Below are 113,912 nucleotides of genomic sequence, written 5' to 3'. Positions count from 1 at the left end.
CGACCTCCACACCGAGGCCCTGCACCAGACCGGAGAGCACCACGAGCCACCCGAAATGCGTTCCCAGGAAGCCCTCGATCACGGCCGCGAGCAACTCGCAGAACAGGGCCGCGCCCGGTTTGCGGATGATCAGGGCGCCCAGGGTACCCGCCACGAGCCAGCCCCCCGCGATGAGCCCCGCGGACGGCGGGTAGGCCACCGTGCCCGCCGAGACCGCCGGGTACAGGAGGTTGGACCACATCCAGAAGATCACGGCGCACACCGCGGCCAATACGGCGGTGACCACGATGTCCACGACCCGCCACGACGAGCTGCGGTTGCCGCTTGCGCGAGGTGTACGGGTGGGGGTGTTACCGACCTGCGTCATGCTGAATCCTCCTGAAGATCCCAGGAGGGGAAGAACACCACCCGCCGTTGCGAGCGGGTCCTTGAGATACTCGACTCCCTAGCGCCGGTACGAGCCGGATCAGGTTCGAGGGTCTGCGCTCACGCGCACTCTCAGCGCCGCGGTGGCGCTCCCCTGTCGTTGAGACGCCAGTCTAGCCCACGACGGCGGGTGGCCGGGCATCTCGCGTGCCCAGCCACCCGCCGTCGTGCGTACGTCCTACGCGGCCCCGGCCCACCCGTACAGGGGGGCGCGGGACCCGCCGGCTCAGATCTCGCTCTGGGAGCTGCGGGAGGGATCGGAGTCCTTGGACTCGAACTTGGCCACCTGGCGGGAGATCCCCACCTTGATGACGGTGCCCACCACACCGGTGATCACGGCCCAGATGATGATGTCGGTCCAGGCCTCGTCCGGGTCCGGGTTCTTGGCTGGGGGCTCGTTGCCCGTGACCTGCTTCCACACCGCGGACAGGCCCTTGTTGGCCAGGGCCACGCCACCCAGGGACGCCACCGTGCCGAAAATGTCCATTACCTTGTTCATGAGGTTCTCCTTGTCTTGTGGGTGCCGACGGCACCGGGCGGCCGACGACGTCGTGCTCGTTGCCCAGCATACGAAGCGCCGGGCGCGACGGGGCGGAAGGAACCCGGTCCCACCGAGAATTACGTCCTCAGCGAGATTCTTCCTCGCCGACGCGAGCGACGACCTCGCGCAGCTCGTCCTCCACGAGGTTCTTCTGGTTCAGGTGCTTGGAGCGGTAGGCGGCGCGGCCCACCATGTGCGCGGACACGGGCACCGTGAGCAGCTGGAACAGCCACGCGAGGATCATCAGCGGGATCATGCCGGGATTGCCGCTCTCGATCGCCACGGCCGTGAGCAGCAGGAGCAACCCCAGGACCTGGGGTTTGGTGCCGGCGTGCATGCGCGAGAGCAGATCGGGGAAGCGCACCAGACCCACCGCCGCGGCCAGGGACATGAGGGACCCCCCCACGAGGCACAGCAGCGCGATGACGTCCAGGACGGTGTGCCAGTTCATGAGCGCTCCAACCCCACATTGCGCGCGACCGTCACAGACCCCAGGAAGCCCACCAGGGAGATGATCACGAGCAGGATGATGTTGCTGGAGTGGTGGTTGTACACCATCTCGATGGCGAGACCCGCACCCACGATCGCGAGCAACACGTCCGTGGCGATCACCCGGTCCAACAGGGACGGGCCCTTGGCCAGCCGGTAGATCGTGCCCGCGGCCGCCACGGTGAGAATCGCACCGCACACCCACACGGCGACGTCTAACATGGTCATGGCCGCTCCTCCCCACGGCCGTCCAGGGCCTTGTTCATCTTGGTGGTCGGCGACGCGACGGCGCCGGAGGCGTCCGCGCCACCCGCGCCACCCGAGGCCTCCAGTCTCGCGAGGTCCTTCTTGGAGCCCATGATCTTGATCCACGCCGCCTCGATATTAAGCGCGGACTCCCGGAACGACTCCGCTTCCTCCGGCGTGGAGACGTCCAGCACGTGGAAGTACAGGATCCCGTTGCCGCGATCCACCTCCACCACGAGCGAGCCCGGGATCAGCGCCATGGTGTGACCCACGGCCGTCATGAGCAGGTCATTGTTCTGCCGCAGCTTCACCCGCAGCACTGCGTTGTGCACCTTGGGGCCCTGCATGAGCGCGACACCGAACACGTGGATGCTGGCCCGGGCCACCTGCCAGATGAATGTGACCACGAACAGCGCGAAATGCAGGACGTTGAACCGCCCGGACAACCGCACCGGGGGCAGCGTGAGCGTGCGGGTCACGAACACCGCGAGGATCAACCCGAAGACCAGGTTGCCCACGCTCCAGTCACCCCACAGGGCACCCCACACGACCACGAGCCACAGGATCAGGGGCAGCTCGGCCCGCAAGGAGTTCCGGGAGCGTCGCTGCATCGGGGACGTACTCATCGGCCCTCCTCGCTCACACCACCGGGACCCACGGGGGCCAGCACGGCATTGACGTATCGATCCGGATTGTTCAGGTTCTCGGACGCGTTGTCCGCGAGATCGAACAGCGGCCCGGCGAAGACTGTGAGTGCCACACCCACCGCCACGAGCGCGGTGGTCGCGCCCACCATGGTCCCGGGCAGCAGCACCACGGGGGACCGGCCGGAGAAGCGGCTGCCGGACTTGCCCGCCACCGCGCGGGACGTGCGGGGGCGGCGGCCCTCCGCGGTGGTGGCGCGCAGCACGGGGTCCGGGTACTCGGCGTCGTCCACGTTGCGCAGGAACACGCGGTTCCACACGCGGATCAGGGCCATGAGCGTGAGCAGCGAGACGAACACGGACACGCCCACGAGTAGGTAGCTCAGCCACGTCCCGGCCTCGACACCGGCCTCCAGGAGGGCCACCTTGCCCAGGAAGCCCGAGAACGGCGGGATGCCGCCCAGGTTCAGGGCCGGGATCATGTACAGCACCCCCAGCAGCGGAGAGATCTTGAGCATCCCGGCGAGGCGGTCCACGTTGGTGGAGCCACCGCGGCGCTCGATCAGCCCGGCGACCAGGAACAGGCTGGTCTGGATCACGATGTGATGCGCGATGTAGTAGACCACCGCGGCCAGGGCGGCCTGCGTGCCCAGTGCGATGCCAAAGATCATGTAGCCGATGTGACTGATCAGCGTGAACGAGAGCATACGTTTGATGTCGATCTGGGCGAGCGCGCCCAGGATGCCCACGATCATGGTCAGCAACGCGACCCACATCAGCAGGTCTTTGATCTGCGTCCCGGGGAACAACAGGGTCTCGGTGCGGATGATCGAGTAGACGCCCACCTTGGTCAACAGGCCCGCGAACACCGCGGTCACCGGTGCGGACGCGGTCGGGTAGGAGTCGGGCAGCCAGAAGGACAGCGGGAAGATCGCGGCCTTGACACCGAACGCGATCAGCAGCATCAGGTGCAACTGCATCTGGGTGCCCTGCGGCAGGTCCGCGAGCTTCACGGACAGGTCCGCCATGTTCACGGTGGCGGTGGCGCCGTAGATCATCCCCAGGGAGATCAGGAACAGGATCGAGGAGATCACCGAGACGACCACGTAGGTCACGCCCGCGCGGATCCGCTGCGCCGTGCCACCCATGGTGAGCAGGACGTAGGAGGCGGTCAACAGGATCTCGAAGCCCACGTAGAGGTTGAAGAGGTCACCCGCGAGGAACGCGTGGGACACACCCGCGACCAGCAACAGGAACGTGGGGTAGAAGATGGAGATGGGGCCCTCGTCGTCCCCGCTGGCCACACCCTCGCTGACCGCATAGATCAACACCGCGAGGGACACCACCACGGAGACCACGAGCATGAGCGCGGACAACTGGTCCACGACCATCACGATGCCGTACGGGGCGGCCCAGTCCCCCAGGTGCACGACCTGCGGACCCTGGTTCCATACGTTCGCGAGCATGAACGCGTTCAGGATCAGCGTGAGCACCATGGCGCCCACGGTCACCCCGCGCTGCAGCCGGTTGCGGTGGACGATGATGAAGTTCAGGGCGGCGCCGAGGAACGGGATCAGGACCGCGAGCGGCGCGAACTGTGCCAGATCAGTGGTCATGCGGGCTCCTCCCTCGCGCCTCGGAGAACTTCTCGGCCCTGTAGTGACCAGGCGATTCGGCGGCCTCTTCCTCGTTGTGACGCGACGGTGCGAACCGGGCGTCCGCGTGGTTGAACTCGGAGGTGTCCTGCGGCAGGGCGTCGTCGTCCTCGGCGTCGTACGAGGACTGCTGCGCCACGCGGCGGTCCTGGAGGTCGTCCTGGATCTCGTCCCGGCGGGCCAGGATCCACGAACGCCAGATCATGCTGAGGATGAAGGCGGTCGTGGCGAGCGAGATCACGATCGAGGTGAGCACGAGCGCCTGCGGCAGCGGGTCCGAGTACTCCGAGGGGCCGCGGGCGGCGTCGTACAACGGCGCGATGCCGGGCGTGCCGCTCGTGTGCAGGATCAGCAGGTTGGCCCCGTTGGTGAGCAGCATGATGCCCAGCAGTACGCGGGTGAGCGAGCGTTCCAGCAGGAGGTAGACCCCCACGGAGAACAGCACGCCCATGATTACCAGGAGTGTGAGATTCACGGTCATCGCTGTGCCTCCTGGGGCTCGTCCCCGGAGACCAAGGAGCCCTCGGGAGCGTCAGGGTCGTCCGCCCTGTGCGCGGTGACCTCGGGGCCGTTACGGGTCAGGCGGATCCGGGCGCCGCGGCCCGCGCGCTTCTTCCGGGACTCCACGGCGGAACGCTCGATCCGTTCATCGATCCGCCCGCCCAGGGAGCGCAGGATGTCCAGTACCAGGCCCACCACGATCAGGTAGACACCGATGTCGAAGATCACGGCGGTGACGAACTTGACGTGACCGAAGACGAGCATGTCCCACTCGAACGTGTAGCTCTCCATCACGGCCCCGCCGAAGAACACGGGGACGATCGCGTACAGGGAGGCGATCGCCAGGCCCGCGCCGAGCATCCAGCCCGCGTTGACCGGGGTCGCGCGCTCGAGCTCGAAGCGTCCGCCCGCGAGGTAGCGCAGGGTCAGGGCGAGGGAGGCCATCAGGCCGCCGGCGAAGCCACCACCGGGGATGTTGTGCCCCGCGATGAGCAGGTAGAAGGACACGAGCATGAAGGTGTGGAACAGCAGCCGGGCCACGACCTCGAAGATGATCGAGCGCCGCTCCGGGGCGAGCGTGCGCCCCGCGAGCAGGAACGGGTCCACGTCCGGGCGGGAGGTGAACCGGCGGGCGACCTCGAGCTGTTGGGTGTTCGCGTGCGGGAAGTGCGCTGCGGAGTCCGCGCCACGCACGATCTTCAGCTGCTGGGTGTCCAGCTCGTGACGGTCGCTGCGCAAGCGGTCCCCGCGTCCCTTGACGAAGATCAGGGACGCGATGCCCGTGGCGGCCACCGCGAGCACGGTGATCTCGCCCATGGTGTCCCACGCGCGGATGTCCACGAGCAGGACGTTGACCACGTTGGCGCCGTCGCCCATCTCGTAGGCCATCCGCGGCAGTTCCAGGGAGATCCGTTCCGCCGACCGCGAGGACATGGAAAACACCGCGAGCGCCATCATGAACAGTCCGAACACCACGGCGAAGACCGCGCGCAACACGCGGTGCCCGGTGGGCCGGCGGTTCCACAGCGGGCCGGGCAGGGAACGCAGGGCCAGGACGAACGCCACGAGGGAGATCGTCTCCACGAGCGTCTGGGTCAGGGCGAGGTCCGGCGCGCCGTGGAGGGCGAAGGTCAGGGCAAGGCCGTAGCCCGTGACCGAGACCAGCAGGACGGCCAGGAACCGCTTGCCCGCGGTGAGCACGAGCAGTGCCGCCACGATCATGGCGACCCCGGTGACCAGCTGGGCCGGGGAATCCGCGTAGCGGAACCCGGCGAGCGGCGGGGTCTCGTTCCAGAACAGGGCCACGAGCGGCACCACGATCGCGGTTACGAGAATCACGGACAGGTAGAACATCAGCGAACCACGCTGGGTCCGGCCGGTGAGCCACACCGCGACCATGTCCAGCACGTTGATGATCTTGCGGTAGACGAAGTCACCGGTGGGCAGTTCCGGCAACCGGTCCTGAAACGAGCCCACGGGCCGACGCGCGACGTACAACAGAGCGCCCACACCGATGATCAGCGCGGAAAGTCCCAGTGCCGGGGTCAGCCCGTGCCACAGCACCAGGTGCACGTGGGATTCGGCGACGTCCGGGAACTGTTCCTGGTAGCGCACGATCCCGGCCTCCACGGGAGCGGGCCACAGGCCGAACACCACCGTGAGCAGGGCCAGCACCGCAGGCGCCACGAGGAAGGCCCACGGCACCGGGGTGAACTCGCCGATGACCGACTGACCGTCCTCGGCGGCGTCGAGATCGGAGAACTGCGCGGGCTTGCGCGCGAAGCCGCCCCACAGGAACCGCGCGCTGTACGCAAAGGTGAGGATGGAGCCGAGCACCACGCACACGAGCGCGATCATGGCGAGCGGGTCCGAGGCGTGGTCCACGAACGCGGTGAGGACGGCTTCCTTGGTCACGAAGCCGAGCAGCGGCGGGATCCCGGCCATGGACGCCGCACCGATCATGGCCACCACGAACAGCATGGGTGCCGTCCGACCCACACCGGAGAGCCTGCGGATGTCACGGGTCCCGGCCTGGTGGTCGATGATGCCCACGCTCAGGAACAGGGTGGCCTTGAACAGACCGTGCGCGATGACCATGCCCATGCCGGCCATCGCGGTGTCCGCGGTGCCGAACGCCACGACCGCGGTGATGAAGCCCAACTGGCTCACCGTGCCGTACGCGAGGATCAGCTTGAGGTCGAACTGGCGCAGCGCGACCCAGCCGCCGAAGATCATGGTGCCCAGGCCCAGGGTCAGGGTGACGGGCAGCCACCACTGGGTGTCCACGAACCCGGGAGCGAGCCGCGCCACGAGGTAGATCCCGGCCTTAACCATGGCCGCGGCGTGCAGGTAGGCGGAGACCGGGGTGGGCGCCGCCATGGCGGCGGGCAGCCAGAAGTGGGTGGGGAACAGCGCGGACTTGGAGACTGCGCCGGCCAGGATCAGCACGAGCGCCACGTCCACCGTGGTGGAGCCCAGGAGCTCGGGGGCCGCCTCCAGGACCCGGGAGATCCGGAAGGTCCCGGCGGCGTTGCCGAGCATCACCAGGCCCACGAGCATTGCCAGACCGCCCGCGGTGGTGATGATGAGCGCCTGCAGGGCCGCTCGACGCGCGGCGAGCTTGGTGCGCGAATAGGAGATCAACAGGAAGGAGAGCACCGAGGTGATCTCCCAGAACACGAACAGCACCATGAGGTCGTCCGCGGTGACCAGACCGAACATGGCGCCCGCGAAGGCCACGAGCTGAGCGGCGAACGGGCCGATGCCCTGGGCGTCCGACTTGAAGTAGCGCGCACAGTACGCGAGGACGAGTGCTCCCACGCCCAGCACCAGCAGGCACATCATGTACGCGAGGGAATCCATCCGAAAGGACAGCGAGATCCCCAGCTGGGGGATCCATTCCACGGTGGTGGTCCACCCGTCCACGTCCGCGTGGGCGCGGGATGTCTGGGTGAAAAGCCAGATCAGACTCGCGAGCGGGACGAGAGCCACGAGGTAGAAGCCGGAGCGTCCGGTGCGCTTGAGGATCGCGGGTGCACACAGGGCCGCGAGCCCGTGGACAAGCAGCACCGCGATCATAGGACCTTACCTCTCGAGCCACGGATTACCCACGAGTACCTGTGAATGGGCCCACGGGGATCCGGGCGGAAATGGGGTGTCAGTTTCGGGTTCCCCAGCATAACAAAGCAGGGTGACTGCCCGTTTCGCCGCACGTCACGGGCCCCTCGCCGCGGCGCCCCCACTGCCCAGGTGCGCCGGGCCCTGGGCGGGAGGGCACAGGGCCCGTAGGGTGAGCCCATGACCGGTCAGCACCCGTCCACGGCGGCCCCTGGACGTCCCCCGCGCGCCCCACGCCCTGGCGAGGACAGTTCGCGCGCCCGCGTGCTCATGTGGTGCCTGTGGGACACCGGCACGTCCGCGTACAACGCCGTGATGCTCACGTTCGTGTTCACCGTGTACCTCACGAGCCCGGCGTTCGGGTCGAGCGAGTACACGTCCACGGTGCTGAGCGTTGCCATGACCGTTGCGGGTTTCGCGATCGCGTTGACGGCGCCGCTGATCGGCCAGCGCAGCGATTCCCGGCGGTCCCGCGCCACGTTCCTCACCGGCAACACCGTGGTGCTCGTCCTGTGCACGGGTCTCGCGTTCCTCGCCCGACCCGATCCCGCCTTCCTGTTCCTGGGCGTGGGGCTCGTGGCCGTGGGCAGCGTGGCCCAGGAGTTCGCCACGGTCAGTTACAACGCCATGCTCCCCGCGCTGGCCGGTCCCCAGCACATGGGTAAGGTCTCCGGGTGGGGCTGGGGCGCGGGGTACGTGGGCGGGATCTTCGCCCTCGCTTTCGTCCTGTTCGGTTTCGTCACACCCGGGTTCCTGGGCATCCCCACCGACGACGCCCTCAACTACCGCGCCGTGGCACTGTTCAGCGCGGCATGGATTCTCGTGTTCTGCCTGCCCCTCATGCTCAAGGCGCGAAGTATGCCGTTCAGAGCATCCATCAACGACGCCGCTGCGGTCCCCGCACAGCCTCGCCACCGCGGCATCCTGGGCGCTTACGTCGAGCTCTTCCGCACCATCGCGGCCCTGTGGCGGGTCTCGCGTGCCACGGTCGTCTTCCTGCTCAGTTCCGCGGTCTACCGGGACGGACTGGCCGGGGTCTTCACATTCGGCGGGGTCCTGGCCGCGGGTAGCTTCGGGTTCTCGCTCACCGAGGTCGTCATGTTCGCGGTTGCGGCCAATCTCATCGCGGCGCTGGGTGCGTTCGTGGGCGGCGCCCTCGACGACGCCGTGGGCCCGCGCGCGGTGATCACCGCGTCCCTCGTGGGTGTGCTCGTAGCGGGAACGGCCCTGCTGTTTTGGCACGGCAAGATCGCGTTCTGGGTGTGCGGGCTGGCACTGTGCCTGTTCGTGGGACCCGCACAGGCGGCGTCGCGCACGTACCTGGGACGGCTCATCCCCCCGGGCCGTGACGGGGAGATCTACGGTCTGTACACCACCACGGGCCGCGCGGTGAGCTTCATGGCCCCCGGGTTGTTCGGGGTGTTCGTGACCCTGATGGGCGCCCAGATCTGGGGCATCCTGGGGATCCTGGTGGTCGTGGCCGGGGGACTCGTGCTGTTGTTGCTCACGCCCCGCCCTCCCGAGGGGTTCACCACGGCCCGCGTGTGAGCCGCACCCACGCGCAGGCTCACTCCATGCGCGAACTCACTCGATGATCGTGCGGTGGAAGTTCAGGTGGCTGCGCGACGCGGTGGGGCCCCGCTGGCCCTGGTAGCGGTTACCGTAGGCGCCGCTGCCGTACGGGTGCTCGGTCGCGGAGGAGAGCTGGAAGAAGCACAACTGCCCCACCTTGGAACCTGGCCACAGTTTGATGGGCAGCGTGGCCATGTTGGACAGCTCGAGCGTCACGTGCCCGCTGAACCCCGGGTCGATGAACCCGGCGGTCGAGTGCGTGAGCAGGCCCAGCCGTCCCAGGGAGGACTTGCCCTCGAGGCGCGCCGCGACGTCGTCCGGCAGGGTGACCTTCTCGTACGTGGCCCCCAGCACGAATTCCCCCGGGTGCAGCACGAACGGCTCGTCCGGGGCCACCTCCACGAGCCGCGTGAGATCGGGCTGCTCCTGGGAGGGGTCGATGTGCGCGTACTTGTGGTTATCGAACAGCCGGAACCAGCGGTCCAGGCGCACGTCCACGCTCGCGGGTTGGACCATCGCGGGATCGTGCGGTTCCAGGTGCACGCGCCCGGAATCCAGGTGGCGGCGGATGTCGCGATCTGAGATGAGCACGTGTCCACGGTAGCCCACGGCCCCGCCCGCTCCCCGGTCACGACGCCTCGGAACAACCACGCACCGAAACGTGTTGTAGAGTGGTGGGCGTTCAAACGTGGACCACACGGTCCCGCACGAACGATGCGGCTGTAGCTCAATGGTAGAGCGCACGCTTCCCAAGCCTGATACGCGGGTTCGATTCCCGTCAGCCGCTCCGCACGAATCGTGAAACGCCCCGGGACCCATCTGGTTCCGGGGCGTTTCGCGCCGAGGACCCGCCCCGAACACCGCCCCGGCCCTCACGGCGGGCGGCCGGCGGGTCTGGACCGCGAACCACACCACCCATCGCATCAGGAGCGATCATGCTGCGCACCATGTTCACCGGGAAGATCCACCGGGCCACCGTGACCCAGGCGGACCTGCATTACGTGGGGTCCGTGACGGTGGACCAGGATCTGCTGGACGCCGCGAACATCCTGCCCGGCGAGCTCGTGGCGATCGTGGACGTCACCAACGGTGCGCGGCTCGAGACGTACACGATCGCGGGCGAGCGCGGTAGCGGCGTCGTGGGCATCAACGGCGCCGCGGCGCACCTGGTGCACCCGGGTGACCTGGTAATCCTGATCGCGTACGGTCTCATGGACACCGCCGAGGCGCAGAACTACGAACCCCACGTGGTACACGTGGACGAGCACAACAGGATCGTGGCGCTCGGTTCGGACCCCGCGGATGCCGTGGTGGGGGACATGCTCCGCCCGCCGCACGCCCGCGCCCACCTGCAGGCCCAGGAGGACGCGGCCGTCGCGGGCCTGTGACCCTGCCGCGCTCCCGGTGCGCCCGGGCGCGCGGACCCGCCGACGCGAGGAGATGAGCTCATGAGCGGAGTCGTCTCCGGGTTCTTCATCGTATGGGCCGTGATCGGGCTGGGTTACGTGATCGGGCGCGCAGGGGTGCTCGGCCCGGACGGCCAGCGGGTGCTGTCCAAACTCGCGTTCTACGTGGCGTCCCCGCCGCTATTGTTCACCACCATCTCCGAAGCGGACATCCACCACATCTTCTCCGCGCCGCTGCTCGTGGCGGCCGCGTCCGCGTGGCTCACCATGATCGCGTACGCACTGCTCTCCCGGTTCGTGTTCTCCCGGGACGCCGCCACCGTGGTGATGGGCGCGCAGGCCGCCGGGCAGGTCAACGCCGCCAACCTGGGGATCCCCATCGCCTTGTTCGTCCTGGGGGACGCGTCCCAGGTGGCCCCGGTGATGCTGTTTCAGCTGGCGATCAACACGCCGCTGTACCTCACGATCATGGACACCCTCACTGGCGGGCGGCGCCCCACGGCCGGCTCGGTGCTCAAGAACATCGTGACGAACCCGCTCATCATGGGCTCCGCCCTGGGCATCATGTCCGCGGCCACGGGGATCCGCCTGCCCGACCTCGCGATGGAGCCCGTGCGCATCGTGGCGGGTGCGGCCGTTCCCGCGATGCTGCTCGCCTTCGGTCTCTCGCTGGTGGGCTCCCGCCCCCTGGCCTCCCCCGGCACCCGGGTCGACACGCTGCTCGCGACCGGGGCCAAGGTCGTCGTGCACCCCGGGCTCGCGCTGTTGCTCGCGTGGGCTCTCGGGCTCACCGGGCACGCCCTGTACGCCGCCGTGATCATGGCCGCGCTGCCCACCGCGCAGAATCTCTACGTAGCGGCCGTGCGCTACGACCGGGCCACCACGGTGTGCCGGGACACCGTCCTGCTCACCACGGTCGTGTCCATGGCCACGATGGCGGTGGCCGCGGTCTTCCTCTCCTGACACACCGGCCGCCACGCCACCATCCCCGAAAGCGGGTAACACTCGGTCCGTGACGCATGCCACGCCTACACTGAGCAGATGCTGAAATGACCGGTATCCCTACGGGGAGCGCCGGACCCATTCCGTCAGTACAGGCGCTCATCAGGGGAGGAACCATTGTGAAGTCCACTCACCACTCTCGCAGGGCTGGCAAGCCTCGCACGGTCCGCAGCGTAGCGGCCGCTGCGGCGGCGTCCGCCATGCTGCTCACGGGGTGCAGCGGCGGGGAGTCCGGCCCGCCCACGCTCACGTGGTACATCAACCCGGATGACGGCGGCCAGGACGTCCTCGCCCAGCAGTGCTCGGACGCGTCCGGCGGCAAGTACAAGATCCAGACGTCGCTCCTCCCGCGTGACGCGGCGTCCCAGCGCGAACAGCTGGCCCGCCGCCTCGCCGCGGGCGACACGTCCATGGACATCATGAGCCTGGACCCGCCCTACGTCCCAGAGCTCGCGGAACCCGGCTTCCTCGCCAAGCCCCCGCACGACGTCGTCGAGGCGACCACCAAGGACACCCTCGAGGGCCCGCTGGAGGGCGCCAAATGGAACGGCGAGATCGTGGCCATCCCGTTCTGGGCCAACACGCAGCTGCTGTGGTACCGCGAGTCGGTGGCCAAGGCGGCGGGTCTGGACATGTCCGAGCCCGTCACGTGGGACCAGCTCATCAAGGCGGCCACGTCCCAGGACAAGTACCTGGGCGTGCAGGGCGTGCGCGGTGAGGCCATGTCCGTGTGGGTCAACGGCCTCGTGGAGTCGGCTGGCGGCCAGGTGGTCTCGGACGGACAGGACGGTCAGGACGCCAAGATCACGCTAGACTCCGACGCCGGCAAGAAGGCCGCGGAGATCATCGGCACCATCGGCAAGGAGGGCCTCGGCGGACCCGGCCTAGCCACCCAGGACGAGAACGCCTCCATGATCCAGTTCCAGGGGGACAAGGGCTCGTTCATGGTCAACTGGCCGTTCATCTACTCGGCCACGAAGGCCTCCGTGGACGAGGGCACCCTCGACAAGTCGGTGCTGGACGACATCAAGTGGACCACGTGGCCCCGTGTCGACGCGGACACCGAGGCGCACCCGCCGCTGGGCGGCATCAACCTGGGCGTGGGCGCCAGGTCCGAGAACCAGGACCTCGCGTGGGAGGCCGTGCAGTGCATCGTCTCCCCCGAGCACCAGGCCCAGTACTTCGCGACCAACGGCAACCCGCCGTCCTCCATGAAGGCCTTCGACGACCCCGAGGTCAAGAAGGCGTACCCCATGGCCGACACCATCCGGAAGTCCCTCGACGCCGCGAAGCCCCGCGCGCAGACCCCGTACTACAACGAGATCTCCACGGCCATCCAGCAGAACTGGACCCCGCCGGCGGAAGTCACCGAGGACACTCCGCGTGAGACCACCGAATTCATCCAGGAAGTCCTGAAGGGAGATGCGCTGTTGTGAGTAGCACCGTCGATTCGCTCGCTCGCGCGTCCACGCCGGAGGAGTCCCGCCGTAGAGGCCATCTCTCGGACCGGGCCCGTTCGGAGCGGAAACTGGGGTGGCTGCTCGCCGGCCCCGCGTTCGTGATCATGCTCCTGGTCACGCTGTACCCCATCGTCCAGGCGTTGTGGGACTCGCTGTTCTCCTTCCGGCTCACCGCACCCGGTGACAAGGAGTTCGTGTTCCTGGGCAACTACTCCACGGCCCTGTCGGATATCGTGTTCTGGCGGGACCTGGGCGTGACCCTGCTGATCACCGTGGTCACGGTGGTCGTGGAACTCGTCCTAGGCCTCGCCCTCGCGCTCGTGATGCACAGCGCGATCAAGGCCACGCGCGGCCTGCTGCGCACCGCTATCCTGGTGCCCTACGGCATCATCACGGTGGTCTCCGCGTTCGCGTGGTTCTACGCCTTCGACATCACCACCGGCTACGTGAACAACTGGCTCTCGTGGCTGCCCATGATCGGTCCGGACTTCAACTGGTTTGCCTCTGCGGGCCCGTCCCTGTTCGTGATCATGGCCTCGGAGATCTGGAAGACCACCCCGTTCATCTCGCTGCTGCTGCTCTCCGGGCTCGCACAGGTCCCCGGTGAGCTCACCGAGGCCGCCCGTGTGGACGGCGCCTCGGCATGGCAACGCCTGAGCAAGGTGGTCCTGCCGAACATGAAGGCCGCCATCATGGTGGCCGTGGTGTTCCGTGCCCTGGACGCCTTCCGCATCTTCGACAACGTCTTCATCATGACCAAGGGCCAGTACGGCACCGAGACGCTCTCGCTGCTCGCCTACCGCACGTCCATTGGTCGTCTGGAAATCGGCCTTGGTTCGGCCATCTCGGTGATCCTGTTCATCTGCGTGATGCTGATCGCGCTGGTGGCCATCAAGGTCTTCAAGGTGGACCTCACCGGTGGCTCTGGGAAGGGGAAGTAACCGCCATGTTGAGCACCAAGCAGAAAATCGGCTGGACCGTCATCAGCATCGCGGTGCTGGTCTACGCGCTTTTCCCCGTCCTGTCCATCTTGATGACGTCCTTCAAGTCCTCCTCGGACCTGAACTCGGGCAAGTTCATCCCCACGAAGTTCGTCACGAGCAACTACGAGCAGATCTTCGTGGGCGATGCCAAGGACCTGTTCCTGCCGGCCCTGTGGAACTCGATCGGCATCTCACTGATCTCCACGTTCGTGGCCGTCGTGCTCGCGACACTGTGCGCCTACGCGATCGCACGCCTGGACTTCCCGGGCAAGAAGATCGTGCTGACCACCGCGCTGATGGTCTCGATGTTCCCGGTGATCTCCATCGTCACGCCGCTGTTCAACCTGTGGCGCCAGGTGGGGCTCTACGACACGTGGCTCGGCCTGATCATCCCCTACCTGTCCCTGACCCTGCCGATCTCCATCTGGACCCTGGCGGCGTTCTTCCAGCAGATCCCCTGGGACCTGGACCGCGCGGCCCAGGTGGACGGCGCCACCACGTGGCAGGCGTTCCGCAAGGTGATCGTGCCGCTCACGCTGCCGGGTGTCTTCACCACGGCGATCATCGCGTTCTTCATCGCGTGGAACGACTTCGTGTACGGCATCGGCCTGACCTCGACCTCCGCGGCGCGTCCCGTCCCGGCGGCACTCGCGTTCTTCACCGGCGCCTCGCAGTTCGAGGCCCCTGCGGGCGCGATTTCCGCGGCGGCGATCATCGTGACCATCCCTGTGGTGCTGCTCGTTCTGGCGTTCCAGCGCCAGATCGTCTCAGGCCTGACCCAGGGCGCGGTCAAGGGCTGAGCCCGCCGCACCATCCACGCTTAGACATAGATAGGACTGAGTAGACATGGCAGCAATCACCATGGAACACCTCGTCAAGAAGTACGACGACGGTTTCCCCGCGGTCAACGACATCTCCATCGACGTCGCCGACGGCGAGTTCCTGATCCTCGTGGGCCCCTCCGGCTGCGGAAAGTCCACGCTCCTGCGCATGGTCGTGGGCCTCGAGGACATCACCTCCGGGGACCTGAACATCAACGGGGTGCGCGTCAACGACAAGCAGCCGCGTGATCGCAACCTCTCAATGGTGTTCCAGAACTACGCGCTGTACCCGCACCTGTCGGTGTACGAGAACATCGCCTTCCCGCTGCGCCTGTCCAAGGGGCAGTTCAGCGAGGAGGAGATCGACCGCAAGGTGCGCGAGGCGGCGGACACCCTGGACCTCAACGAGCACCTCGAACGCAAGCCGGCGAACCTCTCCGGCGGTCAGCGCCAGCGCGTGGCCATGGGGCGCGCGATCGTGCGTGACGCGGACGCTTTCCTCTTCGACGAACCCCTGTCCAACCTGGACGCCAAGCTGCGCGGCCAGATGCGCACGGAGATCGCGCAGCTGCAGCGCCGCATGGGCATCACGTCGCTGTACGTGACCCACGACCAGACCGAGGCCATGACCCTCGGTGACCGTGTGGCCGTGCTCAAGCGTGGTCAGCTCCAGCAGATCGCGTCCCCGCGGGAGCTCTACGAACAGCCCGTCAACCTGTTCGTGGCGGGGTTCATCGGCGCTCCGTCCATGAACTTCATCCCGGCGCGCGTGAACGGCTCGGTGTTCCACACCCCGATCGGGGACATCGAGGTTCCGGAGCGCGTGCAGGGCAAGCTCACGAACGCCCCCGAGATCGTGCTGCTGGGCCTGCGCCCGGAGCACTTCGAGGACGCGAAGTTCGTGGACGAGACGAAAATCCCCCACGGGACCGTCTTCGACTCCGAGTTCACGCACACCGAGTGGCTGGGCAACCAGCAGTACGGCTACATCCACTACCAGCAGGATGCCGCCGTGCAGCACAAGCTCAACGAGCTGGCCCAAGAGCTGGACGCTGACGAGATGCCCGCCCAGGTGGTCGTCTCCCTGGACGCGTCCTCCCGCATCCGCGGTGGCTCCACGGCAAAGATCTGGCTGGACGGCCGCAAGATGCACGTGTTCAACCCGGAGACGGGCGAGAACCTCACGCGTGACGCGGAGGCCGGTGCGGAGCTGACCCGCGAGGCCAACGAGGAGCGCAAGGCGGAGATCGAGCGTTCGCGTCGGCACGTGGGCTCGGCGGGTTCCACCGAACGGTCCGACGGCGCGGTCACCGGCAACCACATGGACGGCAGCACCGCTGCTCGCTGAGCGTCCGGCACGGGCCGCGGCATATCGCGGCCCGCCGACCGTACGACGGCCGGTTCCCGAGAAGGGGACCGGCCGTCGTCGTACCCGGAGCCGCCCAGGCCCGCTCGGGCGCTTCGGTCCGCGGCCGGGCCGGAAGTCGGAGGGTGCGGGGCACGTCTCCGCCCGACCCCCGAAAGGAACCGAGCGTCGTTGTGGTCCAGGGCAGCGCTGGAGGCGCCACGGCCCGCGGTGGGACCCGAAGCCGGGGGTCAGGGCCCCGCCTGGCCCCTGCGTGGGAACCGAGCGCCGTCGCACCCGGACGGCTCTGCTGCCGACTGGGGCGGGTGCATCAGGCGGGGCCCCGTGTGAAAGCCCACCAGGCGAACAGGGCGACCGCCGCGATCAGCGCGCACGACGTCGCGACGTAGCGCACACGCGGGTAGCGCACCCGCCATGCGACGAGCCGGGGCCAGTGCTCCGTGAGTTGCGCCGGCGTGGCCCGCTGGAAGTTGACGTGCTGGGCGCCGCTCGCCCGGGCCAGCTCGTCCAGGGTGCGCGCGTCCCAGACCGTCCCGTCCAGGAAGAGCGCCGAGCGCCCGGCCGGGGTGACGAACCAGAGGCAGGGTCGACCGCGGGACCCGCCGCTGCGCGGGCGCGCCGCGAGCAGCGTCCGGACCGTGACCACCTGGGCGATCCGCTCGCGGGGCACGGCCCGGAAACCGACCCAGCGGGAGAGCAGGACGTGGTGCGCGGTGAGCACCACGAGCGCGGGGCGCAGGTAAGCGTAGGCCGTCACGAGGCCCACGAGGGCGAGCAGGAGCAGCACGCCCATCGCGGGGCCGGCCGGGCGGCGGTACCCGATCACGAACACCGCGACGACCACGAGCAACAGCGGGGGAAGTGCCGCGCCGAGCCGGCGGCCGTACGACCCCATTCGGGGGTGGAACACGTGTTCCGGTGCCCCGTACTTCGCCGGGATCTGTCGGATGGTTTCCGCCATGAGCCGCCCTCGTGCCTGCCGTCCTCGGGGATCACACCGGAGTGGGCGATCGCGCCGTCCGGGGGCGGTGCCCCCCGGGCCGCCCGGTTCAGCCTAGCGGCCTGGCAGCGGGCGGGTCATCGCCGGGACACGCGGGGCCCGCTCCCCGGGACGTCCACTAACGTGGGGACTCATGGAACGCAGTGAACGCATCGTCAGGGCCGTGGGGGCATGGTTCGTCCTGATTCTGCTGGCGCTCGCAGGTGCGGCTGTGACCATTGCGCTCGTGAACAAGTACGCGTACGGGCCTGAGACGGACGTGCGCGATTACTTCCAGGCCCTCCGGGCCGGCGACGGCGGCAAGGCCCTGGGGTTGCTCAACGCCCAGGTCCCGGACTCCAACGCGGCCCTGTTGGACGGCGAACCCCTGGCCGAGGCAAGCAAGGGACTTGAGAACGTATCCGTGCGCACCGTCGCGTTGTCCGGGGACCGGGCGGTGGTGCGGGCGAGCTACACGCTGAACGGTCATGAGGCGTCCTCCGAGTTCACGCTCCACCCCGCGGAGACGCAATGGGGGTTCTTCACGGTGTGGGACTTCGATCCCTCCACGCTGCCCACCATGAACGTGGCCATGCCGGGTTCCACCGCGGTGGACATCAACGGCGCGTCCGTGGCGCTCCCCGGGTCCTCCCGTGAGTTCGCGGTCTTCTACCCCGGGATCTACACGGGCTCCTACACCTCCCCCATGGTGCGCGCCGAGCCGCAGGAGGCGGCCGTGAGCGACGCCCGGGAGAACACCACCATGAAGCTCGAGGCCGAGCCGTCCGAACGCCTCACTCACCAGGTGGACAAACAGATCCACGAGCACCTGGACGAGTGTGCCACGCAGGACAGCCTCTACCCCGCGGGATGCCCCTTCTCCTACCAGTTCGACGGGCGCATCCAGGGCCGCGTCTCCTGGAGCATCAAGGATTACCCCACGCCCTACGTCTCCCTGGACGACGCCGCCGCGGGCCGCTGGCACGTGTCCGACAGTCGGGGGATCGCGCGCATCGAGTTCACCGCGGTGGACCTCTATGACGGCACCACATCCCAGGTCACCGATGAGGTCCCGTTCCTGCTGAGCGCGGACGTGAGGGTCACCGGGGGCGAGGTGACCCTCACGCCGCGCTGACGGGCGGGCGCCGCGCTGACGGGTGTGCCCGGGGTGCATGTGCGCCCGGGGCGGGGCGTGGGAGAAGGGTGGGCCGTGGTGCCCGTGGGCCCCGCTCAGTCCGTTCCGCGCAGGTCCAGCGTGAGTCCTGCCGGGGCCTGCGGGTCCACCGTGAACGGGATCCCCCAGTCCTGCTGGTACAGGTGGCACGCCGCGTGCTCCGGGATCTCCCCGTCCGGGGAGCCGTCGCACGCCGCCGCGCGGGCCGTGATGTGCAGGACCCCCTCCGTGACACCGTCCGCGATCCGCAGGGAGCGGGTCAGCCCCTGGGCCGTCCCGTCACCCTGCACGAGTGCATCCTCCGGGGACGAGGACACCTTCAGCTGCGTGGGATCACCCCACCGGGTGTCGAGCTTCTGACCCGTGGGGGCCGAGAACCGCACCGTGAGCTCGAGCTCCCCGGGGGCCACCGGCGTGCGCTTACGCTGCATGCTGGCCGCACCCTCGTCCACGGTCTGGGCCTGCTTGGGCACCGCCACCCGCACGAGGCGGTGGGCATTGGTCTCCACGACCACCAGGACGGGCTCGTCGTGGCTCGTGTCGAGCAGGACGTCGGAGGGTTCAGCGAGTCCGCGGGTCAGCGTGGAGACCTCACCGGTTGCGGGGTCGAACCGGCGCACCGCACCGTTGTAGGTGTCGGCCACGGCCACGGATCCGTCCGGGAGCACGCACACCCCCAGGCAGTGCTGGAACCGTGCCTGATCGGCCGGCCCGTCCCGGAACCCGAAGTCGAACAGTCCGAGTCCCACGGCGGATTCCACCGATGTGGACCCGTCCTCGCCGAAGCGCACACGGCGCAGCGCGGAGGACTCGGAGTCCGCGACCCACACGACCCCGTGGGCGTCCTGAGCCAGGCCGGAGGGCTGGGCGAACCAGCTCTCGGGCGCGGAACCGTCGCGCAGTCCCTCGTCCCCGGTCCCGGCCAGCACGGCGAGCGCCCCGGTGCGCGGGTCGAACGAGAACAGTTGGTGCGTCCCGGCCATCGCGACCACCAGGGTGTCCGCGGCGTCGGACCACGTCACGTCCCACGGGGAGGACAGCGCCACGGACGTGGCCGAGGCGTCGTGCGGGATCTCGTTGGGGTCCACGCCGCGCGCGCGGGCGTCGTCGAGCAGGCGCTGGACGCCGTTGCCCGCCAGAGTGCGCACCGCGCCGGTGCCCAGTTCCACGCCGCGCAGCCGGTGGTTGACGGTGTCCGCGACCACGAGGTCGTAGCCGACGTCGGCACGCACGCGTTCGGGGAGCACCGCGATGCCCTGGGGTTCGTTGAACCGCGCGGCGTCCCGGGGGCCGTCCGCCCAGCCCTTGGTGCCGGAACCGATGGCTCGACGAACCGTGGTGAGGTCCTCCTCGAGATGGACCAGGCGGTGGTGACCGGTGTCGCTGACCATGAAGGAACCGTCCGGAAGGGCCACGACCTTGCCGGGGAAGCGCAGGTCCCCCTCGGGCTGCGGGCGCGGGACGTAGGGGCCGTCCCCGCGGTGCAGGGTGCCCTTGGCGTCGTGCTCGGCCACGAGTTCGGACACGAGGGATTCCAGCCCCTGGACGTGGCCCTCACCCGAGAGGTGCGCCACGATGTACCCCTCGGGGTCCACGACCACCAGGGTGGGCCACGCGCGCGCCGTGTAGACGTCCCACGTGCTCAACCGGGGGTCGTCGAGCACCGGGTGGGTGATCTCGTAGCGGTCCACCGCCGCGGCCAGTGCATCCGGGTCCGCCTCGTGCTCGAACTTGGGGGAATGCACGCCCACGGTCACGAGCACGTCCGCGTACTTCTCCTCGAGGGGGCGCAGCTCGTCCAGCACGTGCAGGCAGTTGATGCAGCAGAAGGACCAGAAGTCCAGGATCACGATCTTGCCCCGTAGCGCCTGCAGGTCCAGTCGCTCACCGCCGGTGTTCAGCCAGGCTCTGCCCTCAAGTTCCGAGGCGCGGACGGGTGTGTTCATGCGTGCGGAGGTCACGGTGTCTGGGTCCTTCCACCGGGGGTCAAGGGTTTCTTCCTGGGACAACGTTATCCGCGGGGCAGAGCTTCCCGTGCGTTACGTGACGCTCCCGCACACCCCGCGGACCCGTCCGCCAACCGCCCGGCCTCGCCGGCGCCCGTCCCGGCGGACGTCAACGACGCCGCTCGTCCCGCTCCGCGAGCTCGGCCATCATCTCGTTGTAGGCGCGCAGTTCGGCGTCGTCCGTGCGATCGGCCTGCCGGTCCACCCGGCGGTTCTCCTTGGCGCCCTCCATGGCCCACAGCACGGCCACGATGACGGCGAGCAGGAACGTGGGGAACTCGCCGATCCCCCACATGAGCATGCCGCCGAGCTGCTGGTCGTCCAGGGCGCTGGGACCCCACGGGCGGCCCATGTTGCCGAACCACGAGGCCTGCAGCACCGTGGTCAGGCTCATGATGCTGATGCCGATGAACGCGTGCGCGGCCATGGTCGCGAGCAGCAGCACGAGACGCATGGGGTAGCTGGGCCGGCGCGGGATGGGGTCGATGCCGATCAGCACGAGCGCGAACATGTACCCCGTGAACAGGAAGTGCACCATCATGAACTCGTGGCCCACGTGGTAGCGCAGCGTGAAGCGGAACAGGTCCGTGAAGTAGAACAGCACGATCGAGAACGCAAAGTTCGCGGCCGCGAAGATCGGGTGCGTCACGATCCTGCCCCACGTGGAGTGCACGAGACGCAGGATCCACTCACGCGGACCGCGGGTACCGTCCCCTCGTGGTTCGAGGGCCTTGAGCACCACGGTGACGGGTGCGCCCGAGACCAAGAACAACGGCACGATCATGGTCAGGCTCATGTGTTCGACCATGTGGGCGGAGAACAGCACGCGGGCGTAGACCGCCACCCCGCCGCTCGTCGCGTAGAGCAGTGCAGCCAGCCCGCTGAACCAGGACACGGTGCGCAGCACGGACCACGAGTCCCCGCGGCGCCACACCTTGATCGCGGCCCACAGGTACACCACGGCCATGAACACGACTACGGCCACCCAGAACCAGTCCAGGCGCCACGTGGTGAACCAGCGGGCGAACGTGGGCTCCGGGGGCAGTTCGTACCACGTGAGGATCCGCGCCGGGGAGGCGTCCGGTGCAAGCTCCTCCGGGACGGGCGGGGCGGTGCGGCTCAGGGCCGTGGCGATGCCCATGAGTAGCCCCATGAGCACGACTTCTACCACGAGCACGCGCCACATGGTGGCCGCGCGGGACCGGGAGCCGTCCGCGACCCCGGGGATCAGCCACTGCCGGTGCGCGAAACCCGCCAGCGCCAACAACAGGGTCAGCACGAGTTTGGTGAGCGCCAGGATCCCGTAGGAGGACGTCAGTTGCTCCCACGTTCCGATACGCACCGCGGCATTGATGATCCCGGAGAGCAACACCAGCAGGTAGCAACCCAGAGCCACCACGGAGTAGCGCCGCAGTACGACCGCGAGCAGGGGTTCGGTGTGGCGGGAGCCCCCGCGGCCGCTGACCGTGAACTCACGGGACAGCAACGGCCCCACCCAGATCAGCACCAGCAGCCCGCCGACCCACAGGCACACTCCCAGCAGGTGCAGCCCCAGGGAGTTCACCGCACCCATGTGGTCCGCACCCCCCGCGGCGTGACCGTTGAGTGCCAGCGCCACGATCGCCACGAAGGACAGCGCGAGGGTGCAGAACAGTCCCAGCAGCGCCCGCACGCCGAAAACCAGGGTCGTGACCACGGCGGCCACCATCACGATCACCGATTGGGACTGGCCCATGGAGATCCCGGTCATGTAGTGCAGCAACTGTTGGGTGTAGTTGCCCCCCGTGCCGATACCGGATCCGGAGACGTCCGAGTACGTGAAGATCAGCACGGCCACGGCCGCCACGGTCCACACCACGGCCGCCGCCTCGACGAGCTGCATGACGCTGCGGAAGACCGGGTGTTCCGGTTCGCCCGCCTGGTCCCTGCTGTTGCGCGGTGGCCGTTTCCGGGAGCGGTCCGCGAAACGGGGCACCACGCCGATCGCCAGCAGCAACCCGCCCATCACCACCGTCATCGCGATGTTGTGGACAGTCTCCACCACGGGCAGCCCCCAGCGCACGAGCGTTCCCGGGTCCGCGACCTGCCGGGGGGCCGCCGCTCCCCCGTAGACCAGGGCCGCGGTCATCCCGATCATGGCCGCGACGAGCACGACCGTGATGGTCCACGGGCTCACACTCACCGCTCCCGCGGGAGCGGTCCCGCCGTTCGGTGAACTCGCGCCGTTCGACGAGCTCGCGCCCTTCGATGAGCCGGCGCCGAGCGGGCGCCCGACATCCGGCGCGCTATCGCGCTCACGGCCGGGAGCGACGTCGCCCCGCGAACCGTCCCGGCGCGGGCCGGTGTCCCTGGTGCGTGCGCTGGTACTCATCGTGGCATTCCTCCGGCCCGTTGATTCTCTCGTTGTGCTGCTCCGCGCACGCGGGTCACGTGAACAACGTGTCCCCGATGAACCCACCCACTTCGCAGCCCGGCGGGATAGCGAACACGGCGGATCCGATGGGCACGGTCCACGTGTTCAGCATGTCCAACTGCGCCAGCCGCCGCTGGATGGGCACGAACTGTTTCACGGGGTCCGACTGGTAGGACGCGAAGATCAGCCCCGTGTTGGACACCCCGCCCCGGACGTCCCCGGAGCGGCTGTGCCCGGACGCATCACTCACCGCCAGATCGTAGTTGTACACCCTGCGGAAGATCTTCTCGTCCGGGTTGTCGCTGCGCGAACGCCGCATATGACTGTAGGACGAGATGACCGGGAATCCCAGGGAACCCTTGGCCTCGAAGTCCGGTTCGTCGTGCTCGGCGGCGCCCGTCAACGGTGCGCCGTTCGACAACCGGCGCCCCACCGAGTCCTCGCGCGCGGGGGTGTCGGCCTCGTCCCACGTGTCCAGGTTCATGTGGATCCGCCGGATCACCACGGATGTCCCGTTCTCGATCCACGGGGTGAACCCGCCCTGACCGTAGACGACCTTCTCGTGATCAGCCTCCCCCGGGTACGGGTTCACGGTGCCGTCCACCTGACCGAAGAGGTTGCGCGTGGTCTGACCGTCCGGGGTGGCGCCCACGGTGTTGCGGAACCCGTCCTGCACCCAGCGCACGGTCGCGAAGGACCGGGCGTCCTTGAGCAGCACCCGCTGGGCGTGGGCCAGGGTCAGCTTGTCGTCGCAGCACAGCTGCAGCAACAGGTCCCCCTGATTCCACCGGTCCTGCAGTTTGTCGATCGTGAAAGCGGGCAAGGGCTTGAGCCATTGCGGGGCCCGGCCGGCGTCGATCACGGCCATGGCCCGCGGCCCGAAACCCACCGTGACGGTCAGCCGCGAGGGGTTCTGGGCGAGCCAGGGTTCCTGGTCGTTGACGGGGGCGGTGCCCTGCGTGAGGGCCGCGGCGTCGTCCGTGAGCACGCGCAGCAACCGCCGAAGTGCGTCCCGGTCCACCTCCCGGTGCAGGTCCAGGGCGATGAACACGCAGAACGCCTGCGGCAGCGTGGCCACGCCCGCCTGTCGTGGGCCGTGGAAGGCCTCGGTCCGCAGCCCGGGCCGTTGGCTGTCCTGTCCCGCCGCCGCGAGCCGGGGGTCCACGGCGCCGAGGGCCGCAGCGGAAACCGCCCCCAGTCCCGTGGCGCCGGCGCCGGCGACCGCGCCCGTGAGCAACGATCGCCGGCTCCACCCCGAAGCGGAAGGGCCCCGATCAGTGGTCATGACACGTGGGCAGTGCGCTCGAGGATGGGCTCGTGCTCATGCCCTCGTGCGACCCGTGGTCGTGGGCGGCATCCGACGACGAGTGTCCGTCCCCCGAGCCGTGCTCGCCTCCGTGGCCCGCGTGCTCGTCCTCGCCGGGCGCGTACCGCTCCTTCGCGCCCGTGAAGTCGCGCACCGGGACGGTGACGTCCCGGGTCCCGCTGTCGGTGCGCAGCTGCAGCGTGAGGTCACTACCGGCCTTGAGCGAGCACGTGAGCCCCATGAGCATGATGTGATTGCCGCCCGGCTTCAGGTCCAGGCTCTCCCCCGGTACGAGGGTGAAGCCACCCTCCTTCTGCCGCATTTGCGTGGCGCCGGAGCCGCCGTCCGCCACGGTCTCGTGCAGCTCGACCGAGCGCGCGACGCCGTCCGCGCCCGCCCCGGTGAACGTGACCTCCTGCCCGGAGGTGTTCGTGAGCTTGCCGAACACGGCGGTCATCCCGGAGTCAGCCGCCTTGGCCCAGCCGTCGCTCAGTTCCAGGGGCGCGGCGGCGGTGCTGTGCGTCGCGGAGTCCGTCCCCGCGGGCGACGACGCCGCCTCCCCACCCTGCGCTGAGCACCCGCTCAGCGTAGCCAGGCCGAGGCCCACGACGGCCACAGCTGCCAGCGCACGGCGCGGGGCGGGAACGGACGTGGTGTTCAGGTTGTAGTTCATATGTGAGTCCTTAGGAGTGAATCTGCTCCGGCTCGCCCGTCCGCTGCGCGTGTCGTCGGACGCGGCGTCGAGTGACGCGGCACTGTGCCTACTCGACACCGGGACCATGCCCGCTCGACAGACGGGCTGTGCCCACTCGATGCCCGAGCCACGGGCCGCTCCCTGAGTACCGGGGCGCCAGAGCAGCCGGTGTCGTACGAACGGTGCTCGTCCGAGCGGCAGCGCGGTCACGTCCGTCGATCACATCGAGCCGGTATCGAGTCAGCGGTGGGCCGAGTCAGTGACGGGCCGCATCCGCGGCGCGCCGAGCGCTTGTCGGACCGCATCCGCGGCGTGCCGGAACGCGTGAGCGCGGCGGCGGGAGCCTGACGGGAAAGGATGATCCGGGCGGGCCGCCCGGGTCAGGGAATCAGCGCTGCTTGGGGCGGGTGGCGAAGGCCAGGATCACCAGCAGCAGGACCAGCGCGATGGCGCCACCGGCCACGGGCAGTACCCAACTCGGGATGCCCGTGCCGCTCACGTCCTCCTGGGACCCGTTCCCGTCCTGGGCCGCGCCCTGGGAGGCGTCCGCAGAGGCCACGGGGGCCGGGGACGCAGCGGTCGCGGCGCCGTCGCCCACGGTGTACGTGAACGTGCCCTCGATGGGGTGCCCGTCCTGGGAGACCACGCGCCACGTGACCGTGTAGGTCTCGTCCTCGCCCCCGCCCTCGCGCAGCGGCTGGGACACCGTGGTGTTCTGCGCGGCCAGCGTGCCGCGCGTCATGTCCGTGCCGTGGGAGTCGGTGACCCGGACCTCGCTGCCGATGTCCTGGATGTTCCCGGAGAACGTCAGTTCGAGCGCCGTGGGGGCCTTCTCGAGCTTCGCGCCGGCCTGCGGGTTGGTCCGCACAAGTTCGTCGTGGGCGCTCGCGGGCCCCGCCGTGGTGACGACCAGCGCGAGGGCCAGCAGCGCGGCGAACAGGGCCGCGAGCGACGTCGCCGAACGTTGCGAAAGGCGGGCGTGCGGCGCGGCCGACGACGCCGCGGTGTCACCCGTCCGCGCCGGGGTCCGCAGAGTGGGCCGTGGCTGATGTGGTGTTGAGTACGAAGGGTTCATGGGTGTTCTCTCCTGCGCCCTGGGGCGTGGGGGCCGCGAGGTGGGCTGCCGATGGATGCGATGGATGCTCGGGGCGGCATCGGATCCAGGGGTGTTCCCGCCGATGCCTAGGCGAGGGCGGGCGGTCCGCGGTATCCGCAGACGGAGGAGAGCAGGAGCTGATCGGCCAGTGCGCGCGGCGAGGTCCAGGAGGTCCGCCGCGGCACGGCCGTGGTGACCGGGCGCAGGGCCAGGACAAGGATGCGCAGCACGCGCAGGGACACAGCGTCCAGCAGGCGGAACGCCGCGGTCTCGCCGTGGCGCAGCAGAGCGTAGGTGGCCACGGCCGCCACGGCGTGGGCGGCGAGCATGCCGCACCCGTGATGCGCCGCGGGCGACACCGAGATCACCACGGCGGGACCGTCCGCCGTGGGGGCCGCGTGGTGGTGGGTGTAGTCGATCGCGTGGGCCATCCCACCGGACTGGGCGTACAGGGTGTGCAGCAGCGCCTGACTCAGCAGGACGCTACCGGCCACGCTCCAGCGTGAGAGCACCCGTCCCGCCAGCAGCATGCACAGCGGGGCCGCCAGACACATGGACAGCGCGATGATCAGCGGGGAGGGCCAGGTCCCGTCCACCGCGGCGTGCGAACCGGCCGCGAGTGTGGTGGCCACGAAGGCGGCCACCCAGCCCCGGGCAAGTCGGCGCGCGCGAGGGGACACCGAACACCTCCGGGACTCACGGGGAAAGGATGGAATTCCATTATGCGCCACCGCGCGGGGAACCACGAACCCGGCGGCCCCGCGGAAGGGGTGGGGTGGCGCACATGCCGAAGGGACCGTTCACGGAGTAAGTGAACGGTCCCTTCGAGCGCCGGGTCCTGGGACCCGCTGGTCTTACCTCACTTGGAGGAAACAGCAGCCTTCAGCTTGGAGCCCGCGGTGAGCTTGACACCGTGGCCAGCCGGGATCTGGATGGCCTCGCCGGTTTGCGGGTTGCGACCCTGACGTGCGGCGCGGTCGGTGCGCTCCACGGAGAGCCAGCCGGGGATGGTGATCTTCTCGCCCTTGGAAACGGAGCTCTCGAAAACCTGGAACAGGGAGTCGAGAACGCCGTTGACGGCGGCCTGGGTGCTACCGGACTTCTCGGCAACCTCTGCAACGAGTTCGCTGCGGTTCATAGCCATGTGCTTGTCCTCCTGGACTGGGTTGGCATTCGCTGGGGAAGGGGCGACCGGGGGTCGGGTCCTTCCGGTGCAGAAATTACCAGCTGGACTTGTAGATACCGGGCAATTCGCCGCGGTGAGCCATGTCGCGGAAGCGCACGCGGGAGATCCCGAAGCGCTGGAAGGTGCCGCGGGGGCGACCGTCGATCTGGTCGCGGTTGCGCACGCGCACGGGGGAAGCGTCACGGGGGAGCTTCTGCAGACCCAGGCGGGCCTCCTCGCGAGCCTCGGGGGACGCGTTCTCGTCCACGAGGGTCTTCTTCAGTTCAGCGCGCTTGGCGGCATAACGCTCGACGACGACCTTGCGCTGCTCGTTCTTGGCGATCTTTGACTTCTTGGCCATGTCTCAGCGCTCCTCGCGGAAATCGACGTGCTTGCGGACCACCGGGTCGTACTTCTTCATGACGAGGCGATCGGGGTTGTTGCGGCGGTTCTTACGGGTGACGTAGGTGAACCCGGTACCGGCCGTGGACTTGAGCTTGATGATGGGACGTACGTCCTTGTCCTTGGCCATCTCAGATCTTCTCCCCACGTGCGATGAGTTCGTTGACCACGGCGTCGATGCCGCGCGCATCGATGACCTTGATGCCCTTGGCGCTCAGGTTGAGCGTGACGTTGCGACGCAACGAGGGCACCCAGTAACGCTTCTTCTGGATGTTCGGGTTCCACCGACGCTTGGTGCGGCGGTGCGAGTGCGAGATGCTGTGGCCAAAGCCCGGCTGGGCCCCGGTCACCTGGCAGTGCGCTGCCATAGTGTTCTCCTCCAATGTCCAATGTCGACGAAATGACGGCACGCATGGTCGCCGCCGAGCGGTTTTCCGCCGGCAGCCATAGCCAAGAGTGGTCCGTCACCTCAAGAAAATGCCACCGTTCGCGCGCCGGGCGTGATGGGTTTACCCCGCGGCAGTACCGGTCAGGGCACTCGCTACGACGAAGACGGTGAAGATCAAGGCGCCGGTAGATGGACTCCACCACACGACAGCCTTAGATTCTAGGCTTCTACGGACTCGCTCGCAAATCCGAAGGCGGAAGCGGTGCGATTGCGCGCCCCTCGATCCTAGCCGCTGGTTCGCAACGGACCAACTCGTCCGCCCCGCCGTGACGGGCTCCACGAACGGCGCACCCAGGGGAGAATCCCTCCGGGAAGAGCCCCCGGAAAAGCCGCCGAAGAAGACAACGGGAAACACGCGAGGGTGGCGGTCCGTCCATGACCCGGTCCGCCACCCCGACACGTTTTCTTCGGCCCCATCCCCTCACCCAGGAGATTAGGTAAGGCAATTCTTGCCTAATCCCTCCGGCGGGGCAACCCCCTGACAGGATCGCGCCGGAGCGAGTGCTCAGAACTCGCCCGTGAACGGGTCCGCCACGTCCCAGTGTTCGGGCTGTTCCGGCGCCTTGGCCTTGGGATCCCGGCGATGCGTACCCAGCGCGCCGTTGACCACGTCCACGAGCGAATTGACCCGCTCGGACCCCGGGAGGGATTCGAGCATCACGGGCCGGCCATCCGAGTCCGCGAGCGGGACCCGCCAATTCGGGTACTCGTCGCTCGTGCCGGGCTGGTTCTGGATCCGCTTCTCCCCGACCGCGTCCACGAGGGAGACGTTGATCAACACGGACGGTGCGTCGCACAGGTAGCGGTGGATCGCCTCGATCCTGGCCTGCTCCCCCGGGTCCTCATCCCGGGGCAGATAGCCGGCATCCGCGACCGCGGTGAAGAAAGTGTCCAGCTGACGGCGTGCCTCCTCCCGTTCCTCCTCCGGCGAGCGCGCGAGCAGTCCCAGGTCCTCGCGCAGTTGCAGCTGCACGCCCTCGAGGTAGCCCGCCGTGGGCGGGAGGTCGTGGGTGTTCACGGAGGCCATGCACAGTTCGCGGTAGCGGGAGGGGTCCAGCGGGACGTCCCCGTCCATCTCGAACCACATGATGGAGGTTCCCAGCACGCCCTTGCGCTCCAGGAACTCGCGCACACTGTCCTCCACGGTGCCGAGGTCCTCACCCACGACCACCACGCCGGCGAGCTCGGCCTCGAGGGCCAGGATGCCCACCATGGCCTCGTGGTCGTAGTACACGTAGGTCCCGTCCGAGGCCTGGTTGCCATCGGGGATCCACCACAACCGGAAAAGTCCCGCCACGTGGTCGATCCGCACACCCCCGCCGTGACGGAAGATGTTGCCGAGCATCTGCCGCCACGGCCGGTACCCCGCCTCGGCGAGCTTGCGGGGATCCCACGGCGGCTGACTCCAGTCCTGGCCCAGCTGGTTGTACATGTCCGCGGGGGCACCCACACTCACCCCGGGGGCCAGGACGTCCTGCAACGCCCAAGCGTCCGCGCCTTGCTTGTGCACCCCCACCGCGAGATCGTGCACCACACCGATGTCCATCCCGGCCCGGTAAGCGGCACGCTGCGCGGCCTCGAGCTGCTCGTCGAGCAGCCACTGCAACCACACATGGAAACTGATCCGGTGGCGCAACCGGGTACGCGCCTCCTGGGCGTACGGCGCCTCCGGGGAACTCGCCTCGTCCCGCCACAGGGGTGAGTCCTCCCCGAGTTCCTCCCGCAGGGCGCACCACAGCGCGAAGTCCTGCAGGGGTTGCCCGGCATGCGCCACGAACGCCTCGAGCTGTTGCTGGCGGTAGGGCGAACGGCGCACGGTGAACAGCAGTTCGAGACTCTTCAGCTTCGCGGCGTAGGCGGAATCGCGGTCGATCGTGCTGGGGTCCAGCACGGCCTTGCGTTGCACCGCGGCGAGTTGGGCCACGACCTCACGGTCCCCGGGACGCAGGTACGGGAACTCCGCGACGTCGCTGATCCGCAGGTACAGCGGGTTGAAGAAGCGTCGGCTCGAGGGCAGGTACGGGGAGGGCTCCACGGGAGGCGTGGGTTCCGCGGCATGCAGGGGGTTGATGAGCACGTAGTCCGCGCCCTGCACACCGCTGATGGCGGCCAGGGACGCGAGGTCCGAGAGGTCCCCCACGCCCCACGAGCGGGAGGACATCACCGAGTACAGCTGGGCCATGTAGCCCCACCGGCGGCGCCCGCGCAGCCGGTCCGTGGTGCTGAGGCGCTGCGGGGTCACCGCCACGTCGATGCTATTGCGCTGCCCCGAGCCCGTCCGGGCCTCGAGACGGTACCAGCCCAGCGGGAGGTCTCGGGGCAGTTCGTAGGGCACGCGCTCGCGGACCGTGTCATCGACCTCGCGGGTCTCGGGAGCCACGTCGGGCGCCGGGTGCAGCTCGCGCACCGCGCCCGGATCGTCCTCGGGCCACAACCGCACCCGCACGGTGTCCCCCTGCGTGGTGGCCACGGGCACGATGGCCTCACACTGCTCCTCCGCGATCACCACGGGCGGCAGCAGCTCGCGCCACGGCGCCAGCTCGCGGTCGCGCAGACTGCGCCGCGCGGCGTCGTCGTCCGAGACGTCCGCGCCAAGTGCCGTGAGCACACGGCGCAGCGTCCGCTCCGGCACGGTCTCGACTCCCCCGTCGAAGCCCCGGTACTCGGTGGCCACCCCGTACTCGGTGGCCAAGCGCTGCACAGTCGTTTCCCCTGAAGTTCCTGCGTTCTCCGCCATGCCCCCACTCTAGCCAGCGGGGACGGGTCCCCTCGGTCGACGACGACGCCGCTGCCCACCGGGATCACGCCCGGAGCGCCGCGCGGACACGCCGGACGCGTCGGGGGCACGTGGTTGACTGGGGGCATGGATACCACCCTGCCCGGCCCGGGCCCGCACTGGCGCCCGCGCGCCGTCGTCTTCGACTGCGACGGCGTGCTCATGGACACCGAGAGCGCGTGGGCGCGTGTGCAGGCCCAGGTCGCCGAATCGTTCGGCGTGACGCTCGACGAGCGCGCAGGCACGTCCCTCATGGGGCTGTCCGCCGCGGACGTGGCCCGGGACATCTCGCAGCGCGCGGCAGCCGTGGCCGAGCAGCGGGACGAGCCCGCTCCCGGGTTCGACGCCGTGTACGAGCGGCTCGTGCGCACCGAGGAGGACGTGGTCGGTGAGGTCCTGGAACCGTTACCGGGCGCGATCGAGACCGTGCGGGCGTGCGCCCAGCGGGTCCCGATAGCCGTGGCGAGCAACTCCACCCGCGGGATCCTGGATCGGAAGATGCACGCGATCGGCCTCGCAGACGTCGTCGTGACGTGGGTCAGCGCGCAGGACGTACCCCGCGGCAAACCCGCCCCGGACATCTACGAGGAGGCCGCGCGGCGCCTGGGAGTGGAGCCCGCGGACGCGCTCGCGGTCGAGGACTCCCCCGCGGGCACCGCAGCCGCGGTCGCCGCGGGACTGTGGGTGCTGGGAGTGCCCCACGGCCACGACGAACCCATCACGTCCCACTTCCGGGCGGAGTCGCTGGCCGACCCCGCGGTCGGGGACATGCTGCGGGTGTGGGGACTGCCGCTGTAGGTGCGGGGAGTCCGCAGCTGGGCCCGCTGGACGGACCCCGCGGCGGATCAGCTGTTCCAGAGGCCGTAGGTCTCCGCGAGTTCCGAGACCTTCTTGGCGCGCGCGAGGCGCGGGAGGTAGGAACCGTCCGCACCGGCGTGACCGGACTCGGCCTGCTCGATCATCTCACGGGCCCAGCGGATCTCCTGATCGCTCGGGGCCAACGCGTGATTGATGCCGTCCGTCTGGTCCGGGTTCAGGCACAGCTTGCCCGTCATGCCCATGGACTGCGTGACCTTGCACGCGGCCTCGAGCTCCGCCCCGGACACCCCGTTGGTGGGGCCGTCGATGGGACCGGGCAGCTCACCCACCCGCGACGCCGTGACCAGGGTCGAGCGCGCGAACGCCAGGGCCATGGGGTCCCCCGAGGCACCGGTGTCACGGCGGAAGTCGCCCACACCGAACGCGAGCCGGAACACGCCCGGGGCGCGCGCGATGTCGTACGCGTTCATGAGGCCCACGGCGGACTCGATCAGTGCGACCACAGGGATTCCCGCGTGGCTCATCATGGCGGTCTTGGTGATGTGGTCCGGGTGCTCGGTCTTGGCGAGCACGATGCCCCGCAGGTTGTCGACCTCATTCAGCGCGGCCAGGTCCTTCTCCCAGTGCGGGGTGGTGATGTCGTTGATCCGCACCCATGCGCTCACGCCCTGGTGCATGGCCTCCATCATGTCCTCACGGGCGCGGTCCTTGTCCTCCTCCGGCACCGCGTCCTCGATGTCCAGGATCACGGAGTCCGCTTCCGAGGCCAGCGCAGGCGCGAACAGCGACGTGTCCGCCGCGGACGTCAGCAACCACGAGCGGGAGAGTCGCGCGGGAAGTGCAGCGGCGCGTTGGTTACGGTACGGGGCCATGGGTCTCCTGGGGAAGTGGGTGGGATCGGTCTGGGGGCGTTCGGGGCGGCTCGTCGCACCCCGCGGGACGACGGCGTCAGGGCGCGATTCGTAACCGTGGGATCGGGGTGTCGTCCGGGACCGCGACGAGCGCCCATCGGGTGCGGTACGGCGGCGGTGCCGCGCGGGTGAAGTCACCCGACACGCGACATCAACCCTAGTACGAGGGGCCATCGAGCGCCGTCGGGCCGGGGCACAAAAGCCCTTGCCGGGGGTTTGTGGGGATCCCACGAGGATGCGCGAACCACCCCGGCGTCGCACGATGAGAAGCGACCTCCATACGGCATGGCGTACCCCCGGTGAGGGTGCTCAACACCACACGGGCGCACGCGGCACCGCGCGGCCCCCGGACGGGTCCTGCGCATCGTCGGGGGGGCCGCGTGAGGTGATCAGGAGGCGAGCGGGGTGTGGTCCGGGTCCACTCGCTCGTCGTCCCGCACGGGACCCGATGCCGTGGCACCGGGGGCGAACGGGGAGCCGCCCAGCGACTCGCGACCGTGGGGGCTCGTCCAGTTCTCCAGGGACGGGCCGAGCGGCACGATGCCGGACGGGTTGATGTCCCGGTGCACGACGAAGTAGTGCTCCTTGATCTGCTGGAAGTCCACGGTGTCACCGAAGCCCGGGGTCTGGAACAGATCGCGCGCGTAACCCCACAGGTTGGGCATCTCCGTGAGCTTGTTCCGGGACGCCTTGAAGTGGCTCACGTACACCGGGTCGAAACGTGCGAGGGTGGTGAACAAGCGCACGTCCGCCTCGGTGATGTGATCGCCCATGAGATAGCGCTGGCCGGAGAGCCGTTCCTCGACCCAGTCCATGGCCGCCCACAACCGCTCGTACGCAGACTCGTAGGCCTCCTGCGAGCCCGCGAAACCGCAGCGGTACACACCGTTGTTGATCTCGGTGTAGATGCGGTGCATCACCTCGCGCATCTCGGGCACGAGCTCCTCGGGCCACAGATCGGGGGCGCCCTCCCTGTGGAACTGCTTCCACTCGGTGCTGAAGTCCTCGGTGATCTGCGGGAAGTTGTTGGTCACCACCTGGCCCGTGGGGATGTCCACGATGGCCGGCACGGTGATCCCCCGGGGGTAGTCCGGGAAGCGCTTGAAGTAGTTCTCCTGCAGCCGCTCGGTGCCCAGCACGGGGTCGCGCCCGTCCGGGTCCAGGTCGAAACGCCACGAACGGGAATCGTGCGTGGGTCCGGGCAGGCCCACCGAGATGGCGTCCTCCAGGCCCAGCAGGCGGCGCACGATCAGCGTGCGGTTGGCCCACGGACACGCCCGCGCGGCCACCAACCGGTACCGACCGGCCTCCACGGGCCACGCCCGGGCGCCTTCGGCCAGTTCCGCGTGCTCCGGGTCCGCCACGATGCGGTCCTCGATGTAGGTGGTGTCGCGGTTGTACTCCTCGCCCTCGTGGACGTAGGCCCCGGCGGTGGAGTAGCGCCCGTCCTCGGCCTGTTCGATGTTCTGGGTCGTGGAATCCGACATGCTGTACCTTCCGTGAATATATTTTGATGATACGTCACCAATCCTTGAGTGGGGTAGCCCCGGGGTGCCCTGGACCGCGCGGAGGACTCGCGCGGAGGGCTACAGTGGCCCTGTCGAAACACCCCGCGTGAGCCCGTTGTCCCCTCACCCGAGAACTTGTCCATGACTTCTGCCCAACACCCACGGGACGAGCACGACCCGTCCGATTCCCCCTCCCAGGACGCACCGTCACGCGGCGGCGCGCGGTCACCCGTGCCCGCTCCCCGCGAACGCCCGACCTACGGCATCCGCACCACGGGTCCCGGGGACGCGCAGGGTCCCGGGGGCCCGCAGGGTTCCGCTGACCGGGACACCCAGTCTGCTTCGGGCGGAACGACGGCGCCCGGCTCGGCCGCCTCCCCCGGCTCCCCGACCGCGGCGCCGTCCACTGGGTCCCCGTCCGCCGCGACCCCGCGCCTGGCTGCGTCCCCGTCAGCGGGGGCCCGCGCGGCGTCGTCGCGTGCGGCGCGGCGCATGGGCCGCGGGCTGTCCTTCACCGTGGTCCTGCTGGGGCTGCTCGTCGGCCTCGGTCTGATCGCGCAGGGCGCGTGGCTCGGCTGGGTCATCGGGGCGGTCCTCACGGTGGCCGGGGTCGCGGGGTACGCGCTCGTGCAGACCCGGGCGCTGCCGATCTTCCGGGATCCCACGCAACCCGTGCGCCGTGCGTGGTCCAAGCTGTGGCTGATCCCTGCGGCCCTGCTGCTCCTGGGCCTCGGCTGCATCGCCACAGCCTTCGTAGTCCCCTCGTGGCTCGGGCCCTCCGTGCCCGCGGACCTGCTGGACGACTACATCCTGGCGTTCATCGTGGGTGGGATGACCATGATCGTGGGTGCCGGGCTCGGTTTCGGCCTCGTGGCCACGTCCCGGCTCACCCGGCCCGACGACGACGATTCGCCCCTTCGTCCCACGGACTACGCCGAGCGACTGCGTGACCGGGACCGGCGAGACGAAGGCAACTATTACGATTCGGACTGGATCAGACACGACCCCCGGGACTGACCCCCCCGTCCACCCGCCAGCCCCCGCCCCGCGCGGCGCACCACGAGGAAACACCCATGGACAGCACGACCGGCACCCGGCACACGCCGTGGCTCAGCGACACCGAGGACCGGGTGTGGCGCAGCTTCCTGACCCTGTCCCGCAGCATGGAGCGCGCGGTGGACCGGCAGCTGCAACGTGACAGCAAACTGTCCGGATCCGAGTACGAGGTCCTCGTCCCGCTGTCCGAGAGCGACTCGGGGGAACTGCCTTCGCGTGAATTGCTCCGGGAACTGGGCTGGGAACGCTCGCGGTTGTCCCACATGCTCTCCCGTATGGAACGGCGGGACATGATCTGCCGCTCCCCCAGCCCCACCGATGCCCGCGGGCTCGTGGTGGGGATCACCGAGCACGGACGCGAGGTCATCGCGCGCGCGGCCCCCGCCCACCTGGACATGGTGCGTGCCGCGTTCATGGACCGGCTCAGCGAGGAGGAACAGACGGCCCTGGTGAGCATCGCGGACAAGGTGTTGCCGCGCTTGCGGTCCATGGATCTCGCCTGACGGACCTTCGAGCCGTGGTCCTCGCGGTGGACACCCGGGGATTGCCGCAGCCGACGGGTCCCGCGGGTTTTCGGGAAAAAGGCTCGTTAACAGGGGACGGGTCCTGCCACTTGGGGGATCGGCAGGACCCGTCGGACATCCCGAATCTGGGGGGAGATCGGGACGCCGGCCAGCCGGGGGATCATCCGGGCGCGTATTTGGGGGGGGATGCGCCCGGGCCACTTCGGCCGACAACATGATTTTATGCAGCAACTACATTGATACGCAAGTAAAGCTACTGATGATCCCGGGAATCGACGAGGACCCCCGGAAATCCGGGGGTCCGCTGCATCACAAGTAGACTTATTTCGTTATATTCACATGCTTTGTATTGTCCCCCGGTCAGGTGTGATCGTCTACACCTGTTTCCCTCCGAGGTTCGGCACCCTTGACCGGTGCAACTGACCGCTGCAGTCGACCGTTGCAATGACCCATCCTCGGCTGGCGCAGCTGTCCGCTGCCGGTGACCCACCTCCAGCCAGCATCGCTGACCGACGCCACCGGTGGGCACGCCAACGAAGGCACCCCACCGCCGTGCGCGAACACGGGGTCGGGGTGCGCCGTCGTAACGGGACCGAGCGAAAGACTCAGCGGCTCTCGCCTTCCTTGGCGAGCACGTAGTCGTACTGAACCTCGTTGCCGGAGCCGTCCGCGCGCTCCTGCACGTCCAGCATGAGCTCGGGCTTCACGGCCGAGGCGATGTCGTCCTCGTTGTGCGGGTCACCCGGGAAGTAGAGCTGCTGGGTGACCAGCTGGTAGCCGGGAGCGGAGACCTTGATGTGGATGTGCGCGGGGCGCCACGCGTGCCAACCGGCGGCGGCGATCAGCTGACCGCACGCACCGTCCGTGGGGATCTGGTACGGAGCGGGCTGCATGGTGTGGATCTCGAAGTGCCCGTTCTCGTCGGCCTTGACGGTGCCGCGGAAGAGCCACTCGGGCATGTCCGGCGCGTACTGGGAGTAGAACCCGGCGGCGTCGGCGTGCCAGATCTCCACCTGGGCGTCCTTGATGGGGTTGCCGTCGGTGTCGGTGAAGTCACCGTGGAACAGTAGCGGGGTGCCCTTCTCGTCCTCGCGCATCTCGAGCGTGGCAGGGGTCTGCAGTTCGGGGGCGTTCGGCACGTAGTAGGGGCCCTCGATGGTGCCCACGGTGCCCGGGCGCTCCTTGGAGTTGACGTCCTCCACGGTGTGCTCGAGCCACACGTCCAGGAACAGCGGCCACTCACCGTCCGTGCCCACCTTGATGAGCCAGGCCTTCAGGGCGTTGTACTCCTCGTAGGTGACCTCGTGCTCTTCCACGATGTCGTTGGCAGCCTTGATGAGCGCACCCGCGAGCAGCGAGACGCGCTCCTTGGGGACGTCGAGCTTGGACTTCTTGCCGGAAGCGGCGAAACGCTCGGTGGCCTTGGTACCGGCTTCGACGGCGGTGCCCTGGCTCTCCTTGAGGTGTGCGGCGAAAGGGTTGTCAGTCATGGTGACCTCCACGGTTCTCGTAGCAGATGGGGACGCCCGGGGGTGATGGCAGCTGCCCCTCGCTCCGCGCTCCGGACCCGTCGATCGGACCCCTGGCCGGATGGCGAACGTGAGGCACACAATTGCGATCCGTGACGTTCGTCTCAGATTAGTGCGGTGAATCTATATTCAACAAATATTTAATCGAGTATTACTCATTCTATAACGCGAAAAAATAACCCCCAGGTTCAGCCTAGGGTTCCCCCTGATGTGAGTGGGGTCACCTTCCACCAGTATGGGGGATACGCACCTGCTGGTTCACCTGCGGGATCGCGCCCCTCAGGCCCCCCGGTCCCGCATCTGCACCACCTCGTCGGCTGACGTCGGCGCCCAACGTTCAAGGAGTTACGCCATGACCGAGACCCTGAGCCGTTTGCACGAAGTCCTCGACGGCGCCGTCGAGGACGACCGTGCGGAAGGGATCATCCGCGCCAAGCGCGAGATCTTCACCGACGCCGAGATGAAGCACATCTTCGAGGGCAACTGGGTGTACCTGGCCCACGACTCGCAGATCCCCAACGTGGGCGACTACTTCACCACGTACATCGGCCGTCAGCCCATCGTGATCTCCCGGGACAAGAACGGTGAACCGCACGCCCTGATCAACGCGTGCGCCCACCGCGGTGTGTAGGAGGCCAGGACGGGGCCTGTACCCCGTCCAGCACGGCTACTGGAAGCAGGTCATGGACAAGGCCGTGAGTGAACTCGACGCCGAGGAAGCCGCGGCCGGGATCTATACCAAGTTCGGCATCTATTCCCGCAGCGAGCTCGCGGCCCTGTACCGGAGCAGGAATAACGGGCCCTGCTGGGCCGGGAATCGGGAGCCGGGACGACCCCGGTGTCGCCACCCGCCCACGACCGCACGCAGGATGCGGCCCGCCCACCCCGCCCCGCGCGAGGGACGGGGCGGGCCGCCTCAGCGGGCCCGGTAGTAGGCGAGCTTGTCCTCGTCGATCACGGTGCCGACCCCGGGGACGTCCCGCACGTGGATCTTCCCGTCCACGATCCGCAGGGGCTCGGTCAACAGGTCGTCCGCCATGTCCAGGAAGTTGGACAGCTCCCCCGCGCGCTTGGACGTGTGGGAGAAGGCCGCACCGAAGGTCACGGACGCGATGGTCCCCACCTGGGTGTCGATCTGGTTGCCCACGTAGACGTCCACGCCCAGGCCCTCCGCGAGACCCACTATCTTGGTGGCCTCGGTGAAGCCCGAGCGCGCGGTCTTGATCGCGAGCAGGTTCGCTCCCCCGCTCAACAGTTCCTTGGCCGCCGTGCCCAGGTTCGGGGCGGACTCGTCCGCGGCAATCGGGATGGGCGAAGTGCTTACGAGGCGACGTCGGCCCATGACTTCCCGAGCGTCGTCGGGCTCCTCGAGGAACTCCATGCCGAAGTCCGCGGTGAGGCGGAGGACCTCGGAGGCCTCGTTGGCGCTCCACCCGCGGTTGGCGTCCATGTAGATCCGGGCCTCGGGACCCAGGCCCTCGCGCAGTACGCGGGCGGCCTCGACGTCGAGCGAGACGGGGTGGCGCCCCGTCTTGAGCTTGAAGGTGGTGATCCCGTAGGTCTCCCGGAACTCCAGGGCAATCTCGAGCAGCTGTTCCGCGGGCTTGAACCCCAGCATGTGGGAGACGCTCATGTGGTCGGTGTACCCGCCCAGCAACGTGGACACGGGTTGTCCGAGCAGCTGGCCGATCGCGTCCCACACGGCGATGTCCACCGCGCCCTTGGCGGTCTGGTTGTGGAAGGTGCGGTCCATGACAGTCTGCATCCGCTCCCGGGCGAAGGCGTCCAGACCGCTGAGCTGCGGGGAGAAGATGTCCTCGATCACCGCCACGATGGACTTCTGGGTCTCACCGTAGGTGTACGGCCGGGGCGGGGTGTCCGCGGTGCCCACGATGCCCTCGTCCGTGTGCACCCGCACGAGGACGTGGTCCGCTTCCGTCACGGAACCCGAGGCGAAGTGCAGGGGGTGCACGTAGGGGATCGAGTAGGGGATCGCCTCGATGCGGGTGATGTTCATGGTCGCCTTTCTTGAGCGGGCGGTGCTCGGGTCAGTCGTGGTCGGTGACGTCCATGACGAGGTTCAGGAAATTGCCCAGCAGGGCCGAGCGGTCGTCCCGCCGCCAGGCCACGGCCATCTCGGTCACGGGGGAATCCTCGAGGCCCGCATAGAGCACGCCCTCGAGCTGCAGCGCCCGCACGGACTCGGGGACCACGGCGATCCCGCTGCTGGCCGCGACAAACGAGAGCATGGTGGAGGTCTCGTGGGTGACCTGCGCGATGCGCAGCTGGAAGCCCGCCCGGCGGCACATCTCGGACACGGTGCGGTACACGCCCGATCCCGGCGGGTAGGACACGAAGTTCTGCTCCTGCAGTTCGTTCGCCGCCACGGGCCGCCCGGACGCCAGGGGGCTGTCGCTGGGCATGGCCACCACGAGCTTCTCCCGGCCCACGATCCGGTACTCGATGTCCTGGGATGCCACGGGAGGGCGCAGGATCGCGGCGTCGAGCGTGTGGTCCCGCAGTCCTGCCTCCATGGCCGGCGTCAGCATCTCGCCCTGCAGGGTGAGGGAGACCCCGGGCAGCTGCTCCTTGGCGTGGCGCACGAGCCGCGGCATGACGCTGTAGGTGGCCGAGCCCGAGAAGCCCACGCGCAGCACCCCGGTGGCGCCGTTGCCCACCTGGTAGACGTCCGCCTTGAGCGTCTCCACCTCGTTGATGATCTGGCGTCCGCGGTCCAGCAGCTCCTGTCCGGCCGGGGTCAGGTCCACGCGCCGGGTCGTGCGGTCCAGCAGTTTGACGCCGAGCTGTTCCTCGAGCTGACGGATCTGTTGCGACAACGGCGGTTGCGCCATGTGCAATCGTTTGGCGGCACGGCCGAAGTGCCGCTCCTCCGCCACTGCGATGAAGTAGTTGAGTTGTCGAAGCTCCATGGTTCTCCCCGGTCCCCGTCCGCCACCTTGATATGGAGTTTAGCCATAATCACAGGGATTAGAAATAGATATTGTCAGAATTTGACGACGCCGAAGTGCACACCGGCGGAAGCCGGGATGCCCTGGAATACGCGCAGCAGGATGAGCAGGATCGCACCCCACGAACCGATGCTCGCGGAGGACTGGATCAGCCCGATCAGCGTGGAGCCGATACCCATGACGAACATGGGCAGGATGAGCATCTTCTTCCGGCCCAGTTCGTCCCCGAAGTGACCGAAGATCGCACCGCCCAGGGGCCGCGCGAGGTAACCCGCGGCGAACGTCCCGTAGGAGGCGATCACGCCGGCCACCGGGTCCAGGTCCTGGAAGAACACGTGCGGGAACACCAGCGCGGAGGCGGAGGCGTAGAGCAGGAAGTCGTAGTATTCGATGGTGGAGCCAAGGTAGCTGGAGAGGATCACGCGGCGCGCTTCCCTGTCCTGCGACCTGCGATCCATGGACCGTAGCTCGGTCCCCGGGGCGGTGGTTGATGACATGGTGGTTCCTCGGGATCAGGCGCGTTCGCGCAGGACGTTCTTCTGGATCTTGCCCGTGGTAGTGCGCGGCAGTTCGGCCACGACCTCCACCCGAGCGGGAAGCTTGTAGGTGGCCAGCCCCTCGCGCAGCCGGGTGAGGATCTCGTTCCCGCTCAGCTCGGGGGCGTCCTCGAACAGCACGACGAACGCGCGGCCGGTCTCGCCCCAACGCCCGTCCGGCACACCGATCACGGCCGCTTCCTGGATCTCCTCGAGACCCGGCAGGGCGTTCTCCACCTCCGCGGGGTACACGTACTCCCCGCCCGAGATGTACACGTCCTTCATGCGGTCCTTGAAGTAGAGGTACCCACCCGTGCTCGTCCTCCACGGCGATGCCCCCGGAGTCACCACGTCCGGGGTGCGGAACTGACGGTGGATGATAATGGTCCCGCCCAGCATGAATGTGGGCAGCGTCATCATGTTCAGCCCGGCAATGTGGAACAGGGGCGCCACGGCCAGGTGGTCCTCGTCCTGGCGCAGGTCCTGACAGATCAGGGTGTTGACGTACTGGTAGAAGAGGTTGTCTGGTGCGTGAGCGTGGCACCCTCGGGCCGGCCCGTGGTCCCGGACGTGTACATGATCAGGGCCAGGTCGTCCTGCTCCACCGGTTCGTCCACGAGCTCCTCGGAACCGGAGGCCAGGAACCGCTCGTACTCCTCCCCGGGTCCGCCGCCGTCCACACTCACCCAGGAGCGCACGCCGGTCAGTTCGGCCTCCAGGCCCGCAGCATTCTCGCGTTGGTCTTGCCCGAAGACCACGGTGGTGGCACCGCAGTCGCCCAGAATGTATTCCACTTCCGCCTGCCGCAGCCGGGGTTTCACCAGGACTGCGGCCGCCCCGATCGATTTCGCGGCGAAGAACGTCTCCAGCAGGGCGGGGTAGTTGAACCCCATGTAGGCCACCCGGCCCCCGTGGCGCACGCCCGTTCGGCAGGAGTTGTTCCGACCGAGCTGATCCCGGCCGATGAGGTGTCAGGAGTCCAACAGGTTGTTCTTGATGATGTCCTGCTTGACCGCTCGCCGCAGGGTCTTACCGAGCATCGTGCGGGGCAGGTCGTCCATGGCCACGATCCGGCGCGGCACCTTGTAGCGGGTGACCTTGTCGTAGCAGTGCTTGCGCAGGGCGTCCTCATCTAGGGTGACCCCGGGTTCCAGCACGACCGCCGCAACCACGGTCTCGTTGCCGTCGTCGTTGGGGATGCCCACCACGGCCGCGTCCGCGACACTGTCGTGTAGTTTCAGGGCGGTCTCCACCTCGGTGGGGGCCACGTTGAAGCCGCCGGTGATCACCACTTCCTTGATCCGGTCCACCACGCGCAGGAAGCCGTCCTGGTCCACCGTCACGATGTCACCGGTGCGCAGCCAGCCGTCCTCCGTGAACAGTTTCGCGGTCTCCTCGGGGCGCTTCCAGTAGCCCTGCGTGACCTGGGGGCCCTTGACCAGCAGCTCACCCTCCGCGTCCACGGGAACGTCCTCACCCGTCTCCGGATCCACCATGCGCACGTCCGTGCTGGGGAAGGGGATGCCGATCGAACCCGAACGGCGGTGCTCGTTGAGGGGGTTGCACGCGACCAACGGGGAGCACTCGGTGAGGCCGTAGCCTTCGATCAGCACCCCGCCCGTGGCGTCCTCCCACGTCTCGACCAGGGGCACGGGCAATGTCATGGCTCCGGACACCGCCACCCGGATGCCGGTGAGATCCTTCCCCTGCTCAGCGGCGGCGTCGAGCACCTTCTGGTACACGGGCGGGACGGCCGGCAGCACCGTGGGCATGCTCTTCTTCATGGCCCGCAGGATGAGGTCCGCGCGCACGGTGGGGAACAAGACGAGCTTGGCGCCCAGGGACATCGCGAACGTGACACCCAGGGTCAGCCCGAAGGCGTGGAACAGGGGCAGCACGCCGTAGACGACCTCGTCGGACGAGCTGTCCAACCAGTGCTGGCCCATCACGGCGTTGGACTCCAGATTGCGGTGGCTCAGCATGGCGCCCTTGGGCAGGCCCGTGGTCCCGGACGTGTACTGCAGCAGGGCGATGTCCGTGGCCGCGGGCCGGGGGTGGTCCTCACGGATCGGGTCGGAGTCCAGGAGGGACTTCCACGCGATGGTCCCCGGGGCCGGCTGGGTGAGCTCTCGGCGCTGCTCGGCGAGCTTCTTGAGGGGCATGCGCAGTCCCACGCGCATCATCGTGGGCATGCTCGCGGTGATGTCCACGGCCACGACGTGCTCGACGGCCAGGTCCTTGGGCATCCCGGTGATCCTCGCGGCGACCTTGTCCCACGCGATCACCACGCGCGCACCGTGATCCTCGAACTGGTGGCGCAGTTCCGGGGTCGTGTACAGCGGGTTGTGTTCCACCACGATGGCCCCGAGCCGCAGGGCGGCGTAGAAGGCCACGATGTGCTGGGGGCAGTTGGGCAGCACGATGGCCACGCGGTCCCCGGCCTGCACGCCCAGCCGCCGCAGTCCTTCCGCGACCCGTCGCACCTGGTCACCGAGCTGCGCGTACGTCATTCCCGCGCCGAAGAACTCGACCGCCGTCTTCGCGCCGTGGCGAGCCACCGATTTCTCGAGCATGTGCACCAGGGAGGTCTCGGGCAGCTCCAGGTCTCGGGGAACGCCGGGGTCGTAGCTCGCCGTCCACGGGCGGGTCGCCAGGAAGTCTCGGGAATTCGTCTCAGCCATGTCAGCGAGGCTACCGTCCCTCCCGTCCCGCCGTGGGACATTCGCCCGCGTCCCACGACCACGTCGCACCCGGCGCCCCGGACCCGTCCCATAGTCCCGGTCTCGATAGACTTCTGGGGACCCGCCACCGGAATCCCCGCCGAATCGAGGCCCTCCATGTCCCCCTCCACCGCTCGCGATCCTCTCGATGACGGCAACGCACCCTGGACCGAGCCGACCTCCCGGGTGAGCCCCGCTGGCGATGCCCAGGCCACGCGCCCCCTCCCCCGTCCCGGGGTCCGGCACGACGACGCCGCGGCCGGCGACACCGCCGCCCTGCCGTCGGTCTCCCCGTACGACGACGTCCGCTCCCCCACCCGGGACACGGCACCGCGCACGGGACGCACCGGCGTCGCCTCCGGACGCCTGCACCCGCGGGACGAGCGCTCCGGCAACACGGACCCCGTGGGCGACGACCACCTCACACCCCCGAGCGAGCGGATCTCGGCCGAGGCCGCGTGGGACTTCATGCGCCCCGCGGTGCGCTCGGAGGGCTCCACCGCCGCGGCCCGGCCCACGGTGGAGGAACTGCGGCGGCGGCAGCGCCAGCACTTCGGCGGTATGCAACTGATCCCCGGGGTGTTGGGACTGCTCACGGCCATCTCACTGGGTGGCCTGTTGCTCACGCTCGCCGGGCTGCTGGGACCCCAGCTGGGCCTGGACGTGACCCGGGGAGCGGGCGACACCCTGGCCCGGGCATGGCAGGCGCCGGGGGCGGCGCAGTCGTGGATCGCCGTCGCCGTCCTGGGCGTCGTGGAACTGCTCTCGATGATCGCGGGAGGGTACGTGGCCGGGCGCATGGCGCGCTTCTCGGGGGTCGCCCAGGGCGTGAGTGTGTGGCTGTGGTCCCTGCTGGCGCGCGCCGTCGCCTCGGTCGTGGTGTTGCTGTGGGCCGACGCCGCCACGGCGGCCGGTCCCCGCTGGGTCGCGCAGGAGCTGATCGGGAGCGATGTGGGAATGGGTCTCATCGCGCTCGGGGGTCTCGTGCTGCTGGGACTCGCGGGCGCGGTCCTGGGCGGGGTGTGGGGCATGCGCTACCACCGTAAAGTGGACGCCTGGACGGTTTCGAATGCAATAAGCTAGTAGACTTCCGTTCTGTCGAGGGCCTGGGCTGGGTCCTCACTGGGGAGTACGGAGGAACTTTCTATGCCTTCAACACTCGTCGCCGTAGTCGACGATCATGAAGTGGTCCGTGAAGGCGTGCGTCTGGTGTCCATGACATCGCTCGCGGACGTCAAGCTCGTGGGGTCATCGGATTCCGTGTCCACCCTGCTGGACCAGTTGGGCCGGGACCCGGAGAATCCCGCCCTCACCGCGCAGGGCTCGAAACGCATCGAGTGCGACGTCGTCCTGCTGGACCTGTCCCTGGCGGACAAGTCACGCCCGGCGGGCAACGTGGAACGGTTACGCAGCGCCGGGATGAAGGTGCTGATCTTCAGCATCGGCGAGAACGCCGGGTTGATCCGCGAGGCGCTGCGCGCCGGCGCCCTGGGGTTGGTGCGCAAATCGGACCCGCTCGAGCACGCCATCGAGGAGGCGCGGGCGATCGCGGACGGCAAACCCGTGATCACCAAGGAACTGGCCGCGGCCATCGACGGGGACGTCGAGTTCTCCCGCGCCGCCCTGTCCCCGCGCGAACGCGAGACCCTGCGCCTGTACGCCTCCGGGTTCGCCCAGGTGCAGGTCGCCCGCCGCATGGGGATCAAGCAGTCCGCGGTGAAGACCAACATCGACCGGATCCGTGAGAAGTACGCGCGGATCGGGCGCCCGGCCCCCACCAAGATCGACCTGCGGATCCGCGCGATCGAGGACGGTCTCGTGGACCCCGAGGACGACGTGGCGAGCGCCGAGAAGAAGCTGTGATTCCCCCACCGGACACACCGTGATCCTGCTGGGGAGGTCACCGGAGGGCCGGGCCCGCTCCTACCGGACGGTCAACACGCGGTTGCGGTGGAAGCGCTTCTTCGCGACCACCGCCCCGGACGAGCTCGGGCTGAACACCTACCGCGCCCACTGGTTCGCGATGATCGGCTTCGGCGTGTTCGCCGTGACCCATCTGATCGAGGCGCTGCCCATCTTCGCGCAACAGCAGCACTCCCTCCACGGGTGGTACACGATCTTCCTGTTGGCGCTCGCGGTGCTCACCGGCCTCACCCTGTTCTACGGGTTGCGTCATTCCGTGCGCCCCTGGGTGTTCCTGGCCTACACGGCCGTGGTCTCCGCGGCCATCCTGGCCCTGCCGTTCGCGTGGACGGGTGAGCCCATGCCCCAGAACCCCTGGATCTCGGGGTTCATCATCCTGGCGGTGGGAGCGGCGGCGGTGCTGTGGAGCCCCACGGCCGCCATCCTGTACATGATCATGAACGAGGGCGTGTACGCCCTGATCTCCGCCCTGCTCATCACCGCGGAGCCCATCCCGGAGTCATTGCTCACGGCGGGACTCTCCCGCATGGTGTTCAGCCTCATGCTCGTGGTGGTCCTCACCGCCGGCAAGCACGGTGTCGAGCGCATGGACATCGCCTACGCCGAGGCCTTGTCGCAGACGCTCGCGCTGCGGCGCAGCCGTTCGGAGACCGCCGACCAGGAGCGGATCGACCGGTTGATCCACGACAACGTGATGGCCGCCCTGCTGGACGCGTCCCGCACCCGGGGTGTCCTACCCAAGCGCACGCGCCAGCTCGCCGCACGGGCCCTGGACATCCTGGCCGAGGAGTCCGACCGCTCCTCCGCGAACCACACCGTGATGGTCCACGTGCTCATGGACGAGCTCATGGAGGCCCTCGCCCCGTGGCGCGCGCGCGTGCGATTCACCAACCTGCGGGCACCCATGCGGCCCGTGGGCGAACCGCGGGTATTCGTTCCCGCGGACGTGGCGCACGGTTTGACCCAGGCCGTGACGGAAGCGGTGTCCAACAGCGCCCGGCACTCGGGCAGTGAGTACACGACCGTGTCGATGGAGGGTGAGCTGTGCCCCGCCAGCGTGACCAATCCCGAGGGCTTCTTCCTGCGGTTCACGATCAGTGACGACGGCCGGGGCTTCAACTACCACGACGTCCCCAACCGGCGGCTCGGGGTGCGCGTGTCCATCGTGGAGAACCTTGAGTCCATCGGCGGACGAGTGTCCCTGGACACCGCACCGGGGCGTGGGACGCGTGTGACGCTGGTGTGGCCCAAGGACGTGACGGCATGAGCGGGTCCACGCGCGCGGTCTTCGCCCACCGCTACATGCGCTTCATCCTGCTGGCGGCATTCTGCGCACCCTTCGTGGCCGCCGTGGGCTACCTCCAGGATTCCATCCGACCCGAGCAGTTGGCCGTGTCCGTGGTGAACTACGCGCTGGCCGGGTCCATCATCGCGCTACCCCGCTGGGACGGTTCCCAGTTCCCCCTGCTCCCCACCGCGTTGACGTCCGTCCTGTTCCTGGTGGCCGCTCAGCAGGGCTACGCCGCGACCCCCGTGACGCTGCAGGCGGGACAGACCCCGTGGTTCCATCTCGGGTTTATCGCCCTGTTGTTCGGCTTGGGGATGCGACGCCGCCCCGGCTGGGCCTTCGCGGTGTGGCTCGGTGTCACGGTGTTGTCCGTGAGCCGGTGGCCCGTGGTCAACGGGGTGATCATGCCCATCGAGGCATATCACGTGGTAGGCATCGCCGTGGTGCTCGTGACGTGGATGGTCGAGCGGCAGTACGACTTCTTCATGCGGCGCAGACAGGACACCCAGCGCCTACTGGCCACCGCGCGCAGCCGCGACGAGGCCGAGAAGGGGATGCGCTACGCCTCCAACCGGCGGGTGGACGAGGTCCGCCGGTTGGCCGGTGGGCTGCTGGAGCAGATCGCCAAGGATTCCTCCGAGGTGACCGACTACGACGTCCAGCAGTTCCGCCTCACCGAGGCCCAACTGCGGGACAGCATCCGCGGTCGCTCCATCGCGACGCCCTACATCCTGGAGCTCACCCGCGCGGCACGTGCCCGGGGGATCACCGTGGACATCCTGGACGAGCGCGGCAGTGCTCCGTCGCCCGAGGTTCTGGAAGCCACCGCGCAGCAGCTCTCGGCGATCCTCGCGGACGCCCGCTCCGGCGCCGTGACCGTGCGGGCTCTGCCCCCGGGTGACCCCACCGCGGTGTTCATCGTCCACGACTCCCAGGACCCGGACGCCGATCCCGTGGCCGTGGAGATCGCAGACGGCACGGGGGCCGTTTCCGTTTTCTGAGCCCGGATGCCTCGAGCGTGCATTCCGCATGACGACGCCGCGGCGCTGCGTCTCCCGGTCAGGCCACGCAGAAGCTGATGCTGGGAATGGCGAGGAATTCCCACCCGCCCGCGACCGGCGCCGTATAGGTGAAGGTCAGGTACGAGAACCGCGATGTCGTATTCGTGCTCATGACGTTCCGTACCGTTTTCGTCTGTGAACTCACGTACTCCGCCGAACGAAAAAAGGTGGCGCCCGCAGCACCCCTCGTCGCGTTGGCGGACGGCGGGTTCCCCTGCGAGATGGCTGCGCCCGTCAGCTCGTTCGCGTCCGTACCCACCGCGAATTGGGAAAAGCTGTAGTTGTAGCACCCCCCTGACGGGACCGGACACCGCGTACCCGGGGGCCAGGGCACTCGTTATGATGACCGGCGTGCTCCACGCGATCCCTTTCGCAAGGGTTCGACGCGACAGGGTGTGGGGTGTGTTTTCGGCGGGGGGGGGAACCGACGCGGGTGACTCACCTTCTCGGTCGTGGCAGCCGGGGGCATCGAGGGGGCAGCCGTTCCACGCGAGAGATTACATCCTCCACCGACCAACATCCCGCCTGGTCACCGGAAGACATCCCGGGTGCAACTACCCGGCCGCGCCCGGAGCGGAGTGGGTTCGCAGGGAGGGACGGCGTGCCGCCCAGACCGTTTCCGGCCCTGAGGAGGACCCGTGACCGACCAGCAACCCGTTCTGATCAGCGATGCCCAGGTCTCGACGGGGCGAGTGACGAACTAGCCGCGCGGCTCCTGGTCACCGGGTCGAAGATCTGCGAGGCCTCCGAGGAACCGCCTACCGCGTCCGACGGCGCACGCCGGATCGACGCCGACGGCCGCGCTCTCATGCCCGGCATGTCGGATGCGCACTGGCACATGATCTTCGCCCCCAACAGGATGGACACCATGCTCGAGGCGGGCACGGGGCTGATGTACGCCCATGCCGTCGCCGAGGCCGACTCCACGCTCCTGCGGGGTTGCAACCACGGTGCGCGACGTCGGGGCCCACGTTCGGGCTGAGGAAGGCCATCGACGCGGGATCCCTCCCGGGGCCGAGGGTCTTCCCCCGCGGTGCGCTGATCTCCCAGACGGCGGGACACGGAGATGCCAGCCCCGCGTACGCCGCGCCGGTCACCCTGGGCGGGAGGCCTTCCCGTTTCTAGGAGATCAGTGCGGTCGTGCAGACCACAGCGGACTGGGGAACGTACGTGTGTGCGCACGTCGACAGCGTGGAAGGCATCCAGAGGGCCATCCGAGCCGGCGTGAGGTCCATCGAGCACGGTCACCTCGTGGACGAGGAGAGGTCGGACGAAATGGCACGCAAGAACGCGTGGTTGTCGCTGCAACCGTTCGATAAGGGGGACAACCCCTCCCGGAGGAACAGCTCAGAAGGCCGAACCCACGTCCCACTGGGGCCGTGTGGCGCAGTGGGCCAAGGAGCGCGGGGGCGCGTGGGCGGACCTGTTGGTGGTGGACGGCAACCCGCTCGAGAACATGGTTGCAAGCCTCGGTGCCGGAAGTTCCGAATCGGCACGCGGCATTTACAGTCCCAGCGCTGCCGTTGGCAGGAACGGTTTCGTTCGGGGTCAGCGTGTACCACGTATTGTTCGCCAACCGCGCGCGCGAAACACCACTTCGGTTGCCTCAGGTGAACGACGTGTTCCGGACCCCGCACGCCCGCGCTTCATCGCTGATCCGGAACCCGAATTCCAGGGCGATTTATGTATCGAGAACTAAACCCCGGGATTCGATGTTCACGTACATGTACGTGAGCGTGAAGGTCGAGGCTGGCAGCGCCCGTCCTGGCGTGTACAACGCTCACGGGGAAATGGCCATGGCGGGGGGCTGCTGCGGAGGCCAGGATCACGGGGGCACTCCACAGCGTTCCATGGACCACCAAGGCCCGCGCGGTTCGGATCGACCCCCCCGACGGCCGGACCCCACTATGGACCGGCCCGCCCACCATGTGCCCGCCTCATCCACGACGGTCCCGCCCCGCGGCAATCGCCCTGCACAGCGCGCCCGCCGGGCGGGTTCACACGCCGGTGATACCCGGGGGCCCGCGAGCGCGGATCACAGGACACAACGCGCCCTAGCGTGCTGCCATGACGACTTCATCGGACACCACCTCGGCAGATGCCCAGGACACCTCACATTCCACACCCCACACCGCCTTCCGGGTGGTGCACTGCGGGGACGGGTTGCGGCGCTGCCCGTGGGCCGTGAGCACACCCGGGGCGCTCGCGGATCACGATTACGACTGGGGGACGGCGCCTTCGAGCGCGGACGAGTACTTCGCCACGCTCACCCTGGAACTCGTGGACTCGGGGCTGGCCAGGTGGTCGCAGTCCGCGCGCCACGGTTCGTGGTACCTCCACATGGCCGATCTCGAACCCGCCCGCGTGTCCCTGTTCGACGAGGACGACGTGGACGACCTCCTCGTCAACGCCGAACTCATCCGCAACCGCGCCAAGATCGAGGCCGTGATCCACAACGCGGAGGTGTGCCGGGACTGGGACATGGACCGGTGGCTCGCGCTGCTCGAGGAGGCCGGGGTGCCCTTCCCGGGTGACGCCCCTGAAGCGGCGCCGGACAACGCGCTGGAACTCCCGGACAGTTCCACGGAGTCCCGCCGACTGTCCCAGGTGCTGCGATCCCACGGCATCGTGCTGGTGGGCCCGGTCACCGCCTACCGATGGTTGCAGCGCATCGGCCGGGCACCGGGCCACCTCGCCGGGTGCTTCCGCACGGAGCCGGGCGACGGCGGTTGAGCATCAGTCAAGCAGCAGAGCGGGTTCCTCGAGGATGCGGGCCACGTCCGCCATGAACCGCGCGGAGAGGTCACCGTCCACCACGCGGTGATCGAAGGAACCCCCCAGGGTCGTGATCCACCGCGGGATGACGTCCCCGTCCACGACCCACGGCTTCTGCTTGATGGTCCCGAAGGCCACGATGGCGGCTTCACCGGGGTTGATGATGGGGGTTCCCGTGTCGATGCCCAGCGCACCGATGTTCGTGATGGACAGCGTCCCACCCTGCATGTCCCCCGGCTGGGTGCGCCCGGCGCGTGCGGTCTGCGTCAGCTCGTGCAGCGCGATCGCCAGCTCCCGGAGGCTGAGGTCCTGCGCGTCCTTGATGTTGGGAACCAGCAGACCCCGGGGCGTGGCCGCGGCGATGCCCAGGTTCATGTAGCGCTTGATGATGATCTCGGTGTCGGTCCACGTGGCATTGACCTGCGGGTTGCGGGCGGCCGCCCAGATCACGGCCTTGGCCAGGATCAACAGCGGCGTGACCTTCACACCCTCGAAGTGCGGGGACTGCTTGAGCCGCTTGACGAACTCCATGGTCCGTGAGGCGTCCACCTCCACGAAGATCGACACGTGGGGCGCACTGAAGGCGGACTTGACCATGTTCTGGGCGGTGGCCTTGCGCACGCCCTTGACACGGATGCGTTCCTCCCGCGCGGTGGCCGGCTGGCCGGTGTGGGTCCAGAACGTGTCCGGGCCGTCCTCCACCTCGCGCAGGTGTGCCGCGTAGGCGAGCAGGTCGCGTTTGGTGACCTGGCCGCCGTCGCCGGTGGCCTGCACGTCCGCGAGATCGATGCCCATCTCCTTGGCCGCCTTGCGCACCGGGGGCTTGGCCAGGTTCGGACGGCGCGGGATCGACGCCGACGCGGGCCCCTGTTCGGCGCCCTCGTCCCGAGACTTCAACCAGGACTCCCCGCGGCCCCGGATCTTCCCGGCCTTCTCCGCGAGGTCCACGGCGGCACTTCCCAGTCCCGTGCGGGACAACCGGTCCGCCCAACCGTGCTTGCGCTCGTCGGCCGGCCCCGCGGCGTCGTCGGCGCGGGAGGTCGAGGCGCTCAGACCCTGGGGCGCCTCGGCGTCCGTGCGCATGCCCACGCGGGTACGACGCCGCCGACGCACCGGGTCCGCCTTGGGCCCCGAGCCCACGAGGGCCTTGCCCTGGGCGGAGTCCATGCTGCGCCCCGAACCGGACGTGGCGTCCTCACCGGTCGACGCGGCGGTGTCGGGCGCGGGGGCGTCGGCCAGACCGTCCTCCGGGGCGGAACCCGTGTAGCCGGGGTCAGTGGCACCGGCGGGAGCGTCGTCGGCGGAGCTCACGGAGATGATGGGCGTGCCCACCTCCACGGTGTCCCCCTCCGCGACGAGGATCTCCTGGACCGTGCCCTCGAACGGCGAGGGAAGCTCCACCACGGACTTGGCGGTCTCGATCTCCACGAGCACCTGGTTGACGGACACGGTGTCCCCCTCGGACACCTTCCAGGCCACGATGTCGGCCTCGGTCAGACCCTCACCCACGTCGGGCAGTGTGAATACCTGGGACATGACTTCTCCCTCCGGGCCACCGTGTCCGCGCCGGATCACGGTGGGGTGGATGCTCTAGTAGGCGAAGGACCGGTCGAGTGCTTCGAGCACCCGGTCCAGATCCGGAACGTAGTTCTCCTCCACGGCTGCGGGAGGATAGGGCAGATGGTAGGCGCCCACGCGCAGCACGGGAGCCTCGAGCGAGTAGAACGCACGCTCGGTGACGCGCGCGGCGATCTCCCCGCCCAAACCACCGAACGTGGGGGCCTCGTGGGCGATCACCAGGCGACCCGTCTTGCGCACGGACGCCGTGACGGTGTCGAAGTCGATGGGTGACAGGCTGCGCAGGTCGATGACCTCCACGCTGCGCCCGTCCTCCCGGGCGGCCTCGGCGGTGGCGAGCGCCACGGGCACGAGCGGTCCCCACGCCACGATCGTGGCTTCCTCACCCTCGCGGATCACGGAGGCCTTGAACGGGTCCCCCGGGGAAGTCTTCTCGTCCACCTCGCCCTTGAGCCAGTACCGGCGCTTGGGTTCGAAGATGATGACGGGGTCGTCGCACGCGATGGCCTGCTGCGACATCCAGTAGGCGTCCTGCGCGTTCGACGGCGCGAGCAAGCGCAGTCCCGCCGTGTGGGCGAACAGCGCCTCCGGGGATTCCGAGTGGTGTTCCACGGAGCCGATCACACCTCCGTACGGGATGCGGATCGTCACGGGAACCGTGAGCTGCCCGTCCGAGCGGGCGTGGATCTTGGCCAGCTGGGTCGTGATCTGGTTGAACGCCGGGAACGTGAACCCGTCGAATTGGATCTCGCACACGGGCCGGTACCCGCGTTCGGCGAGGCCCACCGCGGTGCCCACGATCCCCGCCTCACCGAGGGGTGTGTCCAGCACGCGGTGCGCACCGAACCTGGACTTTAGCCCCTCGGTCACGCGGTACACGCCGCCCAGGGAGCCGATGTCTTCCCCCATGAGCATGACCTTGGGGTTCTCCTCCATGGCCCGTGCGAGCCCGGCATTGATGGCCTTGGCCACGGTCAGCTGTGTCACGCGCCGGCTCCTCGGGTGTCGTGGTCGTCCATCTCGTCCTGGGGTGCGAAGCCCGCCTGGTAGTCCAGGTACTCGGCGCGTTCGTCGTCCACCAGTGAATGCTGCTCGGCGTACGCCTTGGCGAAAGAGTCCTCGAACCGGGGCGGGGTCATGGCCAGGACGTCCGCGCGCATGCGCTGTGCGATCTCGTCGTTCTCGCGCGCCACGGTCTCGAAGAACTCGTCCTCGACCCCGTGGGCGTCCCGCAAGTGGGCCCACAGCCGGTCCACGGGATCCAGGTGACCCCACTGCTCTTCCTCGTCCCGTTCGCGGTACTTGGTGGGATCATCCGCCGTGGTGTGGGCCCCCATGCGGTAGGTCTCCGCCTCGATCAGCACGGGCCCCTCTCCCGCGCGGATCTTCTCGAGCGCGTACCGCGTGGCCGCGACGACGCCCAGGATGTCGTTGCCGTCCACACGCAACCCCTCGAAGCCGTAACCGGCCGCGCGCGTGGCCAGGGGCACGCGGGACTGGGTCGCGAACGGGACCGAGATGGCCCACTGGTTGTTCTGGATGAAGAACAGCACGGGGGCGTCGTAGGACGCCGCGAAGACCATGGACTCGTGGATCTCACCCTCGGTGCTCGCACCGTCCCCGAAGTACGCGATGACGGCCTCCGGGTCGGTTTCCGGCGGAGTGCCCGCATCCTGGGCGGCCTTACGGTCCAGGGCGGTTCCCATGGCGTAACCCACCGCGTGCGGGACCTGGGAGGCGAGCACCATGGTGTAGAGGTTCAGGTTGTGTTTCTCCGGGTCCCAGCCCCCGGCCGTGATGCCGCGGAACAACCGCATCAGATCGGACGGCGCCACACCGCGTTCTAAGGCCACGGCGTGTTCGCGGTAGGACGGGAAGATCCGGTCGGTGGGCAGCGTGGGCCACACAGAACCGACCTGGGCGGCCTCCTGACCCCGCAGGGGCACCCACAGCACGAGCTGGCCCTGACGCTGCAGCGAGGTACCCTCCTCGTCCACGCGCCGCGCCCCGGTCATGGAACGGTAGAGGTGCTGCAACTGTTCGACCGTGACGTCCGCGACGTACGGGGACAACAGGGCATCGTCCGCGATCGCCCCCTGTTCGTCCAGGATCTGGTGACGCGGGAGCGTGCTGGGCACGGCGCCTGCGTGGGTGCGTGATGCCATGGGTGGTGTCGGTCCTTCCGCTGTCCTCGCCTGCCGTCTCGCCACCGTCACGGCGATCCGGGCGTGCGCGGGGGTCTCGGTACTCGTAACGGTCTCAGGGCTGCCCAGGCAGGGGCATGGTGCTGGGGTGCGGGAACGCGGCGCACAGTTCCAGGAACCGGGTGTTCGCCTCGGGCTCCCCGAAACTCACGCGCACCCCTTCCGCACCGAAACGCCGCACGGACAGGGCGTGCTGATCGCACAGCTGGGAGAACGCTTCGCTGTGCTCCCCGAGGGGCAGCCACACGAAGTTCGCCTGGGTGGGCGGGTACTGCCACCCCAGGTCGTCGAGTCCGTGCAGCACGCGCTCCCGTTCGTCCACGACCCGCTGGACCCGTTCCTCGACCTGGTCGATGTTCGTGAGGGACGCGATCGCAGCGAGCTGGGCCACCTCCGTGACACTGAACGCCGGCGCGCTCTGGCGCAGGTACTGCGTGACCTCGTGCTGGGCCACGGTGTAACCCACCCGCAGCCCGGCCAGACCGTGAGCTTTGGAGAACGTGCGCAGGGAGACCACATTGGGGTGATCACGGTAGAGCTCGATGCCGTCGGCCAGGCCCTCGGCGCGCTGGAACTCCCAGTACGCCTCGTCCACGACGACCACCACGTGGGACGGGACCCGCTTCAGGAACTCGCGCACGGCGTCGTCACGCAGGCTGGGGCCCGTGGGGTTGTTGGGGGTGCACAGCAGGATGACCCGCGTGCGGTCGGTGACGGCGCGGGCCATCGCGTCAAGATCGTGCGAGCCGTCCGGGAGGTTGGGCACCTGCACGCCGAGCGCGCCGGCCAGACCCACCGAGATCGGATACGCCTCGAACGAGCGCCACGCGTGGATCACCTCGTCCGGGCGACCGTCCTCCCCGGAACCGGCGAAGGCCGCGAGCAGTTGGTTGAGTGCGCCCAGGCTGCCCGCACCGGCCACGACGTCCTGCGCGGGGACGTCCAGGTACTGCGCCAGGGCCTCACGCAGGGCGCTCGCGGCGGGATCCGGATAGCGGTTGTAGGCGTCGAAGGACGCGAGCGCCTCCCGCACGGCCGGAACGGGACCGAAGGGGTTCTCGTTGGATGCCAACTTGTAGGCCACGAGACCGGGGATCTCGGCGGCCGGCTTGCCCGCGGCGTACGCGGGGAGCTTGCCGAGTGCCGCCCGCGGCGTGACGCGCGTGGTCCGCTGCGGTGACCCCTGCGATCCGGGAGCGGGCGTGGAAGTTTCCATAGCTGCCATGCTAACGCCAGGGACCGCCCCACTTCGTCGGTGCGTCAGTGTTCCTCCCGTCCCTCGTAGACGTACGTTTCGGTGCGCGTCCCGGGCCCATGGGGCACCGCGTCCGCGAGCCGCTGCTCATGGGCCACCACGACCGGGTGCCGCGAATCGGTGATCCCCTGGGCGCCCACCGTGTACACGTACATCTCATGCGCCCCGATCCCCCTGAGCCCCTGCTTCAGGGTCAGCGCATCCTGATAGGGGGTGTTCACGCGCACCGTGGATCGGTGGTCGGCATCCGGGTTGGGCACGCCGTCCAGGGTGGGCACGACGTCGTCCACGTGTTCCACCGCCATCACGGACGTGCCCTCGGGGATCTCGAAGTCCCCCACGGGCGAACCGAACGTGGTGACCGCGGCGACGTCATAACGCTCACGGAACGCACGGTTGGCAGCCAGCCCCGCGGCGTCGATCCCGCCCAGGCTGTGGCCCGTGAGCACCACGGCGTCCCCGGAGCGGATGCCCGCGTCCTGCAGCGCCTGCACGGCCATGCGCTGCGCCTGGGGCAGCTCGGTGAGTGCGGCGTCCGGTTGCGCCGTGATGCCCTGCCTGATCCCCTTCAGATCATGCACGCCGGGACTGTCCTCCCACTTCTCGGTCCCGGTCAGCACCACGGAGTACGCCGCCCTCCCGTTCCCGTCCGTGGCCTTCTGCACCATGACCGTGCTGTTCTCGACCTGCGCCCCGTCCGGGCCCCCGCCCGAGACGATGTTCTTGGCGTCCTTGAGCGCCGCGGCGGTCCCCACGATCGTGGTGGGCACGGCTCCCGCGTGCCGCACCCCGGCCGGAAGCGGTCGCTCGGGCATGCCCGTCATGTGGTGGCGGGCCGCGTTCGCGGCGGTCACCCCGGTGAACACCTCCCGGCGTGCCTCACGTAACGCGCGCGGGGCGAGCACCGGTCGCAGGGCAGCCGGCACACCGCGGTCGAAGGCCTCTGCCGGGGTCAACCGGCGCCCCTTGCGATACGGCGTGTACCACGCGATGCCCGCCAGAGAAACCGACAGCACGGCGGCCGAGGCGGGCGCGAGCATGGCCCCGAGCACCCCGGGTTCCTCCCCCGCTGCATCCCGCCACGGGTCGCCCGCGCCCCCAGTGGTCTTCTCGGACCTGCCGTACGCGGTGAGCAACCCCACGGCCAGCGCTCGCGCGTGCTGGCCCAGCGTTAAGGGCCTCGGCGCCGACGACGCCGCACCGCCGGTTCTCCCGCCCAGCTCCGCCGCGACGGCGCCGGGCCCTGGTGCGTCCGCACCGGCTCCCGGAACGGTGTGGGACCCGGAGGCACCCCCGCCGGGCACGACGGGGTACTGAAGCAGCCCATCCATGAGATCGTCCAGGCCAGGCCCGCGGATGAGGGCGTCGGTCCCGCGCGGACCACCTCCCCGGATGAGGAGCCCGTACTGCCACGGCTGGACCCGCTCGAGGAACTCGTGTGGTGAGTCGATCCCCGCGCGAGCCAGGGCGACGTCCAGGTCTTCCAGGGTCCGACCGCATTCCCGGGCCAGAGGGCGGGTCACACCGTGCAGTGGCAAGCCCCACACCGGCCCCGCCAGGAGGGACGTCAAGGCCCTCTCCACGGTCTCGTAGTTCTGCCGCGCGAGAACCAGTCGCGCGGCAGAGGCCTCCAGTGCGGCGATCTGCGCGAGCAGGTCGCGGCTCACGAGATCGGCGAGCGCCCCCGCACCCGCCAGGGACGGTTGCCCCGTGAGGGACCACAGGTGCAGTTCGGCGGTGACCGGGACGAGCCCGGCGAGGGCGCCGCCCACGGTCTCGACCACCGCGGTGAGCGAGCCCTCGATCCCCGAGATGACGTCCGTGTCCACCATGACCGCGGTGCCGCCCGGGACGCCACCCGAGACCTCCATGCTGGTTCTCGCGCCCTCCGCGGCGGCTGCGACCCGTTCCGGGTCCGCCTGGCCGTCCGGCGCGGGGCGTTCCCCGGAACCAGGGGTGAACAGTTCGCTCTGGAGGTCCTCGGCCCGTCCGTGGACCTCGGTCACGCCGTGTTCCATGCTCACGGCAGTGTCCCGCGGAGACGAGGCGGCCGCATCTTCCGCAACCGGCACGGCGGCGGGGCCACCTCCCGCCACCGGCACGGCCGACCTCCCTGCCTCTTCCTCACCCGCGGCCGGCACAGCTGCGTCCTCCGAAGATCCGGTGCTCGAGCCCAGGACCGTCCGCGCCGCCGCGGTCACGGCGACCCGCCCCACGACGCGCTCGCAGCGTGACCCATCGCGAGTTCCACGCCCAGCACCGTGCTCAGTGCCGCGGCCATGGGAGCTCCCGCCTGGGCGATGCTCTCCACAGCCGCGACCCGTTCCGCGAGCGCGGCCGCCCCCGTCCGCACGAGCTGAGCGGTTTCACGACAGCGGTGCGAAACGTCTCGCAGTTCCTGCTCGTGGCGATCGGCGCGGGCCCGGAAGGACCTGGCACCCGGGCCCTCCCACGAACCGTGGGTCTCCGCGAGGGACGCAATCCGGGAGGCGAGCCCCGCGAGGTGCTCTGCGGCGTCGTCGTAATGACGTGCCACGAGGCAGAGCCGTTCGTGGACCAGCGCCGAGACCGCCGAGGGGGACGTTCCCGGGAACACCGGGCTCGCGAATTGTGACATGACCGGTTCCTTCCCGCGCCCCACCACGCGGGCGCCACGCGACCAGGCTAGGGAACGGCGATCCTGTGCTCGGGCGGCCCCGGAAGCATGTGTATCCACGCCCTGCTCGGCCATCCCGAGGACCGCGGTGCAGGACGTTCACCGCGGCGAGGGGCGCCCCGGCGCGTGAAAGAATGAGGGCCATGTCGAACACCGCGCAGACCCTTCCCTCCGGACGTGTGGCCCTGAGCCAGCAGTCACCCGCCATCGCGCTGGGACCGCTGGACGGCCGTTACCGCCCCCAGACCGCCGTGCTGGTGGACTACCTCTCGGAAGCGGCGCTAAACCGCGAACGGGTGCACGTGGAGGTCGAGTGGTTCATCCACCTGTGCGAGCAGCGAGCGCTCACGGGTCTGGAACCCCTCTCGGATGAGCAAAAGAGCGGTCTGCGTGCGATCGTCACGGACTTCGACGCCGCGTCGGTCGCGGAACTGGCTGAGATCGAGGCCGTCACGGTGCACGACGTCAAGGCGGTGGAGTACTACATCGGGCGAAGGCTGCCGGGGCTCGGCCTCGAGCACCTGACGCCGCTCGTGCACTTCGCGTGCACGTCCGAGGACATCAACAACCTCTCCTACGCGCTCGGCATCCGCGATGCGATCAACCACGTGTGGTTGCCCGCGGCGCGCGAACTGGTCGCGGCGGTGGCCACGATGGCGCGGGACGCGAAGGCCACCCCCATGCTGTCTCACACCCACGGCCAGCCGGCCACGCCCACGACCCTGGGCAAGGAACTCGCAGTGTTCGCGCGCCGCCTGGGCCGCCAGGTGCAGCGCGTGGCGGACACCGAGTTCCTGGGCAAGCTCAACGGCGCCACCGGGACGTTCGCAGCGCACACCGCCGCGGCCCCGGACACGGACTGGCCCGAGACCTCCCGGTCCTTCGTGAGCCACCTGGGGCTCACGTGGAACCCGCTGACCACCCAGATCGAGTCGCACGACTGGCAGGCCGAGCTGTACGCGGACATGGCCCGGTTCAACCGGATCCTGCACAACCTCTGCACGGACGTGTGGTCCTACATCTCGATCGGTTACTTCCACCAGATCCCGGTGGAGGGTGCCACGGGCTCCTCAACCATGCCGCACAAGGTCAACCCCATCCGCTTCGAGAACGCGGAAGCCAACGCGGAGATCTCGTGTTCGCTGCTGGACACGCTCGCCGCAACCCTCGTAACCTCTCGGTGGCAGCGGGACCTCACGGACTCCTCGTCCCAGCGCAACATCGGGGTGGCGTTCGGTCACTCGTTGCTGGCGGTGTCCAACGTGCTCAAGGGCCTCGACCGCCTGGACGTGGCACAGGAGGTGCTCGCCGAGGACCTGGACCAGAACTGGGAGGTCCTGGGCGAGGCAGTGCAGACCGCCATGCGCGCCGAGGCCATTGCGGGCCGCGAGGGCATGGACAACCCCTACGAGCGGCTCAAAGAACTCACCCGCGGTCACCGCGTGGACGCCGACCGGATGCGCGAGTTCATCGCGGGCCTCGGCCTCTCCGAGGACACCGCCCGGCGCTTGAGCGAGCTGAGCCCCGGGCAGTACACGGGCCTGGCCGAGCAGCTCGTGGACCGTTACCTGGACTGAGCCGCCGGCCCGGCCCGACGCCGCCCGGTCCCGCCCCCGGAGCGGCTCCGGGCAGGGCCGAGGCAGCACCAAACACCTGTGTCCCGGAACAGCACGCTCCACGCGTGATCACGTGCTGTTCCGGGACACAGATGTATTCGGGGGGCCCGGCGGAACTCACGAGCGCCGCCGGGCACCGCATGACCCCGCCCGGGGTTGTGCGCCCTACTTGCGCTTCTTCCGGCCCTTCGCGTCGGACTCCAGTTCCTTCCGATCACCGTCGGGGGAACCGTCCTCGAACTTCTCCGCGCGCTCACCCAAGGCAAGGTTGGGCGGGAACTCGTCCGGGAAATCCCCGAAGGCCTCGCGTGAGGCCTTGATGACCTGGCGGGCCATGGCCAGGTTGGCGCCGCCCCCCACCACGGCGCCCAGACCGAACGGCAGCGCGCGGCCCAGCACCGCGCCGGACTGGCGGGCCAGGAACCGCTTGACGAACATGTTGCGGATCGAGCGGCCCACGTCGAAGCGCTGGGAGCTGTCCGGGGACTTACCGAGCATCAGGCCCCACTTGCTCGTGAGGCTCTTGCTCGCGGACGAGCTGGACAGCAACTGGCCCATGAGTGCGCTCCCGTCCTCGCCGAGCATGAGCGCCATGATCATGGTCCGGTTCTGCTGCTCGTCCTTGGGCTCCACCCCGTGCAGTTCGGCCATGGCCTGCGCGTACAGGGCCGTAGTTTCCAGGTAGCCCGCCACGGCCGCGGAGGACAGCCCGAGGGACGCGATGGTGCCGATCCCGGGGACCGCCGCGGTGGCACCCACGGCGCCGCCGCCCACGGTCACGGAGCGCAGGTAGAGCTTCTCGGCACGCTTGGCGATCTGGGCGGGCGTCTCCTTGGGGTGCTGCGCACGCTCCCGCTTGAGCGCCTTGACCACCCACGGCTGTTGGATGCGCAGCACATGGTCCAGGAACTTGTTGACACCGGGCTTGGGTTTGCCGTTCTCGTCGAACGCCTTGTTCAGGGGGTTCAAGTCCATCAACGACCACTCCTCGAAACGGGTTGGGGGTGTTCGGCGGGTACCGCCGAACACATCAGCACTACTATTCCACAGCGCGCAGCGCTTTCGGTGTGCCCGACCCCCGGCGCATATCATGCGCGCGGCCGACGACGCCGCCACGGCCCCGTCCCACGCGCGGCTCACCCCGGAGTCCTGCCACCGCATGGCCGCGAGCAACATCATGGACAGCTGCTCGAAACCGCCCACCGTCTCGATCTTCAGTATCACGTCCATGGACGTGGCATCGAGCTCGGACAGCTGTTCCAGCAGATCCGCGACATCGTCCGCGCTGCGCACGAAGGACATGTTCACGATGTCCGCGTGCCGCGCCACGAAGCGCAGATCAACGGCAGGTGAACTCCGCCCGCGGTCAGTGCGTGCTGAAGTCGGTGAACGCCCCCGTGGGCGGGCCGAAGTGCTCGTCCACGGTGATCACCGCACCGGGGGTGTCCCGGGAGATGAGCGCCTGCAGCAGCTCACCCACGGCCCAGCGCGGACCCTCGGCCACAACGGTCACGGTGCCGTCCGGGTTGTTGGTGGCACTTCCCACGAGCCCCAATTTCTCGGCCTGGCGCCAGCACCAGTAGCGGAACCCCACGCCCTGCACGGTCCCGTGCACCACGGCGGTGAGGGCGATGGTCTCGTTCAGGTCCAGCTTGTCCTGATTGCGGCCGGCTGACGCGGCGGGATGAATCGACGGCATCTCCATGCCCCCAGCCTAGAAGACCCCAGCCTGGAAGACCCCGGTCGCAGCCACCCGGCAGACAGGGCCCGCAGGTCCGGAGCGGCTATCAGGACCGGGCACCGGGGCCGACTGTCGGGCCGAGCTGCTGGAGCCCGAACCATCAGGGCCTGATTCGCGGGGCCCGATCTGCCGCGACCGGGCGTGACAAATCGCCCGGCCCACGCGGACCCCGGTGGGGCCCGCCACGGACCGGGCGATCACGACTGACAAAGGTTGCAGGTCAGCCCAGGTTCTCGAGCGCCTCAGCGATCGGTGTGTCACCGTCGGAGAACTCGATGAACTTCCCGGCGGTGCCCCGCGGATCGGCGAGCGCCCGGGCGGCCACGAGGGCCACGTTGCCGCGTGCCGTCTTCTTCTCGTCGTCGCTGCCGGCGCGGCCCAGCGTGATCTCCCCCGAGGGGTCGTCGTCGGTGAGCGTCCCGGGACCCAGGATGGTCCACTCGAGGGAGCTCGCGCGCAAGTGGTCGTCCGCGTCCGCCTTGGACTGCGCGTAGGAGTAGAAGTCGTTGTCCTCGGGGACCCCGTGGTCCTGCCCGGCGCCCATATAGGACACCATGACGTAGTGCGAGACGCCGGCGGCCTGTGCGGCGTCCATGGAACGGATCGCGGCGTCCCGGTCCACGGCGTACGTGCGCTCGGGGTCGCCCCCGCCCGCGCCCGCGGACCACACGACAGCGTTCTGGCCGGAGAACAGCTCCGTCATGGCCTGTACGTCCAGCTCCTGGACGTCCGCGACGACCGGGGTGGCCCCGGTGTTCTCCACGTCCTGGCTCTGCTCCCGCTTGCGGATCACCGCGTTGACGGTGTCCCCCTGCGTGGACAGCAATCGGCTCAGCTGCAGCGCCACCTTGCCGTGGCCACCGATGATCGTGATCTCGGACATTGCGGGTCCTTCCTGTCGGAACGGGTGTCGCGGGGACAGCGCGTGCCCCCGACATCCAGTACAGCATGCGTCAGCGGCGGATTATTCCGAACCCCCGAGGCCCACCCGGTACCCCTGCCGCCGCGCGATATGGGGGTCCGCCGCGCCCGGTGGGGCCGGGAAGCCTCGGCCTCACGGGCCCGTTACACCCTGCGGGACCTCAGTTCTCGAGGCCGCCGTTGGCGAGGCTCGCGTTGACCACCCGGGCGAGGGCCGACAGGTCCGCCTCCTGCTGTTCGGCAAGCGCGTCCGCGAGCACGCCCAGTAGGCCGTGGACCACGAACCGGTCCCGGATCTCGACGACGCCGCGGCCCTCCCCGCTCTCGCGATCCTCCCGGAGGCTGCGCAGACCCGTCATGGCGTGTTCCGCGACCGCCCCACGTGCCAGGGAAGGACCGGGCCCGCACAGCATGGCCCGGTAGAACTCCTGGTGTTCGTCCAGGTGCGCCACGAGCGGAGGCAGGACCAGGTCCAGCGGACTGGCCTCGCGGTTCTGCAGGGCGCTCGGGTCCAGGGGGACGCGGGCCAGCAAGGATTGCGTGGCGCCGAGCAGCACTTGGTCCCGCGAGCCGAAGTTCTCGTACACGGCCTTACGACTGACCCCCGCGGCCTGCGCGATCTCGGTCATCCCCACCTGGGAGCCCCGGCACGCGACCAGTTCGACGGCGGCTTCTACCACGGCCGCACGGGTGCGTTCGATCCGCCGGTCCATGTGCGCTCCAATGTCAGGGTCGTAGAAAGGGTGCCCATCCATTGAACGCTCAAACAGGAAATTACGCGACAACCTAAAAGGTGAGACCCGAAACCCTCAGCGCGCGGGCGTAACCGCCTCCACGAGGAACACGCGCCCGTCCCCGCTCAGGGTCACCGTGCTCGGGGTCTCCAGGCAGATCAGGGACTCGCCCGACGTCGCTCGCGCACCCTCCGCGTCCGCGTCACCAGCAGAGCGCGCGGAGACCTCCACGCCCCCCTCGGTCACGAGCACCATGCACACCCCCGCGAGCTCCCGGGTGACGGGGCGCTGCGGGCTCACGCGCACCGCGGCCAGGGAGAGGGCGGGGTCCCACAGCGTGTACCGCACCACGCCGTCCTCGGCCTCGCGCGGTTCCAGGACGCTCACGGGTTGCTGGGCGGTGGCCATGACCCTCAGCAGTTCCGGGACGTCCACGTGCTTGGCGGTCAGACCAGCGCGCAGCACGTTGTCCGAGCACCCCATGATCTCCACCGCGGTGCCGCTGAGGTACGCGTGCACCTGTCGGTCCGGGGTGAACAGGGCCTGGCCGGGGGCCAGGTGCACCATGTTCATACACAAGGCCACGAGCAGACCCCGGTCACCCGGGTGGTGGTGGGTCAACAACCGGATCAGGTGCGTTGCGCGTTCCACGGGATCCGCCTCCGCGGACAACCGGGGTTTGTCCGCGTCCTCGCCGCGGGGCGAGGTGGCCGGGGTGGTATCCGCAGCGGTGACGCACGCGCGCACGGCGGCTGCAGCGGCGTCGTCGTCGAGCTCGAGCGCGTACTGCACGGGACACTCGGACGCCGCGGCGTCCGCGAGCCACGGGAGGTTCAGTTCCCGGGCGAGGCGCTTCAGGTCGGCCCGGTCCTGCTGACCCGCGAGCAACCACATGGGTGACAGCGCCACGACCGTCTCCGGTTTGGCGCGCTCGTCCTTGTAATTACGGTGCGCGGAGTCCCGCGCGACGCCCGCGGCGTTCTCCCGCGCGAACCCCTCACGGGCCTGTTCCTCGGACGGGTGCACCTGGATGGACAGCGGCGCCGCGATCGCGAGGATCTTCAGGAGGAACGGCAGGTCGGGGGCCACTTCGTCCAGGCCGCGCTGGACCCCGTCGAGGGTCACCCGGGACGGAGCGCTCGCGTGGGCACCCATCCACAGCTCGGCCTCGGGTTCCTCGGTGGGTGCGGAGCGCCCCTGCATGCCGGCGAGGACCGATCGCGATCCCCACGCGTAGTGCTGGATCGGATTGGTCATCCTCAAGAACTCGGCCATGTCGAACATGTAACCACAGCGCCCCGGAAAACGCCGGACTACCGGGGTTCACCGATCCCGCTCACGTAGAATCGGGACGGTGACCACAGATCTTTCCTCATCATTCAAGGCGTACGACGTCCGCGGCATCGTGGGCGAGAGCATCACCGCGGACAGCGTGCGCGCCACCGGTGCCGCGTTCGTGGACGTCCTGGGCCTGGCCGGCTCCGGGGTGGTCGTGGGCGGCGACATGCGCCCCTCTTCCCCCGAGTTCGTGGAGGCGTTCGCGGCCGGCGCCACCCGCCGCGGTGCGGACGTCACGGTGATCGGCAGCATCTCCACGGACGAGCTGTACTTCGCGTGCGGCACCCTGGACAGCGCCGGCGTCACCTTCACCGCGAGCCACAACCCGGCCGAGTACAACGGCATCAAGATGGCCAAGGCCGGGGCCGTCCCCGTCTCCTCGGACACCGGCCTGTACGAGATCCGCGACGTCGCACAGCGCTACCTGGACGCCGGGGAGATCCCGGCCTCCGAGCACCGCGGCCAGGTCTCGCGCCGGGACGTACTGGGTGACTACGCCCATTACTTGCGCAGCCTGGTGGACCTCTCCGGGATCCGCCCCCTCAAGGTCGTGGTGGACGCGGGCAACGGGATGGCCGGGCTGACCACTCCGGCGGTGCTCGGGGACGCACTGTTGGACCCGCTGCCGCTCGAGATCGTCCCGCTGTACTTCGAGCTGGACGGCACGTTCCCCAACCACCCCGCCAACCCACTCGAGCCCGCCAACCTCGAGGACCTGCAGCGGGCCGTGCGCGAGCACGGTGCGGACATCGGGCTCGCGTTCGACGGCGACGCCGACCGCTGCTTCGTGGTGGACCAGAACGGTGACCCCGTCTCCCCGTCCGCGGTGGCCGCGATCGTCGCCGAGCGCGAGATCACCCGGGCCCGCGCCGCGGGTGAGGACCGGCCCGTGGTGATCCACAACCTCATCACGTCCAAGGCGGTCCCCGAGCGGATCGAGGCCTCGGGCGGGCGTGCCGTGCGCACGCGCGTGGGCCACTCCTTCATCAAGGCGGTCATGGCCTCCGAGCGCGCCGTCTTCGGCGGTGAGCACTCCGCGCACTACTACTTCAAGGACTTCTTCAACGCGGACACGGGCATGCTCGCCGCGATGCACGTGCTGGCCGCGCTGGGTGAACAGGACGCGCCGCTGAGCGATCTCATGCGCACGTACGACCCCTACGTGGCCTCCGGGGAGATCAACTCCGAGATCGAGGACAAGGCCGCCGCGGTGGACCGCGTCCGGGCACACTTCGCAGCCACGGACCCCGCCGTGCAGGTCGAGGACATGGACGGCACCACGTTCACCCACCCCGAGCAGGGCTGGTGGTTCAACCTGCGTCCGTCCAACACCGAGCCGTTCCTGCGGCTCAACGTGGAGGCCCCGGACGCCGCCGCCATGGAGTCGGTGCGGGACACCGTCCTGCAGCTCGTCCGGCAGGACTGAGCCCGCCCGGGCGCCGCGGGTCCCACCCGCGGCACTCCCGCTCGAAACGCCGTCCCCGGGCACCCGCCGCGGGCTGCCCGGGACGGCCCGCAGAACACGACGACGCCACGCGGCCCAGGTGGCCACGCGGCGTCGTCGTCATGTCAGGGAGGCTCAGGCGTTCGCGGCGCGCGCCTCATCGTGGAGCATCCACTGGTCGGGACCGAAGATCTCGTAGTGAATGTTGCGCCCCTGCACACCCTTCTCGATGAGCTGCGAGCGCAGCGCCTTCATGAAGGGCAGGGGGCCGCACATGAACGCGTTGGTGTCCTCGTCCACGTCCAGGTCCACGTCCGCGATGTTCATGAAACCCTCGTGGTCGCCCTCACCGGGGGTCTCCATCCAGGTGATCATCGTGGCGTTGGGCAGGCTGTCCACGAGACGCTCCATGATCTGGCGGCCGGGCCAGCGTTCCTTGGAATGATCCGCGTGCAGCACGGTGACCTTGCGCTGCGAACCCTCCTTGGCCAGGCGGTCCAGGAACGCGACGATGGGCGTGGTGCCGATGCCGGCCGAGGCCAGCACGAGCGAGCCGTGGCCCTCGTCCAACACCACGTCCCCGTAGGGGTTGGAGATCTCCAGGACGTCGCCCTCGTTGATGTCCTCGTGCAGGATGGGCGTGACCTCGCCGTGGGGATCCTTGCGGATCACCACGCGGCGGTGGCCCTCCTGGGAGGGCACCAGTGTGAACTGGCGGGGCTGGCGGATCCCGTCCTTGACCTTGACCTGGATGGTCACGTACTGACCGGGGATGGAGCGGGTCAGCGGGGTGTCGTCCGCGGGTTCGAACTCGAACGCCACCACGCCTTCGGCGATGTTCTCCTTGGACACGAGTCTGAAGGGCGCGAACATGACGTCATTGGCCTGCTGACCGTAAAGGCCCTTCTCGAGCTTGATCAGCGCATCCGCCATGAGCCAGTACACCTCGTCCCATGCGGCCACGACCTCGGGGGTCGCGGCGTCACCCAGGTCCGCGGCGATGGCCCCGAACAGGTGCTCATGGACGGTGGGGTACTCCTCGGGCAGCAACCCCAGGGACGCGTGCTTGTGGGCCACGCGCGAGAGCACCTCGTCCGGGTAGGAGTCCGGGTGGTTGAGCAGGTGCGAGGCGAAGGCCGCGATGGAACCGGCAAGCGCCTGCGGCTGGGTGCCGTTCTTCTGGTTGGAACGGCTGAACATGCCGTCCAGCAGATCGGGGCGGGCGTTGAACATGGACTTGTAGAACTCGGGGGTGATCGCGGGGATCCGCTCGGCGATCACGCCGATGGTTTGCTCGATGACCGGGCGGGACTTCTGGGACAGCATGATGATTTCCTCTCATCGCGGTGTGACGAGAGTCAATTTAGCATTTGAAATGCACGTTAAAGAACCGACGCTTCATCCCTGGTGGCGGGGGTTCGCACGCTCGGGGGACGCAGCCCCAGTTGCACCGCGATGGGGCCCACCTGGCGGGGGTTCACGAGGTCCGCGATGGTGATGCCGTCCAGTTCCCGGTAGAAGGCCTCACGCGCCCCGGCCAGGGCCCGGCGCAGCCGGCAGCCATGGTTGAGCGGGCACGCGACCTCGTCCGCCTCGCACTCCACGATCGCGGTGTCCGCCTCCAGGATCCGCAACACCTGGCCCACACTGGCCTCCCGGCCCTCGTCCGTGAGCATGACCCCGCCAGCGCGCCCGCGTTGCGAGCACAACAGGGACATCCCGCGCAGTTTGGCCACCGTCTTGGCCACGTGGTTGTACGGCGCCCCCACGCCGTCCGCGATGCGCTGCGTGGACATCATGGTGTCCGGGGGCAGCCCTCCCATGAGCAGCAGCACCCGCAGCGCGATGTCCGAAAAAGCTGTCAGCCGCACAGTTGTCCCTTCGTCACCGGCCCGCCCTCAGCCCACCGATGACGACGCCGCGCGGCCGGTCTGGCCGCGCGGCGTGATCATACAGGATGGCCCGGCCCGCGTGACAACGCGGATCGGGAGACCGGCGTCAGCTGTTGCGCAACCGGTCCTCGAGCCCGGCGCGCTGTTCGAGGATCACCTCGGGCACGTCGCCGAGGCGCGCGAACCACTCGTCGATCCCGGGCAGTTCGTTGAGCCACTCGTCCTTGTCCACGCGCAGCGCGGCCTCGAGATCGGCGTCGGAGATGTCCAGGCCGGTCAGGTCCAGGTCCTCCTTGCCCGGGACCACACCCACGGGGGTCTCGTGTCCCTCCGCGGTGCCCTTGAGGCGTTCGACGATCCACTTGACCACGCGGGAGTTCTCCCCGAAGCCGGGCCACGCGAAACCGCCCTCCGGGGTGCGGCGGAACCAGTTGACGTAGTAGATCCGCGGCATGTTCTCCTCGCCCACGCGGGCGCCGGTGTCCAGCCAGTGCTCCAGGTAGTCATTGACGTTATAGCCGATGAACGGGAGCATGGCCATGGGGTCACGGCGCACCACACCCACGGCGCCCTTGGCGGCCGCGGTGGTCTCGGAGGACAGCGTGGCTCCCTGGAAGACGCCGTGTTCCCACCCGAAGGACTCGGAGACCAGAGGCACGGTCGTCTTGCGGCGGCCACCGAAGATGATCGCGGACAGCGGCACACCTTCGGGGTCGTCGTACTCGGGGGCCAGGATCTCGACCTGCTTGATGGGGGTGCAGAACCGGGAGTTGGGGTGCGCGGCGGGGCGGCCGGACTCGGGGGTCCAGTCGTTGCCCTTCCAGTCCGTGAGGTGCTCGGGGATGTCGTCGGTCATACCCTCCCACCACACGCCGCCGTCGTCGGTCAGCGCCACGTTGGTGAAGATGGTGTTGCCGCGTTCGATCGCCCGCATGGCGTTGGGGTTGGTGGACCACCCGGTGCCGGGTGCCACACCGAACAGGCCGGCCTCCGGGTTGACCACGCGCGGGGTGTGGTCCTTGCCGAAGCGGATCCAGGCGATGTCGTCCCCGACCATCTCGGCCTTCCAACCCTCGATGGTGGGCTCGAGCATCGCGAAGTTGGTCTTGCCGCACGCGGACGGGAACGCCCCCGCGATGTAGTGGGACTCCCCCTGCGGGTCGGTGATCTTGAGGATGAGCATGTGCTCAGCCAGCCAGCCCTCGTCATGGGCGATCGCCGAGGCGATGCGCAGCGCGTAGCACTTCTTGCCCAGCAGCGCGTTGCCGCCGTAACCGGAGCCGAAGGACCAGATGGCCCGGTCCTCGGGGAACTGCACGATGTACTTGGCGGGGTTGCACGGCCACGGCACGTCCTGCTCGCCGGGCTGCAGCGGGGCACCCAGGGAGTGGACGCACTCCACGAACTCCGCCTTGTCGCGGGACATCTTCTCGAGGACGGGCGTGCCGATCGTGGCCATGATCCGCATGGAGCACACTACATAGGGCGAGTCCGTGATCTCCACGCCGTACTGGGGCTTCTGAGCGTCCAGTGAGCCCATCACGAACGGGATCACGTACATGGTGCGACCGCGCATGGCCCCGTTAAAACGCTTGGTCAGCGTCTCCTTCATGGCCGTGGGGTCTTCCCAGTTGTTGGTGGGACCGGCACCCTTCTCGGTCTTGGTGCAGATGAACGTGCGCTCCTCCACGCGGGCCACGTCCTCGGGGTCCGAGAACGCCGCGAAGGAATTGGGGAGCTTCTCGTCCGAGAGCCGGACCAGGGTGCCCGCCTCCACCATGAGGTCGGTGAGCCGGGTCCACTCGGCTTCCGAACCGTCTGCCCAGTGGATGTGATCCGGCTGGGCCAGCTCGGCGATCCCACGCACCCAGTCCACGAGCTCCCGGTAATCCGTGGGGGGATTGTCCAGGGACTGCTGGACCTCGCGGTTCAAGGCGGTGGTCCCGGTGGTTGCTGTGCCGTTGTCAGCCATTGACATGTCTCCTCGTTGAGGCCGTCGTACGTGCCGCTTCCCGCCGAGGTGCGCCGCCCGTTCATACTTGCCACGTCACTGTGGAACGGTTCCGGGGGCCGACCTCGCAAGGGGTTGCGCGCGGGTGTGCCTGGAGTCTATCGCGGGGGGGGCCTTCCGGAACGCGAGTTACACCACATCGCGGCCCCGACCACACGGCTCGCACCGCCCAGCCGCCCCGGCACCGCGAGGGCATCGCTCCGGCGCGATTTGTCGCCGGGCACCGGCGGGTGTAAGTTATTACCCGTTGCAAGGGCCTCGGTCGTTGCTTCAGGAGCGCCTGTAGCTCAACGGATAGAGCATCTGACTACGGATCAGAAGGTTGTAGGTTCGAATCCTATCGGGCGCACTTCTTGTCGGACCCCGCATCCCCCAGGATGCGGGGTCCTTCTCATTCACCGCCGCGCCTCGGTATCAGGATCGGCTCCAGGATCGAGGTACCGCCGTGTCCCCTCTCACGACCCCCGTTCGTCGTCTCGCCCTGGGCGCCGCGGCGCTCGCGCTGGCCCTCACGGGGTGCGCGGCTCCCACCGATTCGGCGGCACCCTCCGCGACCACGAGCGCTGCGGCCCCGACGACGGCGCCCGCCGCGCAGTCACCGTCCCCCACCCGGAGCGCGGAAGACGCGACGTCCCCCGCGGCGGCGGCGTCCCCGCAGGACGCCACCGATCACGCGGCGGCCGGGACCGCGCTGGCCGCGCTCGGGGACCTGCCCGTGAAGGGGCGCGCGCCCAAGACCGACTACTCGCGGGACCAGTTCGGCCCGCGCTGGGCGGACACCGATCACAACGGCTGCGACACTCGCAACGACATCCTGCGCCGGGACCTCACGGGGATCGCCGTCAAGCCGGGGACGCACGGGTGCAACGTGAGCTCCGGGGCGCTCGAGAGCCCGTACACCGGAGAGACGATCGACTTCGTGGCCGGGCAGGCCACGAGCTCACAGGTGCAGATCGATCACGTGGTCGCACTGTCGGACGCGTGGCAGAAGGGCGCGCAGCAGCTCGACGCCGCGCGGCGCACCGAACTCGCGAACGACCCGCTCAACCTGCTCGCCGTGGACGGTTCGAGCAACAACACCAAGTCGGACGCGGACGCCGCCACGTGGCTGCCGCCGCGCACCGGCGAGCGCTGCGAGTACGTGGCCACCCAGATCGCGGTCAAGCAGCGCTACGAGCTGTGGGTCACCGACGCCGAGAAGAACGCCATGGTGCGCGTGCTCGACACGTGCCCCGAGCAGCCGCTGCCCGAAGCGCGTCCCATCCCGGATCCCGCGGACTCACCCGCGGCTCCCGTGACCGAGGCGCCGGCTGCGCAAGCGGCAGCGGCCGAGGCGCCCTCGACTCCGGAGGCGGAGGCACCGGCCCCTGTGGCACCCGCTCCGGCCGCACCCGGTGCGGGCGCGGGATCCGATCCTGCGGACGCTGCCGTCGCGGAGGCCGAGGCGCCCGGTGCGGGAGTTCCGGGCGTTCCGGGTGCGGACGTCTACTTCTCGCGGTGCGCCGAGGCGCGCACGGCGGGGATGGCCCCGCTCTACGCCGGCACGCCGGGGTACCGTCCCGGCTTGGACGGCGACGGCGACGGCGTGGCCTGCGAGTCCAGGAGCTGAGCACCGGCTCGGGGTGAACTCCACACCCGAGGGGGCTCCGCATGAGCTCCATGCCTGCGGCGCATGGAACCGTGCGGGTTCTAGACCCCCGGGGTGTGGAAGCGCGTGAGGCGGGCGTCGGCGCCGTCGAGCACGGCCCAGTCCCCGGGGACCTCGAGCACCGCGGTGCCCCCGGTCGGGAAACCCGTGGCGGCCTCCATCATGGCGTCCTGGTCCGAGTCACGAGAGGCCAGGCGCAGGACGGTGTCCAGCACCCCGGGCATGTGGGCGACCACCATGAGGGTGCGCACGGTTTCCGGGGCGTGGTTCACGGCGGCGATGATCTGCGCGTCCGTGGCGTCGTAGAGCCCGTCCCACAACTGCGGAGTGGGGGCCTTCTCCCCGAGTTCATGGCACACCCACGTGATGGTCTGGCGGGTGCGCAGCGCCGGGGACACCAGGATCATGTCCGGCGCGGCATGTTCGGCCAGCCACCGTCCCACGTCCGCGGCCTCACGGGCACCGCGCGTCAGCAGTGGGCGGTCGTGGTCCGGGACGTCCCGCGGGAAGTCCGCTTCCCCGTGCCGCATGATCACCAGGTGCTTGAGGTCGTGGGGTGCCATGGGCCCCAGTGTGTCACGGCGGGGTGCAGCCCGGTCACGGAAGCAACGCGACGGCGCGCTCCCGGGTGAGCGCGGTCTCGCGACTGAGGAGGATCAGATGGAGTACTCGGGCGCGGCCCACACGACGACCTCGGGGTGGTCGTAGAACCGGTACCCCTGACCGCGAACGGTGCGCACGGTGTTGGCCAAGCGACCCAGCTTGGAACGCAACCGCCGCACGTGCACGTCGATCGTGCGCTCGGAGGGGACCTCCTCGGCGTCGCCCCACAGGCTGTCGAGCAGCTCGGTGCGGCCCACGGTGCGGGTGCCGTTCTCCACGAGGTAGTTGAGCAGTTCGAACTCGCGGTGGGTCAGGTTCAGCAGCTCCCCGTCCAGGAACACTTCGCGGCGGGAGAGGTCGATCAACACGCCCACCCGCTGACGGTCAATCGCGCTCCCGGCACCGGCCGCGGGCAGCGGCGCAATGGGTTCGATCACCGGGTCCGAGAACGTGGGGTCACCCAACGCGCTGCGCACGACTTCGAGGTCCGTACCTTCCGCGTGCACCGGGGCGAGGGCCACGGCGGCGTAGGAATCGGACTCGGGGACCGCGGAGCTGATGAACTGGCGGACGTCCTGCACGAGCTGCACGAGGTTGATCCCGCGGTCGGCGGCGGCTTGCTCGTCCACGCCCACGTAGATCACGAAGCCGCGGGCCTCGGTGGGCTGCTGCCCCGCGCCCGGTTGACGTTCCAGGCGTGAATCGGCACCGTGTTCGGCGGCGACGGAACGCAGGTGTCGGAAATCCTCAGCGGTCCCCACCATGCGATGCGCCCCGCGGGGTCGGGCCGTGGACTGGGCTCCACCCAGTCGGTGTCGCTGCGAGATGTGGACGTAACCCGGTGCGCCTGACATTCGAACCCCTGCCTCGTGATGCCCCCGTTCCCATGAATTCCCTGGAAAACGGCATTGCCATCATGTTCTGCGACGCGCGGCTGGATTGGCAAGTAATATATGGGTTTTTTTCTCACATAGTGAGACCTGCTCTTGATTCACGCGATCCCATGGCGAAATGGATTGCATTCTCGCCGAGATGAGGGGCTACTTCCCCGCTCGAGATGCTTTCCGAGAGCCGACGAGCGGGGCCTCAGTGCGCGACGCCGTACAGGCGGTCGCCCGCATCCCCGAGGCCGGGAACGATGTACGCGTTCTCGTCCAGTCGTTCGTCCACGGACGCCAGCACCACATTGACCTCGCTGTCGTCCAGTTCCCGGGTCAACCGGTCGAGGCCCTCGGGCGCCGCCAGCAAGCACACGCACGTGATCTGTTCGGCACCGCGGCGGTAGAGGAACTTGATGGCCTCGCTCAGCGTGCCACCCGTGGCGAGCATGGGATCGAGCACGTACACCTGACGGCCCGTGAGATCGTCCGGCAGCCGTTCGGCGTACGTGATGATGTCCAGCGTGGTGTCGTCACGCGCCATCCCCAGGAACCCGACCTCCGCGGTGGGGATCAACCGGGTCATCCCCTCGAGCATGCCCAGCCCCGCGCGCAGGATGGGCACCACGAGCGGCCGCGGGTACGCGAGCGCGATCCCCTGGGTCTCGGCCACCGGGGTCCGTACCGTGACCGGCTCCACGCGCACGTCCCGGGTCGCCTCGTACGCCAGCAGGGTGACCAGTTCCTCCACCAACAACCGGAACACCGGGGAGGAGGTGTCCTCGTCGCGCAGCACACTCAGTTTGTGGGCGACCAGGGGGTGATCCAAGACAGTGACTCGCATACCTCAGAATCTAGCAGCCGCCGCAGGGCCCGCGGACGTCACAGATTCATCACACGCCGGGGAAGATCAGCCGAAGGGACGAGGACGTGCCATAGGGTCATACGGGAGACTCGACATGGTTCTGCACACGGCAATCCTCGGAAGGGACACCTGAATATGACGGCTCCGGTTCTCGAAACGGAGAATTTGGTCAAGATCTACGGTAGAGGAGAAACCCGCTTCGACGCCCTCAAGGGCATCAACCTGGAGATCGGCAAAGGCGAGTCCGTTGCGGTGGTGGGAAAATCCGGTTCGGGCAAATCCACTCTCATGCACCTGCTGGCGTTGCTGGACGCCCCCACGCACGGCGTCGTGGCCCTGGAGGGCAAGCCCACCGGGGATCTGAATGCCAAAGAAATCAACGAACTGCGCAATTCCGCGTTCGGTTTCGTGTTCCAGCAGTTCTTCCTGACCCCTAATCAGAGCGTGTTGGAAAACGTCACGCTCCCCCTTAAGATCGCGGGTGTTCCGGCCGGTGAGCGCAAACGCCGCGGCATGGAAGTCCTCGACCAACTGGACATGGCGGGCAAGGCCGAGAACAAGGCCACCGATCTTTCGGGTGGTCAGAAACAGCGCGTGGTGATCGCGCGAGCCCTGATCAACGAACCCTCCGTGATCTTCGCGGACGAGCCCACCGGGAACCTGGACTCGGCAACGTCCCGGGTTGTGGAGGACATCCTCTTCGGGCTCAACCGGGACAAGGGCATCACCCTGGTGGTCGTGACCCACGATCTGGACCTCGCGCAGCAGTGCTCCCGGCAGATCTACCTCGTGGACGGGCAGATCGTACCGACCCCGGAGGCGGCCACGAACGACGTCGTCGATCGGCAGCCGCGCCGCGCCGCGCACCCGGCAGGCGCCGACGACGCCACCGGGACCGTCCGGATCACCGAGCCCACGACCGGCGAGATGATCACCCTCAGCGAGGCCGACGCCGCCGAGCTCACCCGCGCCGCCCAGGAACCCGTGCGGCCGGGCAAGCACGCCGCCCCTTGGGCCACCAACACCCCACACCGCCCGACCGACCAGCCAGGAGCCACCGCGTGAAATTCCTCGATCTGCTGCGCACGGCGATCGCCAACACGTTCCGGTCCAAGGCCCGCACCATCCTGACCGTGATTGCCATCTTCATCGGTTCCTTCACGCTCACGCTGACCTCGGGCATTGGCACCGGCGTCAACGACTACATCGACAAGACCGTGGCCGCGTTCGGTAACCAGAACGCCCTGTACGTCCAGAAGGTGTCCGAGCGCTCCACCCCCGGCTCCGGCCAGGAGGACGGGCCCACCGAGTACGACCCCGAGCAGGCCAATGTGCAGACGGGGTTCGGTTCGGTCGAAGGGCTCACGGACGCCGACATCGACAAGATCAGGGATATCGACGGCGTGGAGTCCGTGGACCCCATGTACATGGTCACGCCCACCTACCTGGAGGCCCCCGACGGCAAGAAGTTCCAGCTGAGCCTGGGTTCCCCGGCGGAAGCGGAAGGGCTGCAGCTGGAGGCCGGTGAGACCCCGGACCGGTCCGCGGACGAGATCCTGCTGCCCGCCTCCTGGGTGGCGCCCCTGGGCTTCGACTCCAACGAGGACGCCGTGGGCAAAACCGTGACGATCGCCATGCGCAACGCCGCCGGCGAGACCCGAGCCTTCGACGTCCGGGTCTCCGGCATCAGCCAGGCCTCCCTCGCGGGCGCGTCCACCAGCCCCATTCCCTCGTCGGAGCTGAACAAGAAGCTGTACGAGTACCAGACCTCGGGCTCACCCCGGAAGATGCCCAACACGTACTTCACAGCCACGGCCAACCTGAGCGACAACACCGAGGTGGGCCCCATCAAGTCCCAGCTCGCGGACGACGACATGCTGGGCGTGACGGTCGAGGACCAGCTCGGGATGTTCCGGGCCGTGATCAACGGGATCGTGTGGATCCTCAACTCCTTCGCGATCATCGCGCTGCTCGCGGCCGGATTCGGCATCGTGAACACGCTGCTCATGTCCGTCCAGGAACGCACCCGCGAGATCGGGCTCATGAAGGCCATGGGGATGAGCGGGGGCAAGGTCTTCGGCCTGTTCTCCCTCGAGGCCATCTTCATCGGTTTCCTGGGCTCCGCGATCGGAGCCGCTGTGGGCGTGGCCACCGGCAGCATCCTCAGCGGGGTCCTCTCCAACGGGTTGCTTTCCTCGCTGCCCGGGCTGAGTCTGTTCTTGTTCGACCCGCTCAAGATCGTGATCATCATCCTCGCGGTGATGTTCATCGCGTTCCTCGCCGGGACCATCCCCGCCATGCGGGCGGCCCGGCAGGATCCCATCAATGCCCTTCGATACGAGTAATCCCCCAACACTCACGCAGTATCACTCGCACGATGCACAGGAAGGACAGTCCTCATGAGCAACGACACCCCCAACAACAACCCGCACAACCCTCCGTACGGTGACCCGGGCGCGACCCAGCCCGTGCCGCCCCAGCCCCTCGGGCAGGGCGCCGTCAACGGCTCGCCCCAGGGGCAGCAGTACGGCATGACCGGCGGCAAGTACGGCACCTCGGAGTACAACCCCAACCAGTACACCGGCACCATGGACCGCCCCTCCACGGTGGACAAGCTGCTCAAGCTGACCCTGGCGTCCCTGGGGCTCTACGTCCTCAACGGCATCATCGGCCTGATCGCGGCGAGCAGCGTGGACTACACCCAGATGTACCGCGACATGGGCCTGAGCACGGAAATGGCCGATCAGAGCGCGAGCCAGATGGCCATGACCACCGGTCCCGTCGCCAGCATCATCAGCCTGATCATCGGACTCGCGCTGTACTTCCTGGTCTACAACGGCCTGAAGAAGGGCAAGAACTGGGCTCGCATCCTGGGCACCGTCCTCGCGGCCATCGCCATCCTGAGCGGAATCTTCGGCCTGTTCGGTGTCTTCATCTACCCCGCGCCGTGGAACATCATCATGGCCATCCTGATGATCGTGAAGGTCGTGGTGGACATCCTGTGGATCGTGACCGCGTTCCGCGCCCCTACCTCCGCGTGGTTCAACCAGAACCGCGTCCAGCGCTGACACAGCGTGGCATTACCGCACACCGCCAGGTCCATCCAGCTCTCGGGCTGGATGGACCTGGCTCTGTCAGAGGCCCGCGCCACGGAAGGCACGGGGGACGTGCCGATCGGCGCCGTCGTCCTGGACCCGGACGGCCGGGTCATCGGGCGCGGGTACAACCGCCGCGAGGCCGACGGCGATCCCACCGCCCACGCCGAGGTCCTGGCCCTGCGAAAGGCTTCCCGCGCGCTGGGGTCCTGGCGGCTGGAAGGCTGCACCCTGGTGGTGACGCTCGAACCGTGCGCCATGTGCGCCGGGGCGATCGTGCTGGCTCGGGTGCCCACCGTGGTGTTCGGGGCATGGGACCCCAAGGCGGGGGCGTGTGGATCGGTGTTCGACATCGTGCGTGATCCGCGCCTGAACCACTGGGTGGAGGTCACGGGCGGGGTTCGCGAGGCCGAGTGCGCCGCCTTGCTGCACGAGTTCTTCCGGGGCCACCGCAACCCCTGAGCCGGGCCGCGCCCAGCCCTGGTTTGGAGGGGTTGCGCCCCGGGCTGTAAAGTGCTGGGAGTTGGTGACGTGTCCGAGCGGCCGAAGGTGCATCACTCGAAATGATGTTTGGTGTCAAAGCCAACGTGGGTTCAAATCCCACCGTCACCGCCAAATTTCGAGGCCCCTGCCTCCCCGAATTTCCGGGGAAGTAGGGGCCTCGTTCATGACCGGAGCCGGTTCACCCCCGGCCCGCGAAGCCGTCCACGAGGGCCACGGACTCCGGAGTCCCGGAGCGCTCGGCGATCACGCTGATCTCCTCCGCCAGGTGGGTCTCGTACTCCGCGACGACGCCGCGGCGCAGCAAGCGCTTCGTGGACCCGTAGGAACCGGCGGTTCCCGCGACGAAACGGTCCTCCACCTCCGTCAATCGCTCGGCGAACTCCTCCGCCGAAACGGATTCAGCAGCAATCCCCCACTCGACCGCTTCCGTCCCGGTGAGCCGGCGACCCCCGAGGGCCAGTTCCACCGAACGTTGATGACCCACTGCGCGGGGCAGCAGATAGGACACACCTGTGTCCGGCGTCAGGCCGATCGCGGCGTAGGCGGCGAGCACGGTGGCGTCCTCCCGGATGAGCGCCCAGTCGGAGTTGAGGATCACCCCCAGTCCGGCCCCGGCCGCCGTGCCATTGACCCCGGCGATGATGAGCAGCCGCGAGCGCACCATGGCCAGGGCCAGATCCCGGGCCGCGGAAGCGAGTTCCCGCAGGAACCCGGGACGCTCGGTGGCCGGACGACCGGCCATGCCCTTGACGTCACCGCCCGCGCTGAAGAACCGCCCCGAACCCGTGAGGGTCAGCACGTGGACGGTGGGATCGGCTTCCGCCCGTCGCAGGGCGGACAGTGTCTCGCGCGCGAGGCCCAGGTCCACGGCGTTGCCGGTGGCCGCGCGGTCCCACACGATCCGCACCACGCCGGCTCTGTGCTCCACCCGGACGGCATCGGGGTGTTCCACGGTGTCCTCCTGCCTCATACCGGGTTCGTCCGTTCCGCCCGCAGTTCGCGCTTGAGCAACTTGCCGGACTGGTTGCGGGGCAGCTCCGCGACGAAGTCCACACGCTTGGGCACCTTGTAATCGGCCAGGCGGGCCTTCACATGGGAGCGCACCGACTCCGCGGTGAGCTCCGATCCCTCCTTGGGGACGATCACCGCCGTGACGGCCTCGATCCACCGTTCGTCCGGGAGCCCCACCACCGCGACCTCGGCGACGTCGGGCAGCTCGTAGATGCAGTCCTCGATCTCGCGAGGAGCCACCAGGACACCCCCGGTGTTGATCACGTCCTTGATCCGGTCCACCACCTGAATGTACCCCTGTTCGTCCTGCACCACCTGGTCCCCGGAACGGAACCAGCCGTTCACGAACGCGTCCGCCGTGGCCTCTGGCTTGTTCCAGTAGCCGGTCAGCAGCTGCGGGGAGCGGTACTGGATCTCCCCTGGCTCCCCGGGTTGAGCGACCCGGCCCTCGGACGTGACCACCCGCGCCTCCACGTTGAACACGGGACGCCCACACGACGCCGGACGGGCGTCGTGCTCGGCGGGTGTCAGGACGGTGCACAGGGGCCCGAGTTCCGACTGCCCGAAGCAGTTGTAGAACCCGATGCCCGGATAGCGGGAGCGCAACCGTTGCAGCACCGTGACGGGCATGATGGACGCGCCGTACTGCGCCTTGCGCAACGACGACAGGTCCCGAGTCTCGAGGTCGGGGTGATTGCTCAGCGGCACCCATACGGTGGGCGCCAGGAACAGCGAACCCACGTGCTCCTCCTCGACCAGCCGCAGGATCTCGGCGATATCCGGTTTCCGGGTCAATCGCACCGCCGCCCCCAGAGCGAGGTAGGGCAGCAGGAACACGTGCATGCCCGCCGAGTGGTAGAGCGGCATGGCCACGAGCGGACGGTCCTCCGCGGTCAGGTCCAGCGCGATGATCGCGGACATGTACTCGGCCAACAGAGCGGCGTGCGTCATCATGGCGCCCTTGGGCGCGGACGTGGTGCCGGAGGTGTAAAGCAGCTGCAACAGATCGTGGCCGCGCACCGTCACCCGGACGGTAGCGTCGTCGGCCCGGGGATCGAGTGCGGTCTCCTGAAGCGAGGTGTCGTCGTCCTCGCCGCCGGGCAGCATGGGCAGGACGCGTTCGACGGCGCGTGCTCTCCCGGAGTCCCGGACCTGCGCCACGAGCGGCAACAGTTCGGGATCGGCAATCACCGTGGTGGCCCCGGAGTCCTCGAGAACGTACGCGAGCTCGTCCCCTTTCAGCGCGAAGTTGACGGGGACGTGCACGAGCCCCGCTTGGGCGCACGCGAGGTACAGGATCGCGTAGACGTCCGAGTTCACGCCGAACGCCGCGACGCGCGTCCCCGGGGTCAGGCCCGCATCGGCCAGACGGCGGGCGACCCGCCGGACCGCGTCCCCCAGCTCCCGGTACGACCAGCACCGGTCCTGGAAGAGCAACGCGGTGGCACCGCCGTTGCGCGACACGGCCCGTTGCAGCAGAGCCCCCACGGTGTCGGCGCGGGCCTCGCCCTGCGGTTCGTCCTCGGTGGATGGCGGTGTATGCGGTGCGGGATCGGTCATGGCGGGGTTCCCCTCATGGTCGGGTCCTCGGAGTCGGCGCGGATCCGGGGACGACGGCGCTCCCCGGGCCCGCGCGCGTAGTAGCCACAGTGCCTAAGTGCGGGGGTGTTGTCCAGATCACGTCGGCTCCGCGCCACATCCGCCCTCCTCGAATATTTAGTGGAGCAAAAGCAGCTCGGGGTGCTCGGATGCTGCTTCTACTCAGTAAAAGCAGAGGGGTGCAGGGGGCGCCCACATGCTGGACGCATACTGCACGTTTACTTACTAATAGGTAGAACTGGGGTATGGGCCACCCCCGGATCAAGGGATTCTTTCGTGCAGCCGCTGGAATTCTGAGCTACCCCCAGGACCCGCGGTCCTTCGCGCAGGTCTTCGGCTCCCTGACGAGCGCACATTACACACGAGGCCACATCACGCACGTGCGGCGCGAGACCCCCCCGACACCGTGACCCTGTTCTTCACCGCGGGTGAGGGGTGGATCCCGCACCGGGCGGGGCAGTGGGCGCGGATCGGCGTGGAAGTGGACGGGAAGCGGATCTGGCGTCCGTACTCCATCAGCGCCCCCGAACACGGTGACCCGTCGATCACCGTCAAAGCGCAGGGCCTGGTGTCCGAACACATCGTTGAGCGCGCCGCCCCGGGCAACGTGCTCTACCTGGAACGCCCCGAAGGACAGTTCCTGCTCCCGGACACCCCCACAGAATTGCTGTTCATGGTGGCCGGTTCCGGGATCACCCCGGTGATGTCCATGCTGCGGACCCTCATGCCGCGCAGGCCGGACCACGACGTCGTGCTGGTCTACGTGTCCCGGAACCGGGAGTCGTGCATCTTCCACGACGAGATCCTGGAACTCGCGGACCAGTTCCCGGGTCTGCGGCCAGTCTTCTGGTTCACCGAGGAACGCGGCTGCCTCGACGCCTCCGACGCCGATGCCCTGGCCGAGCTGTGTCCCGATCACGCGGACCGGGTGACGTACGCGAGCGGCCCGGACTCGTTCGTCAGCGCCGTGGAGGACCTCTCGCGCAGCCACGGCGGCCCCCCGTGGTGGAACGCTTCGATGTCACCAGGCAGTTCAGCGGCGGCCAACGCGGGGAAGTTTGGTTCACCCGTTCCGAGATGACCCTGGGGGTGGGCCTGGACGAAACCGTCCTGGAGGCCGCCGAACGCGCGCAACACCAGCTGCCCCACGGATGCCGTATGGGCATCTGCCACAGTTGTCTGGTTCCCTTGACGGACGGGGCCGTGACCAACATCCGCACCGGTGAGCTGCACCGTGAACCCGGTCCCGTCCAGACGTGCGTGACCCGACCCGCTCCCCACGCCGCGATCCGCTGCGCCTCACGGAGGCCGAGCTCGCGGAACTCGCGGCCGATTTCGACGCCGTGCGGGACGAGGTCTTCTCCCGCCGCGGCCAGTCCGACGCCCAGTACATCCGCCGCGTGGTGGTACTGCAGCGCAGCCTGGAGATGACGGGGCGGGCCTGTCTGCTCTTCTCCCGTCACACACCCCTGTGGTGGGCCGGTGTGGGGTGCCTGAGTGTGGGCAAGATCCTGAATACCATGGAGATCGGCCACAACGTGCTCCACGGGCAGTGGGACTGGATGAACGACAAGGAGATCCACTCGACCACGTGGGAGTGGGACTTCGTGGCGCCGTCGGCGGGCTGGCAGCGCACCCACAACGAGACGCACCACACGTGGACCAACGTGCTCGGCAAGGATCGGGACGTGGGGTACAACGTGCTGCGCATGGACCCCGATCAGCCATGGAAGCCCGTGAACCTGCTGAACCCGGTGATCAACCTGGGCCTGGCACCGGCATTCGAGTGGGGCATCGCGATCTACGACATCGAACTGGACCAGTTCCTGGCCGGCAAGAAGTCCGGGCGGGCCACGTTCGAGGACTTCAAGCGCGTGATGAAGAAGCTGGGCCGCCAGTCCGCCAAGGACTTCGTGTTCTCTCCGCTGCTGGCGTCCCTCACGGGTTCGGGGAAGGCGTCGCTTAAGGGGTTCCTGGCGGCGAACGTGATCCGCAACGTCTGGGCGCACACGGTCATCTTCTGCGGCCACTTCCCGGACGGCGCGGAGACCTTCACGGAGGAGGACGTGCGCGACGAGACTCGGGGGCACTGGTACCGCCGCCAGGCCATGGGCTCGGCGAACATCGACGGTTCACGCCTCATGCACTTCATGAGCGGGCACCTCTCCTTCCAGATCGAACACCACCTCTTTCCGGACATGCCGTCCAACCACCTGGCGCGCATCGCACCCCGCGTGCGGGAGATCTGCCGTAAGTACGGCATCCGCTACACCTCCGGCCCCCTGCCCCGGCAGGTCTTCCAGGCGTGGCGCAAGGTGTGCCGGCTCGCGCTGCCCTGACGACGCCGCCGCTCGCGGCCCCGGCGCTCGCATCTACCGGCTCCGAATTCCCAGTGGAGTAGAAGCAGCTCGGGGTGCCCGGATTCTGCTTTTACTCCACTGGAGCAGCCACCCGCGGGGAGGGCCGGGCGGGCGGTTGCCGGGCGGGTGCGCGGGTCGTGAGCCCGCGGGTGGGCGGGCAACTCGTCCTGCCCGCCACGCGTCGCGAGTCCGATAGGTGTTCCCGCGACGCTCCCCTAGGGTGTATTCCGGCACACACTCGCATCGCGGGCGGCCATGTTCCAGGAACCGGACGCGGCCCCGCCCGCGGTCAGGACAGGCAGGAGCACGCATGAGTACCGAAGAAGCCCCCGGGCACCTGGGCTCCAACGGCGAGGACGTCCCGGACGCCCACTACGTGCGCACGAGCGATCACGGTTTCCGCACCACGGTGTACACGCAGGGAGCGTGGAGCCCCCTGGAACAGCACATGGCGGCGTCGTCCGGCCTGCTGGTACACGAGATCGAACGCAACCACCCGCGCGAGGACGTGCTGCCGGTGCGTTTCTCCTTCGACATTCTGGGGGTCATCCCCGGTGGTGAGATCGAGGTGCACACGCGCGTGCTGCGCCCGGGCAGGACCATCGAGTTGGTCGAGGCGACCATGAGCGCCGGCGGGCGGGACTGCATCCGGTTGAGCCTGTGGCGGCTGAAGACCTCGGACACCCAGGACGTGGCCGGCGGGGAGATCGAGCCGCTGACCCCCGTGGAGCAGTGCGAGCCGGTCAATATGTCCGAGGCGTGGGGCGGCGGGTTCATCAGCTCCGTCGAGGCACGTATCGCCCGGCGGCCCCGACCCGGCAACGGCGCGGGCTGGCTGCGGATCACCAAGTCGGTGGTCGAGGGCGAGGAGTCCTCCCCCACCGCCCGGTTCATCAGCTCGGTCGACGCCGCCAACGGGATCGCTCCGCGCGCGGAGATCGGACCGTGGGCGTTCCCCAATGTGGACCTGAGCATCCACATGTTCCGCGCCCCGGTGTCCTCGTGGGTGGGACTCGACACCCGGGTGGAGTTCGGCGGGGACGGCGCGGGCCTGACTCATTCGGAGCTGTTCGACGAGCACGGTCCGATCGGCCGGGTGGCCCAGGCGCTGACCCTGCGCCGGACGAGCTGAGAAGCCGGTGGCCCGCCAGGACTTGGGCGGGCCGGAACCGCCCGGCTCCACCGGGGGTTGAGCAGGGGCCGGGCGGGTGCGGGTCTCATCACACTTCGCCACGCGATGTCCCCGGAGTTGACGCCCGATCATAGAATGGCCGCTAGTTCCCAGTAATCCGCAACATCCGGACGGGGTAGAACCCCAGGAGGTCCAGCCGCGTGAGCAGCATCCTGATCAATGTGACCAACCGCGAGGGCGAGCGCACCGAGGGCGTCGAGTGGAAGGACCACGAGACGCTCATGGAGTGCCTCACCCGCCACAAGTTCCCGATCCTCGCCACGTGCGGCGGCAACGCCTCGTGCTCCACGTGCCACTCGTACCTGGACCAGGACACGTTCGTGAAGACGGGCGGGACCAACGAGGAGGAGGAAGACCTCCTGGAGATGCTGGACGACACCCGCCACGACAACTCCCGGCTCACGTGCCAGGTGGAGTGGTCCGAGGACCTCGCGGGCGCGGAGATCACGATCGCCCCCGAGTGGTGATCGTCCGCCGCTGACGCGGTGGCAGCACGACACCGCCGCCCCGGCCCGGCGGTGTCGTCACCGGCGGCCTCGTGACCGGTGACACGAGTTGGTAACGCGGCGCCGCGTGGGTGAAAGTTGGAGCATGACTGCTCTCCGGGATGACCTCACCACACGCGCCGCTTACGTCTCGGACGCCTCGATCTATCGCCGGCTGCCGGCGGCGGTCGCGGAACCGCGCTCGGTCGAGGAGATCCGTGAGCTGTTGGCCACGGCCCGGGAGAACGGCTGGCCTGTGATCTCCCGCGGTGGTGGCACCTCCGTAGCGGGCAACGCGATCGGTGACGGGTTGGTCATCGACACCTCCCGGTACTTCAACCGCATCCTGGAGATCGATCCGCACGCCCGCACCGCCACGATCGAACCCGGTGTGATCTGCGATCAGTTGCGGGACGCCGCGAGCGAGTTCGGCCTGACCTACGGACCGGACCCCTCCACGCATTCGCGGGCCACCGTGGGCGGGATGGTCGCCAACAACGCGTGCGGTTCCCACTCGGTCGCGTGGGGTACGAGTGCGCAGAACCTCGTCTCGCTCACGGTCATGCTCGCCGACGGGCGCGAGGTCACCCTGGACGCGGGCGGCACCTCGGACGCCGCACTGGATTCCCAGCTCACCCAGTTGCGGGACCGGCACCTGGCCATGCTGCGCACCGAACTGGGCCAGTTCCCCCGCCAGGTCTCCGGGTACGGACTGCACTACCTGTTGAGCGAGAACGGTTTCGACGTGGCCAAGGCGTTCGCCGGGACCGAGGGCACGTGCGGGATCATCACCCGGCTCACCGTGAAACTCGTGGCCAAGCCGCGCTTCACAGCGCTCGCGGTACTGGGTTTCACGGACGCGATCGCGGCGGCCACCGCGGCCCCGAAGTTCCGCATCCGGGGCGTCACCACGATCGAGGGCATGGGCTCGGACCTGCTGGACGCCCTGCGCACCCGTCCCGGTCAGGAGAACGCGGGCCGTGAGCTCCCCGAGGGCGGCGGCTGGCTCTACTGCGAGGTGGGCGCGGACACCCAGGAGGCCGCGTTCGAGGCCGCCCGGGCGCTGCCGGGACTCGTCGAGGAGACCGTGGTGGATTCCGTGGTCGTGGGCGATCCCGCCGAAGCCCGCGCCCTGTGGCGCATCCGCGAGGCCGGTGCGGGGATCGTGACCCGCTTGCCGGACGGCGGCGAGGCGTGGCCCGGGTGGGAGGACTCCGCCGTGCCCCCGCAGCACCTGGGCGCCTACCTCAAGGACCTCTACGCGCTGCTGGACGAGATGGACCTGCGCGGTATCCCGTTCGGCCACTTCGGCGAGGGCTGTGTGCACATTCGGATCTCCTTCGATTTCAACACGGACGAGGGCGTGGCCCACTGCCGCCGGTTCATCGAGCGGGCCGCGGAACTCGTGCACCGCTACGGCGGCTCGGTCTCCGGGGAGCACGGGGACGGCCGTGCCCGCTCGGAGCTGCTCAGTACCATCTACTCCGACGAGGCACGCGGCGCCTTCGCCCGATTCAAACGGATCTTCGATCCCGACAATTTCTTCAACCCCGGGGTCGTGGTGGATCCCGAACCCCTCGACCGGGGCATCCGCCCGGGTCCCGGCGCGCGCACGTTCGAGCTGACCCCGGTCCACGCGTTCTCCGCGGACGACGGCTCGTTCGGCCAGGCCATCAACCGCTGCGTGGGCGTGGGCGCATGCCGCTCGGACTCGGGGGCCATGTGCCCGTCCTTCCACGCGACCCACGACGAGGTGCACTCGACCCGCGGGCGCATGCGGTCCCTCGCCGAGATGCTGCGCGGCGAGCACATCACGGACGGGTGGAAGTCCAAGGAGACCTACGAGGCCCTGGACCTGTGCCTCTCGTGCAAGGCGTGCGCCACGGAGTGCCCCGTGAACGTGGACATGGCCACCTACAAGGCCGAGTTCCTGCACCACCACTTCCGCCAGGGCCTGGGCTCGTTCGTCGGCAAGGACCGCCGGCCCATGGCGCACCTGACCATGGGGTGGATGCCGTGGCTCATGAAGCTCGTGACCAGGGTCCCTGGTTCGCTGCGCGCGGTGAACTTCCTGGAACGCTTCCGTCCCATCGAGGAACTGACCAAGAAGCTCGGCGGCATCGAACCGAAGCGGCGGATGATCCGCTTCAACGACACCCCGCTCACGTCGTGGTTCAAGACCCGCACCCCACAGGGCGCGGTGGCGCGCGGAGGCGGCCGCGCGGCGTCGTCGGCGGAGAAACCGTCCGTGGTGCTGTGGCCGGACACGTTCACGAACTTCTCCGCGGACGGGCCCGGCAAGGCCGCCGTGGCGGTGCTAGAGGCCATGGGCTACCGCGTGCTCATGCCCATGGGAAACGTGTGCTGCGGACTCACGTGGCATTCCACCGGGCAGTTGGACATGACCCGCCGGACCCTGCTGCAGACCCTGGACGTGATGGAGCCGCTGCTCGAGGCTGGCTACCCGATCATCGGGCTGGAACCGTCTTGCACGGTGATGCTCCGGCACGACATCACCGAGCTGCTCCCAGATGACCCGCGCGCCCACAAGGTCCGGGCCCTCACGGTGACGCTCGGTGAGTTCAGTGCGCGCCACGCCGAGGACGGCGGGGACTGGCCGTTCGACACGCTCGAGACCCACGCGGGACCGGGCACCGCGGTGTGCCAGGTGCACTGCCACGAGAAGGCCCAGGGCGACTTCACGCCGGAACTACGCGTGCTCGAGAAGCTCGGGGTGGACACCGCCGTGGTGGGCGGTGGCTGCTGCGGTCTCGCCGGGAACTGGGGCTTCGAACCAGGTCACCACGAGATCTCCCAGACCCTCGGGGAACGCAACCTGTTCCCCGCGATCCGTGCCGCGGGGCCCGGTTCGATCGTGCTCGCGGACGGTTTCTCGTGCCGCACGCAGATCGCCCAGGGCACCGACGCGGAAGGAGTCCACCTGGCACAGGTGATGTATGCCGCATTACGCGCGGAAAAGTAGCACACTGTTGCCATGAGGAGTCACTTGCCCGTCCCCCGGGGCACCCACACCGCCACCCGTCCGTTGCTCGCGGCCACCGCGCTGAGCGCTCTCATGGTCCTCTCGGCCTGCGGTTCCTCGGACGGCGCCTCGTCCGAGGAGCAGAACACCGCACCCGCTGGCGCCTCCGTCTCCGCGAGCGCCACGGCGTCCCCGAGCGCCTCGTCCATGTCCCCGAGCCCGTCGGCCAGCCGGTCCGCGAGCCCGGCTGCGAGCGCCGAGGCCACCGAAGCCACAGACGCCGCGGCGTCCGGTGGACAGGAGGGGCAGGCCGCGGAGTCGGCTCAGCCGTCCGCCGAGCCCGATCGCCTCGCGTCCGCTCCCGAGCTGGGCATGCCCACTGCGAGCCCGTTCGACCAGGCGAAGGCGGATGCCCAGCGCGCCGGCGGCACGTGCAGTGCCGGGCAGCTCTCCGGATCGCTCACGCCGCAGCAGGGCGCGGCGGGTTCGGTCATTGCGTCCCTCACGCTCACCAACAACGGCTCCGCACCGTGCACCCTGAGCGGCTACCCGGGTGTGTCCTTCGTGGACGCGAACGGTGCTCCCGTGGGTGCGCCGGCCTCCCGGGACGCCTCGGGTGCGGGCACCGTGACCCTACAGCCCGGCGCGTCCGCGAGCGCCGGGGTGCGGATCACCCAGCCCGGTGTGATCGGTCAGGTGTGCAACCCGCACCAGGCCGCGGGCATACGCGTGTACCCGCCGGACAGCTACGAGTCGCTCGTGGTGCCCTACTCGGGTCAGGCGTGCGGCAACCCCAAGGTCTCCCAGTTGCAGGTCAAGGGTTTTGGGTCCTGACCCCGTCCTGAACCTTTTCTCCCCCGCGACCGCGCAGTGGTTCGACGCCGCGTTCAGCGGGCCCACGGCGGCCCAGCGCGGCGCGTGGGAAGCCATCTCGGCGGGCCGCCACGCTCTCGTGGTGGCCCCCACCGGTTCCGGTAAGACGCTTGCGGCGTTCCTGTGGTCGATCGACCGCTTGCTGACCAACAAGAAGGCGGACGGGTCCGACGACGCGGAGGACCGCACCTCGGTGCTCTACATCTCCCCGCTCAAGGCCCTGGGCGTGGACGTGGAACGCAACCTGCGCGCACCGCTGATCGGGATCACCCAGGCCGCCAAGGCCGCCGGCGGGGAGCCCCCGGAGATCTCGGTGGGTGTGCGCTCAGGTGACACCCCGCAGGCGATCCGCCGCGCCCTGTTGGCGCATCCCCCGGACGTGCTCATCACGACCCCGGAATCGCTGTACCTCATGCTCACCTCCAAGGCGCGGGAGACCCTGCGCCACGTGAACACCGTGATCATCGACGAGGTGCACGCGGTGGCCGGGACCAAACGCGGGGCGCACCTGGCGGTGAGCCTCGAACGCCTCGACGACCTCCTGGAACGTCCCGCGCAACGGATTGGGCTCTCCGCGACCGTGGAACCCGTGGACACCGTGGCCGGGTTCCTGGGCGGCTCCCAGCCCGTGGACGTGGTGCGCCCGCCGTCCGAGAAGGACTGGGACCTCACGGTGTCCGTGCCCATCCCGGACATGACCGTGTTGGGCGGGGCGGCGGCGTCGCCGTCGTCCGGGGACCTGGACGGCAACCTGGAGGCGTCCGACTACCAGGCCACCGCGTCCATCTGGCCCCACGTGGAGGAACGGATCGTGGACCTCGTGGAGGCGCACCGTTCCACAATCGTGTTCGCGAACTCGCGTGGCCTCTCGGAGAAACTCACTGCGCGACTCAACGAGATCCACGAGTTCCGGCTCGCCAACGCCGCGGAAGAGAGCCCCGCGGATTTGGACGGTGGCGATCCCGTGGCGCTGGGTGATGCGCTCTCCGACCTCCTGGACGGCGCCGCCGCGCAGGCCGACGACGCCGCGCGCAGCGAGGGCGCGGTCAGCGCTTCTCGGGCCCGCGACTCCGCCCCCGCGGACATCCCCCGCCAGCACAACCGCCACGAGGGCGCGTCCCCAGTGCTCGCGCGCGCCCACCACGGCTCGGTGTCCAAGGACCAGCGCGGTCTGATCGAGGAGGACCTGAAGACCGGGCGGTTGCGGTGCGTGGTGGCCACCTCCTCCCTGGAGCTCGGGATCGACATGGGCCACGTGGACCTGGTGATCCAGATCGAGTCCCCGCCTTCGGCGGCGTCCGGTTTGCAGCGCGTGGGCCGCGCGGGCCACCAGGTGGGCGAGGTCTCGATCGGGCGGATCTACCCCAAGCACCGCGGGGACGTGCGGGACGCGGCGGTGATCGCTGAGCAGATGCTCGCGGGGCACCTGGAACCGCTGTCCGTGCCCACCAACCCCCTGGACATCCTGGCCCAGCAGACGGTCTCGGCGGTTGCCGCGGAGGACGTGGACGTGGAGAGCTGGTACGACACCCTGCGCCGCAGCGCCCCGTTCCGTTCGCTGCCGCGCTCCGCGTACGACGCCGTGCTGGACCTGCTCGCCGGGCGGTACCCGTCCGACGAGTTCGCCCAGTTGCGGCCCCGGCTGGTGTGGGACCGCGAGACCGGGACCCTGCAGGCCCGCCCCGGTGCCCTGCGGCTCGCAGTCACGAGCGGTGGCACCATCCCGGACCGCGGTCTGTTCCCCGTGTTCCTCGTGGGCGAGCAGGACAGCAAGTCCCCCAAGCGCGTGGGTGAGCTGGACGAGGAGATGGTCTACGAGTCCCGCGTGGGGGACATCATCGCCCTGGGTGCCTCGAGTTGGCGCATCGAGGAGATCACGCACAACCGGGTGGTCGTGGCCCCGGCCCCGGGCGTGCCCGGCAAGCTCCCGTTCTGGCACGGGGACGGTCTGGGCCGGCCCGTGGAATTGGGCCGCGCCACGGGTCGGTTCACCCGTGAACTCGCCGGCGCCCAGGACACCGAGGCCCGCGAGCGCCTGGCCGCCTCCGGCTTGGACGAATGGGCCCGGGACAACCTCATGGCCTACCTCTCCGAACAGCGGGAGGCCACGGAACACGTTCCGGACGATCGCACGCTCGTGGTCGAGCGGTTCCGGGACGAACTCGGGGACTGGCGCGTGGTGTTGCACAGCCCGTTCGGCACCCCCGTGCACGGCCCGTGGGCGCTCGCGGTGCGCGCCCGGTTGGACGAGCGCTGGGGTCTGGATGCCAGTTCCCAGGCCGCGGACGACGGCATCGTGCTGCGCGTCCCCGCCACGGACGAGGAACCGCCCGGGGCGGAGCTGTTCCTCTTCGACCCGGACGAGCTCGAGCGCACCGTGACCGAGGAGGTGGGCGGCTCGGCGCTGTTCGCGTCCCGGTTCCGGGAGAACGCCGCGCGTGCCCTGCTGCTGCCGCGGGCGGATCCCGGTAAGCGCACGCCCCTGTGGCAGCAGCGTCAGCGCTCCGCCCAGTTGCTGGACGTAGCCCGCAAGTACCCGCAGTTCCCGGTGATCCTCGAGACCGTGCGCGAATGCCTGCAGGACGTGTACGACGTCCCCGCGCTGCTGCAATTGCAGCGCGATCTGGCCGGGCGCAAACTGCGCATGGTCGAGACCACCACGGACACCCCCTCCCCCTTCGCGCGCACCCTGCTGTTCGGGTACGTGGCCCAGTTCCTGTATGAGGGCGATTCGCCCCTGGCCGAGCGCAAGGCCGCGGCCCTGTCCCTGGACCCCTCCCTGCTCAACGAGCTGCTCGGTCGCGCTGAGCTGCGCGAGCTGCTGGATCTCGAGGTCATCGAGACCACGGTCCTGCAGTTGCAGCGCCTCGCGCCGGACCGCCGGTTGCGCGGCGTGGAGGGCGCGGCGGACCTCCTGCGCCTGCTCGGTCCCATGACGGCCGACGACGCCGCAGTGCGCTTGCGCGCGGAAGGCACCGCAACGGCGTCGCCCCCCGCGCAGAGCGCGCAGGAGACCCCCGATGCCCCGGAAACCGACGACACCGAGGATGTCGACGCGGCCGAGGACGTGGCCCCCGAGTACCAACCCATCAGCGCGGACGCCGCCCGCGAGCTGCTGGACGCCCTGGTGTCCACGAACCGGGCGATCGTCCTGCGCGTGGGCGGGCGCGAGGTCTACTGCGCGGTGGAGGACGCCGCGCGGATGCGGGACGCCCTGGGCCAGCCCTTGCCCATGGGTGTGCCCCTGACGTTCCTGGAACCGGTCGCGGATCCCGTGGGGGACCTCGTGTCCCGGTACGCGCGCACCCACGGTCCGTTCAGCGTGGCGGAGGCCGCGCAGGCCCTGAGCCTGGGGCCCGCCGTGGTCGAGACCGCGCTGCGCTCGCTCGCCAAGCAGCGGCGCGTGAGCGAGGGGGCGTTCCGCCCGAGCGGGGACCCCGCGGCGTCGGAGTCGGAATGGTGCGACGTGGATGTGCTGCGGACCCTGCGCCGCCGTTCCCTGGCCGCCCTGCGCGCGGACGTGGAACCCGTGGACCCGCAGGTATACGCCACCTTCCTGCCCGCGTGGCAGCACGCCGTCCCGGGGCACCAGTTGCGCGGGTTGGACGGGGTGCTCACGGTGATCGACCAGTTGGCCGGGGTGCCCGTGCCCGCGTCCGCGTGGGAACCGCTCGTGCTCGCGCAGCGCGTGGTGGACTACCGGCCCGCGATGCTGGACGAGCTCATGGCCGCGGGCGAGGTGCTCTTCTCGGGCGCGGGGTCCCTGGGCGGTGAGGACGGGTGGGTCGCGTTCCACCTGGCCGAGTCCGCGGAGCTGTCCCTGCCGCCCGTGCCGCAGCTCGAGGCCGCCGCCGAGGCCCTTGACTCCACGCTGGAACGTGAACTGCTCGCCGTGCTGCGGGCCGGTGGGGCGTACTTCGCGTGGCAGCTCATCCAGCCGCTCGCCGAGGCGGGCGTGTCCGTGGACATGGCCCAGCTGCGCACTGCGCTGTGGAACCTGCTGTGGGCGGGGCTCATCACCAATGACACCTACGCCCCGGTGCGCGCACTCGTCTCGGGCGGGCACTCCGCCCACAAGACGCCCAAGCGCCCGGGCCGTTCCCGTACGGCCGGGCGGCGCGGCGCCGCGCGGTTGCGGGCCGCGTCCCGCGGCCCCGGCGGTGTGGATCCGGCGGCGTCCGCGTCCGGCGACGGCGCTCGCGTCGTTCGCGCCGCGGGGGGCGGTGAGGACCGTGTCACGGCCGGGCGCTGGTCCGTGCTGCGCCCCGAACCGCTCAACCCCACCGTGCGGGCGCAGGCCCAAGCGGAGCTGTTGCTGGACCGCTACGGCATCCTCACGCGCGGTCCCGTGGCGGTGGAGGACGTCCCCGGCGGGTTCTCCACCGTCTACAAGGTCCTGCGCGCCCTCGAGGACGCGGGCCGCGCGCGGCGCGGGTACTTCATCGAGGGCCTCGGCGCCGCCCAGTTCACGCAACCCACGACGGTTGACGTGCTGCGCAGTTTCACGGACGACGACGCCGCTCGCAAGGCCGAACCCCGCGTCCTCGCCCTCGCGGCCACGGACCCCGCCAACCCCTACGGTGCCGCGCTGGACTGGCCGGAAGCGGTGGCTCTCGAATCCAGCACCAAGCACCGCCCGGGACGCAAGGCCGGCGCCGTGGTGGTACTCGTGGACGGGGCGCTGATCCTCTACCTGGAACGTGGCGGGAAGACCGCGCTCGCGTTCGTGTCAGACCCGGCCCTGCTGCGCCTCGCGGCGGAGGCCGTGGCCGGGCTCGTGCAGCGCAGGGCCATGGACTCGCTCGTGGTCGAGAAGGTCAACGGCGACTCGGTGCTCTCCTCCGAGGACCTCGTGACCGCGGTCCGGGACGGTCTGCTGGCGGGCGGCTTCTACCAGACCCCGCGCAGCGTGCGGATGCGGGCTCCCGTGGGCGGGGGCAGGTCCGGCTGATACCGCTTTGATACCTTGAGGGGCATGGCGATGACTTTGCGGCTGACCGAGGACGACGAACGCGCTCTCGCCGCCCTGGCCGAAGCGGACGGCATCAGCCGTCAGGAAGCCGCGATCCGAGCCATCCACGAAGTTGCGGCCCGGAGAGGTCACGAGCGGCAGGTGACCGAAGCGTCGGCGCGTGCACGTGCACGCTATGCCGATGTGTTGGACCGGCTCGGGCGGTGACGCGGTACCTCACGACCGAGGACCTACTCGTGGTGATCAACGATCTCGGAGTCGGCCCATTACGCGATGTGGGGTTGCTGGAGGCCACGGCGAGTGGCCGAGTCGATCTCCCTGATATCGCCGCAATGCTGCGACGGTGGCGCTGACGCCACAGCTGCGAACTGCCGCCGAGCCCACTCCCGTTCGACACTGAACACCCCACCCTACCTAGGAGGCCCAGGTGCCTGAAGGTGATTCCGTCTACCGCCAGTGCAAGATGCTGCGCGAGGCGCTGGAGGGGTCCGTGATCGTGAGCTCGGACTTCCGGGTGCCCTCACTCGCCACATCGGACGTGTCCGGGCGCACGGTCGTGGCCGTGGTGCCGCGGGGGAAGCACATCCTCATCCGACTCTCCCAGGCCCCCGATGCGGCCGAGCTGAAATCCGGGGCCGAGCCCCTCACCCTACATTCCCACCTCATGATGGACGGCACGTGGCGAGTCTTCGACCGGGAACCGGCGGGGGGCGCCACAACCGGCTCCGGCGGGGAACCACGAGCGGCACGCAGCAAAGGTGATGCTCCGGCCGGAAGCGGGCGAGCGGCGTCGTCGTCACGAGCAAGGAACGGAATGCGCACGAGCCGACCCGGGGCGAGTCCCTACCGACCGCGGGGGCAGGCCGGGCGGGGCGGCAGCGTGCGTTCACGCGCAGAAGCGAGGACCCGGCTCAGCGCGGACGTGTCCATCGGGCAGGGCTCGCACACCATTCGCGCGATCCTGCGCACCGAGGACGTCGAGGCCGTGGGTTTCGACGTCAAGGACGTCCGATTGGTGCCTACCCGCCTGGAGGACGAGCAACTCGTGGGGTACCTGGGCCCGGACATCCTCGGACCGGACTGGGACCTGGAGAAGGCCCTCGAGCGGCTGGGTGCGCAACCGGACCGGGCGATCGGCACCGCGCTCATGGATCAGCGCAACCTCGCGGGGATCGGCAACGTGTACCGCGTGGAGGTGCTGTTCATGTCGCGCACCAATCCGTGGGTCACCGTGGGCTCCCTACCCGAGGGCAAGCTGCGCGAGATCGTGACGCTCGCGCACAAGCTGCTGCACCTGAACAAGGACCGTTCGATGCGCTCGACCGTGGGGCAGGCACCGCAGGGTCGCCCCCTGTTCTGGGCCTACGGCAGGGACGGTCAGCCGTGTCGCCGGTGCGGCGCGGTGCTGCGTCGCGGAGAGATCGACGACGCTCTGCTCACCGCCCCCGCGCCGGACGGCACCACGACGGCGCCGGGCACCGCAGTGCAGCACCTGCGCAAGATCGTGTGGTGCCCGCGCTGCCAGAGCGAGTGACGGGCTGACGAAAAGGGAATCGGCTGCGGGGTGCGCCCGGGCCTGTCAGGACCGGAACGCACCCCGCGCATCCGCCGTCTCCGCGTCCGGGTGTACCGGTTCGTGGTCCGTCAGCGGGTGACCCAGGTCTTGCCCGTGACCGAGGACCAATGGACGGTGTAGCCCTTGGAGAAGCGTTGGCGCATCTCGGAGCCCACGCGGTACTCCTCGGTGACGGGGTAGCCCCACCCGCGCTCGAAGCCGGCTGCCTTCCAGCGCTTACCGATCGCGCCGGTCTCCTTGATCACGTGCGCGCCGGAGGACGGGGACCACATGAACTTGTACTGGGCGCCGCCCGCGGTCCTGAAGTTCTGGTAGACGCCGCCGTTGACCAGGCCGCCGCGTTCGTTCATGGTCGGGTAGCCGAACTTGGCGGCCCCACCCAGTGCTTGGTACCGGCTCTTGATGCCGCCCTTGACGGTGTAGGCCGGGGGTGCCACGCGTTTCGCGGCCACGGGGGCCACGGTGTCGGCCTGAGGGCGCGGCGCTGCCGCGGTGACCGTGCGGGTGACGTCCGAGGGACCGCTGCCGGCAGGGTATCCGTAGGAATCCACGGTGCCCACCAGGCGCCAACCCTCGCCCGTGCCGGACAACCGGCCGTCCACGTAGGTCAGTCCGATCCCCACGACCTGCATCCGGGGGTCCGTGAGGACCTTGTTGTGCGCGTGGGAGCCCTTCCACCAGTTCATGAGGTCGGGAACCGAGTTCTGCCACGACAGCGCGTGGATCTCCCCCGCCGCGTTGTACCCGGCGGCCCGGCGGTCCGTGAGGAACAGGTTGCTGTGGTCGATGACCTCTTCCTTGACCAGTCGGTCGGACTGGCTCTGGGCAATGCCGGACAGCGACTTGGAGTACTTCACCGGGGCCAAGCCCTTGGATGCCCGGTGTTGGTTGATCAGGTTCAGGAGCTTCTGGGCGTCCGCCGCCCGCGTGCTGCTGGACACGGACACGATGTCGGAGGGCGCGGCCTGCGCGGGGGTGCCGGTGAACAGGCCCCCGCTCAGGATCATGAGAGCCGCAGTGATGGTCGCGGCCAGGTTCGAGAAGGCTCGTCGGGTCGGGGAGTACCCGTCGATGGCAGGAATGCGGTGATGTGACATGGGGACCATTTCGTCGTTGGGCGCACGCGCCCGCACCTCCGTGGCATGACACCACGAGGGTGTGACAGACGTACGCGCTGTGGGGGGACAGCTCGTGGTGGCATGTGCCAACCGACTCGGGGCTGCGTGTACGACAACCCCTGTACGGGCCCAATGAGGGGGGAAGACCCGCTGATAAGGGTACCCCGGGGTAGCCGGGTTTTGGTGTGTTACATCACACTCGGTCGGAACGTTTCGGCATCCTTCGACGGATGTTCAACTTTGCCCTTGCAGGTCAATGTGTCAGAAGTTCGCTGGGCGCCCCGGATCGACGAGCCGGGTGGGCGCTGGGTGACAGACGTGAGCTCACGGTGATCGTCTCACCCGTCATGGGATGGGTGAAGGTCAGGGAGCGGGCGATCAACTGCATGGGGTTGTCCGGATCCTCCACGTCGAAATCGTCCAGCGGTACCGGGTACAACTTGTCCCCGCGTAATGGGAGGCCCAACGAGTTCATGTGCACCCGGATCTGATGGGTGCGCCCGGTCAGCGGAGCGATCTCGTAGCAACCCCACTGCCCCGCATCATCGGTGAAGCGTTCGAGCAGGCGGATGTCCGTGACGGCGTTGACGTCTCCCGGTTCCTCGAAGGCCTGCACGACTCCCTGGATCTTGCGGATCCGGGACTCCACGCGCACCGGCTCCTTCCCCACCCGATCATTGACGCGGGCCACGGCCCAATAGGTCTTGGTCACCGTGCGCTCCTGGAACATGCGGTGGAACACCCCGCGGTCCGCCGCGTGCTTGCTCAGCAGCAGCACCCCGCCCGTGGAGCGGTCCAGCCGGTGCACAGCGGAGATCTCGTCGTTGTGGAACTGGCACCGCGCAGCCACCACCACGGAGCGGCGGACGTTCTCGCCCTTCGGGGTGCTGCACAGCCCGTGCGGTTTGTCCACCGCCAGGATCCATTCGTCCTCGTACAGCACGTTGAGGGTGATGGGTGCGGCGTCGTCGTCCGGGACCGGGCGGTGGAACCATACCGAGGCCCCCGCTTCGTAAGGGGTGGCCGGGGTGACGACGGCGCCGTCGTCCCCGCGGACACGACCGGCGGCGACCTCGTGGGCGAACCACGCGGCGTCGTCCGGGAAACGCTGCTGGACGTAGTCCGCGGCCGTGGTCGGGAGACCGTCCAGAGCCCGCAAGACCGGGTCCGGGGAACCCGGGCCGGGCATCCGGACCCGCGCGGGCCCCACGCCGCGCACCATGGGTAGCGGAGGGTTCACGCGTCGTCTCATTGCGTGTCCGATCCGGCGGTTACCATGGCCTGGAACCTAACACATGACCGTGAGGCGGCCTCGTGAGCGAGCACACCAGCCCGGAGCGCGTGGTGCTCCTGGACGATCAACACCAACCCACCGGAACGGCCCTGAAATCCACGGTTCACACCGAGGACACCCCCCTGCACCTGGCGTTCTCGTGCCACGTGCTCAACTCCCGCGGCCAGGTCCTGGTGACCCGCCGCGCGCTCGGCAAGCGCACGTGGCCCGGCGTATGGTCCAACAGTTTCTGCGGTCACCCGGGCCCGGACGAGTCCTTCGAGGACGCCGTCGCCCGCCGTGCCCAGCAGGAACTCGGTCTGGAGATCCGCAACCTCACCGTGGTGCTGCCCGAGTTCCGCTATCGCGCCACGGACGCCTCCGGGGTCGTTGAGAATGAGTTCTGCCCGGTGTTCATTGCCGTCGCCGACGACGATCCCCGTCCCGCCGAGTCCGAGGTCGCCGAGTACTCGTGGGCCGCCCCCCACGACCTCGTGACCGCGGTGGAGAGCGCCCCGTTCGCGTTCAGCCCGTGGCTCGCGGACCAGATCCGCGAACCCGTGCTGCGGGAGGCGCTGGGCTGAGGGCCCAGGTTCACCACCCTGGATCGGGTCACCTTTGACCGTTGTGTGTTGATCGCCCCTCGGGTCATTCGGGGCGCAGAAATCTGGCATCAGTGTTCTTCCCCAGTGCGCCAAATTACCTCCGCCCTCGGTGAGTGGGATCGACTCCACCAGCTTCTCCGGGGAGCACCCGACATACACGAGGCAACGGGAGGCCACCAAGACGGTCAGCGAGGTAGAAAGCACAAGGTTTTTCCTGAGCTGGGTCTGCTTCACCAGGCCATGGGCGTAGTTGTTCCGCAGGCTCTTCACTTCTGTCTTCCACAGGTCGTGTGCCCCGGCAGCCGCCCCACAGATTATCGGCACCAGTGGCTGTACATCGTCCAAGATGTCCTGGATACGCTGATCAAGTGTGGGTTCTCCCAACTGGCTATTGAGGACACGATTTTTCAGGGTGGGGGCTATGAGATCGTCTATTTCCCCTTCATCCTTGGCCCTCGCGATGATGTCCCCGATGGCGCGACGGGCCTTTTTTCTTGAGCTTTTGTCAGGGCACCGGTTTTCCCAGAGTGAAATTTGCGGTGTAGCCCCTCCAGCGACATGACCATCGTGGAGAAGTCTGCGTCCACGAACCGTTCGCCATGCGTGCCACGAGCTAGAGCATTCGCTGTCAGTTCAGGAGCCCGCCCCAGTTCTGGACGTCGTTCCAGCCAGGCAGCAATGAGCTCGGCGCCAGACTCGCCCCTCCGAGCGGCCATGCCGTCATGACGTTGATCGCCTAGGGGATCTTCAACCATCCAACCGTCGACCTCCAACGACCGCTCGGGCCCTCCGGCGATCCTCACTCGGTACCGGTCGACCACAGCCCGGTTCATGCGCAGCAAGGAGAAGAACTCCTACAGGTGGACAGCAAAGCATTGAGTCACTTCTTGTAGCGGCATCGGTTCACGGCCCGTCCACTCCAGCCGTGTCCGCCTGACCAAAAATTTTTGGTGAGCTTCGAATCGTCGCTCACCAGGAAAGGTGAGTCGCACTGTTCCGGGCAGCGGTCCGGCCACCGGCGCGACCAAGTTGTCGAACCCCTGCCGTTCCTCAGCTTGGTCAGAAGTGCTCTCCAGGGACGCGATCGGAGCTTGCGCCCAAGCCTCCAATCCGCTCAGATGCACAAACAGACAAAGTGGGGTGATCTGGGTCGATGCCATACACGAGCTCGCGCACCACGCGCCTAGTCCACCCGCAAGTGATCACTCCTCGTGCATTTACTGGGGCCATGCCGAGCACTCGGCCCCGACGGTCGTCCCTGCCTGCCGGCGATGGCCGCACGCTGCTCTCCGTGCACCCGGTGGGGCCGTCCTTCGAGAACGCCCCCTATGCCCAGACCCGGGCTTTCTACACCAGGATGGGTTTCCTTCCCCTGGAGGAGCACGAGGACCTCGAATGGCCGGGCCCCACGCTCATCCTGGTCCGGGCCTTGCCCGCGACAGGCCAAGGCCACACTGAGAGCTAGTCGGCGGGGCGGCGTCGTCGACCGACGAGCCAGCCGGCGCAGAACGCCCAGAGGAGTAGGCCGACCAGGAGACTGACCCACCCCGCGATGGCCGCCGGCGGGAAGAGCGACGACCAGGGATTCTCGCCGAGGGGAGCATACGTTTCCTCGCTCAAGGGGGCGTATGCGAACCACCCGAACGTCAGGGTGGGCGGGTTGGACACCACCAGCAGGGCTCCGCTGAGAACCAGGACCACACCCAAGGACATCAGCACCACCAACCAACGGGGCAGGCGGCGTTGGGAGCGAGATGTCGGGGAATCGATGGGGCCCATGAAGCGAGTGTATGGGGAGGTGCTCAGGGATCCGCGCACGCCTCGACGCGAATTCCTGGTGGAGTAAAAGCACCCCACCACGGGGAAAAGCTGCGATAACTCAGAAAAGGCAGCGGGGCCACCGGGGCGAGCCGCAGCAGCACCGGGCGATAAACTCCTCACACACCCCGCCCGTCCTCCCAGGAGCCCCGCGATGTCCGAATCCTCCGCCCAACGCGCCGCGAAGGCCGCGCACTCCGTGGACCACCTGTTCGGTGCGCGGGCGCTGCGCGTGCCGGGCACGTACCTGGGGGCTGTCGCGTTCCCGCGCCCGTGGCGGGGGCCGTGGCACTACTGGTGGCAGGCCCATTTGCTGGACGCGTTCGTGGACGCCGCGGCCCGCGAGCGCCACGCCGGCAACCAGGACACCGCTGAGCTGGCCCGCTCCCGCGCGCATCGGTTGCTGCGGGGCATCGCCGTGCACAGCGGCGGGCGGGTGACCAACAACGTGTTCTTCGACGACATGGCCTGGCTGACCCTCGCCCTGGGGCGCCTGCGTGACGAGGACCTCGCCGCCACGGGCCGCACATCGCGCGCGGTGCAGGACGACGGCGCTGCTCTGGCCACGCGCCTCGCCTCCGGTTGCGACGACACCATGGGCGGTGGTGCGTGGTGGAACACCACGCGGGACTACAAGAACACGGCGTCCACTGCCCCGGTGGCGCTGACATTCCTACGCATGCACCGCACTGCCGAGGTTCGCGCACTGCTCACGTGGTTGTTCGACACCCTCTTCGACGCCGAGCGCGGCGTGTTCCTGGACGGCATCCGCATGGCCGCGGCGGGCTCCGGGAAGGAAATCACGTCCGTGGACCCGCACGTCTACACCTACAACAGCGGCCCGGCCCTCGGTGCGGCCCTTGAGCTCGCGGAGGTCACCGCGGACCCCGCCAAGCGCGCACTGTGGCTCGACCGGGCGGCACGGCTCGTCCACGGCGCGGCCCGGGAGTTCACGGTCCCTGGCCCCCACGGTGCACCCGTGTTGCGCGGCCAGGGCGGCGGTGACGCCGGGCTGTTCACGGGCATCCTGGTGCGCTACCTGGGCGAAGCCGCGTCGTCGTCGTTGCTGGACGACGACGCTCGGGCCATCGCCCGCGCGCTCGTCACCGACACCGCGGACGCCCTGTGGGGCGGGCGTCGGGAATTCGATCCGAACGAGGACTTCACGGTGCCCGCCGCGGCGCGAACGGTGGGCGAGACGGTCGCGGTGTTCTCCCCCGAACCGGCGCAGCACGCGAACCAGGCGCAGCGGGCCGGCGCCCCGGTGGAACTCAGCACGCAGGTGCAGGCGTGGACCGTACTGGAAGCTGCCGGGCGTTCGGCTGATCGCTGAACTCGGCCGCTGACGCCGCGGATTCCTGGCCTGCGGGGGCGTCACGACGGTAGAAACGAACCATGAGTTCAGTACGCACCCCGGACCCCAACCCTGGCTGGCTCAGCGAGGACGACCTCAATCGTGCCCGCGCGTCCCTGCCGATCGTGTACGTACAGGCCATCCCCGTGCGCCTGGACCCGCTCGGGTGCCTGTCCGAGATCGGGTTGTTGCTCACGCCCAACGACGAGGGCCGCATGGTGCGCACGTTCGTCTCGGGACGCGTGATGTACCGCGAGACGGTGCGTGCGGCGCTGCTGCGTCACCTCGAGAAGGACCTGGGACCGCTCGCCATGCCGCAGATGCCGTCCACCACGGTCCCGTTCGCGGTGTCCGAGTTCTTCCCGTCCCCGTCCGAGACCGGGCTGACCGACGACCGGCAGCACGCGGTGGCGCTGAGCTACATCGTCCCCGTGCGCGGTGAGTGCGAGCCCCGTCAGGACGCCCTGCAGTTGTCGTGGATGACCCCGGACGAGGCGCTGTCCACGGATGTCCAGGACGAGTTCGAGGGCGGGCGCGAGGACCTCATCCGCCAGGCGATCGCCCACGCGGGATGGGGCCGCTGAACAGCGGATGATCTGCCCGGAGGGCGTCACGTGCCCCCTTGGCCGCTTGCCGCATGAGCGGGATCGCCTGGGTGTCCGCCGCGACCATGGCCCAGTAGCTGTGGGACAGCCCGCTGAGGCTGCCCAGGATGCCGGCCACACCCGTGGCCAGGAAAAACCGACCGGCGTGGGCCCGCGGCTGTCCCGTGGTCAGCCCATCATGCTCCGGGACGGGCACCACCGGTCCCGACGCCCCCAGGTTGGACAGCAACACACCGAGCATCACGCATGCTGTGATGAGAACCCCCGCCTGGGTCTGGTGCGTGAACCGCGCGCGGATGGGCTCGTTGCGCGCGTAGATGGAGGTGAAGGCACCGAATGCCGCGTAGATCGCCAGATCCGTCCGCCCGACGACCAGCAGGAACAACAGGGGCAGGGCGATGCGGCCGGGACGTGGTTGCGCTGGGACGGTGGGACCCTGAAGAATTCTGTGACCTGACTCACCGGATTGCGCTCGTTCTTTCGGCATCGGGTGGAGGGGACACCACATTGTCTCTCGCTTTCGCGCAACCGGCACAATGGTGTGGTGTCCAGCACCGAATCCCCCTCCCCGTTCACCTTCCGGCTCCACACGCGCCTGCGTGATTCTCCCGTTCCGCAGCAGCGCATTCGTGACAATGGCGGCCAGTTCCAGGCCCGCACGGGCACCATCACCACGCCGCACGGCCCGATCCGTACCCCGGCGTTCATCCCGGTGGCCACGCAGGCCGCCGTGAAGGCCGTGCTCCCGGAGTCCATGGCGGCGGAGGGCGCCCAGGCGATGCTGGCCAACGCGTACCACCTGTTCCTCGAGCCGGGCGACGACATCCTGGACGCCGCCGGCGGCCTGGGCACCTTCATGAACTGGCCCGGCCCCACGTTCACCGATTCGGGCGGGTTCCAGGTGATGTCCCTGGGTTCGGGACTCGGCAAGGTCATCGACATGTCCGCGCTCACACCGTCCCCTGGGGGCGCACAGCCCGCCCCCGGGCACAAGCGCATGGCGCGCGTGGACGACGACGGCGTGTGGTTCCGTTCCTACCTCAACGGGGACCTGCACCGGTTCACGCCGGAGGTCTCCATGCGGGTGCAGCACAACATCGGCGCGGACATCATGTTCGCGTTCGACGAGCTCACTACGCTCCACGATTCCCGCGAGTACCAGGAGGACGCCCTGGAACGCACCCGCAAGTGGGCCCTGCGCTGCGTGGCCGAACACTGCCGGCTCACCGAGGCCCGTGCGGACAAGCCCTACCAGGCGCTGTTCGGGGTGATCCAGGGCGCCCAGTACGAGGACCTACGGCGCATGGCCTGCCGGGACCTGGCCGAGATGGGCTTCGACGGGTTCGGGATCGGGGGTGCCCTGGAGAAACGTCAGCTGGGGACCATTGTGCGGTGGTGCACGGAAGAACTGCCCGAGGAGACCCCCAAGCACCTGCTGGGCATCTCCGAACCGGACGACGTCTTCACCGCGATCGACAATGGCGTGGACACCTTCGACTGCGTCTCCCCCACTCGCGTGGCCCGCTCGTCGGCCGTCTACTCCCCCGATGGCCGGTTCAACCTCACGAACATCCGCTTCAAACGCGACTTCACGCCCATCTCGGACACGTGCCCGTGCTACACGTGCGCCCACTACACCCGCGCGTACCTGCGTCACCTGTTCAAGGCCAAGGAGCGCAACGCCGCAACACTCGCGTCCATCCACAACGAGCGCTTCATCCTGGACCTCGTCTCCGGCGCGCGGGACGCCATCGACGCGGGGACGTACTTCGACTACCGTGACGATTTCCTGGCGAGGTACTACGGCGCGCCGTCGACCTCCACTGTTCCTTCCGAAACGGGAGGCCCGCGATGAGCGACCCCAAGCCCGTGCACGCCACCCCAGGTGTCCTGCGCCGCGTGAGCGCGTGCGCCGGCGTGGTGCTCGCGCCCAATCCCGGGCCCATGACCCTCGACGGCACCAACACGTGGATCCTCTCCGCCCCGGGGGACGGCCCGGAGCACCCGAACTACGGCCACCACCCGTCCGCGCAGGGCCGGGGCGAGTGGCCCGGACCGGACGTCGTCGTCGTGGATCCCGGGCCCCTGGACGAGGCGCACCTGCAGGCGGTCGCGGCGACCGGGACCGTGGTGCTGATCCTCGTGACGCACCGCCACGGGGATCACACGGACGGCATCGACCGGCTCCACGAGATCACCGGTGCGCCCGTGCGTGCGGCCCTGCCCGAGTTCTGCCGGGACAGCGGCGAGCCCCTGCGGGACGGCGACTGCATCCTGGCCGCGGGCGTGAGCATCCGCGTGCTGGCCACCCCCGGGCACACCTCCGACTCCGTGTGCTTCCGGTTGCCCCACGACGAGCCGGAGACGGTCATTACCGGGGACACCGTGCTGGGGCGCGGTTCCACCATGATCGACCACCCGGACGGTTCCCTGGGCGACTATCTGCGCTCCCTCGAACTGCTCGGTCAACGCTCGGGCGCCACGGTGCTACCCGCTCACGGCGCACCCCTGCCGGATCTGCAGGAGGTGTGCGAGGAACTCACGGAGCACCGGCTCGAACGCCTGGATCAGGTGCGGGAGATCGTCGCCGGACTCGGCCGCGACGCGAGCGTCGAGGCGATCACGGACGCCGTCTACGCCGACGTCCCCGCCGGGGTACGGCGCGCCGCGGAGCGCTCCATCGCCGCGCAGCTCGCCTACCTGGGGTACTGACCCGGGGGCACCTCGCCTACGTGGGCTCCCGAGCCGGGGGCACGACGACGCTGCTCGCGCCCTGCTACCGCGCGTTCGCCTCCTCGAGGGCGCGCGTGTCGTAGCCGGGTTCGCGGCGCTTGATCCAGCCGATCACCGCGTACGTGACCGGCATGATCACGACCTCCACGAGGACCTTGTAGACATAGCCCACCAGGACGTAGTTGAAGAACGCGGACCACGAGTCGATCCCGATGATGGGAGCGGCGATCGAGCAGAAGATCACGGTGTCCACGAGTTCGCCCACCATGGTGGAGGAGATCAGCCGCGCCCACAGGTGCTTCTCCTTGGTGCGTTCCTTGACCTTGACCATCACGTATGCGTTGAGCAGCTGACCCACCAGGTAACCCAGCAGGGAACCCGCCACGATCAGCGGGACCGGGCCCAGCACCGTCTCGAACGCGCTCTGGTTCTCGTAGAAGGGCGCCGGCGGCAGGATGATCACGATCCAGAACACCAGGGAGGAGAACGCCCCGAAGAAGAAGGACGTGATGATCGCCTTGCGTGCGGCTCGGAAACCGTAGACCTCGGAGACCACGTCCCCCAACACGTAGGCCAGTGGGAACAGGAAGAACCCGCCGTCCGTGATGATGGGGCCGAACTGCACGCCCTTGGTCGCGCCGATGTTGGAGAGCACCAGGATCACGCAGTACGCGGCCAGGATCACGTCGAAGTACGTCCGGGGGCGGCGCGCGAAGAGGGACTGCCGTTCGCCCTGCGCGAGCGCGGCGGTGCGGGAGGAGGAAGTGTGGGGCGGGGTGGCGTCAGACACGGGTGTCCTTGGAATGTACGGAAGGGTCAGGGACGTCGTCTGCCACCCGGCGTCGAGCCCAGTGTAACGGGGTGGTGCGCCGAGTCGCGGGCACGTCCCGCCCGGGAGCACAATAGCTTGCATGAGCGAAACCACACGTAACCAACCGCCCGTTGCCATGACCGTCGCGGGCTCCGAGGCCACCGGCGGTGCCGGGGCGCTCGCGGACATCAAGACCTTCACGTCCCTGGGGGTCTTCGGATCGCTCGCGCTGACGTGCATCGTGGCGTTCGATCCCGAGAACGACTGGGGCCACCGCCTCACGCCCGTGGACCAGCAGACCCTGGCGAACCAGCTGCAGACCATTTCCGCGGCGTACGACCTGGACGCCGTGAAGATCGGCATGCTGGGTTCCCCGGACACGATCCACACGGTCGCCACGGCCATGAAGGACCTCGCGCCCCGCCACCTGGTGCTGGACCCGGTGCTGATCTGCAAGGGCCAGGAACCGGGCGCCGCGCTGGACACCGATCAGGCGCTCAAGGCACAGATGCTGCCCCTGGCCACGTTCGTGACCCCCAACCACTTCGAGTCCCTGTCCCTATCCGGGATGGAGGAGATCAACGACGTGGAGGACCTCAAGGAGGCGGCCCAGCGCATCCACGACTCCTGCGGGGCCACCGTGCTCGCGAAGGGTGGCGTGCGGCTCTCCGGCCCGGACGCCGTGGACGTGTTCTACGACGGCTCCACGCTTGAGGTGCTGTCCGAACCCAAGGTGGGCGAGGTCCCGGTCTCGGGCGCCGGCTGCTCGTTGGCCGCGGCCGTCACCGCAGAGCTGGCCAAGGGCGCCTCCCCGCTCCAGGCCGCCCGCACCGCCAAGAGTTTCGTCTCCGCCGGCATCCGGCACCGGCTGGGATCCCACCTGCCGTTCGACTCCCTGTGGCAGGGCGGGCTCGCTGCCGAGGCCTGACCGAACACCGGCGACGAAGTTCCTGAAAGCCCGCGGGGAATGCCCTGAAGTAAGGGGCATTCCCCGCGGTCATGCGGTGGAATGGGGCAAGAACACACACGGCCCGTCAGCGCCCCGTCCTTTTGCTGACAGAATCAGGTAAGGTGTCGTCATGCCCCGCATCACCGCTTCCAGTAATGCCGCCCAGCGCGAGCGCACGCAGCGTGCCGTTCTCGACGCTTTCGGGGACCTGCTGTACAGCAACGGGCTCACCGATCTGACCATGACCCAGGTGGCCAAGACCGCCGGGGTGGGGCGCACCGCGGTGTACAACTACTTCGCGGACATGGGCGAACTGCTCGTGGCCTACGCCCTGGACAAGACCGAGCGCTTCGTCTCGGATCTGCATCGAGAACTCGCCGCGGTGGAAAACCCCGTAGACCAGTTGGGCGTGTACGTGCGGTTCCAGATCGAGGACCTCAGCCGCCGGCACCTGCCCCCCGGCCAGGCCATGCGCACCGTGTTGTCCCCGGAGGACTTCGCCAAGCTCGGCGAGCACGTGCAGCAACTGCAGTCCCTCCTCGCGTCCATCCTGCAGCGCGCCATGGACGAGGGCTACCTCCCGGAGGGCGACACCGACGAGCTGTCCGACCTGGTCCACGGCTCCCTCACCTCCACCGCGGATCGCAGCAAGTCGGTGCAGAGCGAGCGCGCCCAGCGCGAACGCACCCTGGCCACGGTCCGGTTCATCCAGCGGGGTCTGGGCGCCCAGTTCGACGCCGACTCCCGCCCCGTGCGCCTGCCCTCGCAGCCGCCCGCGCTGAGCGCGGTCTCCTGATCCCGAGCCCGGCCCCTCCGTCGGGTCCGGTCGACTTGTCCAGACGCCTGCCGCCTGCTGCAGCACGGGGAGCCTTCAGCCCGGCCGACGACACCTACTCGCCACGTACGCCCCGGTTCTGCGGACCGGGGCGTACGGCTTTAGGGTGAATCCATGATTTTCAAGGCCGTGGGAGACGATCGCCCCTATCCGGACCACGGTCTGGTCACGCCCTCCGACTGGTCCAAGGTGGCCCCGCAGCAGGTCCGCCTGGGGGATCTGGTGACCACGACCTCCACCCTGAACCTGGCCACCCTCCTGGACTCGGACTGCACCTTCTACGGGGACCTCTTCCCCCACGTGGTGTCCTGGCGGGGAACCCTTTACCTCGAGGACGGTGTGCACCGGGCCCTGCGCACGGCCCTCCACCATCGTTCCGTGATCCACGCGCGGGTCCTGGAGCTCTGACCGCGCCGCCGCACGAGCCTTCCCGGCGTAAGTAGCACGGATCACCAAATCTTCACTTTCCCGCCACGACCTGGTCGTTCGGCCTCCCTACCCTCGGGTCATCTCGTTCTGACCTGGAGGTTTGCCATGCGTCTGCGTTCTCGTACCGCTGTTGTCTCGGCCGCGGCACTGGCCGGAGTCCTCGCCGTGACCACCGTGGCACCGGCCGCGGCGGGGGAAGGCCCGCGAGCGGCGTCGTCGTCCAAAGGACACGAAAGCCGGGACAAGCACGGACTGCGCGTGGCCACGTACAACGCGTCCCTGAACCGGGGCGAGCAGGGGCAATTGCTGCGGGACCTGTCCACACAGGACAACCAGCAGGCCCGGAACATCGCCGAGATCATCCAGATCAACGATCCGGACATCGTGCTGCTCAACGAGTTCGACTACGTCCCGGGCGGACGCGCCGCGCGGGCGTTCCGCGACAACTACCTGGCGGTGAGCCAGAACGGCCACGCGCCCGTGAACTACCCCTACCACTACGTGGCGCCGGTGAACACGGGCGTGCCGTCCGGTCTGGACCTCAACCAGGACGGCACGGTGAACGGACCGGACGACGCCTGGGGCTTCGGGCTGTTCCCGGGCCAGTACGGCATGGTGATCTACTCCAAATACCCGATCGCCCGGGATCGGGTCCGCACGTTCCAGCACTTCCGGTGGCAGGACATGCCCGGTAACCGCATGCCCACCGACTACTACACGCCGGAGCAGGCTGCGCAGCTGCGGCTGTCCTCCAAGTCCCACTGGGACGTCCCCGTGCGCGTGGGCCACAAGACCGTGCACGTGCTGGCCGCGCACCCCACGCCACCCAGCTTCGACGGCCCCGAGGACCGTAACGGGCGCCGGAACAACGACGAGATCCGGTTCTGGGCCGATTACGTCACGGGCACCAAGTCGGCGCGCTACATCTACGACGACGCCGGGCGGCGCGGCGGCCTGCCCCGCGGCGAGCGCTTCGTGATCGTGGGCGACTACAACTCGGACCCGAACGACGGCGATTCCTTCCCGGGTGCCGCGCGGCAGCTGCTCGACAACTCCCGGGTGCGCGATCCGCAGCCCACGTCCACGGGCGCCGTGGTGGCGAGCGCGCGCCAGGGCGGCGCCAACCGGACGCACGTGACGCGCCCGGCACTCGACACCGCGGACTTCTCGGACGATCCCGCCCCCGGGAACCTGCGGGTGGACTACGCGTTGCCGTCCAAGAACCTGCCCCTGCTCGACGCCGGTGTCTTCTGGCCCGCTCCGGGCCGGCCCGGTTCCGAACTGACCGGTGAGTACCCGTTCCCGACTTCCGACCACCGCCTCGTGTGGGTGGACGTCAAGGTCCCGGGCAGGCGCTGATCCCCGCACGACGGCGCGTCCCGGGTCTTCGTGTGAAGCGTCGCCCGCTTCCGTCACCGCCTGTCACGCACCCCCTGTTTTCGCAGCCTCTGTTTGCGTAACCCCGCCCCGGAGCGTGCGATCCCGATCCCCCACCCGACAAACCCTCGACTGGAGACCCCTCATGCCCGTGACATCACCCCTGTTCAGCCTGCGGACCCGCATCGCAACCGTGTCCTCCGGCGCGCTCCTGCTGTGCGGCGGCCTGGCCGCAGCACCCGCGGTGGCCGCCCCCGCGCCTTCCGGTTCCACCGGGACCGTGTCGATCGCTCAGATCCAGGGCACCGGGGACGAGACGCCCCTGAAGGGCCAGACGGTCACCACCGAGCCCTCCGTCGTCACCGCCGTGTACCCGGGTGATCCGGGGACCCTGGGCGGATTCGTGATCCAGACCCCCGGAACCGGTGGGCACGTGGACACCTCCCGGGCCTCGAACGCCGTGTTCGTGTACACGGGCGCGACCCAGTCCACGGTCGCCGTGGGTGACCGGGTACAAGTCACGGGTGTGGCCGGGGAGTTCAAAGGCCTGACCCAGCTCGCGGGCAACGTGGAGGTCACTCCGGTGCGCGACAAGCTCCCCGCAGTGAAGCCCGTGACGAACAACTGGGCGTCCACCGCCGCGAACCGCGAGAACCTCGATTCCATGCTCTACCTGCCCATGGAGAAGTTCCGGGTCTCGGACACCTACGGCGTGGGCCGCTACGGTGAGCTGGGCCTGTCCGCGGGCAAGGAGCTGCCCGCCCAACCCACTCAGGTGGCACGCCCGAACAGCCCCGAGGCGCGCGCCCAGGCACAGCGCAATGACGCCATCTCGGTCACGTTGGACGACGGCACCAACCGGGGCTTCGCGGCCTCGCCCACCCAGGAACCCCGCCAGGTCCCGTACCTGACCCCCGAGAACCCCGTGGCCGTGGGCGACACCGCGCGGATCACCGCCCCGGTGATCGTGGACTACCGCTTCGACAAGTGGCGCCTGCAGCCCACCGCCCCGGTGGTCCCGGGCAAGGAACCGGCCCGGTTCTCCGGCTCGGCGGACCCCAAGCCGGGGGTGGGTGGACAGGTGCGGATCGCGTCCTTCAACGTGCTGAACTACTTCACCACCGTGGGGCAGGACAAGGGCTGCCGCGGCGGGAACTACTCCACGGACGGCACGTACAACGTGGCGCAGGGCTGTGACGCGCGCGGGGCCTACGACCGCGCGGACTTCGAGCGCCAGCAGGCCAAGACGGTCTCGGCGATCAACAAGGTGAATGCCTCCGTGGTCGGGCTCATGGAGGTCGAGAACTCCGCGAAGCTCGGCGAGCCCAAGGACGAGGCGCTCGCCTCCCTGGTCAAGGCGCTGAACAAGGCGGCCGGCTACACCAAGTGGGCCTACGTCCCCGTGGCGGATTCCGAGCTGCAGCCGGTCGCAGAGCAGGACTTCATCACCAACGCGATCATCTACCAGCCCCGCGAGGTCACGCAGGTGGGTCAGGCCCGGGCCCTCGGCTCCGAGGCCGTGGCCGGCGGCGCCTTCGAGAACGCGCGCACCCCGATCGCGGCCACGTTCACCGCGACCAAGGGCAGCGGCAAGCACAGCGCAGCACCCACCACGGTGGTGGTCAACCACTTCAAGTCCAAGGGCTCCGCTCCCCGCACCGGTCCCAACCGGGACACCGGTGACGGCCAGGGTGCCTGGAACGCGTCGCGCGTGGCGCAGGCGAGCGCCGTCGTCGACTGGATCCCCGAACTCACGGCCGCCGCGGGCTCCCAGGACGTGGCCGTGCTCGGCGACTTCAACTCGTACGCGCAGGAGGACCCCCTGCAGGAGTTCTACCGCGCCGGGTACGCACGGGCCGCCGAGGACGACTACACGTACGTGTTCGGGGGCCAGGTGGGTTCGCTCGACCACATGCTGATCTCGCCGTCGCTCGCCAAGCGCATGACCGGCGCGGCCGCGTGGAACATCAACTCGGGCCAGTCGCCCTTGCTGCAGTACGCCCAGTACCGCACCACGGCCCTGGACTACTACGTCCCGAACGAGGTCGCCTCCTCCGACCACGACCCGTTCATCGCCGGGTTCCGGGCGGGCACGAAGTAGCCTACCCTCCGGTACGACGACGCCGCCCGGCCCGTTGCGCACGAACGCGGCCGGGCGGCGTCATGCTGCCAGCCCCCGCGACCTCGGAGGCGCGGGACTCCCCGGCCGCCACGGGTGGATCGGGGAACTCCGCGGACAGCAGCGACCCCATCGGCGGGATGGCCGCGGTGACCGGCTCGCTCACGGCGGCCGAGACGTGCGAGCACATCGACGCGTTCCGGACCAACATGCCGGGGCAACGTGAGCAACGATCCCGCGGGTGCCCGCGAGGCCGTGGCGCGGCGGCACCGCAGGAGCTCAGCGGTAACCTGCGCGGCATGAAGCAGGTGCTGTACAACTTCGAGAACGGCAACAACCCCATGCAAGCGGTCGAGGGCAAGATGACCGGGCTGACCAACCAGTGCCGGGGCCTCGCGAACCGGTGACGGATCCGCGCAGACATGTGCGATCGTAATTATTCGGCAGATATTACTCAGGGGTCATTCCTGTTCCTATGATGTGCTCACCCCCCTTGATCGGTGAGTACCGCACGGGCCGGCGGAGCTGTCATCACACGCCCGCCACGAGGTTCCTCACCCTTAACGAAGGATCCGCGCATGTCCGCCGCAACCTCCATCCGCCGCTCTGTCACGACCGGGCTCATCGCATTGTTCCTCGCCTCCGGCACCGTTGCCGTGGGCTCCTCCGCACCGGCTGAGGCCGCCGTGGTCAAGCCGTGCAAGGCCAGCATGTCCGTGACGCAGCCCCGCCAGTACACCAAGACCTCCGTGAAGGTCTCTCAGGTGGGTGCACACGCCAAGGTCACCACCACGGCCAAGTACAAGACCACCACGACCAAGAAGACCGCGGTCGCCTCAACCAAGGGCACCGCCGTGACGACCTACTCGATCGGCCGGGCCACCCTGAACCGCAAGGTGGTTGTGGACGTCGTCGCCACCTCGGGCAAGACCACGTGGAAGTGCTCCACGTCGTTCACGCCGAAGCGCTGACGCCTCGGGTGGGGGGCCACCTTCCCACCCCTTCCGCTGGTGAAAATTAAGTGGAGTAAAAGCAGCCTGGCGCGCGTGAGGTTGCTTTTACTCCACGAGGAATCCGACACGAGGTTCGACGCAGGGCCCGCGCCCACGCACCGACGTTCACGAATGAGAAATGCGCCCCGTGCTGACACGGGGCGCATTTCGTCGATCACAGCGCGGAGGATGGGGGATTTTGCCTAAATCCTGAAAACACGCGGTAGATCAACAAATCTGGAGCCCTCAGAAAACCGTGTCACCCTGAATTTCACCCTATTTTCGGCGCGAGCGTGAAGGCCTGGCAACTCGGTGAAAACTGTGTCGCAAAGACAAACACAGTAGCCTGCAGCCAGACAGACGACTTTTCGGGCGGCGCATGCACGGTCGGCACCGGTCGGACTTGCTGTTCGGCGGCAGTCTACTGCGTGCGGAGCTGCAACCGCAGGAACGCAGAGCCCTCGATCCAGTAAGATGAGCTCAGGTACGTAGGTGTGCCTTGAGACTCTTAGCAAAGGCGAGAATTATGCCCGTCGATCTATCTTCACGCCTTGTGGTGGGCGTCGCATCCAGTGCTCTGTTCGACCTGGCTGAGTCAGATGCGTTTTTCAAGAAGCACGGCGAGGACGCTTACCGCTCCTACTCACACGAACGATTCAAAGAACCTTTAGGGCCGGGAGTAGCATTCCCGCTTGTTCGGCGACTGTTGAGCTTGAACGACCTCGCTGAAGACGCCGATCACCCACTCGTGGAGGTCGTGATCCTTTCTAGAAACGATCCCGAAACCGGCCTTCGAGTTATGGAGTCGATCCGACATCATGGTCTCGCCATGACGAGGGGAGTCTTCATGCAGGGCAAGTCTCCGTACAAGTTCTGCAAGGCATTCAACGTGTCCCTCTTTTTGTCTGCGGAAGACCAGGATGTACGAGACGCCACCGCAGTCGGGCTAACTGCCGGCCGAGTGATCGGGCAGCCTGCGAGCGATTCCACGGGGAACGAGTTGAGGATAGCCTTCGACTTTGACGGAGTGCTCGGCTCCGACTCCGCAGAACAAAAATTGCTAGAGCTAGGCGGCAACCTCGATGAATACAGCAAAAGTGAGCTCGAAGATGCCGACAAGCCAATTGAACCAGGCCCGCTACTTCCATTCTTGCGAGGCATCAACAAAATCCAGCGGCTCGAAGACAAACGCCTCAGCTTAAACGTGGACTACAAGCGGCGAGTTCATGTGGCCGTCGTTACGGCACGCAACGCGCCGAATCATCTGCGAATGATCCGCACGCTACAAGCGCATGAAGTGCGCATCAACGACGCGTTTTTCATGGGAGGAGTCGACAAATACCCTGTGCTACGTGAGCTGCGCCCGCACATCTTCTTCGACGACGATCCCAATAATTTCAAAACCGCGACCAACGACGTTCCATCGGTGCACGTGCCGTACGGCGTCAAGAACGTGATCAAGGAAGGCACAGCGCCCGATGTCGAGATCACGCAGACTGCAGAAACCCACGGCGCCCGGTAGTTTCTCAGCGGCGAAAGACGGAACTGAACTTTTCGTCGGCCCGCGCGACTAAGTTCTCGTAGTCGGTCTCGCTCACGCCGACGACAGACCACGGATCGTCCGGGTAGTTGTTCCTAACAGCCCGTAGTTTCTTGCTGATGGCGACGTACTCTCGGTCGAGCTCAAGCCATGCCCACTCGTCTTCAGTTTTCGGGCTCATCACAAAGCAGGGTGTAGCGGGGGACTGCTGCACGATAGGTGACATCTGATCTGGCTTGCCCGGAAGGGTGGGCCTGGAAGGATGTTGCTGTGCCCAAGCCCTACCCGTCCGAGTTCCGCGACGACGTTGTGCGCGTCGCGAGGAATCGCGAGCCCGGAGTGACGATCGAGCAGATCGCGAAAGACTTCGGGGTCCATCCGATGACGTTGCAGAAGTGGATGCGCCGCGCTGATATCGACGACGGCACGAAGCCTGGCCAGCCCCGGGTCGAGGGCGCTGAGCTGCGGGAGGCGCGGAAGCGGATCCGGCTGCTCGAGCAGGAGAACGAGGTCCTTAGGCGTGCGGCGGCATATCTGTCGCAGGCGAACCTTCCGGGAAAAGGTTCTACCCGCTCGTGACGGAGCTCGCCGACACGGGGATCCCTGTGACGGTGACGTGTCGGGGGCTCAAGCTCTCTCGCCAGCCCTACTACCGGTGGCTGACTGACCCCATCACGCCGAGCGAGGTCGTGGAGGCGTATCGCGCGAATGCGCTGTTCGACGCCCACAAGGACGACCCGGAGTTCGGGCACCGGCTCCTCGCCGACGAGGCGGCGGAGGCGGGTGAGGCGATGGCCGACCGGACCGCATGGCGGATCGCGTCAGCCAATGGCTGGTTCAGCGCGTTCGGCAAACCGGGCCTTCACAGCTGAGTGTGGGTAGCGGTTCTCCGCCAGGGGCGATGACCGCCTGCGGCGAGCAGAGCCCGTAACCGGTAGTTGTCGAAGTTGCGGAAGCCGCGGGCGACGCGACGCATGGTCTCGATGACGCCATTGACCGCTTCCGTGGGCCCG

The 113,912-nt window shown here is 68.7% G+C and carries 106 protein-coding genes, 3 tRNA genes, 2 pseudogenes and 1 riboswitch (1 of these 112 running past the window's edge); of the genes and pseudogenes, 54 read left to right on the top strand and 57 right to left on the bottom strand.

Annotated features, from left to right (window positions below):
• The 8 genes from RF650_RS04835 to RF650_RS04800 all read right to left on the bottom strand — a co-directional run.
• Positions 1–367: the 5' portion of an ECF transporter S component gene (locus RF650_RS04835; RefSeq protein ID WP_098053699.1), read on the bottom strand. Its footprint begins 257 nt before the window's first position; only the first 367 of its 624 coding nucleotides appear in the window; it begins with the start codon at positions 365–367; the stop codon falls past the left edge of the window.
• Positions 368–425: 58 nt separating this feature from the next.
• Positions 426–532, bottom strand: a riboswitch (TPP riboswitch).
• A gap of 120 nt (positions 533–652) precedes the next feature.
• Positions 653–925, bottom strand: coding sequence for a DUF4235 domain-containing protein (locus RF650_RS04830; protein ID WP_098053697.1), 273 nt, complete (start codon positions 923–925; stop codon positions 653–655).
• Positions 926–1,052: 127 nt separating this feature from the next.
• A complete protein-coding gene (gene mnhG / locus RF650_RS04825) occupies positions 1,053–1,418 on the bottom strand; it encodes a monovalent cation/H(+) antiporter subunit G (RefSeq protein ID WP_098053696.1) in 366 nt (121 codons plus the stop codon).
• Positions 1,415–1,684 (bottom strand): monovalent cation/H+ antiporter complex subunit F, encoded by a 270-nt coding sequence (locus RF650_RS04820; RefSeq protein WP_094067063.1) that lies wholly within the window; start codon positions 1,682–1,684, stop codon positions 1,415–1,417. The genes mnhG and RF650_RS04820 overlap by 4 nt, the downstream gene beginning before the upstream one ends.
• Positions 1,681–2,328: a Na+/H+ antiporter subunit E gene (locus RF650_RS04815; protein ID WP_368814222.1), complete on the bottom strand. Its 648-nt coding sequence runs from the start codon at positions 2,326–2,328 to the stop codon at positions 1,681–1,683. Before RF650_RS04815 ends, RF650_RS04820 begins: the two co-directional genes overlap by 4 nt.
• Positions 2,325–3,962: a Na+/H+ antiporter subunit D gene (locus tag RF650_RS04810; protein ID WP_368814221.1), complete on the bottom strand. Its 1,638-nt coding sequence runs from the start codon at positions 3,960–3,962 to the stop codon at positions 2,325–2,327. Before RF650_RS04810 ends, RF650_RS04815 begins: the two co-directional genes overlap by 4 nt.
• Positions 3,952–4,482, bottom strand: coding sequence for a Na(+)/H(+) antiporter subunit C (locus RF650_RS04805; RefSeq protein WP_368814220.1), 531 nt, complete (start codon positions 4,480–4,482; stop codon positions 3,952–3,954). The genes RF650_RS04810 and RF650_RS04805 overlap by 11 nt, the downstream gene beginning before the upstream one ends.
• Complete coding sequence (locus RF650_RS04800) at positions 4,479–7,580, bottom strand: Na+/H+ antiporter subunit A (RefSeq protein WP_368814219.1); 3,102 nt, start codon at positions 7,578–7,580, stop codon at positions 4,479–4,481. Before RF650_RS04800 ends, RF650_RS04805 begins: the two co-directional genes overlap by 4 nt.
• 219 nt (positions 7,581–7,799) lie before the next feature.
• Here RF650_RS04800 and RF650_RS04795 point away from each other — a divergent pair, with 219 nt between their 5' ends.
• A complete protein-coding gene (locus tag RF650_RS04795) occupies positions 7,800–9,167 on the top strand; it encodes an MFS transporter (protein WP_368814218.1) in 1,368 nt (455 codons plus the stop codon).
• 36 nt (positions 9,168–9,203) lie between these two features.
• On the opposite strand, the gene dcd is transcribed toward RF650_RS04795, so the two are convergent.
• A complete protein-coding gene (gene dcd, locus RF650_RS04790; RefSeq protein ID WP_368814217.1) occupies positions 9,204–9,782 on the bottom strand; it encodes a dCTP deaminase in 579 nt (192 codons plus the stop codon).
• 125 nt (positions 9,783–9,907) lie between these two features.
• Here dcd and RF650_RS04785 point away from each other — a divergent pair.
• The 7 genes from RF650_RS04785 (at position 9,908) to RF650_RS04755 (ending at position 16,211) form a co-directional block, all read left to right on the top strand.
• Positions 9,908–9,978, top strand: a tRNA-Gly gene (locus tag RF650_RS04785).
• 148 nt (positions 9,979–10,126) lie between these two features.
• The gene (gene panD / locus RF650_RS04780; protein WP_085106147.1) at positions 10,127–10,579 is read left to right on the top strand and encodes an aspartate 1-decarboxylase; all 453 of its coding nucleotides are present in this window, start codon (positions 10,127–10,129) and stop codon (positions 10,577–10,579) included.
• Between the two features lie 60 nt (positions 10,580–10,639).
• Entirely contained in the window at positions 10,640–11,560 is a 921-nt protein-coding gene (locus tag RF650_RS04775) for an AEC family transporter (RefSeq protein ID WP_131332299.1), read from the top strand.
• A 158-nt stretch (positions 11,561–11,718) separates the two neighbouring features.
• On the top strand, positions 11,719–13,035 hold the full coding sequence (locus RF650_RS04770) for an extracellular solute-binding protein (RefSeq protein ID WP_239319419.1): 1,317 nt from the start codon (positions 11,719–11,721) through the stop codon (positions 13,033–13,035).
• On the top strand, positions 13,032–14,000 hold the full coding sequence (locus RF650_RS04765; protein WP_368814216.1) for a carbohydrate ABC transporter permease: 969 nt from the start codon (positions 13,032–13,034) through the stop codon (positions 13,998–14,000). Before RF650_RS04770 ends, RF650_RS04765 begins: the two co-directional genes overlap by 4 nt.
• Before the next feature lie 5 nt (positions 14,001–14,005).
• On the top strand, positions 14,006–14,842 hold the full coding sequence (locus RF650_RS04760; RefSeq protein WP_064847496.1) for a carbohydrate ABC transporter permease: 837 nt from the start codon (positions 14,006–14,008) through the stop codon (positions 14,840–14,842).
• 46 nt (positions 14,843–14,888) lie between these two features.
• On the top strand, positions 14,889–16,211 hold the full coding sequence (locus RF650_RS04755; RefSeq protein ID WP_239319422.1) for an ABC transporter ATP-binding protein: 1,323 nt from the start codon (positions 14,889–14,891) through the stop codon (positions 16,209–16,211).
• 328 nt (positions 16,212–16,539) lie between these two features.
• Here the strand turns inward: RF650_RS04755 and RF650_RS04750 are convergent, their stop codons facing one another.
• Complete coding sequence (locus RF650_RS04750) at positions 16,540–17,190, bottom strand: hypothetical protein (protein ID WP_131332296.1); 651 nt, start codon at positions 17,188–17,190, stop codon at positions 16,540–16,542.
• 172 nt (positions 17,191–17,362) lie between these two features.
• Here RF650_RS04750 and RF650_RS04745 point away from each other — a divergent pair, with 172 nt between their 5' ends.
• A complete protein-coding gene (locus RF650_RS04745) occupies positions 17,363–18,343 on the top strand; it encodes a hypothetical protein (protein WP_368814215.1) in 981 nt (326 codons plus the stop codon).
• Positions 18,344–18,438: 95 nt separating this feature from the next.
• Here the strand turns inward: RF650_RS04745 and RF650_RS04740 are convergent, their stop codons facing one another.
• From RF650_RS04740 to malQ, 11 genes are all read right to left on the bottom strand, one after another.
• Positions 18,439–20,328 (bottom strand): NHL domain-containing thioredoxin family protein, encoded by a 1,890-nt coding sequence (locus RF650_RS04740; RefSeq protein ID WP_368814307.1) that lies wholly within the window; start codon positions 20,326–20,328, stop codon positions 18,439–18,441.
• 169 nt (positions 20,329–20,497) lie between these two features.
• Positions 20,498–22,759: a cytochrome c oxidase assembly protein gene (locus RF650_RS04735; RefSeq protein ID WP_368814214.1), complete on the bottom strand. Its 2,262-nt coding sequence runs from the start codon at positions 22,757–22,759 to the stop codon at positions 20,498–20,500.
• Positions 22,760–22,814: 55 nt separating this feature from the next.
• Positions 22,815–24,086, bottom strand: coding sequence for a Dyp-type peroxidase (locus tag RF650_RS04730; RefSeq protein ID WP_131332294.1), 1,272 nt, complete (start codon positions 24,084–24,086; stop codon positions 22,815–22,817).
• A complete protein-coding gene (locus RF650_RS04725; RefSeq protein ID WP_131332293.1) occupies positions 24,076–24,780 on the bottom strand; it encodes a copper chaperone PCu(A)C in 705 nt (234 codons plus the stop codon). The genes RF650_RS04730 and RF650_RS04725 overlap by 11 nt, the downstream gene beginning before the upstream one ends.
• Before the next feature lie 409 nt (positions 24,781–25,189).
• Complete coding sequence (locus RF650_RS04720) at positions 25,190–25,876, bottom strand: copper resistance protein CopC (RefSeq protein WP_368814213.1); 687 nt, start codon at positions 25,874–25,876, stop codon at positions 25,190–25,192.
• A gap of 107 nt (positions 25,877–25,983) precedes the next feature.
• Positions 25,984–26,577 carry a hypothetical protein gene (locus tag RF650_RS04715; protein ID WP_368814212.1) on the bottom strand — a complete coding sequence of 198 codons (594 nt, stop codon included), beginning with the start codon at positions 26,575–26,577 and terminating at the stop codon, positions 25,984–25,986.
• A 179-nt stretch (positions 26,578–26,756) separates the two neighbouring features.
• The gene (locus RF650_RS04710) at positions 26,757–27,041 is read right to left on the bottom strand and encodes an HU family DNA-binding protein (RefSeq protein WP_064847404.1); all 285 of its coding nucleotides are present in this window, start codon (positions 27,039–27,041) and stop codon (positions 26,757–26,759) included.
• Between the two features lie 76 nt (positions 27,042–27,117).
• Positions 27,118–27,423 (bottom strand): 30S ribosomal protein S14, encoded by a 306-nt coding sequence (rpsN, locus tag RF650_RS04705; RefSeq protein ID WP_064847405.1) that lies wholly within the window; start codon positions 27,421–27,423, stop codon positions 27,118–27,120.
• Between the two features lie 3 nt (positions 27,424–27,426).
• Positions 27,427–27,594, bottom strand: a complete 168-nt coding sequence (gene rpmG, locus RF650_RS04700; RefSeq protein ID WP_012397435.1) for a 50S ribosomal protein L33 — start codon at positions 27,592–27,594, stop codon at positions 27,427–27,429.
• A 1-nt stretch (position 27,595) separates the two neighbouring features.
• On the bottom strand, positions 27,596–27,832 hold the full coding sequence (gene rpmB, locus RF650_RS04695; protein WP_012397434.1) for a 50S ribosomal protein L28: 237 nt from the start codon (positions 27,830–27,832) through the stop codon (positions 27,596–27,598).
• A gap of 585 nt (positions 27,833–28,417) precedes the next feature.
• On the bottom strand, positions 28,418–30,649 hold the full coding sequence (gene malQ / locus RF650_RS04690) for a 4-alpha-glucanotransferase (protein WP_368814211.1): 2,232 nt from the start codon (positions 30,647–30,649) through the stop codon (positions 28,418–28,420).
• 126 nt (positions 30,650–30,775) lie between these two features.
• Here malQ and RF650_RS04685 point away from each other — a divergent pair, with 126 nt between their 5' ends.
• Positions 30,776–31,486 (top strand): HAD family hydrolase, encoded by a 711-nt coding sequence (locus tag RF650_RS04685; protein WP_368814210.1) that lies wholly within the window; start codon positions 30,776–30,778, stop codon positions 31,484–31,486.
• Positions 31,487–31,533: 47 nt separating this feature from the next.
• Here the strand turns inward: RF650_RS04685 and RF650_RS04680 are convergent, their stop codons facing one another.
• Together RF650_RS04680 and RF650_RS04675 are read right to left on the bottom strand one after the other, a co-directional pair.
• Positions 31,534–32,379: a CoA ester lyase gene (locus tag RF650_RS04680; protein WP_167318053.1), complete on the bottom strand. Its 846-nt coding sequence runs from the start codon at positions 32,377–32,379 to the stop codon at positions 31,534–31,536.
• A 428-nt stretch (positions 32,380–32,807) separates the two neighbouring features.
• On the bottom strand, positions 32,808–33,905 hold the full coding sequence (locus RF650_RS04675; protein ID WP_098053684.1) for a glutathione S-transferase family protein: 1,098 nt from the start codon (positions 33,903–33,905) through the stop codon (positions 32,808–32,810).
• 162 nt (positions 33,906–34,067) lie between these two features.
• Between RF650_RS04675 and RF650_RS04670 the strand changes: the two genes are divergently transcribed.
• Together RF650_RS04670 and RF650_RS04665 are read left to right on the top strand one after the other, a co-directional pair.
• Positions 34,068–34,943 carry a hypothetical protein gene (locus RF650_RS04670; protein WP_131332288.1) on the top strand — a complete coding sequence of 292 codons (876 nt, stop codon included), beginning with the start codon at positions 34,068–34,070 and terminating at the stop codon, positions 34,941–34,943.
• A 56-nt stretch (positions 34,944–34,999) separates the two neighbouring features.
• Complete coding sequence (locus RF650_RS04665; protein ID WP_131332287.1) at positions 35,000–35,485, top strand: MarR family winged helix-turn-helix transcriptional regulator; 486 nt, start codon at positions 35,000–35,002, stop codon at positions 35,483–35,485.
• A gap of 626 nt (positions 35,486–36,111) precedes the next feature.
• Here RF650_RS04665 and catA read toward each other — a convergent pair.
• Complete coding sequence (gene catA, locus RF650_RS04660; protein WP_368814209.1) at positions 36,112–36,996, bottom strand: catechol 1,2-dioxygenase; 885 nt, start codon at positions 36,994–36,996, stop codon at positions 36,112–36,114.
• 391 nt (positions 36,997–37,387) lie between these two features.
• Between catA and RF650_RS04655 the strand changes: the two genes are divergently transcribed.
• Positions 37,388–37,666, top strand: coding sequence for a Rieske 2Fe-2S domain-containing protein (locus RF650_RS04655; RefSeq protein ID WP_368814208.1), 279 nt, complete (start codon positions 37,388–37,390; stop codon positions 37,664–37,666).
• 285 nt (positions 37,667–37,951) lie between these two features.
• Here the strand turns inward: RF650_RS04655 and RF650_RS04650 are convergent, their stop codons facing one another.
• From RF650_RS04650 to RF650_RS04625, 6 genes and pseudogenes are all read right to left on the bottom strand, one after another.
• Positions 37,952–39,052: a mandelate racemase/muconate lactonizing enzyme family protein gene (locus RF650_RS04650; RefSeq protein WP_368814207.1), complete on the bottom strand. Its 1,101-nt coding sequence runs from the start codon at positions 39,050–39,052 to the stop codon at positions 37,952–37,954.
• 31 nt (positions 39,053–39,083) lie between these two features.
• Complete coding sequence (locus tag RF650_RS04645; RefSeq protein ID WP_368814206.1) at positions 39,084–39,965, bottom strand: LysR family transcriptional regulator; 882 nt, start codon at positions 39,963–39,965, stop codon at positions 39,084–39,086.
• 116 nt (positions 39,966–40,081) lie between these two features.
• Positions 40,082–40,501, bottom strand: a pseudogene (locus RF650_RS04640) (MFS transporter); the annotation flags it as partial.
• A 15-nt stretch (positions 40,502–40,516) separates the two neighbouring features.
• Positions 40,517–40,993 (bottom strand): hypothetical protein, encoded by a 477-nt coding sequence (locus tag RF650_RS04635; RefSeq protein ID WP_368814205.1) that lies wholly within the window; start codon positions 40,991–40,993, stop codon positions 40,517–40,519.
• Between the two features lie 38 nt (positions 40,994–41,031).
• Complete coding sequence (locus RF650_RS04630) at positions 41,032–41,433, bottom strand: AMP-binding protein (RefSeq protein ID WP_368814204.1); 402 nt, start codon at positions 41,431–41,433, stop codon at positions 41,032–41,034.
• 78 nt (positions 41,434–41,511) lie between these two features.
• The gene (locus RF650_RS04625) at positions 41,512–43,221 is read right to left on the bottom strand and encodes a long-chain-fatty-acid--CoA ligase (RefSeq protein ID WP_368814203.1); all 1,710 of its coding nucleotides are present in this window, start codon (positions 43,219–43,221) and stop codon (positions 41,512–41,514) included.
• Positions 43,222–43,377: 156 nt separating this feature from the next.
• Here RF650_RS04625 and RF650_RS04620 point away from each other — a divergent pair, with 156 nt between their 5' ends.
• The 4 genes from RF650_RS04620 (at position 43,378) to RF650_RS04605 (ending at position 47,472) form a co-directional block, all read left to right on the top strand.
• Positions 43,378–44,343 carry a hypothetical protein gene (locus RF650_RS04620; protein ID WP_368814202.1) on the top strand — a complete coding sequence of 322 codons (966 nt, stop codon included), beginning with the start codon at positions 43,378–43,380 and terminating at the stop codon, positions 44,341–44,343.
• A 63-nt stretch (positions 44,344–44,406) separates the two neighbouring features.
• Positions 44,407–45,123, top strand: a complete 717-nt coding sequence (locus RF650_RS04615) for a response regulator transcription factor (RefSeq protein ID WP_064847420.1) — start codon at positions 44,407–44,409, stop codon at positions 45,121–45,123.
• Positions 45,124–45,142: 19 nt separating this feature from the next.
• Positions 45,143–46,450, top strand: a complete 1,308-nt coding sequence (locus RF650_RS04610) for a sensor histidine kinase (RefSeq protein WP_242670571.1) — start codon at positions 45,143–45,145, stop codon at positions 46,448–46,450.
• The gene (locus tag RF650_RS04605; RefSeq protein WP_131332278.1) at positions 46,447–47,472 is read left to right on the top strand and encodes a hypothetical protein; all 1,026 of its coding nucleotides are present in this window, start codon (positions 46,447–46,449) and stop codon (positions 47,470–47,472) included. The genes RF650_RS04610 and RF650_RS04605 overlap by 4 nt, the downstream gene beginning before the upstream one ends.
• 58 nt (positions 47,473–47,530) lie before the next feature.
• On the opposite strand, the gene RF650_RS04600 is transcribed toward RF650_RS04605, so the two are convergent.
• Positions 47,531–47,791: a hypothetical protein gene (locus RF650_RS04600; RefSeq protein WP_368814201.1), complete on the bottom strand. Its 261-nt coding sequence runs from the start codon at positions 47,789–47,791 to the stop codon at positions 47,531–47,533.
• A gap of 558 nt (positions 47,792–48,349) precedes the next feature.
• Here RF650_RS04600 and RF650_RS04595 point away from each other — a divergent pair.
• Both RF650_RS04595 and RF650_RS04590 read left to right on the top strand, forming a co-directional pair.
• Positions 48,350–48,514: a hypothetical protein gene (locus tag RF650_RS04595; protein ID WP_368814200.1), complete on the top strand. Its 165-nt coding sequence runs from the start codon at positions 48,350–48,352 to the stop codon at positions 48,512–48,514.
• A 1,085-nt stretch (positions 48,515–49,599) separates the two neighbouring features.
• Positions 49,600–50,265, top strand: a complete 666-nt coding sequence (locus tag RF650_RS04590) for a DNA-3-methyladenine glycosylase I (RefSeq protein WP_368814199.1) — start codon at positions 49,600–49,602, stop codon at positions 50,263–50,265.
• Positions 50,266–50,268: 3 nt separating this feature from the next.
• On the opposite strand, the gene RF650_RS04585 is transcribed toward RF650_RS04590, so the two are convergent.
• The 6 genes from RF650_RS04585 to RF650_RS04560 form a co-directional block, all read right to left on the bottom strand.
• Positions 50,269–51,843, bottom strand: a complete 1,575-nt coding sequence (locus tag RF650_RS04585) for a dihydrolipoamide acetyltransferase family protein (RefSeq protein WP_131332276.1) — start codon at positions 51,841–51,843, stop codon at positions 50,269–50,271.
• Between the two features lie 54 nt (positions 51,844–51,897).
• Positions 51,898–52,872: an alpha-ketoacid dehydrogenase subunit beta gene (locus RF650_RS04580; protein WP_368814198.1), complete on the bottom strand. Its 975-nt coding sequence runs from the start codon at positions 52,870–52,872 to the stop codon at positions 51,898–51,900.
• The gene (locus RF650_RS04575; protein WP_368814197.1) at positions 52,869–54,050 is read right to left on the bottom strand and encodes a thiamine pyrophosphate-dependent enzyme; all 1,182 of its coding nucleotides are present in this window, start codon (positions 54,048–54,050) and stop codon (positions 52,869–52,871) included. Before RF650_RS04575 ends, RF650_RS04580 begins: the two co-directional genes overlap by 4 nt.
• A 94-nt stretch (positions 54,051–54,144) precedes the next feature.
• Positions 54,145–55,305 carry a histidinol-phosphate transaminase gene (locus RF650_RS04570; protein ID WP_368814196.1) on the bottom strand — a complete coding sequence of 387 codons (1,161 nt, stop codon included), beginning with the start codon at positions 55,303–55,305 and terminating at the stop codon, positions 54,145–54,147.
• Between the two features lie 44 nt (positions 55,306–55,349).
• Positions 55,350–57,362 carry a hypothetical protein gene (locus tag RF650_RS04565; protein WP_368814306.1) on the bottom strand — a complete coding sequence of 671 codons (2,013 nt, stop codon included), beginning with the start codon at positions 57,360–57,362 and terminating at the stop codon, positions 55,350–55,352.
• A 179-nt stretch (positions 57,363–57,541) separates the two neighbouring features.
• Positions 57,542–57,961: a WXG100 family type VII secretion target gene (locus RF650_RS04560; protein WP_368814195.1), complete on the bottom strand. Its 420-nt coding sequence runs from the start codon at positions 57,959–57,961 to the stop codon at positions 57,542–57,544.
• A gap of 173 nt (positions 57,962–58,134) precedes the next feature.
• Between RF650_RS04560 and purB the strand changes: the two genes are divergently transcribed.
• Positions 58,135–59,577 (top strand): adenylosuccinate lyase, encoded by a 1,443-nt coding sequence (purB, locus tag RF650_RS04555; protein ID WP_368814194.1) that lies wholly within the window; start codon positions 58,135–58,137, stop codon positions 59,575–59,577.
• Positions 59,578–59,781: 204 nt separating this feature from the next.
• Here purB and RF650_RS04550 read toward each other — a convergent pair whose 3' ends face one another.
• The 5 genes from RF650_RS04550 to manA all read right to left on the bottom strand — a co-directional run bounded on the left by RF650_RS04550 (position 59,782) and on the right by manA (position 64,287).
• Entirely contained in the window at positions 59,782–60,945 is a 1,164-nt protein-coding gene (locus RF650_RS04550) for a hypothetical protein (RefSeq protein ID WP_368814193.1), read from the bottom strand.
• A gap of 37 nt (positions 60,946–60,982) precedes the next feature.
• Positions 60,983–61,321 (bottom strand): acylphosphatase, encoded by a 339-nt coding sequence (locus RF650_RS04545; protein ID WP_098055095.1) that lies wholly within the window; start codon positions 61,319–61,321, stop codon positions 60,983–60,985.
• Positions 61,322–61,577: 256 nt separating this feature from the next.
• Positions 61,578–62,240, bottom strand: a complete 663-nt coding sequence (locus RF650_RS04540; RefSeq protein ID WP_368814192.1) for an NAD(P)H-binding protein — start codon at positions 62,238–62,240, stop codon at positions 61,578–61,580.
• Between the two features lie 199 nt (positions 62,241–62,439).
• On the bottom strand, positions 62,440–62,991 hold the full coding sequence (locus RF650_RS04535) for a TetR/AcrR family transcriptional regulator (RefSeq protein ID WP_368814191.1): 552 nt from the start codon (positions 62,989–62,991) through the stop codon (positions 62,440–62,442).
• 96 nt (positions 62,992–63,087) lie between these two features.
• Positions 63,088–64,287 (bottom strand): mannose-6-phosphate isomerase, class I, encoded by a 1,200-nt coding sequence (gene manA, locus RF650_RS04530; protein WP_368814190.1) that lies wholly within the window; start codon positions 64,285–64,287, stop codon positions 63,088–63,090.
• Between the two features lie 79 nt (positions 64,288–64,366).
• Here manA and RF650_RS04525 point away from each other — a divergent pair, with 79 nt between their 5' ends.
• Positions 64,367–65,776 carry a phosphomannomutase/phosphoglucomutase gene (locus RF650_RS04525; RefSeq protein WP_368814189.1) on the top strand — a complete coding sequence of 470 codons (1,410 nt, stop codon included), beginning with the start codon at positions 64,367–64,369 and terminating at the stop codon, positions 65,774–65,776.
• A gap of 153 nt (positions 65,777–65,929) precedes the next feature.
• Here RF650_RS04525 and RF650_RS04520 read toward each other — a convergent pair whose 3' ends face one another.
• The 3 genes from RF650_RS04520 to RF650_RS04510 all read right to left on the bottom strand — a co-directional run bounded on the left by RF650_RS04520 (position 65,930) and on the right by RF650_RS04510 (position 69,658).
• Positions 65,930–67,120, bottom strand: coding sequence for a globin domain-containing protein (locus RF650_RS04520; protein WP_368814188.1), 1,191 nt, complete (start codon positions 67,118–67,120; stop codon positions 65,930–65,932).
• 56 nt (positions 67,121–67,176) lie between these two features.
• Positions 67,177–67,665, bottom strand: coding sequence for an Rrf2 family transcriptional regulator (locus RF650_RS04515; protein ID WP_368814187.1), 489 nt, complete (start codon positions 67,663–67,665; stop codon positions 67,177–67,179).
• Positions 67,666–67,792: 127 nt separating this feature from the next.
• The gene (locus tag RF650_RS04510) at positions 67,793–69,658 is read right to left on the bottom strand and encodes a phosphoenolpyruvate carboxykinase (GTP) (protein WP_368814186.1); all 1,866 of its coding nucleotides are present in this window, start codon (positions 69,656–69,658) and stop codon (positions 67,793–67,795) included.
• A 315-nt stretch (positions 69,659–69,973) separates the two neighbouring features.
• Between RF650_RS04510 and RF650_RS04505 the strand changes: the two genes are divergently transcribed.
• Positions 69,974–70,046: transfer RNA gene (locus RF650_RS04505), tRNA-Arg, on the top strand.
• Between the two features lie 96 nt (positions 70,047–70,142).
• On the top strand, positions 70,143–71,306 hold the full coding sequence (locus RF650_RS04500; RefSeq protein WP_368814185.1) for a DUF1524 domain-containing protein: 1,164 nt from the start codon (positions 70,143–70,145) through the stop codon (positions 71,304–71,306).
• Positions 71,307–71,386: 80 nt separating this feature from the next.
• Here RF650_RS04500 and RF650_RS04495 read toward each other — a convergent pair whose 3' ends face one another.
• The 3 genes from RF650_RS04495 to upp all read right to left on the bottom strand — a co-directional run bounded on the left by RF650_RS04495 (position 71,387) and on the right by upp (position 73,670).
• Positions 71,387–71,908 (bottom strand): histidine phosphatase family protein, encoded by a 522-nt coding sequence (locus RF650_RS04495; RefSeq protein ID WP_131332262.1) that lies wholly within the window; start codon positions 71,906–71,908, stop codon positions 71,387–71,389.
• Between the two features lie 93 nt (positions 71,909–72,001).
• A complete protein-coding gene (locus RF650_RS04490) occupies positions 72,002–72,802 on the bottom strand; it encodes a winged helix-turn-helix domain-containing protein (RefSeq protein WP_085106103.1) in 801 nt (266 codons plus the stop codon).
• A gap of 232 nt (positions 72,803–73,034) precedes the next feature.
• Positions 73,035–73,670: a uracil phosphoribosyltransferase gene (gene upp, locus RF650_RS04485; RefSeq protein WP_368814184.1), complete on the bottom strand. Its 636-nt coding sequence runs from the start codon at positions 73,668–73,670 to the stop codon at positions 73,035–73,037.
• 156 nt (positions 73,671–73,826) lie between these two features.
• On the opposite strand from upp, the gene RF650_RS04480 reads away from it, so the two are divergent.
• From RF650_RS04480 to RF650_RS04460, 5 genes are all read left to right on the top strand, one after another.
• Positions 73,827–74,756, top strand: coding sequence for an ABC transporter ATP-binding protein (locus tag RF650_RS04480; protein ID WP_239317752.1), 930 nt, complete (start codon positions 73,827–73,829; stop codon positions 74,754–74,756).
• Positions 74,753–76,036, top strand: a complete 1,284-nt coding sequence (locus RF650_RS04475) for an ABC transporter permease (RefSeq protein ID WP_368814183.1) — start codon at positions 74,753–74,755, stop codon at positions 76,034–76,036. The genes RF650_RS04480 and RF650_RS04475 overlap by 4 nt, the downstream gene beginning before the upstream one ends.
• A gap of 54 nt (positions 76,037–76,090) precedes the next feature.
• A complete protein-coding gene (locus RF650_RS04470; RefSeq protein ID WP_064845139.1) occupies positions 76,091–76,759 on the top strand; it encodes a hypothetical protein in 669 nt (222 codons plus the stop codon).
• Positions 76,760–76,810: 51 nt separating this feature from the next.
• Positions 76,811–77,248 (top strand): tRNA adenosine(34) deaminase TadA, encoded by a 438-nt coding sequence (gene tadA / locus RF650_RS04465; RefSeq protein ID WP_064845140.1) that lies wholly within the window; start codon positions 76,811–76,813, stop codon positions 77,246–77,248.
• A gap of 63 nt (positions 77,249–77,311) precedes the next feature.
• A tRNA-Ser gene (locus tag RF650_RS04460) sits at positions 77,312–77,401 on the top strand.
• A gap of 67 nt (positions 77,402–77,468) precedes the next feature.
• Here the strand turns inward: RF650_RS04460 and RF650_RS04455 are convergent.
• Positions 77,469–78,242 carry an enoyl-CoA hydratase/isomerase family protein gene (locus RF650_RS04455; RefSeq protein ID WP_368814182.1) on the bottom strand — a complete coding sequence of 258 codons (774 nt, stop codon included), beginning with the start codon at positions 78,240–78,242 and terminating at the stop codon, positions 77,469–77,471.
• Positions 78,243–78,256: 14 nt separating this feature from the next.
• Positions 78,257–79,861: a fatty acyl-CoA synthetase gene (locus tag RF650_RS04450; RefSeq protein WP_368814180.1), complete on the bottom strand. Its 1,605-nt coding sequence runs from the start codon at positions 79,859–79,861 to the stop codon at positions 78,257–78,259.
• A gap of 445 nt (positions 79,862–80,306) precedes the next feature.
• Here RF650_RS04450 and RF650_RS04445 point away from each other — a divergent pair, with 445 nt between their 5' ends.
• The 10 genes and pseudogenes from RF650_RS04445 to RF650_RS04400 all read left to right on the top strand — a co-directional run bounded on the left by RF650_RS04445 (position 80,307) and on the right by RF650_RS04400 (position 94,299).
• Positions 80,307–80,981 carry an FAD-binding oxidoreductase gene (locus RF650_RS04445; RefSeq protein ID WP_368814179.1) on the top strand — a complete coding sequence of 225 codons (675 nt, stop codon included), beginning with the start codon at positions 80,307–80,309 and terminating at the stop codon, positions 80,979–80,981.
• Positions 80,978–81,112, top strand: a pseudogene (locus RF650_RS04440) (2Fe-2S iron-sulfur cluster-binding protein); the annotation flags it as partial. The gene RF650_RS04445 and the pseudogene RF650_RS04440, both read left to right, overlap by 4 nt.
• A gap of 44 nt (positions 81,113–81,156) precedes the next feature.
• On the top strand, positions 81,157–82,239 hold the full coding sequence (locus tag RF650_RS04435; RefSeq protein ID WP_368814178.1) for a fatty acid desaturase: 1,083 nt from the start codon (positions 81,157–81,159) through the stop codon (positions 82,237–82,239).
• 331 nt (positions 82,240–82,570) lie between these two features.
• Complete coding sequence (locus RF650_RS04430; RefSeq protein WP_368814177.1) at positions 82,571–83,392, top strand: thioesterase family protein; 822 nt, start codon at positions 82,571–82,573, stop codon at positions 83,390–83,392.
• A gap of 200 nt (positions 83,393–83,592) precedes the next feature.
• Positions 83,593–83,919 carry a 2Fe-2S iron-sulfur cluster-binding protein gene (locus RF650_RS04425; protein ID WP_064845186.1) on the top strand — a complete coding sequence of 109 codons (327 nt, stop codon included), beginning with the start codon at positions 83,593–83,595 and terminating at the stop codon, positions 83,917–83,919.
• A gap of 124 nt (positions 83,920–84,043) precedes the next feature.
• A complete protein-coding gene (locus RF650_RS04420) occupies positions 84,044–86,920 on the top strand; it encodes an FAD-binding and (Fe-S)-binding domain-containing protein (protein WP_368814176.1) in 2,877 nt (958 codons plus the stop codon).
• 12 nt (positions 86,921–86,932) lie between these two features.
• Positions 86,933–87,754 carry a DUF4232 domain-containing protein gene (locus tag RF650_RS04415; RefSeq protein WP_368814175.1) on the top strand — a complete coding sequence of 274 codons (822 nt, stop codon included), beginning with the start codon at positions 86,933–86,935 and terminating at the stop codon, positions 87,752–87,754.
• Positions 87,744–92,744, top strand: coding sequence for a DEAD/DEAH box helicase (locus RF650_RS04410; RefSeq protein WP_368814174.1), 5,001 nt, complete (start codon positions 87,744–87,746; stop codon positions 92,742–92,744). Before RF650_RS04415 ends, RF650_RS04410 begins: the two co-directional genes overlap by 11 nt.
• Before the next feature lie 24 nt (positions 92,745–92,768).
• Positions 92,769–92,972 (top strand): CopG family transcriptional regulator, encoded by a 204-nt coding sequence (locus RF650_RS04405; RefSeq protein WP_239317712.1) that lies wholly within the window; start codon positions 92,769–92,771, stop codon positions 92,970–92,972.
• Between the two features lie 220 nt (positions 92,973–93,192).
• On the top strand, positions 93,193–94,299 hold the full coding sequence (locus tag RF650_RS04400) for a DNA-formamidopyrimidine glycosylase family protein (protein WP_368814173.1): 1,107 nt from the start codon (positions 93,193–93,195) through the stop codon (positions 94,297–94,299).
• Between the two features lie 110 nt (positions 94,300–94,409).
• On the opposite strand, the gene RF650_RS04395 is transcribed toward RF650_RS04400, so the two are convergent.
• Positions 94,410–95,438, bottom strand: a complete 1,029-nt coding sequence (locus tag RF650_RS04395) for a CAP domain-containing protein (RefSeq protein WP_368814172.1) — start codon at positions 95,436–95,438, stop codon at positions 94,410–94,412.
• A 274-nt stretch (positions 95,439–95,712) separates the two neighbouring features.
• Positions 95,713–96,699, bottom strand: coding sequence for a pseudouridine synthase (locus RF650_RS04390; protein WP_368814171.1), 987 nt, complete (start codon positions 96,697–96,699; stop codon positions 95,713–95,715).
• Between the two features lie 74 nt (positions 96,700–96,773).
• Here RF650_RS04390 and idi point away from each other — a divergent pair, with 74 nt between their 5' ends.
• On the top strand, positions 96,774–97,316 hold the full coding sequence (gene idi, locus RF650_RS04385; RefSeq protein WP_239317691.1) for an isopentenyl-diphosphate Delta-isomerase: 543 nt from the start codon (positions 96,774–96,776) through the stop codon (positions 97,314–97,316).
• Positions 97,317–98,565: 1,249 nt separating this feature from the next.
• Positions 98,566–98,802 (top strand): hypothetical protein, encoded by a 237-nt coding sequence (locus tag RF650_RS04380; protein ID WP_313362026.1) that lies wholly within the window; start codon positions 98,566–98,568, stop codon positions 98,800–98,802.
• Here the strand turns inward: RF650_RS04380 and RF650_RS04375 are convergent.
• Positions 98,799–99,116, bottom strand: coding sequence for a hypothetical protein (locus tag RF650_RS04375; protein ID WP_368814170.1), 318 nt, complete (start codon positions 99,114–99,116; stop codon positions 98,799–98,801). The two genes, RF650_RS04380 and RF650_RS04375, sit on opposite strands and share 4 nt — an antisense overlap.
• A 193-nt stretch (positions 99,117–99,309) precedes the next feature.
• On the opposite strand from RF650_RS04375, the gene RF650_RS04370 reads away from it, so the two are divergent.
• Entirely contained in the window at positions 99,310–100,488 is a 1,179-nt protein-coding gene (locus tag RF650_RS04370; RefSeq protein ID WP_368814169.1) for a glycoside hydrolase family 76 protein, read from the top strand.
• 62 nt (positions 100,489–100,550) lie between these two features.
• Positions 100,551–101,093, top strand: a complete 543-nt coding sequence (locus tag RF650_RS04365; RefSeq protein WP_085108758.1) for an NUDIX hydrolase family protein — start codon at positions 100,551–100,553, stop codon at positions 101,091–101,093.
• Here the strand turns inward: RF650_RS04365 and RF650_RS04360 are convergent.
• Positions 101,053–101,601, bottom strand: coding sequence for a hypothetical protein (locus RF650_RS04360; RefSeq protein ID WP_368814168.1), 549 nt, complete (start codon positions 101,599–101,601; stop codon positions 101,053–101,055). The genes RF650_RS04365 and RF650_RS04360 overlap by 41 nt on opposite strands.
• 57 nt (positions 101,602–101,658) lie before the next feature.
• On the opposite strand from RF650_RS04360, the gene tgt reads away from it, so the two are divergent.
• Together tgt and RF650_RS04350 are read left to right on the top strand one after the other, a co-directional pair.
• Positions 101,659–102,969, top strand: coding sequence for a tRNA guanosine(34) transglycosylase Tgt (tgt, locus tag RF650_RS04355; protein ID WP_368814167.1), 1,311 nt, complete (start codon positions 101,659–101,661; stop codon positions 102,967–102,969).
• Positions 102,966–103,826 (top strand): MBL fold metallo-hydrolase, encoded by an 861-nt coding sequence (locus RF650_RS04350; protein WP_085108765.1) that lies wholly within the window; start codon positions 102,966–102,968, stop codon positions 103,824–103,826. The genes tgt and RF650_RS04350 overlap by 4 nt, the downstream gene beginning before the upstream one ends.
• A gap of 64 nt (positions 103,827–103,890) precedes the next feature.
• Here the strand turns inward: RF650_RS04350 and RF650_RS04345 are convergent, their stop codons facing one another.
• Positions 103,891–104,532, bottom strand: coding sequence for a queuosine precursor transporter (locus tag RF650_RS04345; protein WP_239317878.1), 642 nt, complete (start codon positions 104,530–104,532; stop codon positions 103,891–103,893).
• 226 nt (positions 104,533–104,758) lie between these two features.
• On the opposite strand from RF650_RS04345, the gene RF650_RS04340 reads away from it, so the two are divergent.
• From RF650_RS04340 to RF650_RS04305, 8 genes are all read left to right on the top strand, one after another.
• Positions 104,759–105,586, top strand: a complete 828-nt coding sequence (locus tag RF650_RS04340) for a hydroxymethylpyrimidine/phosphomethylpyrimidine kinase (protein ID WP_368814166.1) — start codon at positions 104,759–104,761, stop codon at positions 105,584–105,586.
• 151 nt (positions 105,587–105,737) lie between these two features.
• Positions 105,738–106,403 carry a TetR/AcrR family transcriptional regulator gene (locus tag RF650_RS04335; RefSeq protein ID WP_064846550.1) on the top strand — a complete coding sequence of 222 codons (666 nt, stop codon included), beginning with the start codon at positions 105,738–105,740 and terminating at the stop codon, positions 106,401–106,403.
• A 153-nt stretch (positions 106,404–106,556) separates the two neighbouring features.
• Positions 106,557–106,850, top strand: coding sequence for a type II toxin-antitoxin system VapB family antitoxin (locus tag RF650_RS04330; protein ID WP_098053504.1), 294 nt, complete (start codon positions 106,557–106,559; stop codon positions 106,848–106,850).
• A gap of 126 nt (positions 106,851–106,976) precedes the next feature.
• Positions 106,977–108,230 (top strand): endonuclease/exonuclease/phosphatase family protein, encoded by a 1,254-nt coding sequence (locus tag RF650_RS04325; protein WP_368814165.1) that lies wholly within the window; start codon positions 106,977–106,979, stop codon positions 108,228–108,230.
• Between the two features lie 163 nt (positions 108,231–108,393).
• The gene (locus RF650_RS04320) at positions 108,394–110,349 is read left to right on the top strand and encodes an ExeM/NucH family extracellular endonuclease (RefSeq protein WP_368814164.1); all 1,956 of its coding nucleotides are present in this window, start codon (positions 108,394–108,396) and stop codon (positions 110,347–110,349) included.
• Positions 110,350–110,411: 62 nt separating this feature from the next.
• Positions 110,412–110,774, top strand: coding sequence for a hypothetical protein (locus tag RF650_RS04315; protein WP_368814163.1), 363 nt, complete (start codon positions 110,412–110,414; stop codon positions 110,772–110,774).
• A 171-nt stretch (positions 110,775–110,945) separates the two neighbouring features.
• Entirely contained in the window at positions 110,946–111,338 is a 393-nt protein-coding gene (locus RF650_RS04310; protein WP_312919283.1) for a hypothetical protein, read from the top strand.
• A 547-nt stretch (positions 111,339–111,885) separates the two neighbouring features.
• Positions 111,886–112,881, top strand: a complete 996-nt coding sequence (locus RF650_RS04305; protein WP_368814162.1) for a 5'-nucleotidase — start codon at positions 111,886–111,888, stop codon at positions 112,879–112,881.
• Between the two features lie 4 nt (positions 112,882–112,885).
• Here RF650_RS04305 and RF650_RS04300 read toward each other — a convergent pair whose 3' ends face one another.
• Positions 112,886–113,080, bottom strand: coding sequence for a hypothetical protein (locus RF650_RS04300; protein ID WP_368814161.1), 195 nt, complete (start codon positions 113,078–113,080; stop codon positions 112,886–112,888).
• Positions 113,081–113,169: 89 nt separating this feature from the next.
• On the opposite strand from RF650_RS04300, the gene RF650_RS04295 reads away from it, so the two are divergent.
• Positions 113,170–113,478 carry a transposase gene (locus RF650_RS04295; protein ID WP_368814160.1) on the top strand — a complete coding sequence of 103 codons (309 nt, stop codon included), beginning with the start codon at positions 113,170–113,172 and terminating at the stop codon, positions 113,476–113,478.
• Entirely contained in the window at positions 113,475–113,771 is a 297-nt protein-coding gene (locus RF650_RS04290) for a hypothetical protein (protein ID WP_368814159.1), read from the top strand. The genes RF650_RS04295 and RF650_RS04290 overlap by 4 nt, the downstream gene beginning before the upstream one ends.
• Here the strand turns inward: RF650_RS04290 and RF650_RS04285 are convergent.
• A partial coding sequence (locus RF650_RS04285) for a transposase (RefSeq protein ID WP_368814157.1) occupies positions 113,762–113,912 on the bottom strand: 151 nt, incomplete at its 5' end. The two genes, RF650_RS04290 and RF650_RS04285, sit on opposite strands and share 10 nt — an antisense overlap.

It is taken from the genome of Kocuria sp. CPCC 205297 (assembly GCF_040981035.1).
Classification (GTDB): Bacteria; Actinomycetota; Actinomycetes; order Actinomycetales; family Micrococcaceae; genus Kocuria; species Kocuria marina.
The sequence above is the reverse complement of the archived record's forward strand: the minus strand, read 5'-3'. Positions and strand labels throughout refer to the sequence as shown.

Bases quoted from the DNA above. Each gene is read 5' to 3' on its own strand.
- RF650_RS04830 (WP_098053697.1), bottom strand. From the start codon at position 925: ATGAACAAGGTAATGGACATTTTCGGCACGGTGGCGTCCCTGGGTGGC.
- mnhG (WP_098053696.1), bottom strand. From the start codon at position 1,418: ATGAACTGGCACACCGTCCTGGACGTCATCGCGCTGCTGTGCCTCGTG.
- RF650_RS04820 (WP_094067063.1), bottom strand. From the start codon at position 1,684: ATGACCATGTTAGACGTCGCCGTGTGGGTGTGCGGTGCGATTCTCACC.
- RF650_RS04815 (WP_368814222.1), bottom strand. From the start codon at position 2,328: ATGAGTACGTCCCCGATGCAGCGACGCTCCCGGAACTCCTTGCGGGCC.
- RF650_RS04810 (WP_368814221.1), bottom strand. From the start codon at position 3,962: ATGACCACTGATCTGGCACAGTTCGCGCCGCTCGCGGTCCTGATCCCG.
- RF650_RS04805 (WP_368814220.1), bottom strand. From the start codon at position 4,482: ATGACCGTGAATCTCACACTCCTGGTAATCATGGGCGTGCTGTTCTCC.
- RF650_RS04800 (WP_368814219.1), bottom strand. From the start codon at position 7,580: ATGATCGCGGTGCTGCTTGTCCACGGGCTCGCGGCCCTGTGTGCACCC.
- RF650_RS04795 (WP_368814218.1), top strand. From the start codon at position 7,800: ATGACCGGTCAGCACCCGTCCACGGCGGCCCCTGGACGTCCCCCGCGC.
- panD (WP_085106147.1), top strand. From the start codon at position 10,127: ATGCTGCGCACCATGTTCACCGGGAAGATCCACCGGGCCACCGTGACC.
- RF650_RS04775 (WP_131332299.1), top strand. From the start codon at position 10,640: ATGAGCGGAGTCGTCTCCGGGTTCTTCATCGTATGGGCCGTGATCGGG.
- RF650_RS04760 (WP_064847496.1), top strand. From the start codon at position 14,006: ATGTTGAGCACCAAGCAGAAAATCGGCTGGACCGTCATCAGCATCGCG.
- RF650_RS04755 (WP_239319422.1), top strand. From the start codon at position 14,889: ATGGCAGCAATCACCATGGAACACCTCGTCAAGAAGTACGACGACGGT.
- RF650_RS04750 (WP_131332296.1), bottom strand. From the start codon at position 17,190: ATGGCGGAAACCATCCGACAGATCCCGGCGAAGTACGGGGCACCGGAA.
- RF650_RS04745 (WP_368814215.1), top strand. From the start codon at position 17,363: ATGGAACGCAGTGAACGCATCGTCAGGGCCGTGGGGGCATGGTTCGTC.
- RF650_RS04740 (WP_368814307.1), bottom strand. From the start codon at position 20,328: ATGAACACACCCGTCCGCGCCTCGGAACTTGAGGGCAGAGCCTGGCTG.
- RF650_RS04735 (WP_368814214.1), bottom strand. From the start codon at position 22,759: ATGAGTACCAGCGCACGCACCAGGGACACCGGCCCGCGCCGGGACGGT.
- RF650_RS04730 (WP_131332294.1), bottom strand. From the start codon at position 24,086: ATGACCACTGATCGGGGCCCTTCCGCTTCGGGGTGGAGCCGGCGATCG.
- RF650_RS04725 (WP_131332293.1), bottom strand. From the start codon at position 24,780: ATGAACTACAACCTGAACACCACGTCCGTTCCCGCCCCGCGCCGTGCG.
- RF650_RS04720 (WP_368814213.1), bottom strand. From the start codon at position 25,876: ATGAACCCTTCGTACTCAACACCACATCAGCCACGGCCCACTCTGCGG.
- RF650_RS04710 (WP_064847404.1), bottom strand. From the start codon at position 27,041: ATGGCTATGAACCGCAGCGAACTCGTTGCAGAGGTTGCCGAGAAGTCC.
- rpsN (WP_064847405.1), bottom strand. From the start codon at position 27,423: ATGGCCAAGAAGTCAAAGATCGCCAAGAACGAGCAGCGCAAGGTCGTC.
- rpmG (WP_012397435.1), bottom strand. From the start codon at position 27,594: ATGGCCAAGGACAAGGACGTACGTCCCATCATCAAGCTCAAGTCCACG.
- rpmB (WP_012397434.1), bottom strand. From the start codon at position 27,832: ATGGCAGCGCACTGCCAGGTGACCGGGGCCCAGCCGGGCTTTGGCCAC.
- malQ (WP_368814211.1), bottom strand. From the start codon at position 30,649: ATGGCGGAGAACGCAGGAACTTCAGGGGAAACGACTGTGCAGCGCTTG.
- RF650_RS04685 (WP_368814210.1), top strand. From the start codon at position 30,776: ATGGATACCACCCTGCCCGGCCCGGGCCCGCACTGGCGCCCGCGCGCC.
- RF650_RS04680 (WP_167318053.1), bottom strand. From the start codon at position 32,379: ATGGCCCCGTACCGTAACCAACGCGCCGCTGCACTTCCCGCGCGACTC.
- RF650_RS04675 (WP_098053684.1), bottom strand. From the start codon at position 33,905: ATGTCGGATTCCACGACCCAGAACATCGAACAGGCCGAGGACGGGCGC.
- RF650_RS04670 (WP_131332288.1), top strand. From the start codon at position 34,068: ATGACTTCTGCCCAACACCCACGGGACGAGCACGACCCGTCCGATTCC.
- RF650_RS04665 (WP_131332287.1), top strand. From the start codon at position 35,000: ATGGACAGCACGACCGGCACCCGGCACACGCCGTGGCTCAGCGACACC.
- catA (WP_368814209.1), bottom strand. From the start codon at position 36,996: ATGACTGACAACCCTTTCGCCGCACACCTCAAGGAGAGCCAGGGCACC.
- RF650_RS04655 (WP_368814208.1), top strand. From the start codon at position 37,388: ATGACCGAGACCCTGAGCCGTTTGCACGAAGTCCTCGACGGCGCCGTC.
- RF650_RS04650 (WP_368814207.1), bottom strand. From the start codon at position 39,052: ATGAACATCACCCGCATCGAGGCGATCCCCTACTCGATCCCCTACGTG.
- RF650_RS04645 (WP_368814206.1), bottom strand. From the start codon at position 39,965: ATGGAGCTTCGACAACTCAACTACTTCATCGCAGTGGCGGAGGAGCGG.
- RF650_RS04630 (WP_368814204.1), bottom strand. From the start codon at position 41,433: ATGGGGTTCAACTACCCCGCCCTGCTGGAGACGTTCTTCGCCGCGAAA.
- RF650_RS04625 (WP_368814203.1), bottom strand. From the start codon at position 43,221: ATGGCTGAGACGAATTCCCGAGACTTCCTGGCGACCCGCCCGTGGACG.
- RF650_RS04620 (WP_368814202.1), top strand. From the start codon at position 43,378: ATGTCCCCCTCCACCGCTCGCGATCCTCTCGATGACGGCAACGCACCC.
- RF650_RS04615 (WP_064847420.1), top strand. From the start codon at position 44,407: ATGCCTTCAACACTCGTCGCCGTAGTCGACGATCATGAAGTGGTCCGT.
- RF650_RS04605 (WP_131332278.1), top strand. From the start codon at position 46,447: ATGAGCGGGTCCACGCGCGCGGTCTTCGCCCACCGCTACATGCGCTTC.
- RF650_RS04595 (WP_368814200.1), top strand. From the start codon at position 48,350: ATGTCGGATGCGCACTGGCACATGATCTTCGCCCCCAACAGGATGGAC.
- RF650_RS04590 (WP_368814199.1), top strand. From the start codon at position 49,600: ATGACGACTTCATCGGACACCACCTCGGCAGATGCCCAGGACACCTCA.
- RF650_RS04585 (WP_131332276.1), bottom strand. From the start codon at position 51,843: ATGTCCCAGGTATTCACACTGCCCGACGTGGGTGAGGGTCTGACCGAG.
- RF650_RS04575 (WP_368814197.1), bottom strand. From the start codon at position 54,050: ATGGCATCACGCACCCACGCAGGCGCCGTGCCCAGCACGCTCCCGCGT.
- RF650_RS04570 (WP_368814196.1), bottom strand. From the start codon at position 55,305: ATGGAAACTTCCACGCCCGCTCCCGGATCGCAGGGGTCACCGCAGCGG.
- RF650_RS04565 (WP_368814306.1), bottom strand. From the start codon at position 57,362: ATGGAACACGGCGTGACCGAGGTCCACGGACGGGCCGAGGACCTCCAG.
- RF650_RS04560 (WP_368814195.1), bottom strand. From the start codon at position 57,961: ATGTCACAATTCGCGAGCCCGGTGTTCCCGGGAACGTCCCCCTCGGCG.
- purB (WP_368814194.1), top strand. From the start codon at position 58,135: ATGAGGGCCATGTCGAACACCGCGCAGACCCTTCCCTCCGGACGTGTG.
- RF650_RS04545 (WP_098055095.1), bottom strand. From the start codon at position 61,321: ATGGAGATGCCGTCGATTCATCCCGCCGCGTCAGCCGGCCGCAATCAG.
- RF650_RS04540 (WP_368814192.1), bottom strand. From the start codon at position 62,240: ATGTCCGAGATCACGATCATCGGTGGCCACGGCAAGGTGGCGCTGCAG.
- RF650_RS04535 (WP_368814191.1), bottom strand. From the start codon at position 62,991: ATGGACCGGCGGATCGAACGCACCCGTGCGGCCGTGGTAGAAGCCGCC.
- manA (WP_368814190.1), bottom strand. From the start codon at position 64,287: ATGGCCGAGTTCTTGAGGATGACCAATCCGATCCAGCACTACGCGTGG.
- RF650_RS04520 (WP_368814188.1), bottom strand. From the start codon at position 67,120: ATGCTGTCCCAGAAGTCCCGCCCGGTCATCGAGCAAACCATCGGCGTG.
- RF650_RS04510 (WP_368814186.1), bottom strand. From the start codon at position 69,658: ATGGCTGACAACGGCACAGCAACCACCGGGACCACCGCCTTGAACCGC.
- RF650_RS04495 (WP_131332262.1), bottom strand. From the start codon at position 71,908: ATGGCACCCCACGACCTCAAGCACCTGGTGATCATGCGGCACGGGGAA.
- RF650_RS04490 (WP_085106103.1), bottom strand. From the start codon at position 72,802: ATGTCAGGCGCACCGGGTTACGTCCACATCTCGCAGCGACACCGACTG.
- upp (WP_368814184.1), bottom strand. From the start codon at position 73,670: ATGCGAGTCACTGTCTTGGATCACCCCCTGGTCGCCCACAAACTGAGT.
- RF650_RS04480 (WP_239317752.1), top strand. From the start codon at position 73,827: ATGACGGCTCCGGTTCTCGAAACGGAGAATTTGGTCAAGATCTACGGT.
- RF650_RS04470 (WP_064845139.1), top strand. From the start codon at position 76,091: ATGAGCAACGACACCCCCAACAACAACCCGCACAACCCTCCGTACGGT.
- tadA (WP_064845140.1), top strand. From the start codon at position 76,811: ATGGACCTGGCTCTGTCAGAGGCCCGCGCCACGGAAGGCACGGGGGAC.
- RF650_RS04450 (WP_368814180.1), bottom strand. From the start codon at position 79,861: ATGACCGATCCCGCACCGCATACACCGCCATCCACCGAGGACGAACCG.
- RF650_RS04430 (WP_368814177.1), top strand. From the start codon at position 82,571: ATGAGTACCGAAGAAGCCCCCGGGCACCTGGGCTCCAACGGCGAGGAC.
- RF650_RS04420 (WP_368814176.1), top strand. From the start codon at position 84,044: ATGACTGCTCTCCGGGATGACCTCACCACACGCGCCGCTTACGTCTCG.
- RF650_RS04415 (WP_368814175.1), top strand. From the start codon at position 86,933: ATGAGGAGTCACTTGCCCGTCCCCCGGGGCACCCACACCGCCACCCGT.
- RF650_RS04405 (WP_239317712.1), top strand. From the start codon at position 92,769: ATGGCGATGACTTTGCGGCTGACCGAGGACGACGAACGCGCTCTCGCC.
- RF650_RS04395 (WP_368814172.1), bottom strand. From the start codon at position 95,438: ATGTCACATCACCGCATTCCTGCCATCGACGGGTACTCCCCGACCCGA.
- RF650_RS04380 (WP_313362026.1), top strand. From the start codon at position 98,566: ATGCCGAGCACTCGGCCCCGACGGTCGTCCCTGCCTGCCGGCGATGGC.
- RF650_RS04375 (WP_368814170.1), bottom strand. From the start codon at position 99,116: ATGGGCCCCATCGATTCCCCGACATCTCGCTCCCAACGCCGCCTGCCC.
- RF650_RS04370 (WP_368814169.1), top strand. From the start codon at position 99,310: ATGTCCGAATCCTCCGCCCAACGCGCCGCGAAGGCCGCGCACTCCGTG.
- RF650_RS04365 (WP_085108758.1), top strand. From the start codon at position 100,551: ATGAGTTCAGTACGCACCCCGGACCCCAACCCTGGCTGGCTCAGCGAG.
- RF650_RS04360 (WP_368814168.1), bottom strand. From the start codon at position 101,601: ATGCCGAAAGAACGAGCGCAATCCGGTGAGTCAGGTCACAGAATTCTT.
- RF650_RS04350 (WP_085108765.1), top strand. From the start codon at position 102,966: ATGAGCGACCCCAAGCCCGTGCACGCCACCCCAGGTGTCCTGCGCCGC.
- RF650_RS04340 (WP_368814166.1), top strand. From the start codon at position 104,759: ATGAGCGAAACCACACGTAACCAACCGCCCGTTGCCATGACCGTCGCG.
- RF650_RS04335 (WP_064846550.1), top strand. From the start codon at position 105,738: ATGCCCCGCATCACCGCTTCCAGTAATGCCGCCCAGCGCGAGCGCACG.
- RF650_RS04330 (WP_098053504.1), top strand. From the start codon at position 106,557: ATGATTTTCAAGGCCGTGGGAGACGATCGCCCCTATCCGGACCACGGT.
- RF650_RS04325 (WP_368814165.1), top strand. From the start codon at position 106,977: ATGCGTCTGCGTTCTCGTACCGCTGTTGTCTCGGCCGCGGCACTGGCC.
- RF650_RS04320 (WP_368814164.1), top strand. From the start codon at position 108,394: ATGCCCGTGACATCACCCCTGTTCAGCCTGCGGACCCGCATCGCAACC.
- RF650_RS04315 (WP_368814163.1), top strand. From the start codon at position 110,412: ATGCTGCCAGCCCCCGCGACCTCGGAGGCGCGGGACTCCCCGGCCGCC.
- RF650_RS04310 (WP_312919283.1), top strand. From the start codon at position 110,946: ATGTCCGCCGCAACCTCCATCCGCCGCTCTGTCACGACCGGGCTCATC.
- RF650_RS04305 (WP_368814162.1), top strand. From the start codon at position 111,886: ATGCCCGTCGATCTATCTTCACGCCTTGTGGTGGGCGTCGCATCCAGT.
- RF650_RS04300 (WP_368814161.1), bottom strand. From the start codon at position 113,080: ATGAGCCCGAAAACTGAAGACGAGTGGGCATGGCTTGAGCTCGACCGA.